The organism is Erythrobacter aurantius (assembly GCF_023823125.1).
GTDB lineage: Bacteria > Pseudomonadota > Alphaproteobacteria > Sphingomonadales > Sphingomonadaceae > Erythrobacter > Erythrobacter aurantius.
Genome location: NZ_CP090949.1, coordinates 787,183 through 901,584, shown reverse-complemented (window position 1 = coordinate 901,584; position 114,402 = coordinate 787,183). Strand labels below are relative to the sequence as shown.

Genomic DNA, 114,402 nt, shown 5'->3' with positions numbered 1-114,402 from the left:
GATCTGGTTTGCAGCGTTGCGGGTGAAGGACCAGGTCACGTCATAACTTGTGCCCGGTGCGTTGATCATGGTCGAGGCCATCCGCCCGATCGGATCATAGGTCCATGACTGATCCGGCGCGCTGGAATAGCGTATGGCGCTCGAGAGCTCGCCATCGGTGTTGTAGTTGTAGTCGACCAGCGTCAGGTTGGATGGGTCACGCAGCTGGTTGAACTGTCCGCCCGAGCTGTAGGTGTAGCTGAACAGCGCATTGTCCCATGTGTGGCGCACCGAGGTGCGATTGCTGCCCGCATCATAGGTGTAGTTCAGCGTGCGTCCGGCGGCGATCCCGGTGTTGTCGGTGGTCGAGGTGACCCGGCCATAGCGATCATAGACCGAGGTCGAGCCGGGCCCGGTGTCGCTCCCGAACCGCGCCCATAGCTGCAGGCCGCGGATGTCGTACTGGTAGAACACATCGCGCGTGTGGATCGACGACAGTCCGCTGCGTTCGGGCACGGTCTTGCGGATCATGCGGTTGAGGTTGTCGTACTGATAGGTCAGCACCGTACCGTCACGCTTGCGCAGCGAGGTGCGGTTGCCATTGGCGTCATAGCCGTAGAGCTCATAGTCATTGGGGTTGATCGCGCCGGTCTGGTTTGGCTGGGGGAAGTACCAGTGCGACTGGCGATCAAACCCGTCATAGAGCATCGAGGCCTTGTAGCCGCGTGCATCCGTCATGCTTGCCATCTGGCCGTTGGGGGTGAAGCTGTAGGTGGCGTAATCCCGCACCAGCGGCGTTCCCACACCCTGCTCGATCCGCACGACCCGGCTTTCGCTGTCATAATGCTGGCGGGTGATGCGGTCGGGCCCGTCGCTGCCCACGGTCCCCGGCGTGCAGGCGTCGCCCGGCAGGCTGGACAGGTTCATGCGAACAGCGGTGCAGGTGTTGCGGTTAAGAGTGTCATAGCTCATCTGCGTGACCGCATAGGTCGTGCTGCCGTTCGACACGGTGGTCCGGGTCGCAAGGCGGCGCGAGTTGTATTGCGTATCGGTATCGCTGATCAGCGTCAGCACAGGCTCGGTCAGCGGATAGGTAGCGGTGGTGTTGCCCGCCACGGTTCCGGTCCGGACCTCGGTGGCCTGATCATCGGCATCGCGATAGGTCGTGCGGGTGGCCGGGCGGCGCCCGTTCTCCCCCTTCGGTCCAATCTCCCAGATCTGCCGGCCAAGCGTATCGTAGCGCGCGTAGGTCGCATCATCGCTGCCCGGCAACGGCCCGTCAGCCGACAGACGGCGACCGGCGTTGTCATAAGTGTAGGTCGTGGTCAGCGGGGCAGTCCCGACACCATCGGTGACGGTTTCAGTAAGGGGCAATTGTGTGCCCTTGAAATAGGTGAAGGTCCTGACGAAAGCGCTCGCTGTGCCACAGGTAAGCTCGTTGCCATTGATGTCGGTCTCACACACCTCCTCCTTGAGCAAACGGGGGGCGCATCGGGGATCCCCGGGCAAACTAAGCTGGAGGAAGGAAGGGCAGGTCTCGCCATTGATCGGGCTTGTGCCTGACCATGTATTGATCACCTTGCGCCGCCGGTTGGTCTCATCCGGCGGATCAAGTTGGGTGACGGGCAGACCCCAGGCATTCCAGGTGAACTCGGTGCGATTACCCTTGCCATCCTCTATCCACTCGGGCTGGTAGCAATCAAACCCGAGGACGCCGCATCCTGCAGAAGCATGGTGAGCAGTCTGGGTAATGGGCTGCAAGGAAGAAGAGGGTTTGGGTGTATCAGTCCGGGAAACGAGGTTCCCGCGTATATCATAGTCGACCGACACCGAGTTGCCTTCTGGGTAAATGGCACCCCGCAAACGCTGACCTGCTGTATACAGATAGGTGGTCGTGTTTCCGAGCTTGTCCGTTACCGATTCAATCCGGCGCCGCGGAGGATCAAACTGCCCGGTGGTTGCCGGGAGGTTCGTTACATCGATGAACGTGCTGTTCCCCAGTGGGTCTGTGATCGTCAGATCAAGGATCGGTCGGAATGCCACGGGTTGGCCATTCATTTGGGACCAGCTGTTGTCGGGTGTCGAGGTGTAGGTGTAGGTTACACCATCAGCTGTCACAGTGCGTGTGTTGCTGCTCTGTTGACGGAATGTCTCGAAGGCATACCCGGCCTCCCCGGGTAGCCGAAGCCTGCTCCCCTTGTCCTCAGGTCGGGTGGGGTAAATGCTCGGCATGCAAACGCAGTGCCACACGCGCCCGGCAATATCGGTAACCGTGTTTGCAGCAAATGTGTGCGAAGCGAGAACGATCCCGGGGTTGATCGCTTCGATTATCTCCGCCTTCTGCAAAAACCCCCAATTGCTGTCGGTTCCATTCGAATGATAGGTAAACCTCAGCTGATACCCCGAGGTGCTCGTGACAAGCACAGGGCGGTGCCGCTCAATTCCGCCGATGAACTTCTTTTCGTACTGGATCTCAAGGTCGCTGCCCCCGGGGTTTGTGATCTCTTTCGCGAGGAACTGCTTGACAGGCTGAGGCAAGGTCCCACTTGCTTGCCCGGTTTCCTCGATGAAGTACATCGTCCTGCCACTGTCACCCTGACGGTAGAACACTCCGCCAAGTCCAAGGACGTCGCCAGGTTGGGGCAGATTGGGTTCGGTCTCGGGAGGAGGGCAGGCCGGATTCTCGCCGCACTGAGGCGGAGGCGAGTTGGGCGAATTGAACCCTCCTTCAGCGTTGAAGAGCATGCCGCCCGTGCCATTTGATGCATAGCATTCCTCGCCGATGCATTGGGCAAAGACATCCGACGCTATCCCGCCAGCATTCACAGTGTAAATATTGGGATCGTACTCGGTCGCAGCATCCCCGGTTACAATCTGGAGGAGTGGAATAAAATCTCCAAGATTGCGGAAATTCAGTTCCGGCGCAGCAGGAATTGACAGCACAGGCATCTGGGGAGTGCTGACATTGTTGCTTACCAGATCTATGCCATTGGGATCCTGATAGACATCGATCGGATCTATCTCCTGCGCGGATAGCGCCGACACTGGCATCATGGCGAGCACCGCAAGCACCCCGGCCCTGACCTTAGAAACCATCATTCGCGTCCCTCGAAAAGCTTCATTCATTTCAATCAGGTTCCTGAGCGGAATTGCCATTGCGCAATCACCACCTCGGCCATGCCGCATAGGACACCAGGCCGCTCGCCATAGAGCTTTTCGAAAGTGACGAGCTGTTCCTCTCGATAGGTCGAGGCCATGTGGCAAACGCCGTCACGATAGGCATCGCGCTGAGCGGCTGTTTCAAAACTCTGCCGGCAAGGCTGCCGCTCATAGCCCTTGGCGCGCATTGCCGGGGCAGAGCGAAGAGGCACGATAATATCGAGAGAGGAGCCGTCGCTACCGGCGCGCACCATACAGACTGCACCTGCGAGCAAGTCATCGGGCGTTTCCTGAGCGGCAACCGGGTCCGACGGAATGATTGCAAGCAAGGTTGCGGCAAATGCGACCAGTTTGGTCCCGAGACTGGCGTTTGTCTGCATCAGTAATCTCCTGGCCTCGATCAGAACGGAAGCCCGCCACCACCACACGAGGTGGTCGACACACTCAATTGTCCTGTCGCGGAGGCCCCCTGCGAGTCCTGGACGGTGTAGGTGAACAACGAAAAGTCGCCGGCAGAGAACGCGAAAATCACCTCCACAAGACTCCCCGTCATGATGGTCGCGCTCGCTCCGCCCTGGTTCTTGACGATGTTTGTGAGTGTCAGAGGGTAGTGCCCTTCGGGATCGGTATCGTTGGCCGTCAGGTTGGCGAACACAACTCCGGAGCAAGACCCCGATACGAAGTCGGAGGTTGGGTTTGGCGGATTGTTGGCCGGCGGCGGCGGAGGCGGCGGCGGAGGGGGAGGCGGAGGTGGTGGAGGTGGCGGCGGCGGAGGTGCAGAGCCGCTGCACTCAACGCTCCCGCTGCTGTTGTTGGCAAGGTACTGCGTCCTGTTGTCAGCCTTGTCGTAACAGATCGACTGCGTCTCACCGTTGTTCTGACCGCCGGTTGTGACGACCTTGATAAGGCGCCCGAGCGCATCATAGGTGTAGGTCTCCGTGCTCGATTGCGCATGCGCCACCGAGGCACAGGAAAGAGCAGCTAGGGAGGTACTCGCGAGAAACAGGATACGGTGCATGAACAGCAGGTGCCTTTTGCAGCAAGTTCCCGTCAGGACTGCAAAATATCCAAGCAATATCAATGACAATATTCAGCCGTCCCGTGGGCTGTGATTTGTTGTTTCCCGGTTTTCTGCGGCATCGGGCAACTTGCCCTACAGAAAAAATGAAGGTGCGCCTGAACGCAGATTTGAGCGGATCTGCACCCCCGGACGCACCAACATCTTGGGCAAATCGGACAAATATCCCGAATCGCCACAATCTCCCGGCTGCGATTCGCCCGCGCTACCCGCTCCGCAATCGCGGCAGCACAAGCTCGCCGCTGGTATCCTCGCAGACGCGCAAACCTCGACTCAGGCTCAATCGAACCCGGGCGAGCGTGTCCAAGGGATGCAAAACTCGATTGCAAATCTGCGTCCACTGTTGGACCGATAGCGGAATTTCCGGTTCGCTTACACACTAACGCTTGATACGCTTCAGTCTGTGCATGGCGGCGATCATGCGCATATGCCAATAATTCGCATGCCCGACACTTTCCCAAGCGATTGCGATGAGGCATTATGGATGGGTGCAGGTATTCATCCCCCGCAAACTTCAGTTCTTAGTCGGTACCGAGATCCGCGAAGCCGGTCACGAAGTCTTGCGCGAAATGGCTGGCAACGTCGTTTTGCTGGGCGAAGCCGGTGGGGGCAAAACGCGTCTAACTGAAGAGCTGGGCCGCCTTGATGGCTTTACTCGATGCACAGCTCGCCAGCTTCTCAACGGAGTGCCGCGAAAGCTACTTGCTAACGCGTCTGTCTTGGTAATTGACGCTGTTGATGAAGTTGCGATTAAGGCTGAAGGGGATGCTGTTGATCACGTTCTTCGTTCCCTTAGCGAAATCGACTTTCCGCGCTTTATTTTGTCATGCAGATCAGCGGAATGGCGCGCTGCAACTATGCGTGAAGCAATTCGCGAACAGTACGGAGAAGCGCCGACTGAAGTCACCTTGGCACCTCTCACCGATGAGGATGCGCGCAAGTTCCTCGCCAGTTATCTTGATGACGAAAGTCGGGCCGCACAGATTGTGCTGCACTTTAGGCAGCGCGGTTTGTCTGAATGGCTGGGGAACCCGCAGACTTTGGCGATGTTGGGCGATGTCGCTGATGGTGATTTGCCCAAAACCGCTACGGCTCTGTTCTCACAGTTTGTCGATCGCGCTTGGTTTGAGCACAGCAAGGCACGTCCGGACGCTCCGCTACGAAAGCTCGGAGAGGAGGCAGTGCTCGATTCTCTCGGCGCTGCCTTTGCTGCTCTGATTTTGACGGGCTCGGAAGCGCTCTCCGACGAGCCACGCCATGAAGTTCTAGCGGGTGATATCGCCCTTACAGAACTCGCGCAATTACCGGGCGCACAGAAGCTTGAGGCCGCTCTGGAGAGCCGCCTATGCAAGGGCCCGGCCGAGCGTCGAACATTTCAGCATAAGCGTATCGGCGAGTATCTCGGGGCTCGGTGGCTTGCGAAGTGGGCGGACACGCCAACGAAACGATCGCGGTTGATCCGCATGCTCCAGGTCGACGGAATCGTACCAGCAAACCTACGGGGAATTCACGCTTGGCTCGCGATGAACCCACATCTTGCACCCTATGTGATTCAATCGGATCCGACAGGGCTGATTGAATATGGGGATGCTGACAGCCTGACCGAGCTTCAAGGGCGAATGTTGCTTGAGGCATTGGGTGAGCTGGCGCAGCGAAATCCGCTGTTCAGCACAGGGCGCAGGCCTCACGCGCGAGCTCTCGTCAAAGGCACATTGCGGGAAGAAGCTTGGCGCATTCTGACCGAGCGGGACGACGGCGAAGGGTGGCGGTTCCCCTTCGCGCTACGTATCGTAATCGCACACCAGCTGAGCGATCCGGAAGTGGTGGGGGAGCTCCGGAATGAGCTTCGAGCAGTGCTCATGGACCAGAGGCAGGGGTACGCGATCCGTGCCAACGCAGGCGAGGCGCTGGCACTTTATGGCGATCTGTCTGACTGGCCATTGATCCTTGAGGATTTGCGAACGCAGGCATCTGAGGATTCTTGCCGGCTCGCGATACGGCTGCTTGAAGACGTCGGCTTGGAGACTTTCTCGGATCGGCAGATCGTCGAGCTGGTTCTAGCATATGCTGGCATCACAATCTGTGCCTTACCTAAGCAGTCCGCTGAGCGGCGCACGGTCGGCGTTATGTTTTTTCTGAGATATCAATTGCCTGATGCCCGAATTGACGAAGTCCTTGACGAATTTGCCAATTATCTTGAGCCCTACATCGAAAACTATTCCATCAACGTTGACGATTTTGAAGTCAGGTCGCTGGTCGGCGAGTTGGTGGTTCGCAGACTTTCCAAAACTGACTCACAGCCACTTCGCAGCCCGGTCGATTTGTGGCGCTGGCTGAGGCCTTTCCGAGGAACTCGTGGTCTCTTGTCCTCGAGAAAAGACGAAATTGCTGAGTGGCTTCGCGAACATGTCGAAGAGCGGAGAGCCATACAGCGTTACGTTTTGATTGATCTGGAATGCGACAAGGACGTCCGGCGTCGCCAGTGGCAACTATTAGAGCCCCTGCCGGGCGCAGCGCTCGACTCTGGTGATGTCGCGGCCCTTCTTGACGAACTTGAATTGGGCGATCCGCGGTGGCGTGACTTGCTCACGATGACTTACCACGATGAGAATCGGGGAGCTGAGGCGCGGGCAGCAGCCAAGCGCTTCGTGGCCAACCGACCCGATATGCTGCAGTGGATCGACAGCCTGACCACTCCCAAAGCACCCACATGGCAGGCTCGCGAGAAAGAGCGAGAGCGCAAGCGTATGGCAAGAGATGCTATTCGCAATGCCGAACATCGGGCTGCTTACCTTGCAGATCGCGACAAACTCTTGACCGGCGATCTCGGTGCCCAGCCCGCGCAAGCATATCTTGGGCACTTTAGCGACTTGCCGAAAGACGTGCCGCCACACGATCGGATTGCCCAATGGTTAGGCGAAGACCTTCAATCTGACGCGCTTCAAGGATTTGAGGCATATCTAAGGCGCGACCCACCTGCGCTCACAGCTGAACAAATCGCCCAGAGTTGGGCGGAAAGCCGTTATTGGCCAATGGCATGGGTTTTGGTGGCCGCACTGATGGAACGGGTGCGCGACGGGAGAGATTTCGAAGGATTGCCCGATGAGCGCTTGATAGCGGCCATGTTGCAGATCGAGCATGGGTTAGCCAGATCAGAAGAAGCTAAAGAACTTGGCGATGCTCTTGAAGCCGAACTGCTGAGACGTGGAGCCTTTGAGGCTTACGCTAGGTTGCTGATCGAGCCTCATTTGAGATCAGGTCGTGCGCACATCACCGGACTATACGGTTTGATGCGCGGCGATGATCACCTTGCTTTAGCCTCCAAGTTGGCCACCGAATGGCTTCAACAATACCCTATCATGGCGTCCGACGTCGAAGAGGAACTGATTGATTGCCTGATCCGCGCCAATGAGACGCAGGTCCTGTGCGATCTCGCAATTGCCCGGATCGAAGATGCGAGCCGAGACGAGCGCAGTCGTCGCAATTGGCAGGCGGTTGCTCTCTGGACGGATTTCGACGGAGTCAAAGACTCGTTTGAAAAGGTGGTTCATGCAGATCCCGCACTCCTCTGGGCGGTCCGTGATCGGCTAAGCGGGGGGCGCCGCGGAGACGGCACAGCCGTTCATATCCCCGCGCGCTTGTCTTCTTGGCTCGTCGAACACTTCAGGGCGGTGTGGAAATTTAGGGAGTATCCTGGCGGCGTCCGCAGCGGTGAACGAAATGCCTGGGACGCAACGCAATATCTTTCGAGTCTGATCGGAAAGCTCGGCGACGATCCGAGCGACGAAGCCGTCGCACTGGTGGCCCAACTGCGAGACGTTCCTCCTGATGGCTACACAGCTTACCTTCGTCGAGTAGCCACTGAGCAAGAAGCAAAGCGGGCCGAACTCGCGTATCAACCTCCTACCATTGCGGATTTGGCCACCGCTCTAGCAGGATCGGCCCCTGCCACGATTAGCGCGTTAAAGGCGGAGGTATTGGCCGCGCTCGACCGGGTCCAAGACCGAGTACGCAGCGATCCGACTGATTGCTGGCGGGGATTTTACAAGGATGATGGCGAGACGCCAAAGGCCGAGGAAGATTGTTCGGATCACCTCGCCAACCTCCTGAATATCGAGGCTCCGGAAATCCGTTTCGAGCCAGAGTTTCACATCGGTAGCGATAGGGAGGTCGACATAGCATGCTCGGTTACGGGCATGCGGATTCCAATCGAGGCCAAGGGGCAGTGGAACGCTGATCTTTGGACGGCGGCTGACTGGCAGCTAGGAGGCCAGCAGGCGGTAGATCATCTTGCGGGAGGTCAGGGTATCTACCTGGTGTATTGGTTCGGGGCACAGCGTGCCCCAAAGAAGCTTCGTAACCCGCCGTCCGGTAGTGTCCCCAGCTCACCTGAGGAGCTAAGAAGCCGATTGAGTGAAGCCCTTCGAGCGACCAAACGGAGAAATCTGACCGTCGCAGTGCTGGACCTGACGCGCTAAATGCTCAGTGATGCTGACTTGCGCGTGATTGAGGCGCATCACGGCATTCATCGCGCCAATACGCTGACGTTGAGGGACTTGACCCTTGATAACAATTCTATGGCTGCTTCTGCACCGCCAATCGAACTGGAAAGGATGTGGCATAGGGGGCGGTTGGCGCGAAGCCTGTTTGCGCCTGACGGACCTGCGAGCGACCGTTGGCGAGCCGACAATGTGGAAGACCTGCTGCCATTCCGCCCATATTTGCCTACTCACTCGCCGCTCGCCACCGATCCATGGCGCTGGATTGCCAATGAAAATGGCCTGGAGGAATCTGGCCTCTTCAAGAGAAGCCTTCTTCAATGGGAAGTCTTCGAACGCCTTCGCCAAACCGGCGAGCAGCAGGACCTAATTTTTCGGCTACCGGCATGGTCGCCGCCAGGAGAAATCACTTCTCGTCCCAGTTTCTTATACATGACTGACTCCGGATTCCTCCATCATCTCATTGGACTTCCAGAGGTGGTACTGAATTCTTGGGATTCGCGACCTCTCCACTATCGCGACAGCGCATGGGACGGTCACCGGCAACGTAGCTGGGAGGGTTTCGCCATCAGTTGCCTCGCACGTGCTGCTGGTGTCCGCACTCATGCATCTTATTGGACAGCAGCCGATGGCGAAATCGATCTTATCCTCGATTGGTCCAGTTCAAGTGAATGCTGGGCAATTGAGATCACGATAGGCCGTAACAAGAAACTGAAGTCTGTTTTCGAGGTCGGATGCGGCGAGGTTCAGGCCACGCGTGCAATCCTGCTCCATAACTCAGTAGTGGGGATCCCAAAAATCAAATGGGACCGCGGCATGGCTCGAAATGTGGAGATCATGACATTGGAAGAGGCTTTGTTAGCGATTGACGCTGGGCCGTAATGCCAGTTCAGGCCACACAGAACGAATGAATATCGTGGCCGGTTTTGAGCGATTGGTATGCCTACGGCAACGGCGGGAATTAGGGCGCATAGCGGACATAGCTGATCGCCGCGAGTTCCGCTCGACTTCTCCCGCAAACGAAGCATTGGTGCGTTGACTGAATCGCGGCCGTTGGCAGGCCGCAGCCCCGATGCGGTAGCGCGATACGGGGCGCTGGGTGGTGGGAGCAGCGAGTAGCGCTGCTCCAATCAAGGAGAACCACCCATGACCAATACAACCCCCATTAGCTTTGACTCTGCCCAGGCCCCCGCCGGGGAACCACTGCATTCGGCAGGAGCAGATGCAGAAGCACTGCCTCCCCAAACGCAGTCTGCGCCCAAACCTGCAAAGAAGCCCTCCAAGCCCGACCGCAAAGAAAAACGCCTGACCAAGGCCTTGAAGGTCGAGGCGCTGCTGGCGCGCAAGTCCGGCGTCACACTTGACCAGATGGGCGAGGCAACCGGCTGGCAAGCGCACACCTGCCGTGCGTTCATGAGCGGCCTGAGGAAGAAGGGTCGGGAAGTGGTCCGCGAGACCGGCAAGGCAGGCAAAAGCATCTACCGGTTTGCTGCCGCCAGCACCGGAGCGAAGGCAGGCTGATGGGACGCCGTGAACGCCTGTCACTCGATCGACTGGAGGAGCTGTCGATCACCGAACTTAAGGACGAGTGGGCGCGCTGTCATGGCGCGCCTGCTCCCAACCTCTCGGCGGACCTGCTGAGGCTCGGGATTGCACACCGGCTGCAGGAGAAGCGCCATGGCGGGATCAGCCGTGAGACGCGGCGGATTATCATGCAGACCGCTCGCTCAGCTATTATGGGCAACGAGCCGCCTGCCTCGCCGCCGCAACGCAAACTCACACCGGGCACAAGGCTGGTGCGCGACTGGCACGGGGCTGGCCACACGGTCACGGTGCTTGAGCAGGGGTTCGAGTACGACGGGCAAGTATGGCGCTCGCTGACCGCGGTCGCCAAGGCCATCACCGGCACCCATCGGAATGGTCCTCGCTTCTTCGGGCTGACCCAATGAGCGCCGCCAAGACCCTGCGCTGCGCGGTCTATACCCGCAAGTCGACCGAGGACGGGCTCGAACAGGAGTTCAACAGCCTCCATGCCCAGCGCGAGGCCTGCGAGGCCTATATCCTGAGCCAGCGGCATGAGGGCTGGACGCTGGTCGAGACCCCTTATGACGATGGCGGGTTCTCTGGCGGCAATATGGAGCGACCGGGCCTCAGAGCCCTCTTAGGGGACGTTGAGAGCGGTCTCGTTGATGTGATCGTGGTCTACAAGGTCGATCGCCTGACCCGCAGCCTTGCCGACTTCGCCAAGATCGTGGAGCAGCTCGATGCAAGGCAAGCCAGCTTCGTCTCGGTGACGCAAGCGTTCAACACCACGACCAGCATGGGCAGGCTGACTCTCAATGTGCTGCTGTCGTTCGCCCAGTTCGAGCGTGAGGTGACCGGTGAGCGGATCAGGGACAAGATCGCCGCCTCGAAAAAGAAGGGACTATGGATGGGTGGGCCGGTGCCGCTCGGCTACGAGGTGATCGACCGCAAACTTATCCCCGTGCCGGAGGAAGCCGAGCGGGTCCGAACGATCATGCGCCGCTACATTGGCTCGCGCTCCGCCAACGAGCTGATTGCACAGCTGGAGGCCGAAGGCATCCGTACAAAGGTTCAGAAGCGCACCAGCGGACCGCACAGGGGCGGGATCCCGTTCCGGCGCGGAAGTCTGTTCCATCTGCTCAGGAACCCGATCTATCGCGGCAAGATCGTCCATAAGGGAGAGGTGTACGAAGGCGAGCACGAGCCGATCGTCGACGAGCAACTCTGGAACGCGGTGCAGAAACGGTTGCAGGAGAAGGCACCGCCGCGCAGGCGAGCGAAGAACGATCCGCAGCAGGCCATACTGCGCGGCCTGCTGTCCGATCCCGAGGGACGCCCGATGGTCCCTACCTATGCCACCAAGGGAACGCGGCGCTATCCCTATTACGAGACCCGCAAGGATCTTGCCCGGGTCGATGACGTTCCAGCAACCCGCATCAGCCAGGGACAGCTCGAACGGCACCTGATCGTCCAACTCACAACGCTGCTGGAAGACGAGCATATGCTGCGCAGGATCTCAGGTGAACAGGAGGGAGGCGTACTTCGTGACATGTTCGCCAAAGCCAAACTTGCCGCCGCCAACCTCGCCTTTGAGCCTCAATGCCAGACGATCGTCCCGCAGGTGATCACGGCGATCCAGATATGCCATGACCGCATCGATGTCCGCCTGAATGCGGACGCACTTGGTTGCAGCAACCGCCAGCGCTGGGAATGGTGCATCCCGCTGGCACCCCGCAAGCCGTTCCGCGAGGCGAAGCTGCGGATCGATCAGGATGCCAACGCCAAGGCAGTCGACACCGGCATGATCGCGCTTCTCGGCGAAGCCCTCGAGGCGCGCAAGCTGGTCCTTGCCAGCCCCGAGCTCAGCATCAACCAGATCGCAAGACGCGAAGGCCGCTGCCGCAAGCAACTCACGAGGCTGGTCCGCCTGAGCTGGCTCAGCCCGAGCATCATCGAAGCGATCACCGATGGCAGGGCACCTCCCCGGCTCACGCGCAAGCGACTGCTCGATACGGAACTACCGCTCTCGTGGCCAGCGCAGGAAGAACTGCTCGGGCTCGCAGGCTGAGCGCCCTCTTGCCCGGCAACATCCTCACGCAAGGTGAGGCGAGGAAAATCCACACAGAGACATTGGCCGAAAAGAGCGGTGAGACGGGACCGATGAGAGGGTCTCTGGCCCACGCCCCGTCAAGGACGGCCCCCAAATCCCGCAGAACCGCGCGGTTCCGGGCGCCATGCGCGCCTGGTCGGCGTTTTTGAGTTCCCTCAGAGACTGTTTGGTGCGCGACGCAGTCCGGAGCGAACGCTGCTCTTGCCTGATTTCCCTGTTTTGCAGGGAATAACAGGGAAATTCGTTCATTTGAGGCCTGAAACAGGCGGAATTTGCCCGATTCAGTCCTTGGATTGGAGATTTTTGCGCGCAATTGCAGTACTTTATTTGCCGGCACATCCCGTTTCCCTGTTATTCGACGGAACAGGGAATTTGTTCGGCCATAACAGGGAATTCAATCGACCGGTCAGGGCCTGTTATCCCGCAGAACAGGAGTGCAGGACAGATCGCTGAACGCTCGCCGCATCGCAAGTCCGGAACCTGCCGAGCGGTCCAATCCGCAGCCCGTAGCACCGACGGTATCCCACCAGGATTTGGCGTTGCCCCGGAACGCGTTCCGGGGCGCAAGAAAGCGAAGAACCGTTCACCCCTTCCAATGCGACTGTCGCGAGACGGTCCTGAGGAGATCGGTAATGTCCAACATGCCTGAAAATACTTCTGCGCCGTGTGATCGCAGCGCGCTCAGTTCGGCAGCATGCCGAACGCTACAATCGGAAGCTGTATGTGCGCGCACTTGTCGAGGTGCTGATCGCGGAGCTTTCTCCATCCCCGCAATATGTACGCGCGGATTGCTGTTGCTGGAGGATGCGGGTGCTGGAGGAAACGGGTTCGTCACATGCCGAGGAACGCAAAGTGAGCAATATCCACAAGTCTCCACAGCTATCGGCGCGCAAGAACGGACCGGGGCTCACGCGGTTTGCCTTGCTGAGGCATAATGGGCGCTCACCAAAAGGAGGACTGAACCAGTGACTGAGACTGACTTGAACAGACAAGTTGCAAATTATGGAGAAGTCCCATGGAAAGTACCGGATGCCGGTTTGCGCAAGCGATTGCCCAACAACCGATAGCAAAGCTAACCCCGTCCCCGCGCAATGCGCGCACCCATTCCCGCAAGCAGATAAGGCAGATTGCTGACAGCATCGAACGGTTCGGGTTCACGAACCCGGTGCTGGTCGATGACGACAACCTGATTATTGCCGGCCATGGCCGGGTCGAGGCAGCACGGCTGCTGGGCCTTACCAGCGTACCCACCATCACACTCTCGCACATGAGCCCGGCAGAGCAACGGGCCTATATGCTCGCGGACAACAAGCTTGCCCTCAATGCGGGCTGGGATCCCGAGATCCTTGCGATCGAGATGCAGGAGCTGATCGATCTTGATTTCGATATCGGGCTTACCGGGTTCAGCCTTGCCGAGATCGACCTGACACTTGAAGCTGCGCGCGAGGCAAGGCTGGACGCGCGCGATGCAGCCGAGGACCGGATCCCCGAGCCTGCAGCAATACCGGTATCGCAGCGCGGCGACATCTGGCTGCTGGGAGAGCATCGGCTGATCTGCGGCGATGCGCGTGATCCGGCCGATATCGGGGCGCTGATGGACGGTGCAAGCGCTGATCTGGTGTTCACCGACCCGCCCTATAACGTGAAGATCGACGGTCATGTCTGTGGCAAGGGAGGGATCAGGCACCGCGAGTTTGCCTTTGCCAGCGGCGAGATGAGCGAGGACGAGTTCACGCGCTTCCTCGAAGTGACGCTTGGCAATGCCGCCAGCGTCATGCGTGACGGTGCGATTGCCTTTGTCTGCATGGACTGGCGCCACATGCGCGAGCTGCTTGCAGCAGGAGACAAGGTGTTCACCGATCTCAGGAACCTTGTAGTCTGGAACAAGACCAATGGCGGCATGGGCACCTTCTATCGCTCGAAGCACGAGCTGATCTTCGTGTTCAAGCATGGCACCGCAGAGCACACCAACACCTTCGGGCTCGGCGATACGGGGCGTTACCGCACCAATGTCTGGGACCACGCAGGGATCTCCTCGATCGGCCGCAACCGGGCAGAGGAGCTGACGATGCACCCTACGGTCAAGCCGGTTGCGCTGGTGGCCGATGCGATCCTCGACTGCTCGCGCCGCGGCGAGATCGTGCTCGATTGTTTCGGTGGCTCGGGTTCGACAGTGATCGCAGCGCAGAAAACCGGGCGCAGGGCGCGCCTTGTCGAATACGATCCACTCTACTGCGACACCATCGTCCGCCGCTGGGAGGCATACACCGGACGCAGTGCCACCAACATGACCAGCGGCAAGGCTCTTGCTGTTCTCGAAGAGGAGCAGGCTCATGGCTGATCTGGGGAAGGGCAACAACGATAAGGGCGTTGGTTTTGGCAACACTCCGTGGTGGACGAGATGGCCCAAAGGCAAGTCGGGCAATCCCAAAGGGCGGCCGAAAGGATCAGGGAAGAAGACAGTCATCCGCGAACCGCAAGCTGGCATGACCGAGTTCCAGACGCTGCTCAGTAAACTTCTCCGCGAGAAAGTGACGCTTACCCTTGGCGGCAAGCCCACCTCGGTGAGCAAGATGGAAGCTGTATTGATGAATCTGTTCAAGCAGGCGATGAGTGGCAATCAGGCTGCGATACGCGAGATGAACAGACTGATTGAGAAGGCGCAGTCGAGCCAGGAGGCGTCCGAGCGCGCCAATGCCGAGGCAGCCGAGAAGGCTGCCCAGGAAAGAGCAAGGATCGACGCAGCTTGGTTTCAGCAGCTCGTCGATCTCAAGAAGAAGCAGGAGAAGGCCTGGTCGAAGGCCGCCGCTGAGGGCAATGAGGAGCCAGGCCTGCCCTGGCCTCATCCGGACGACATCCTGATAGACCACGCCCAACGCATCGCCCGGGTTAGAGGACCATTATCCGTCAAGGATGTTCGCCACTTTGAGTATATCGAAGCCCAGAGGGATCTGATGTTCCTTCGCGATATGCTTCGTGTGAAGACCTCAAAGCCTGGTACGATCGCCAGACTATCATTCTGGGAACTCATGTGGCGGTTCAATGATGCGCAGCTTCCGCTTCGCTGGCAGATTGCGCCCAGAGCCGACAGTCATGAGCTGGCCAACCTCAACATGCCGCTGCGCACCTTGCGGCGTCGTGCAGAAGAAGCAGCCCGCAAGGTCAATGCGCTGGAACCGCCCGAGTACAAGATCCGCGACCGGGAGACGTACCGGATCGTCAACACGATCATGAAACCAGCTCTGGTAAAGCTGGGATACAGATCGCTGGCGCATTTCGAGAAAGTTGCGGGGCAGCAACTTGCAAGGAAGTCGTCGTGGGTCTGAGCGTGGCTTTCCGATATCCATGACTACTTCGGTGCAGATGGCGCTTGCCATCAGCACCGACGCTCCTGCGCTGGTGTGGAAGCTTTGGCTCGGCCTGATGGCACTCATCGACCGCGATCTGCCGGCGCGCTGGCAAGTGTCGCATGACCTGAACGCGGCGAGCGGCCCACTGATGATGATGCGGCTGCCGCGCCTCGAGGCCATCGTGTCTGGCGAACGCGATTGGTTTGAGCGGACATTTGAAGCCCCGACAATGCGCTCCAAACAGCAGTATCGCAGCGCGAACATGTTGTTCGGGCCTGCGCTCCGTCTGCTTGGCTACCGTTCGCTCAAGCACTTCGAGCGCGTCTGCGAGGATACCGGCGGCGAGCCTGTGCTGCCGCGATTGCGGAGCGGGTAGCGCGGGCGAATCGCAGCCGAGAGATTTTGGTGATTCGGGATATTTGTCCGATTTGCCCAAGATGTTGGTGCGTCCGGTGGTGCAGATCCGCTCAAATCTGCGTTCAGGCGCACCTTCATTTTTTCTGTAGGGCAACTTGCCCGATACCGCAGAAAACCGGGACCCGTTGGTTCGAAATAGATAGACCTCCAATTCACTCGCTTGACAATCGATCTCAGAAAAATCCCTATTAGTTGAGAACGATTAGGTCAAAAAGCCTTGTCACTTTTTGTCGAAACAGTGCTGAAGGGAACAGGTCTTGTATCGCAACCGGCTTTTTCATTCGATCAGTCTGGGCACGCTTGCTCTGTCTCTGCATTCTGCTGTTCAGGCACAATCAGAAACCGAGGTATTTGATTATGATGCCCTTGGAAGACTGATCACTACCGAGGTCAGTGGCGGTGCCAATAATGGGGACACCCGGACTGTCTGCTATGATGCTATGGGTAACCGAACCGGGATGATGACCCGGAACGATGGGTCAGTCCCAGCCTGTTCAAGTGGATCGCCTCCGCCTCCTCCCCCGCCTCCACCTCCGCCTCCGCCGCCGCCTCCTCCTCCGCCGCCGCCTTCAAATAATCCTCCGAATGCAGTGAACGATTCTGTCAGCGGGACCTGCTACGCATCGCAATTCGTGAACGTTACTGCGAACGACAGCGACCCGGATGGCGACACCCCCCTGACCGTTGTTTCGGTGGTCAAGAATTCGGGCGGTGGGACAGCTACCGTGTTCAGCGGATCAATAGTCGAAGTCTATTTCGGCCCAGCGTTCGACATCTCCTCGTTCACTTACGTGCTGAGCGATCCTTCAGGAGCAACAGACGCGGCATTACTGACTGTCTCGACAGCGATGTGCGGCGGCGGGGGCGGGCCACCCCCACTCTAGTGAGCAGCGCCGGCGAACATCCCGACAACCTGCGTCCTTCTCGAGGAGCACAAATGAAGACCTTTCATACAACGAAGATCAGTTCCGCATTCATGTGCGCGGTGCTCTTGGCGCCAGCTGCAACGTGGGCACAATCCGGTAGTCAGGACGAAGCTCGAGGGAAGGCCGAAGTACAGCCAGTATGCCTCGCCCGGTCAGCAGATAATGATGGGTTGGCAGCACAAGGCCCACAGGGAACGACCTCCCGGATCGTAGTGATGCCGCGCTCGGTTCGCGGCCTCGAGGCCAAGGGTTTTGAGCAGGTCGATTGCGAGGGCGCCGGGCTGAGCAATCGAGGCCAGATCATGCGGTTCCGCAACAGGATGTGCACCCTTGCGGCGACAGGCAACGAGGCCGTGCAGAACCAGCTTGAACGCGCCCTTGGCGAGCGACCGGCAGCGCTATGCGCAAACGCGGAGCTCCTTGCCGGTGAGTGGCGGCGCGAGACCGACAGGGAACCGTTGAGGGAATAACCCGACGCGGCAGTTCGACAGGTCAGGCAAGAGTTTTTCAGTCAGAGGTCCGCCATGAAGTCCAGGCATCTTTTTCTTTCTACCGCAGCAGCAGTTGCCCCGGCAATGCTTGTGGCAACTCCGGTCGCTGCGCAAAGCATAACAATTGATGATCCGGGCATCCGCTCGCCGGTTGATGAGCACGGTGTCGACATGAGCACCGGCCAAGTGGTGATCCCTGCGTCGAGCGTCTCGATTGGCGGCGCGAACGGTCTGGCTCATGTCAGAACCCGTGTAGCCAACGGGTGGCGTCACAACTACATGATTTCTGCCGAAATCACTTCAGGTGCTCCGACGGCTGCGGTCAACATTGGTGGCAGCCGTATGACCTTCAATCTGGTCGGCGGGACCTATGTCTCCGCACAGGGCACTGGCGAAACAATCGCCACCAATTTTACGACCGGAACGCACATCCTGACCATGCGCGACGGCACCGAAATTGAATTCAGGGAGTCCTACGTAGCCAATGGCGAAAGCTATTACGGGGCCGTTGATGCGCTCGCAGAAACAATCACCCGTCCTGATGGCCACAAGACGACACTCCATTACGTCAATGACTCATACACGCTCTTTTCGAACACCATTCACGTGGTCCGTCTGCAGTCTGTAACCAACAGTCTGGGATATCAGCTTCGGTACCGATACGCACAAGCCACATCGCCGAGTGCATCCACGGTGGACGACTGGTATCGCTTCACCAAGGTGACTGCGATCAACAATGCAGTTGACGACTGCAATCCGGTCCAGATTGCCGAGTGCAGTTTCTCCGAGGATTGGCCATCTCTGGGGTTCGTCCCCGCAATCGATAGTGGAGGACAGCAGACCGAGATCGTCACAGACGTTCTCGCACGCCAGACTGTGTTCCGGTTTGACTCCTCGGATCGCCTTACGGGGATCAAGCGTCCCGAGGATACCGCGGCATCCAACGACTACAGCGTGGTGTACAACTACGGCACTGACGACCGAGTGTCCTCAGTAGTCCATCAGGGCACTTATACCCGTACTTACACATGGGATGTTCTCGCTGGACATCTCACATCGAATTCGAACGATTCTTTGGGCAGATTTCGTGCCACAGCGACCGATATGAACCAGCAGAACGTCACTTACGTTAACAATGCGTATAACGAAGTTACCCTGTTTGAGTATGACACGAGTGGCAGGCTTGAGGCAGTTCAGGCTCCTGAGGGCAACCGGGTAGAGTATACCTATGACTCCCGCGGAAACCTGACGCAGACTACGCTGATCGACAAGTCGAACGTTGCGGCCAACAATATCGTCACGAGCACGGCCTATCCGGCGAATTGCTCCAATCCTGTAACCTGCAACCTGCCCACCAGCACGACCGACCCGAACGGGAATGTCACCAACTACACCTGGGATGCGACATACGGTGTACTTACCCGCGTCGAGGCTCCCGCCCCCAATCCGGGCGACCCCAGACCAAGAACCGACATTACCTACGCGAATTATCGGGCCAAGTTCTACAATCCCTCAGGGGTTCTGGTCGATGGTGACTACATCCGCGTGCCGACCGGGACAACACAATGCCGCATCGCCAACGCCTGCACTGGCAATGCCAACGAATTCAAGACGCTTTTCTACTACACCAACACCGGAGCACACAATCTCCAGGTGCGTCAGGCACGGCGCCAGGCAGGAAACTCCACACATGTCATGACCACCCAGTTCACCTATAATGAACTCGGAAACGTCGCGACTGTTGATGGCCCGCTTGGTGGCACCGGTGACACCACCACCTATCACTATGATGCCGCTGGTCAGATCGTCGGGATGATATCGCCCGATCCGGACGGGGCAGGCGCGCTGCAACGGCTTGCAACACGGCTGACCTACAACAAGGACGGCCAGATAACCCTCACCGAAAACGGCTATACAACAGGACCCACAGAAGCGAATCTGGCGGCGATGACGGTCGATACGGTCGTCGAGAACACCTTCGATGCCTTTGGCCGGCCTGAGACGGCCTCCCAGATTTCAGTCGATGGAAATACCCGCTATTCGCTGGTGCAATATGGGTATGACAATGCGGGTCGTCCAGACTGCACAGCGCTGCGCATGAACGTCACCAGCACCTCGACGATACTGCCTGCCAGCGCGTGCGATGCCATGACCGCGACCTCGGGTTTCGAGGACCGGATCACTCGCCGCATCTATGATGCGGCTGACCGCGTAACGCAGGTCAGATCGGCTGTCGACACCAGCATCGAGCAGGTCAGCGCAGAGATGTCCTACAACCCCAATGGTACGCTTGCCTGGGTCGAGGATGCCGAGGACAACCGCACGACCTATTTCTACGACGGGCATGACCGTCAGTGGAAGACCCATTTCCCGAGCCCGACGACCCCCGGGGTCTCGCTCTCTTCGGATCGAGTGGAGCTCACCTTCGATAAAGCCGGCAATGTCCTGACACAGCGCACCCGGGCCGGCGAGACCTTCCACTTCACCTATGACAAGCTCAACCGTCTGACGCATATGGACGTCCCGACCCGTTCCGGGCTTGCTTCAACCTATACGCGCGACGTCCACTACGATTATGACCTGCTCGGTGGCCTTGTCGAGGCACGGTTCGACAATGGGAACTTCGGGACTTCCGGGGACCGGGTCACGTTCAGTCTAGATGCCCATGGGCGCCCGGCGTCGACATCCCAGATCATGGGAGGTGCCACGCGGACCTTGTCCTATCTCTATGACAGCGCGGGACGGCGAACGAGGGTCACGCATCCTGACGGTGCGTACTGGACCTATCTTTACGACACTCTCGGCAGAAACACCTCGATCAGGGATGACAGCAACGTCACCCTTGTCACCAACGCGTTCAGCAACAGCGGTCGCCTTGCCAGCACCGCTCGCGCGAGCAGCGCTCCTGATGAGACCTATACCTACGATGCGGCGGGTCGGTACCTCAGCACGTTCACCGACCATACCAGCAGCAGCTATGATGTTACCCGCCAGTATACGCTGAATGCAGCCGCACAGGCGACGAGCGAGCAGGTCAGCAACCAGCTCTATGTGTGGGACAACCAGCCTGCGGCCAGCACGGATGTCGATTATACGCCCGACGGCCTCAACCGCTATGCCAGCGTTGACAGCACCGCATTCACCTATGACGCAAACAGCAACCTTACGTCGGACGGGGTGACGACCTATACCTACAATACCCGGAACCAGCTCTCGGTGGTCCAGGGATCAGGAACAACCACCCTGCAATATGACCCGCTCGGCCGGCTCTATCAGATCTATGACTTCAGCAGCGGTACGATCGAGCGGCTGCTGTATGACGGGAACGATCTGATCGCGGAATACAACAGCGCAGGCGCCATGCTTGACCGCTATGTCCACGGGGTGTCAGGCGGCGATGATCCTGCGATTGCCTATCCGGGCTCCAATGCGGATCACACCGTTGCCGAATATCTCTACGCCGACAGGCTTGGTTCGATCGTGGCCAGCTTCAACCGGAGCGGCGGGCTGGAGACGATCAACACCTATGACGAGTTCGGGATGCCCGGCTCAGCGGGCGGGGCGCAGAACAGCGGCAGGTTCCGCTATACCGGGCAGATTTTCATTCCAGAGATCGGCTTGTATCACTACAAGGCGCGTGCATACTCGCCGGGGCTCGGGCGGTTCATGCAGACCGACCCGATCGGATATGGCGATGGGCTCAATATGTATGGGTATGTTGGGAATGATCCTCAAAATCTTATCGATCCACTTGGATTGTCAGGCAAAAAACCAGATGAAGACGGGAATTGTGGCAAAGGTGAAAACAAAGGTTCTGATGGCCTATGCTATAAGCGTACGACCGGCATCACCGTTATCGGTGAAGGTGGAGGGAGTGTTTCTGGAATAGTATTTGGAGGCGACATTTCAGGAGTTGGAGGCTTCAGTGGCGGTGGCCGAGGAGGTGGGGTTTTTGGGGCAGGTGCGATTATTGTAAGCGGTGCGCGGGCTTGGCAACGGCGTCAGGTGGGCGGATCCCCCGCAAGGCCGCAAAATACGCTGCCCTGTTCAGTAACTTCAGTCACTACTTTTGGTTTTGAGTTTGATGCTTATTTAGTGGCAGGCGGCTCTGTAGGTATAGGTATCGCAGTAGATAACTATGGCAAAACGAGGTTGTACGTGGATGGTGGATTAGGATTTGGTCTGGCCGGAGGTATCGATAGTCAAGTACAAAGATTTGGTAGCTGGGAAGATTTCTACGCCGAAGGTACTACGTCTATCGAAGCGGCATTCATTGTTGGAGCAGGAGCAATCCAAAACGATCGAAGCGAAGTAATTGGCAGTTCTTTATCAGTAGGCCCTGACGCCGGCTTTAAAGCAAATCTTATACAGGGAACCTATACGGGAGCCCCAATTCCAAGAGGCCCCAGATGCTAACTATCCAGACTTTTATAAAAGAACACCCTATTTTACTAGAGAATTTCAAGTTATTCTTGACTCTTAATTTGAGCGCGACAGCATTTTTCTCCCTTAATCGACCGCTAAGTGTATGGAATTTTGTTCACATCAGTGCCTCAATTTGTTTGTTTTTGATTTATCTATATTTTCTATTTAGAAGGCGGCCTTGTGGGCATGGTAGCGCCAACAGATGGTATAAAATTCAACTCCCTTTTGTGATCGATCCCTGCCCCGTTTGTGGGGAAAAGTCGTTTGGGCAAGATGCCACTGACGGCAATGCCAAATCCGAAGAAAAGATATGAAAGACTAGGTTTCGTGGACAAAGCGTATGCAGAGTTTGACTGATGCGAGCGCGACAAAGCCGAGGTAGGATTCTTTGGCTTTGACGTAGCGGGTGGCGACGCGCCGCCAGTTCGTGAGTTTGTTGAAGAGGCGTTCGAGCAGATTGAACCAATTGGGCACCTCGAAGAACCCTCGCCTTTGAGGCGATGATCCGGCGATTGCCTATCCGGGCTCCAATGCGGATCACACTGCCGCCGAGTATCTCTACGCCGACAGGCTTGGGTCGATCGTGGCCAGCTTCAACCGGAGCGGCGGGCTGGAGACGATCAATGCCTATGACGAGTTCGGCATGCCCGGCTTTGCGGGCGCGGCGCAGAACATCGGCAGGTTCCGCTACACCGGGCAGATCTTCATTCCCGAAATCGGCTTGTATCACTACAAGGCGCGTGCATACTCCCCGGGGCTCGGGCGGTTCATGCAAACTGATCCGATCGGATATGGCGATGGGCTCAATATGTATGGGTATGTGGGGAATGATGCGGTTAATGGAGTTGATCCGACGGGGCTGAAGAAATGCACGGGTTCTCGAATTGAGCGAGATGAGAGCTATGATTGCAATGCACTATATGCAGGCGAGAGCCCTAATTATGATACATGCCCCGACGACACGTATTGCTACACTCCTGATGCGACTCTCGGCGGAAGTGGCGGTGGAGGTGATGGAGTGTCAGGCGGAGCTATCGTTGTGTCCGCTCCGAAAGCTAGCGGCGTAACGCCCGCCAATATTTCTGATTTTTTGACACTGCCAGGTGACCCATGGCAGCAAAATAATAAGGAAAATGAGATTGTCGTGACGCGCCAACGTCCCCCCGAGTTCATATTAGCGAACGATATACCGGCGCCGCTTAGGTTTCCACGGGACCCTCAATGCGTTGAATACGTTTATATTTGCTTGTCCCAACGCAGTTTTGGACCCGAGGACTCACGAAGAATGATAAGGGAGTGTCGGGATGAGGAAAGAGTCTGCAATCGACGCGTCTTTATCCAACGGCTTAATCCGGCAAATCGGGCTCCTCCTAAAATTGGCTTTACACTCTGCAACAGAAAAGGTGTTTGCTTTCGAATTCTGCCAAGTGGCCAAGTGGAGATCTTTTATCGAGATTAAAAAGGGAATTGAGATGGATTTCAACTGTTATGATGCTATGCCTAGCAACGATGAAATCGCAATTGTTGACCAGGAGGCTGCGCGTGCTGCTGCGACCTCTCTTGCTCCTGATGTGGAAATTCTCGGACTGGTCATGTCTGTGCCGGAAGTTTTTCGCCGAGGTGATATGAAAATTGTCAGGATCAATCTTCTGGACGGCGAATCCAATGATTTAAGAGCCGTGGCAGCACGGATTTACAAAGATGGAGAGGTTCACGAGTTCGTTTGTAAATTGTGACATTTGATCATCACCAATTTGCCAAAATCTGCATTCGGGAGTGTTTTGAGAACATCACCTATCCATCGGTCGCCTTTTTTGCGAAATGTTGCTCGAATAATTCAATCAGCATTTTATTGGTCGAGACCGCAGTTAACGCCTCTCATGGCTCGCGCCGGTTTTATTTGACTTTTGAAAACCTGCGGAGCTTACTACTCGTCAGTTCTAATCGACGCTCGCGAATACGGACTGTGCTCTGAAGGCGGCAACTCCTCTCGAGGCTGCATTTCCTCGCGATCGAACGCAGCTTGAACAGGTTGCCTGGATTCGCCAACGCTGCCCATCAGCGCCGCGGCAATCGAGGAAGCCCCGAACAGCACAAAGCAGCCCAGAATTACCCGAAAACTTCCGGCCATCCGCACGCGTCCAGTCAGCATCATGAACCCGATTGTCGCCACCGCCACAATCGCCATCGCGGTCGCGATTTCGCCAAGCACCAGCGCTTCCACCCAATCGATTGACGTGCCAATCCCGGACTCCGCTTGCGTCTCGAACAGACTAGCTCGCATATTGCCGACGACTCCCCTTTACCCTGCCGCCAGCACCTGGCTCACCCGGCGGGTGCCGCTGCGGCGTTCAAGCTGCACGAACACATCGACGCTCTCGCGCACATAGTGCCGCACATCGTCGCGGCTGAGCTTCGATCCGGCCTGCAGCACGAGGAGCGCGAGCTGCTCGATCGCGCGCTGGGGCGTGTCGGCGTGGATGGTGGTCATCGATCCGGGATGCCCGGTGTTGACAGCACGCAGGAAGGTGAACGCCTCAATCCCGCGCAGCTCACCAAGGATGATGCGATCCGGGCGCATGCGCAGCGCAGCGATCAGCAGGTCCTCGGCAGTGATGCGCGCCTCGCTCAGCTCCCCGCGCGCGGCGAGCAGGCCCACGGCATTGGGATGGGTGAGGTGGAGCTCGGCGGTATCCTCGATCAGGACAAGCCGCTCGTCCTGCGGCACCTCGGCAAGCAGCGCGTTGAGGAAAGTGGTCTTGCCCGTAGACGTCCCACCCGAGATGAGGATGTTGCGCCGTGCGATCACGGCCTCACGCAGCACGGCCGCCGCCTCGCGCCCTGCGAGCGCGCGGAACTGCCGCTCGTTCGCGATCTGCATCTCGCCGTGGGCCGCCTCGTCGAACGCGCCTGCATCCTCCCAGTCCCTCAGCGAGAGGTCTGCCGATACATGCTTGCGCAGGGCAAAGGCATAGCCTTCGCGCGTCGCGGGCGGCGCGGCGATCTGGACCCTCGATCCATCGGGCAGGGTGGCGGCAAGCAGCGGCTGCGCGCGGCTGATCCCTTGCGAGGAATAGGCCGCGATCTGCCGGGCAAGCCGTTCGAGCAGCTTGAGGTCAAGTCCGGGCTCCTCGATTCGCTCGATCCCGCCACCTATGCTCTCGGTCCAGACCTCGCCGGGGCGGTTGATCCAGATGTCGGTGACATCCTTGCGCCCCAGCACGGGGGCGAGCGGTGCAAGGAAGCTGTCGAGGTAGTATCCGGCTTGAGTGGTGGTCACAGCATCACCTCAACGATCCACACTCGAGAAGTCGAGATCGCGTGCCACAAATACCGAGACGCTGGTGCCATGGCGGACCTTGAGGGTGGGCTGGACGGCGTCAGGCTGGCGCACCTGCACATTCTGGGTGCTGCCGGGCAGCGCGACGATCACTCCGTTGCTGGCCTCGTTGACGGCAACGCCCACCCCGATATCGAGCACCGATTGCAGGAGGGCTCCGCCAAAGCGCTGCAGGAACTTGGTATCGACCCGCCCGCGGATCCCGGCGCGGCCCAGCGGATCGGAGGACGGGGAATCGAGCGCGATGGTCACTCCGTCCGGGCGGATCAGCCGGGTCCACTGGACCAGCGCGCGGTTCTGCCCGGCCTGGAGGTTGGCCTCATATTCACCGTAGAGACGGCTTCCGCGCGGGATCAGCACCCGCGTCCCGTCAAAGCTGGATACATCGCGCTGGACCAGCGCGCGCACGCCGCCTGCCCGCGTGGAATCGAGCGCGGTCTCAAGCACGGCCTGGATGACGGTGCCCTGCGGGATGGTGCGCGAGGGATTGGCAAGGCGAGAGGCAAGCACCCGCTCCGGGCTTTCGCCCCGCGCTGCGCCCGATGCAGCCGCAGGCGCTCTTGCACCGGAAGTGGCACTGGCATCGAACACGACCCGCGGCGCGGCGTCCTCTGGCGCTGCCGTCAGTTGCCGCGAAGCCGGATCAGCGAGACGGGGTACCGGAGGGAGCTGCGCAAAGGCCGGGGCTATCGGCTGAAGCAGCGCGGGCGCAAGCCGCTGGGGTGCAGCCGCGGGAGCTGCGGGAGCCTGTGGCTCGGATTCCTCATCGGCGCCTGAGGTATTGCTGAAGCGCTCCGGCATGCGCAGAGCGGGCGGCGAGGCAATGAGCGCGCGGCCATCATCCTGCGGCGCGAACACCGCCGGCACCTCGGCACTCTCTTCCGATGCGCTCAGTGCGCTGTAGAGCATGAACCCACCCAGAAGCAGCACGATGCCAAACACCCAGACGCCCCACTCTCCACGCGCTCCGGTGGCAATGACCGGGCGGATATCACCGGCAAGGCTGTTGCTGGCAGCGTCCGTGCTCATTGTGCGCCCTCCTCGCGCCGGCCGCGCCTTGCAGTAGCCTTCTCGCGGTCGATCCGGAACACCAGTTCCTCATGAACCCGGTCGATGACGAAGGTATCGCCGCGCATGTAGCCATCAACCACCTCCTCATCTCCCGTCGGACCGATCGCGAAGACCGCCGGCAGCGCCTGCCCCGGGGCATAGGTGATCACGGTCTTCTCGCCATTGTCGCGCACCGACAAGGGTCTCACCTCGCGGTCTCCGCGCAGGCGGTAGGACCAGGCGAGCCCGGTGACAGCCTCGGCGTCCTCGCTCTCCTCAGCCTCCACGATCGAGGGGCCGTATTCGAGGCGGACAAGATAGGCTGCCATCAGACCCTGTCCGGTCTCGAGGCTGAACTCATAGGTTCGCCTGCCGGTTTCAACGAGAAGGCTGGCTGGCGCGGCCCCTGCCTCGGGGGTTACCTGAAAGCTATCTGCCTCGGCCGAGACCGCAACATCCCATGCCCGGCTTCCGCTGAGTGTCGCGCGGCGGATGGTCTCACCCGGTTCAAGCATGACGGTGAGCGTGGTCTGCGGCATGGCAGTGAGCACGATCGCCCCGCCTTCCTGCCATTGCACGCTCTGGATCCTTGGGGTCTCGGAACCCGGGGTCGGGAACACCTGCGCCGAGACCGGCAACGAGAATGCAAGTGCAAGGCCCAGGACCGCGCACATTCTCATGGCTGCCCCCCACCCTCGTCCTGCGAGGGAAGCCTGACACCGTTGACGATCCCCTCCTCTGGCAGGGTCTCGGCGTCACGGCGGTAGCCGGTCACCTGGAACCCCAGCGGGTTCACATAACGGTCAGCCTCGCTCATCGCAGCGCCCGAGAAGGTGTAGCTGATGATCGCAACCCAGTACTGCTCAGGCTGCGCGCGCCCGTTCCTGTCGATCTGAACGGTGGTAAAACGCACCATCGAACGCCCCTCAGCGAGGCCTGAGACGCTCCTTACCTCAGTGCGTATGACGCCGCCGCGCGGCATGAAGGCAAGCGGCGAGGAAGGACTGCCTGCATCCATCTCCCGTCGGTAGCGCTCGCCTGTCGGTCCATCGGACCACAACGAGACCCGGCGATAGTCATCCTGCAGCGTATCCATGGTGAAACTCTCACGCGCGATCACATACTGGACCAGCAGCGAACGGGTGAGCGCGGCATCGGGCGCAATAACCTGCGCATCAAGCGGTGCGAGCGTCTCGACATTGCCGGTCTGGCGGTCGACCAGCAGCGTGTAGGGTTCAACGGTTTTGAGCGGCACGAGAAACACCAGCGCCAGCGCTTCCAGCAGCGCGATGATCGCGGCGATGATGGCAACCAGCCATGCGCGCCGGTTCGAGCGTTCGAGGTCCTCTGTCACGCTTGTCGCCCAGCTCGCGGCGACCGGCAGATCGCGAAAATCATCGTCAGAAGCATCAGCCAGATCGATATCGGGCTTGGCATTCATGAGCGGCTCTCCCGCATGCGGGCAGAGCGCGAGGCCCTGAGCCCTGCGCGGCGATAGGAACTGCCAAGGCGCGGACCGGATGAATGTGCCGACTCCCCGGGCTGGCCAGAGCCCCCGCCGGTATCACCGGTGCGGGTGATCCTTCCGCTGGTGATCAGCCGCTCGCGGCGCAGGCTGCTCTCGACGGCGCTGCTGATCCGTTCGGCACGCAGGATCTGCGCCTCGACTGTCGGCTGCCGATAGTCCTCGCGTAGCTGAACGGTATTCCATGGCCGCCACTCTGCAGGCAGCTCGGGCAAGGTCAGCCAACCGCGATAAAAGACGATCCGGGCCATCAGCCACAGCATGGCGAGTTGCACGATTGTGAAGGCCAGCGTGATCGCAAGCAGTTCGGTGGGGGCAGCAGGGGCCGCATAGCCAAGGCCCCTCACCTGCAGTGCATCAGCCAGCAAGGGTTCAAGGATCGCAAGCTCGACCGCCAGCACGATCGTTGCCCCGATCGATCCTGCAAAGGTGAACACAAGGCCCTTCAGCCAGCCAGCAAAGATGCCGCGCGACTGGGTAAAGAACCACAGGCCTGCCACTACGGGCGCAAGCGCGAGCAGCAGACCTGCCCCGATCCTCAATAGGCCAAGCGTGCCGATAATCCCGGACAGCCAGAGCACGCGCGCAGTCCCGAAACCTGTGTCATCCTCGATCGCTGCTGAACGAAAGCTGCTGCCAGCACCCTCACCCTCGATCAGGGCTGCGGCATTGCGTCCCGAACCGATGGCAGTGAGCGAGACGAGCGCATTGTCAGCCTGCTGCAACCGCTCGGCAAAGCCGGCAGAGCTTCCATTGCCGCTGCCTGTCTGGATCGCGTTCGCAATCTCAGCGGGCCCCTTGAGCGTTGTATCATAGACCACCGTGCGAAAACCAGGCCAGGAAAAGGCGAGCGTCAGCACGATCCCGATCTTTATGACATCAAACACCGCATCGCGCGGGCCCGGTCCCGGGCCGAACATCAGCCTTATGCCGAAGAAGGCGATGAACAGGGTCAGCAGGCCTGCAACAAGCAGCGAGGCCGGTGACCCGGGCTCGCCCAGCGCCTGGTAGCCATAGCTGCCGATGATCTGCGCCTGACAGTCGATATGTGCGAGACTGCGCGACAGGAACTGCTCACCGGTCATGATCGCCGGGCACGCCATCACGCCGCCTCCTCGATGAGGCGGTGGAGCCAGTTGGCAGGATCAGGTCCGGTCTGGGTGACCAGCCTGTCAAACAACCGCACCGTGCTCTCGCGGCCCGAGAGAATGGTGAGCAGCTCGCTTTCACCGGACAGGTCCAGTCTCGCAACCACGCTGTCGCGGCCATGCTTGATCAGGAAACAGTGCGAGCTGTCAGGCAGCGTGCGGATGAGATCGAACTCGTGGCGGCTGAGCCCGAAGCCATTGATATAGTCCTCGGCGCGCGCTCTGGGGTTGATCATGAATATCTGGGTGGCGGCCTGCTCGATGATTGCGCTTGCAATCTTGCTCTCGAGTGCATCGGACGCGCTCTGGGTCGCAAAGCCGACCACGCCGTTCCTCTTGCGGATGGTCTTCTCCCAGTCCTTTATGCGGCGCACAAAGACATCGTCATCAAGCGCCTTCCAGCCCTCATCGATGACGATGATCGACGGGGACCCGTCGAGCCGCTCCTCGACCCGCTGGAAGAAATAGAACATGGCAGGGGTGCGGGCCACCGGATCATCGAGGATTGCGGTCATGTCGAACCCGACCGTATCGGCACCAGGATCGGTGAGATCGCGTTCATTGTCGAACAGCCATGCGCGCTCGCCCTCACCCCACTAGGGCCGCAGGCGGGCATAGAGATCGTCCGGCTCGGGCCGCGCCGAGCCGCGAAACAGCTCGACCAGATGGCGCAGGCGACGGCGATGCCGGGGCTGGGCAAAGCTGGTGTCCAGCGCATCGCGAACCTGATCAAGCTCGGCGGTGCTTGCACCTCCTGCCAGGAGCGCAACCCAGTCGATCAGGAACTGGCGGTTTGCAGGCGTATCCTCGAGCTGGAGCGGGTTGAGGCCGGAAGGAGCGCCGGGATCAAGACGGTCATATCGCCCGCCGATCGCGCGAATGAAGAGTTCGGCGCCGCGGTCCTTGTCGAAGAAGATGATGCGTGGGGCAAAGCGGCGAGCCTGCGCCAGCAGGAAATTGAGCACCACGGTCTTGCCCGAACCCGAAGGGCCGATGACGGTGAAGTTGCCAAGATCACTCTGATGGAAATTGAAGAAATAGGGCCCGGCAGCCGTGGTCTCGAACAGGGTAACCGCCTCGCCCCAGTGATTGCCCTGCGCGCGTCCGACCGGGAAGTTGTGCAGGCTCGCAAGCCCTGCAAAATTGGTGGTCGAGACAAGCCCCCGCCGGCCGATATAACGGAAGTTACCCGGAAACTGCGCCCAGAAAGCGGGCTCGAGCGCGATGTCCTCGCGCACCGCATTGATCCCCAGATCGGCCAGCAGCGCGATCACCTCGGCGACCTGCCCCTCAAGCCGTGCCAGATCATCGGCATGGACCGCGATCGTGGTGTGATGCTCGCCGAACCCGGCGCGCCCGGCAGCCACTTCATCCTTCGCCTCGGCGAGTTCTCCGCGCAGCGAGATCGCCTCGTCCTCGACCGCCTGCATCCGCCGCAGCGCAAGGTTCATTCGGCCCAGCGCCGCTGCCCGCTCGACGAAGGCGAAGCTCTGGGTGACATGGAGCTCGAAGGGCAGGCGGTAGAGCTCGTCGAACATCCCGGGAAAGGTAGCCCCCGGATAGTCCTTGACCGATACCAATGCGACGAACCGGCGCGGCAGGTCGCCTGTCGGCCCCAGCTCGACACAGTCCTGACCAAAGCTCACCCGCCGCGCCGGTATGAAATGACCCAGATCACCATGCGGAAGCGCCACGGGACGCATGTCGGCGTTGAACAGGCAGGAGAGGAACTCGAGCGGTTCCGAGCGTCTGCCGCCTGGCGCATCATAGAGGCTGAGGACGCGCGGGTCATAGGCGCCAAGCGATGCGACCAGAGCCTCCCTTGCACGGTCCAGCGCGTGCTTCTCGGCAGCGATCAGACTGGCGTTGCGCCTTGAGGTATTCGCAAACCAGCCACGCAGCCGATCGGCCATGCCGATCCTGCCCTGCAGCGGCCTGCGGATTATGGTCACGAACAGCTCGTTGACGAACAGCTGCCTGCCTTCAAGCTTCGCCTGCCAGCGCTCATCCAGCCTTGCCGAGAAGTCATCAGCGGTAACCGGAGAAAGCGCAGCATCAGCTCGCCTGCGGACGACATGATGGTAGATCGCAAAACGCGAGGAACCCAAGGAGCGCAGCATCGCATCGCGAAGCGTCGAACGGTAATTGAGCTCGCCCGTATCCGCGGTCTCGAACAGCAGGCCGCCAAGCCGGATCGTCTGCATCAACAGCCCGTCGCGGGTCTGCACCGTCACCTCATCGATGTGCCGTGCATAGGGCAGGTGAACGCCAGCAGGCGCTTCATTGGCGATCACCTTGGGATCACGCGTCAGGGGCGGTAGGAATTGCAATTCCAGATCCTGTGGTTCTTCACCCGCGGGCAGTTGCGCACCCGCGTCAGCCAGAGATCGAAGATGCGCGGCTCATGAAGGCAGGCGATCATCCCGATCGCGTGAACTCCCAGTGCAATCAGCAGCACCCACCACGCACCAAAGATCAGGAACAGCTCAAGCGAAAGGATCGCATTGATCACGAAGAACGTAAGAGTGACACCGGCAAACATCTGCGGCCGCGTCAGCGCCACAAATAATGTGTCCCGTTTCAATTCTTCAGACAAATCGAATCTCGCGAAGCCCTAGCCTGCAACTCTGGATTATCATTGGAAAAAAGCAAGAGAGAAGGGTAGGAACACTCAAAGCCGATCCGAAAACGCAGGGAAGCGGTTACGCATGGCAATCTCAATCCAGTCAACGCTGCTTGAACCTGATGGAAGTGCCACCACAGATGCTGTGCGCTGGATTGAAGGGCTGCTGATGGGCGAGGTCGCGCTGGCGCTGTGCGTGATTGCGGTGGCGTTGATCGGGGTGATGATGCTGGGCGGGCGTTTGCCGGTGCGCGATGGGCTGCGGGTGGTGCTGGGATGCGCCGTGCTGCTGGGTGCGCCGGTGATAGCTGCTGGGTTTGTGGCTGGCGGCGGCGGGTCCGGGGCCGCGCCGGTGCAGCCGCCGCGACTGCCTGCGCAAGCAGCATCGCCGCGCGATCCGCTGCCTCCGGCTGATCATGACCCTTATGCAGGGGCCTCGCTTCGGCGGGAGTGACCGCCGAGGACCTGCTGATCGCCGCGCTGCGCATGCGGCCTGATCGTATCATTCTGGGCGAGCTGCGCGGGGTCGAGGCGTTCACCTTCTTGCGTGCGGTCAACAGCGGACATCCTGGTTCGATGACGACGATCCATGCAGATACCCCGCAGCGGGCGATCGAGCAGCTGTCATTGCTGGTGCTGCAGGCTGGGTCGAAGCTCAGCCGCGAGGATATTCGGCACTATGTACGTGAGAGCGTGAATGCATTTGTGCAGTTGGAGCGAAGAAGCGGAAAGCGGCGGGTGAGCCGAGTGTTGGTGGCGGGATAGCACGGAGGGATGCGGAGATGCGCCTGACACCGGGGCAAAGCCTGTTGGATGCACTTGACGGGTCGATGAACGCAAGCGCGGTGCGTTGGATCAAGGATTGCCTATTCGGCGAAGTGGCGCTTATAATGTCCGACATCGCTTTAGCGCTGGTGGAGCCTTGAGGTTAGGCGTTCGCCTGGCGCCTCGCAGGTTACGAGCAATGAGCGGGCTGAATTTCAAGTACCATCGCCGCACGGTTTCATGAGAAACATCAAGTCCGCGCTCGGCGAGCAAATCCTCGACATCGCGGTAGCTCAAGGTGAACCTTGCATAGAGCCATACAGCGTGGCGTATAACTTCTGGCGGAAACCGAAGGCGATCAAATGAGACTGGCTGTATCGACACCATCCTGGCACATCTCTTGGCGGTATGAGTCAATGTGACAATGCCTCATGCTTTGTTTCGAGACCGGACACTGGCCCTCGATTGGACAGATCGAACATTTTCTCAGTTAGCCCGAGTGCTGATCGATGCAGAGATAAGTGACCTGATGAGCTAGAACCAAACTCATTCTCTCGTTAAACTCTTCTGGATAGTCGCGACCTCGAACTAACTCGTTCTCATCAACTTCCGTTGATTGAGCACCAACCAAAAGGGCCGCATCGGGCAAACGCCATCCGTCCGTCACGCACTCCAGAACCGCAATTTGATCTTCTGACAAATTGCTTTCAAGCACTGAGCGTCTTAGAAATCCGACAAAGCCCAGAAGGTCTGATCTCGTCGTGCGCTCCTTGTTTGGAGATTGCTCTATCCGCAAACCATACGAACTAAGGAAATTCCTTTGAGTATCGGCGCTGAGGCCCACCCACAACGATCTTGAGAACTCGATTGGGTCACTAGGAAATACAAAGCCGCCGCTACCATTCATTTTCATTCTAATTGACCAAATGATTTCTCCGTCTTTTGACGTTGCCGTGAAGATTCGCTCAGATGGGCCTTCCCCTGCGGCGATCGAAATGTCTGGCTCTAGAAATGACAGGTCCAATCTCGTTTCTGCTTTGACGGCTGAAACTTGACAGAGCCCCAGCAAAAAGGCGGTCAAAAATGTTAGCTTGTATGACATAGACACCCCGATAGCTGCGAATGCGTTCGCTCAAGCTTCAATACACTAATTGCCTCTGAGCGGAGGAAGGCAAATCTCCCCAGTCCCGGGCGGGCAAGCGTTTGCACCTCTATCGCCTTGTCGAGCTCTCCTTGCCCGCCTAGTTGTCATTTCCCTAAACCTACCCTGCGGGGTACGGAGGAAGTAGTCAAACCGCCTCGCGAACTGGATGTCTTGCCTACTATATCCTTCACCAAGCGCACTGCCATAAGGATGTGAATGAACCCCAGCCGACACTGTGAAGCCCGACATGTTTGTGACAGTGATACCCGCTTCGAAAGAATCCGCAGGAACAATTCCTGCGTTCGATATATGAAATTTCCCAGTCTCTTCATTCTTGAACACGAGACCCAACACTTCTTCATCGTTTTCAGTCGCTTGGATCAAATCTTCGTTCTGCTGCGCAAACGCGTTTGCAGCTTCCTCCTGAGTTTCGAATTCCTGGTCCATATCAATAGTCAAAGTGAGTTCAACCTTCTGTTCTTGGCATATCCTCGAACCGGTTCTGATCTCACAAAGTCCCGTTGGATCCACCCCATTAATCGGATCCTGTCCGACATACCCATAGAGATTGACGTTATCCTCATACCCAATCGGATCGGTTTGGAGGAACCGCCCCAGCGTCGGCGAGTAGATGCGGGCTTTGTAGTAGTACATGCCCAGCTCAGGCAGCCACACTTGGCCGGTGTACTGGAACCGCCCTTCGTTGCCCGCGCCGGGCTGGCCGTACTCGTCATAGGTGTTGATCACCCGGCTCGCGGCGGAGTCGTAGCGATCCGAGCTGTAGACGATCGAGCCGCGCGCATCGTTCTGCAGGAAGCGGGCGTTGTTGATGCTGATGCTGGCTCCGTTGTAGCTCACCAGCGGATCGTCAACGCCGGCAGCAGGGCCATGGGCATGCCGCGCCAGAACCGCACCCGATGCGTTGAACTCCGCCACCAGAGCATCGCCATCATGCAGGAACACCCGCGCGCCCTGGCTGACGCCGTTCACATAGTCCGTAACCTGATACAGCCGGCCCATGGGATCATAGCGCAGCTCGGCCTTGATCTGCCCGGAGTACGACAGCGAGGTACAAACCGAGTTGGTCTGCGCGCGCATCTCCACCAGACGGTTCTCGACATCGTAGAGATAGACATACTGGCCATCGGCGGTGAGATTGCCGTTGGGATCATGGCAATAGGCCTGACCCGACACGGCGGTGTACTGGTTCAGCCCGTTGGTGGTGTAACCGCGGTTGACCGGCTGATACCCGTCCCAGCTGAAGCTGTCGTTGCTCTGGCTCTCGGTCCTGATCTGGTTTGCAGCGTTGCGGGTGAAGGACCAGGTCACCGTCGGGCTGGTGCTGGTTTGCCCGATCGATATGGCGCTCAGTCGTGACAAGCCGTCGTAGCCAAAATACTGGTTCGGCGCGCTGGAATATCGATCAATGCGGTTGACCCGGTTTTGCGTATCGTAGCTGTAGTCGATCAGCGTCAGGTTGGATGGGTCACGCAGCTGGTTGAACTGTCCGCCCGAGCTGTAGGTGTAGCTGAACAGCGCATTATCCCATGTGTGGCGCACCGAGGTGCGATTGCTGCCCGCATCATAGGTGTAGTTCAGCGTGCGTCCGGCGGCGATCCCGGTGTTGTCGGTGGTCGAGGTGACCCGGCCATAGCGATCATAGACCGAGGTCGAGCCGGGCCCGGTGTCGCTCCCGAACCTCGCGTGCAATTGAAGTCCACGAATATCGTATTCGTAGAACACATCACGCGTGTGATCGGCGTGAAGCTCGGGACGATTGTCGGGTATGGTCTTGCGGATCATGCGGTTGAGATTGTCGTACTGATAGGTCAGCACCGTACCGTCACGCTTGCGCAGCGAGGTGCGGTTGCCATTGGCGTCATAGCCATAGAGCTCATAGTCATTGGGGTTGATCGCGCCGGTCTGGCTGGCTTGCGGGAAGTACCAGTGCGACTGGCGATCAAACCCGTCATAGAGCATCGAGGCCTTGTAGCCGCGTGCATCCGTCATGCTCGCCATCTGGCCGTTGGGGGTGAAGCTGTAGGTGGCGTAATCCCGCACCAGCGGCGTTCCCACACCCTGCTCGATCCGCACGACCCTGCTTTCGCTGTCATAATGCTGGCGGGTGATGCGGTCGGGCCCGTCGCTGCTCACGGTCCCCGGCGTGCAGGCGTCGCCCGGCAGGCTGGACAGGTTCATGCGAACAGCGGTGCAAGTGTTGCGATTGAGAGCGTCATAGCTCATCTGCGTGACCGCATAGGTCGTGCTGCCGTTCGACACGGTGGTCCGCGTCGCAAGGCGGCGCGAGTTGAATTGCGTGTCCGTGTCAGAAATGATGCTGGTAAAGCTGAGAACTGCTGGGGACAGTGCCGTGGTTGAACCTGGAACCACTCCGGTAATGACCTCGGATACCTGATCATCGGCATCGCGGTAGGTCATCTTGGATGCGACCCTGGTCCCCGCCTCGTTCTTCGGTCCAATCTCCCAGATCTGCCGGCCAAGCGTATCGTAGCGCGCGTAGGTCGCATCATCGCTGCCCGGCAGCGGCCCGTCAGCCGACAGACGGCGACCCGCGTTGTCATAAGTGTAGGTCGTGGTCAGCGGGGCAGTCCCGATACCATCGGTGACGGTTTCAGTAAGGGGAAGCCTCGTCCCGCCGAAATAAGTGTATGTGGTGACGAAGGAATTCGCCGTGCCGCAGGTCAGCTCCGCGCCAGTAGCGCTGGCTTCGCAGATCTCTGACTTGATGAGACGCCCGGCGCCATCATAGGTGTTCTTGGTCTTGCGGCGAATATTGTTCTCGTCGACCGGATCAAGCTGAGTCAGAAGGCCGCCGTGGTACTGGTCCCATGTGTAATCGGTCTGCTTGCCCTTCGCATCTCGCGTCCAGACCGGCCGGAAGCACGACACCGTGTCGCAGAAGAGACCCGAATTGTAGGAGGCCTCCTGAGTCAGCGCGCTCTGGCCACTTCCCGGCTTGGGAGTAGTGGTCATCGTGATGATGTTGCCGCTGATGTCATAGGTCACATTGACCTTGTTGCCCTCGGGATAGGTGATCTGTGTCACCCTTTGTGACGGGTCGTATTGATATGATGTGGTATTGTTCTGTGAATCTGTGACCGAATCTATCCGCCTACGACCAGAGCTGGTGTTCGTAATTTCAATATGCTGACTAAACCCATTGGGCGCGGTGATGTCGATATAATCATACGCAGGATGGCCTGGGTCAAACGAACCAGCTGGATCATGGGTGCCATCATAGGTGTAGGTAACACCGTCCCTTGTAACCGTGAGGAGGCGATCCTTCGCGCCCGACGGACCAGTGTCTGTCGCGCTCGATTGGACGCTCGGTGACGTCTGACCAGGCAGTTTAAGGGAGACGACGGTCGAAGGCTGCGGACCATTGAGTTCGTTGCCACACGGCTGGCAAACATACTCTCGGCCGCTGATATCTTCGACGGTTGTCGTCGAGTTGGTGGTGAGGCTGTATTCGAGGGAAGCCAAGGGCGTATTCGGTTCTGCAACACGCACAATCTCGACTTTTTGCAAGAACCTCCAAGCCCCAACCGTCGGGTCATTGCTATGGTAGGTAAACTTGAGTCTATAGCCAGAAGTACTTGTGACCGTTGCCGGCCGATAGGAAGTGACGTTGTAGCCCGGGAACGGATTCCCGGAATCGTATGTGAACGTGAGCGCCGGCCCGCCCGGGTTCACTATGGAGGTTGCCACATAATAGAATGGGCCGGTCCCAACCGTCGGGACCGATTGACTACCGTACTGGATGTCGAACGTGATCTTCTTTCCGGTGCCGCCTTGGGTGTAGTAGTAAGGTCCGACGTTCCCACCGCCGTACAGGACCGAGCCGCTACCTTTGCTCCCGACACAGTCACCTGCGCCATCCATGCAATTGAATGATTCTGAAGCTATCCCTCCTGCATTGATTGAAAAATTGATCTCACCTGTAGGTGACTGAGGAACAATATTTCCCTGTAGAACAGGCCAAAAATCTGACAGGTTCTTGAAAGCCAGCTCCGGGGCAGCAGGAATTGAGATCGACGGCAGCTGCGGTGTGACTTCAAGTCTGAGTAGATCGACGCCGTTTGGATCCTGATGCACATCCAGCGGATTGATTTGCTGTGCTTGTGCAGGAGATACCGAGCCAAGCATGAAAGCAGCTGCAGCTGCCGTAGCACCACAAATCCGGCGAAGCGCGCCTAGGATCGATCCGTTCGCTCCGATCATTTGCTCTGGGCCTCCCGTGCGTCCCACTCTCCGACGACGATCTCAGCCATTGCACAGAGTACTGCAGGCCTCTCGCCAAGCACATGTTCGAGTTGCCGCTGCATGGCTTCTGGTTGATCGGCTGCGATCTGGCACATCTCATCGCGGAACTTCGCTTGCTGTGCAGGAGGAAATCCACCCCTTGTGCAATCGAACTCCTCGAAGCCTTTCATCTCCATCGCTCCGATGGCGCGTCTCGGAACGACTATTTGGGTCACCTTTTCTCCAGGTTCGCCGCGATGGCGCTGCATACAGACAAATGTTGACTCGTCATTGACTGATGCAACTTGCGCCCATGGTGCATCTGTTGGGCCGGCAAATGTCGCAGTAAGAAGACATGCTCCCGCACCAATCCCTGCACATGCTGCTCGAAAGTCATTCATCGGCTTGTCATTCCATAAGGTTGGGAGTTCGATTGCGAGAGCGAGAGCTCTAGAGAGGCGGTCCGCCACCGCCGCCGCTGCAACTTCCCGCAGCAACGTTCAGATCTCCGGTTGACGTAGCACCAAGAGAGTCAGCGACCGTGTAGGTGAAAAGCGAGAAATCGAACGCGACACCGCCAAGCACAACCTCGACGGTTGATGCCGAGATCACCGTGGCACTTGCGCTGCCCTGGTTTCGTGTGATCCCGGTCAGGGCCAGTGGCAGGTTACCCTCCGGATCGCTGTCGTTCGCCGTCAGGTTCACGTACAAAGTGCCGTTGCAGCCTGACGCCGAGGCAAAGTCGGTTGTCGTCGTGGGCGGGTTGTTGCCCGGCGGCGGAGGGGGAGGCGGGGGAGGCGGAGGTGGTGGAGGTGGCGGCGGCGGAGGTGCAGAGCCGCTACACTCGACGCTCCCGCTGCTGGTGTTGGCAAGGTACTGCGTCCTGTTGTCAGCCTTGTCGTAACAGATCGACTGCGTCTCGCCGTTGTTCTGACCGCCGGTTGTGACGACCTTGATGAGGCGCCCGAGCGCATCATAGGTGTAGGTCTCCGTGCTCGACTGCGCATGCGCCATCGAGGCACAGGAAAGAGCAGCAAGGGAAGTACTCGCGAGAAACAGGATACGGTGCATGAACAGCAGGTGCCTTTTGCAGCAAGTTCCCATCAGGACTGCAAAATATCAAAGCAATATCAATGACAATATTCACCCGACCTGGAGGCTGTGAATTGTTGTTTCCCGGTTTTCTGCGGCATCGGGCAACTTGCCCTACAGAAAAAATGAAGGTGCGCCTGAACGCAGATTTGAGCGGATTGGCACCACCGGACACGCCAACATCTTGGGTAAGTCGGACAAATATCCCGAATCACCACAATCTCTCGGCCGCGATTCGCCCGCGCTACCCGCTCCGCAATCGCGGCAGCGCAGGCTCACCGCCGGTATCCTCGCAGACGCGCAAACCTCGACTCAGGCTCAATCGAACCTGGGCGAGCGTGTCCAAGGGATGCAAAACTCGATTGCAAATCAGCGTCCACTGTTGGGCCGGTTGCAGACTGTCTTCTGTTGGCGAGCCCGATACGGAATGCTGCCGTTTCGTCCCACACCCTGTTGCCAGCTTTAGCGCTTAGATCGGAGATTCATCTTTCGTCGCTGCGCACTTCGGTTTGTCGTTGGCAGTTACTACGTTTAGTCTCAGGATTTCGGGTTGTTGTGGTGGTTTGATTTCAGTTGCGGCTCGCAATGTGCCATAGCAACGCTCGTGCAGAGATGGGCTGTTTGCAGGAACAGAGCAAAGTGTGGTTGCGGTTGCCCGCTAAGGCTAGGGCAACTCGAGGGTTGGACCATAAGCCTCATTCCCCGTTTTGCGCAGACGACGCTTGATGGCAGCAGGGGTGAGGTAGAAAGTGCCAAGCTCATCTTTTTCGACTTGCCGAAGCAAAACCTTACCCCGATCACCCCAAAACTGAAGGTAAAAGGCGGTTTCTCGTCCGTCGCAGATAGGGAATATCATCTCTGCCTTGCGCTGCCTAACGATGCCGTTCCAATTGCGTACATCGATGGAAGAAGGCGAAAGAGAAAACCCAGGATGGCTGTGCCATTCGCCAATCCAGTCCATCTTTCCACCGGATTTACGCCACCTCCTAAGCGCAGCTATTCTGTGCCCCTTAGGCGAGCGCTGGAAGCGCATCGAACTCTGTCGATCCCATGGCAATGGACGGGTGATCTCAGTCACATGAAGGTAGAGACCCTTGCGCAGCCCAAGTACCAGCCCCCCAGCTTCTAAAGGGCGATACTGCCGCGTACATTTCAACATATTCTCTGCCGCTTCATGATCGACAAGAATGCCCTCGATCACGACCCATCCCTCGCGAGGCATGATGGGCACGTTTTGTGAGCTGCAGGAGACGTTGGTTTACGCTCGATGCCGCGCTCGTGGTCGAGTACGATCGTGCGAAGCCGCGCCCCTGGCTTATCGTTGGCCCAACCTATCGCCATGTCGCAAGCTAATCCGGCAGCGGTGGCAGGCGCAGCAACGGAGTAAGGAATATAGTTCCCATCTCCGCAGGTCGCAGGGGCCATGTTGGCTTCGACCCCCGGTTTGAGAGCTGGGAAACGCGGCCCTGCGCTCATAGACGGCCTCAGACAGCGAAAGCAGCACTCATCGCCGCGGACATTCAGAAAAGCCTGAACAGCTGCGCCGTTACCGCTTATCCAGCAATGCAGAATGGCATCAGCCGATATGCCGTCCTCATAAAAAAGTTCATTCAGCGCATATTGCGTGTTCCAATCACCTGTCGCATCGACGAGTAGATTGGCGTCAGCCAGCACCGTCTTTTGAGCTAGCGCATCGCCAACCGTGGCCCGGATATCGCATTGGGGGTGAAAAGACTTTAGCTCCTCAGCCAGCGCGCTCGCCTTCGTTTCGCCTATCCGCGAATGGCCGAGATAATGACGCCCGATATTGCCAGCAGAAAGCACCTGACTATCAATCAGCGTCAGGGGTGCACCGGCGCCCGCGCCACTCTGGATAAGGAATTTGGCAAGATGGCTTCCAAGCGTGCCGCAACCTACAAGAGCGATGGCCTTCCCATCCAATGTTTTGATCCCGTGCAAATTACGTTGAGCGATCTCAGCCAATCCCGTCCAATAACCACCGGAGCGCTTGATATCGAGTTTAGTTTTCTGCTTGGCTAAAAGCGGCTGCAATTTCGAAGATCGCAGTTTCTTTGCACGGACCGCCACTGCAACGTTAGCCGGCAGTTCAACTTTGACGCCGAGAGTGCAGTTGTTTGCTGCGAGGCATACGAATTTCCCAGACAGAAGCGCTCTCTCACATTCGCTCCAGCGATCAGCAACCACAGCCGTTTGCCCACGAAACCATTGCTCAAGAGACAAGAAGCTGTTCGGTACCAAACGATCAGCGGTCGGTCCCAACTCGGCATCGAAATGGAATACAACGGCTCCAGACAATCGGGTAGCCTCGTGGTCATGTAGACTGATCGTATCAGCGATCGCGAAAAACGGACTTCCCGTTGCAGGCTTGAAGACCGCGTATTGCAAGCCGGCTTGTCGCTCAGCTGTACCATTCCGGCTCACGAGAACTCGGAAATGCGGCTCCTTCGTTATCCAATACTCTTGGTACTCGGCCGCAACTTCGGTGCCGCCTTGCCCGGCAAAACTCTTCTCCAGCGAAAGCTCGGCCTGTCTGAGCACGCGCAAAACGGATCCGCCTGGATCGTGAAAGTCGAGTGGCAGGCCAGTTGCGGGGGCAAAGCAAACCACAGATCCTTCGATGTCGTCACGGCATATATGTCCGAATGCGCCAGTGGGGAGTTGCTTGCGATCGACAAGCCGAACAATGGGTAGCTCCACAAACTTTGAATCTGGAACGACCAGTTCAATATCGACCGCACGGCCATGGACGTTTATCGATCCGCGAAACTCTGGCGATGCGCCTTGCTGTTCGGTGAAGCCTTTATTCGCAAGCGCAGCTGCAATTGCGCGCCACCGATCGGCTTGCGACATCATCCGGAATCGGAACTAGTTATGTGCGGTGTGGCCACGGTCGCCGCAGGAGCGGCACGTACAGCCGCAGCCGTGTCACTCTCAATCGCAATGATATCTGGCCTGTAGGGAATGCGTCGTCCGAATGCATCGCGCAGATGCTCGATAACCCGGTCGGCGTCGCCAGTACGCTCGAGCGCAGCTTCCATTGTCGCAGCAAGGGCTCGCGTTTCCGCCAGAACATCTCCGCGCTCTTCCTCGCTCCAGCTGTTCAAACAGCTCGCCTTAACCACCGGGTTTTTGATCTCGCCTGAAAAAATCGTCGGAAGCAGTCGCGCGAGATCGAGTATAGTCTTATCATCGCGGTTATCTGCGCTCTGACCGAGTTCGAGCAGAGCCGCATCGATCGCACACATCAGGCAGATTGAGGATAGCGGGCTGTTGGCCCAGACATGATCGCGCCAGCCCTTAAAGAAGCGGCTCATTCGACGGAATGACGGGCCGTGGCGATCAACTCGGTTTTCAACCCAGTCATGAAGCTGTTTGGGATCCGATTGAACCCATTCTCCGCTGCGCTGGGCCAGCATCACGCGGTCGCTCGGAATCGCAGGAACGCTGTCAAAAGTTAGTTTGCGTGCGCTGAAGGCGGCTTCCTCAATGGCTGCCTTCATGACTCTGAAGCGCTCCTCTGGAACGGAATAGATCGGGATGTCGATATGCGCGCCTCGCCAGAGCTTGATCCGCACGCACGTGTCTTTGCTGGAGTCGAGCGACCAGCCGTTAGCCCGGCAAACCGGGCGAAGCACTTCTTCAACGAAGGTAAACAGGGCGCCAGCCGCTAGCGCGGGATGATTGTCGCTCAGAAAACGGACCGGAACGTACATGCCATCATCAAGATCGATCTCCTGCAAAGCCGGCTGCGCTGGAGCATTTAGCGTCTTATACGCGAAGCTACCTTGCGTCATGAACTTGACCTTCACATCGTCCTGAATGCGATTGGCAGTCTCGATCAGATAATCACGCCGCCAAAAGCTTTTGTCTGATTCGAGGCGATGCGTTGCATTGCGAAGGGCCGTGCGGATGGTTTGACGGGCATTTAAGAGGCGCTGCCGCTCGTTATCTTCGATCTCGAGGCTTGCAAGATAGCTCGGGTTCTTTTGAAGCCCGACAAACAGGGCATGCGCGTTAGCTAAAGTCATGGCGGCACTCCTAGTTCATTCGGGCCTTTCCTACACAGATGCGGCAGGTTACAGCGAAATCAAGAGGCGAACAAACAATGTACAGAATTTTCCCGGTAAAAGCGCTGATCTACGCTGCGGCACTCTTGGCCGTGGGCGTTTTCCTAGCGATAGAACTCGCTACGTCTGCATTCGATATCGAAGTTCGAAGGCTGGCAATACCAAGCATCGTTTGGGCAATCTGTGTTGCCCTTGCATGGAACCCGATCTGGCGATGGATTTGGTCGGTGAGTAAAAGGGTTGGCTGGTTGCCCGATCTTGGACACCACGTGTTCCCGGATCTCAACGGCAAGTGGGCTATGACGCTTCGCAGCAATTGGTCGCGTCAGATACAGTTGCTTGATGCGGCCGCCGATCGGCGACGTAGTTTCGACCCTCGAATTTGCGAAGCGGACGAGCTTGCCGAGTTGCTGCCTGTCTCACTGGTCGCCGAGATCGAACAATCGTGGTGGTCCATCAAGATCACAGTGACCAATCCGCGCGCTGATACACCGATTAAAAACTCGACAAGCTATATCGTCATGCCGCGCAAGCGTTCGGAAAATGAGCGGCCCTCGCTCTGCTATTTCTATAACCAGCAAAACGACACCGATAACCAAGCGGATGATCTCAGTTTCGATGCAGCAGCCAGCTTGTTCTACGATAATGAGAAGGATCAGCTTGAGGGAACATTCTGGACAGCGCGGCAATGGCGACGCGCAATCAACACTGCTGGAACGCTCACACTCTATCGTCTCCCAAATCAAACGGTTTAGGTGCGCGCGCTTGAAGCGTAGAAGCCATTGGAATTCGCTCGGGCTATAAGCGGATCCACCGCACTCTTCGCTTTTGGATGGTCAATAAAGAATTCGAAACTCTTTAACGAGAAATCACAGTCGTAGCTTAGCAACCCCCTTCTCCGCGCGGCCACCCGCGTCCATCAACCTATGCGAATGTCCGCTCTTGGGAGCTAAAATCTCGGGTGACTACGCCTTGGATTGGAGCGCATAGCGGACATAGCTGATCGCCGCGAGTTCCGCTCGACTTCCTTCGCAAACGAAGCATTGGTGCGTTGACTGAATCGCGGCCGTTGGCAGGCCGCAGCCCCGATGCGGTAGCGCGATACGGGGCGCTGGGTGGTGGGAGCAGCGAGTAGCGCTGCTCCAATCAAGGAGAACCACCCATGACCAATACAACCCCCATTAGCTTTGACTCTGCCCAGGCCCCCGCCGGGGAACCACTGCATTCGGCAGGAGCAGATGCAGAAGCACTGCCTCCCCAAACGCAGTCTGCGCCCAAACCTGCAAAGAAGCCCTCCAAGCCCGACCGCAAAGAAAAACGCCTGACCAAGGCCTTGAAGGTCGAGGCGCTGCTGGCGCGCAAGTCCGGCGTCACACTTGACCAGATGGGCGAGGCAACCGGCTGGCAAGCGCACACCTGCCGTGCGTTCATGAGCGGCCTGAGGAAGAAGGGTCGGGAAGTGGTCCGCGAGACCGGCAAGGCAGGCAAAAGCATCTACCGGTTTGCTGCCGCCAGCACCGGAGCGAAGGCAGGCTGATGGGACGCCGTGAACGCCTGTCACTCGATCGACTGGAGGAGCTGTCGATCACCGAACTTAAGGACGAGTGGGCGCGCTGTCATGGCGCGCCTGCTCCCAACCTCTCGGCGGACCTGCTGAGGCTCGGGATTGCACACCGGCTGCAGGAGAAGCGCCATGGCGGGATCAGCCGTGAGACGCGGCGGATTATCATGCAGACCGCTCGCTCAGCTATTATGGGCAACGAGCCGCCTGCCTCGCCGCCGCAACGCAAACTCACACCGGGCACAAGGCTGGTGCGCGACTGGCACGGGGCTGGCCACACGGTCACGGTGCTTGAGCAGGGGTTCGAGTACGACGGGCAAGTATGGCGCTCGCTGACCGCGGTCGCCAAGGCCATCACCGGCACCCATCGGAATGGTCCTCGCTTCTTCGGGCTGACCCAATGAGCGCCGCCAAGACCCTGCGCTGCGCGGTCTATACCCGCAAGTCGACCGAGGACGGGCTCGAACAGGAGTTCAACAGCCTCCATGCCCAGCGCGAGGCCTGCGAGGCCTATATCCTGAGCCAGCGGCATGAGGGCTGGACGCTGGTCGAGACCCCTTATGACGATGGCGGGTTCTCTGGCGGCAATATGGAGCGACCGGGCCTCAGAGCCCTCTTAGGGGACGTTGAGAGCGGTCTCGTTGATGTGATCGTGGTCTACAAGGTCGATCGCCTGACCCGCAGCCTTGCCGACTTCGCCAAGATCGTGGAGCAGCTCGATGCAAGGCAAGCCAGCTTCGTCTCGGTGACGCAAGCGTTCAACACCACGACCAGCATGGGCAGGCTGACTCTCAATGTGCTGCTGTCGTTCGCCCAGTTCGAGCGTGAGGTGACCGGTGAGCGGATCAGGGACAAGATCGCCGCCTCGAAAAAGAAGGGACTATGGATGGGTGGGCCGGTGCCGCTCGGCTACGAGGTGATCGACCGCAAACTTATCCCCGTGCCGGAGGAAGCCGAGCGGGTCCGAACGATCATGCGCCGCTACATTGGCTCGCGCTCCGCCAACGAGCTGATTGCACAGCTGGAGGCCGAAGGCATCCGTACAAAGGTTCAGAAGCGCACCAGCGGACCGCACAGGGGCGGGATCCCGTTCCGGCGCGGAAGTCTGTTCCATCTGCTCAGGAACCCGATCTATCGCGGCAAGATCGTCCATAAGGGAGAGGTGTACGAAGGCGAGCACGAGCCGATCGTCGACGAGCAACTCTGGAACGCGGTGCAGAAACGGTTGCAGGAGAAGGCACCGCCGCGCAGGCGAGCGAAGAACGATCCGCAGCAGGCCATACTGCGCGGCCTGCTGTCCGATCCCGAGGGACGCCCGATGGTCCCTACCTATGCCACCAAGGGAACGCGGCGCTATCCCTATTACGAGACCCGCAAGGATCTTGCCCGGGTCGATGACGTTCCAGCAACCCGCATCAGCCAGGGACAGCTCGAACGGCACCTGATCGTCCAACTCACAACGCTGCTGGAAGACGAGCATATGCTGCGCAGGATCTCAGGTGAACAGGAGGGAGGCGTACTTCGTGACATGTTCGCCAAAGCCAAACTTGCCGCCGCCAACCTCGCCTTTGAGCCTCAATGCCAGACGATCGTCCCGCAGGTGATCACGGCGATCCAGATATGCCATGACCGCATCGATGTCCGCCTGAATGCGGACGCACTTGGTTGCAGCAACCGCCAGCGCTGGGAATGGTGCATCCCGCTGGCACCCCGCAAGCCGTTCCGCGAGGCGAAGCTGCGGATCGATCAGGATGCCAACGCCAAGGCAGTCGACACCGGCATGATCGCGCTTCTCGGCGAAGCCCTCGAGGCGCGCAAGCTGGTCCTTGCCAGCCCCGAGCTCAGCATCAACCAGATCGCAAGACGCGAAGGCCGCTGCCGCAAGCAACTCACGAGGCTGGTCCGCCTGAGCTGGCTCAGCCCGAGCATCATCGAAGCGATCACCGATGGCAGGGCACCTCCCCGGCTCACGCGCAAGCGACTGCTCGATACGGAACTACCGCTCTCGTGGTCTGCACAGGAAGAAGCGCTCGGGTTCGCAGGCTGACTTGCAACTTGCCCAGCAACACTCTCACGCTAGGTGAGGCGAGGGAAATCCAGACAGAGACATTGGCTGAAATGGGCGCTGAGAAGGGGCCGATGAGAGGGTCTCTGGCCCACGCCCCGTCAAGGACGGTCCCCAAATCCCGCAGAACCGCGCGCATCCCGGCGCAGTGTACGCCGGGTCGGCGTTTTCCGGTTCCCTCTAAGACTGTTTGGTGCTCTCGAGAAGACTCGAAAATTATCCAAAATCGGCAACAATTGTCATTCAATGCTCGTGAAGAGTCATGGAATGACAACTTTGCCAGCTGAGCGAGAAATTAGTCGAAATTGGGTCATTTCGCCCCTTTAGGGAGAGATTCTGCCAATCGAATTTTTTGAAATATATCCGTTCAAAAACAGATACTTAGACACTGTTTGGTGCGGTCGAGAAGACTCGAACTTCCACGGCCTTTCGGCCACAACGACCTCAACGTTGCGCGTCTACCAGTTCCGCCACGACCGCACTCGGGTTTCCGGGGGCGCTATGCGCTCCCCCTCGGTAGGAGCGCGCCACTAGCAAGGGGGCATGATGCGCGCAAGAGCTTTGATGGCCTGCCTGAAAATACCGCCTTCACCCCGGCCCGGTTGAGGATTGCCAGCCCGACTGTCCCGCTGTGGGACCGGGTTACCGATGTGCTTGTAAGAATGGTAAATCCGGCGGAAACCATTTGGCATGAGCATTGCCGCCGCCCTTTTGATTTTCGCACAAGCCAGCGCCCCTGTCGTGGCGCAGGCGCCTGCACCGCAGCCGACTGCGATCGCCACCGTGCAGGCAAGCGTAAGGGTGCTGCGCCCGGCGCGGATCAGCATGGCTCAAGCTGTCGAAGATGCGCCCGAAGGCCAGCAGCTCGATCATTCGGTGCAACGCGGACGCGATGCCGCTGGCACAGTCTGGATCGAATTCAGCTAAAGGCTGTTGCCGAGAGGCGCGTCAGTTCGGCGACCAGCCGATTTCCGCAGCCTTCGTCGAAACCGGAATATCCGTCACCGCCTCGGTAACATTGAGCGTTTCACCCGGGGCAAGCTCCCGCTTCGACGGGACGACCACCCAGCTGTAGACATTCTTGTTCCGCTCGTCCCGGAACACGATCAGCAGGCTCGGCACGCTGACGCTTTCTGCGCCGGTATTGCGGATGTTGCCGCGCACTTCGAAGATTTCCTCACCCGATTCGAGCGTCACCTTGCGTTGCTGCGCGGCGGGGAAGTCGAGTTCGAGGCTGGCGGGCTGAATTCCGAAAGTCGGGCGGGTGACAGGGAACCAGTCGGGCAGGCCATAATAATTGACCGCAACCACCGTTCCAGACGCCAGCAGCGCGAACGCGGCTGCCGCGATCGTCCACATTTTCAGCGAGTTGCGGCGCCGCGTAAACGGCGGGCTGTAGTCGAACTGCGACGCCCCATCGTCATATTCATCGTCGTCGGAATAGACCGGATCGTCAGCAATATCGGCGCCATGCCCGGCAAGCGGATCGGCATCGGAGCCAAACGCTTCGTCAACCGGAGGATCTTCCTGCAGATCAGGTTCCGGGCGACCTGGAGACGGCGAGTTTGCCTCTCCCAAGCCCTGCTTGAAGGCCTTTGCGGCGATCCCGTCAGTCGCAGCAGCTTCCCCCGATGTTTCGGGCCGGTCCTGCGTGCGCCAATGGCTGACCGAAGGGGTCGCACCTGATGTCGCCGCAGGTTCTGCTGCAGAAGGTGGCGGGGGCGGAGGCGGCGGAGGAGTTGCAGCTTCCACCTTCGGCTTCGCATCTGCTCGCTCCTTCAGCTCGAGCGGCGGTGCTTCCTGAAACCAGCTGTGCTTGCACTTGGCGCAACGCACGGTTCGCCCGTCAGCGCCAATCGCGGTTTCAGGCACGACATAGCGTGTTCCGCAGGCAGGGCAGGAAATAATCATCGCTCTTATGGCAATAATCAGCGGTTGCCGCCGCACAAGTCCGGCAACGACACAGTGAGGCGAATCGGGCAATTTTTCCCCAGTGGAGCGCATCAACACCGGTCAGAAAGGCGGATTCATGGCGATAGCGCACGTCTTGGGCTTTCCCGATGGCAGGCGCGCTGATAAGTGCGCGCCATGACCGACAGGCCGGCAGAAATCGTGAAATTCGACAATGTCGGCTTGCGTTACGGCACCGATCCTGAGGTGCTCAGCGATCTCAGCTTCACGCTTTTCCCCGGCAGCTTCTACTTTCTGACCGGTGCCAGCGGCGCGGGCAAGACGAGCCTTTTGAAGCTGCTGTATCTCGCGCAGCGACCTTCGCGGGGGGCAATCAGGATGTTCGGCAAGGACATGATCACCCTGCCGCGCACCAAGCTGCCCGATTTCCGCCGGCGCCTCGGTGTGGTGTTCCAGAACTTTCGGCTGGTGCAGCATCTGTCCGCTTTCGACAATGTCGCGCTGCCGCTGCGGCTTGCCGGGACGGATGAGACACGCGTCGTGAAGGCCGTATCGGATATGCTCGACTGGGTCGGACTGTCGCACCGGGCACATGCGATACCGGCAACGATGTCCGGCGGCGAACAACAGCGCGTCGCCATTGCCCGCGCCGTCATTGCAAGGCCGCAAATGCTGATCGCGGACGAGCCGACAGGTAACGTCGATCCGGACATGGCGCTGAAACTGTTGCGCCTGTTCGAGGCGCTCAACAACAGGGTCGGCACCACAGTCATCGTCGCCACACACGATGTGCATCTGCTCAAGAAAGTGCCCGACTCGCTGATCATGCGGTTGCAGAACGGGCGGCTGTCCGATCCGACCGGCGCGCTGCGCTATCCTCCGCGGCCGACGCCCAAGCCTTCACCCCGTCCGGCGCCAAAGGGGCCGGCATGAACACGCCCCCGCTTCCGGAAGAACAAACTGCCGATGCAGCGGGCCCTGCGCGGACGAGGAGCGCCAGCCTGCTGCCTCAGGGACGGTTCGCGGGGCCTATTCCCTGGGTAATCGCCATCCTGATCGCACTGGTGGTGATCGCCGCGGCGGGCGGATTGTCACTGCGCAATCTTGCCGAGAATGCCCGCGCCGACCTGGCTGGAGCAGTGACCGTGCAGATTGTCGAAGCCGATCCGGCAGTAAGGCAGACGCGGGCTCAGGCTGCCGCTGACGCCCTTGGCGATCATCCGCTGGTCACCTCGGTACGGATCGTGCCTGAACAGGAACTTGTCGCCTTGCTGGAGCCATGGCTCGGCTCAAGCGCCGCGAGCGAAGACGTGCCGATCCCGGCACTGATCGACGTCGAACTGTCGCGCAGAGCCAGCGCGGGCGAAATTGCGCAATTGCAGGCAGCACTCGCCGAAGCCGCGCCGGGAGTGAAGATCGACGCGCAATCGGATTGGCTGCGCCCGGTCTATGACGCACTGGCAGCATTGCAGTATCTGGCGCTTGCGCTGATCGTGCTGGTCAGCTTCGCAACAGCCGCTGCCGTGTGGCTTGCGGCCCGCAGCGCCTTTGCCAATCACCGCGACACGGTGGAGATCATCCATCTGCTCGGTGGCACGGACGAACAGGTCACGCGCATCTTTCAACGTTCGGTACTGCGCGATGCGGCCTTCGGATCGGTTGTCGGCTTGCTGCTCGGGCTTGCTGCGGTATGGGTGCTGGGCCAGCAATTCGCGGCGCTCGACAGCGGCATGGTCGGCGGCGGTAACCTGGGCATTGGCGACTGGATGCTGATCGGAGCGATCCCGCTTGCCGGAGTCATGCTCGCGCTCGTCACCGGCCGGATCACTATCGGCTTTGCGCTGAAATCGATGTTGTAGAGTAATGGCGTTCTTCAGATACAGTTTTGCGGCTGCAGTTCTGGCTTGGGCACTGGGCTTCCTGTGGTTCACGGTAACCCTGCCACAACCCGCCGATGACATCGCGACGGATGCCGTGATCGTCCCAACCGGCGGACCGGGCCGGATCGCGCAAGGGCTGTCGGTGCTCGACGCCGGGCTGGCGTCCAAGATGCTGGTCACCGGGGTCGATCCCGAAGTCACCCCGGCCGAATTCGCGGTCCAGTTCGAAGTCGATCAGGCACTGATGGATTGCTGTGTAACGCTGGGCTTCGTCGCGGTGGACACGCGCAGCAATGCCACGGAAACCGCCGATTGGGTGGCTGCCAATTCGGTGCGGTCGCTCCGGCTCGTCACCACCGATTGGCACATGCGCCGGGCCGCGGGCGAGCTTGATCGCACCCTGCCCGCCAATGTCGAAGTGCTGCGCGATGCGGTGCCTTCGCAACCCAACCTCGCCAGCCTGTTTCTTGAATATCACAAATTGCTCGCCAGTTGGGGTGCAGGCCTTTTCGGTTATTGAGGGCGTCAGTGGCGTTTTTGCGCAGCCTTGTCTTTTACCCGCTCTTCTACGGGTTCAGCGCGGTTCTGGTGGTGGCATCGGTGCTGGCGATCCCGCTCGGGCGCGACCAGCTCAAGAAGATCGTCGCGCTTTGGGGCAGGTGGCACCATTGGTGCGTCGAGCGCATTCTCGGCATCCAGATCCTCCAGCACGGCAGCATACCCGACGAACCTGTGCTGATCGCGGTCAAGCACGAAAGCTTCTTCGAAGCGATCGACATGCCGCGTCTGTTCAGTTTTCCGACCGTTTTTGCAAAACGTGAGCTGTTCCTCATTCCCGGATGGGGGTTCTCTGCCCGGGTCTATGGCCTTGTCCCGGTGGCACGCGACAAGGGCGCGCGAGCACTAAGAGAGATGATCGCCACAGCGAGATTGCGGATCAGCGAAGGGCGCCCGCTCGTCATCTTTCCCGAAGGGACGCGGGTGGCGCATGGCCAACAGCCGCCGCTGCAATCGGGCTTTGCCGGTATTTACAAACTGCTGGGGCTTCCCGTCGTGCCGATCGCTGTCAACAGCGGGCCGACCTATCACCGGCTGATCAAGCATCCCGGCACCATCACCTATCAGGTCGGCGAAACCATTCCCGCAGGCCTCCCGCGAGAGGAGATGGAACGCCGGGTGCATCAGGCCATCAACGTGCTGAACGAACAAAGCAGCATGCCGGAAAACGGATTGCCCGCCGGGGCTTGACGCCTAACCGTGATCGGCGCGCCCGAAATCTGGCCGGTCGTCGTCCTGCCCTTCCTCGATCACCTGCCGCCGGATCGCCCGGGTGCGGCTGAACAGATCGTGGAGCGTCTCCCCATCACCCGAACGGATCGCGCGTTGCAGCGCCGTCAGGTCTTCGGTGAACCGGCCCAGCATTTCCAGCACCGCGCTCTTGTTGTTGAGGAAGACATCGCGCCACATCACCGGATCGGATGCGGCAATGCGGGTGAAATCGCGGAAGCCACCGGCGGAATATTTGATGACTTCGCTGCGGGTCACTTCCTCAAGATCGCTGGCGGTGCCGACGATGGTGAAGGCGATGAGGTGCGGGATGTGGCTGGTCACCGCCAGCACCAGATCGTGATGCTGCGGATCCATGATCTCGACTTTCGCGCCCAGCCCGCTCCAGAACGCGCTCAAGGCCTCGACCGCTTGCGGATCAGCGCCATCGGGCGGCGTCAGGATGCACCAGCGGTTGACAAAAAGACTGGCAAAGCCCGCTTCGGGGCCGCTCTGCTCGGTCCCCGCCACCGGGTGCGCTGGGATGACGTTGCGGCCCGGCAGGATGGCGGCCAGTGTTTCTGCCACGCTCTGCTTTGACGATCCGACGTCGCTGATGATCGCCTGCGCGGGAAGCGTTTCGGCAATCGCGGCTGCGGCATCGCCCATCGCACCGACAGGCACGCACAGGATCACCAGATCGACATCGCTTACCGCTTCGGCCGGGCTTTCGCAGACGGTCTGGACAAGCCCGCGCTCGCTCGCGACGGCGCGCACATTCGGATTGGCATCAAAGCCCCGCGTTTCGATCTCAGGCGCACGTTCGCGCAGGGCCAGCCCGATCGACCCACCCAGCAGGCCAAGCCCGATGATGGCTACCCGTGCGATCCTCATGCGCTTTCCCCGCACAGGCTGCGCAGGCAGGCGATCACATTGTCCATGTCGGCGCTCTTCCCGATGGTAATGCGCAGCGCATTGGGCAGCCCCTGTCCCGGAAGGTGGCGCACCGCGTATCCGGCCTCGGCAATAGCGCCCAGCGCGGTTTCAGCCGCGAGTTCGCCATTGAATTCGACCAGAACGAAATTCGCCTCGCTCGGCACGGCAACCAGTCCGTGATTGCCCAAAGCTTCGATCGCGGCAACGAAGCGGGCACGCTCGACGGTATTGTGCGTGCGGCTTGCCACGACGAAATCCTGATCGCCCAACGCGGCCAGCGCCGCCTTCTGGCCGCTGGTGGTGACATTGAACGGCCCGCGGATCCGGTTCAGCACGTCGATCAGCCCCGGTGCGCCGGTGGCCCAGCCGATGCGTTCGGCGGCAAGGCCGTAAATCTTGGAAAAAGTGCGCGTCACCAGCACGTTGTCGTGCCGCGCCGCGAGCTCGAAACCCAAGCGCTGATGCGCAGGATCGACATATTCGCCATAGGCCTCGTCGATCACCAGCAGCACGTCCGTGGGCAATCCGGCGTGCAGGCGCATGACCTCTTCCGGCGCGATCCACGTGCCGGTCGGATTGTTCGGATTGGCGAGGAAGACGACCTTGGTCCGCTCGCTCACCGCGGCAAGCAGGGCATCGACATCGGCTGTGTGATCGCAATCAGGCGCCTCAACCGGATCGGCGCCACAGCGTCTTGCCGCGATATCGTAGACGGCGAAGGAATGGGCGCTGAACAGCACCTCGTCCCCCGCTCCTGCAAACCCCTGTGCCGCAAGGTTGAGCAATTCGTCCGAACCTGTGCCGCACACGATCCGCGCCGGGTCGAGCCCGTGTAATTGCGCAATCGCGGCCCGCAGCGCCTTTGAATCGGGATCGGGATAGCTGGCAGCCTCCCCCCGTGAGCTTTCCAGCGCGGCGAGTGCCGCAGAGCTAGTCCCCAGCGGGTTCTCATTGGCGGACAGCTTCACCAGCGCACGACCATCGCTCGCGGTCGATTTACCGGGAACATAGGCGTGGATGCCGAGGATATAGGGCTTGGGGGCTGGCTTTGTCGTCATGGAGAGCGGCGGAATAACGACAAAGGCGCGGCAAATACAGCCGGAAAAGCGCGGCAATGCGCAGCGCGATTGACACGGGCGCGGCCTTTCCCCACTTCGCCGGGCAAATGAACGCGCCATTCGCCTCGAACCTCTACGCCATTCCGCAGGCTCTCCCGCTCGATAGCGGGCAGGCGCTCGAAGGCGCGCAGCTCGCTTACGAGACCTATGGCAATCTGGCCGCCGACAAATCGAACGCGATACTGATCTGCCACGCTTTGACCGGCGATCAATATGTCGCGAGCGAGCATCCGATCACCGGCAAGCCGGGCTGGTGGGAACGGATGGTCGGTCCGGGCAAGCCGATCGACACGGACAGGTATTTCGTCATCTGTGCCAATGTCATCGGCAGCTGCATGGGATCGACCGGCCCGGCCAGCATTTCTTCTGACGGACAGCCTTACGCGATGCGGTTTCCCGTCATCACCATCCGCGACATGGTGCGCGGACTGGTGGCGCTGCTCGACGGGCTCGGGGTTGATCGGCTGCACGCGGTCGTGGGCGGCAGCATGGGCGGAATGCAGGCGCTGAGTCTCGCCGCCAATTGGCCCGAACGCGCCGCACGGGTGCTGGTGATCGCTTCGACAGCGCGCCATTCGGCGCAGAACATCGCCTTCCACGAAGTCGGACGACAGGCGATCATGGCCGACCCGGCGTGGGCGGATGGAGATTACTACGCCTCCGACGCGCGACCCGACAACGGCCTCGCCGTGGCGCGCATGGCGGCGCATATCACCTATCTTTCCGAAGAAGGGCTGACCGAGAAGTTCGGACGGCGGCTGCAGGACAGGGACGCCAAGAGCTTCGGTTTCGACGCCGATTTCCAGGTCGAAAGTTATCTCAGATACCAGGGCAGCGGGTTTACCCAGCGGTTTGACGCCAATTCGTACCTCTACATCACGCGGGCGATGGATTATTTCGACCTGGCGGAGGAGCATGGCGGCAAGCTGGCGGACGCGTTTGCCGATAGCCGGGCGCGCTTCTGCCTCGTCAGCTTCGACACCGACTGGCTCTATCCGACCGCCGAAAGCCGCCACATCGTCCATGCCCTGAACGCGACGGGCGCCAAGGTCAGTTTCGTCGAGCTTTCCGCGCCGCACGGTCACGACAGCTTCCTGCTTGAGCACGAACAGCTCGACCGTGTGGTGAAGGGGTTTGTCGAATGACGTCCCGGCCTTCCACCCTTCGCCCCGATCTCGCGGCCATCGCCGCGCATGTCGCGCCCGGCAGCCGGGTGCTTGATATCGGTTGTGGTGACGGCGCGTTGATGGCCGAACTGGAAAGCGAGAGCCGTTGCGATGCGCGGGGCATGGAACTGGATGGCGCACTGGTCGAACGCTGCGTCGCGCGCGGGCTTTCGGTGGTGCAGGGCGATGCCAATGTCGATCTGGCCGATTACCCCGACAAGGCGTTCGATTTCGCGGTGCTCAGCCAGACCTTGCAGACGGCGACGCGGCCCGATGCGATGCTCGACGAGTTGCTACGGGTCGCGGACAAGGCGTTTGTCTCTTTCCCCAACTTCGCCCACTGGCGCACCCGTGCGGCCTTGATGTTCGGCGGGCGGATGCCTGTGACGCGTGCGCTGCCCGTGAGCTGGTACGAAACCCAGAACATCCACCACGTCACCGTCGAGGATTTCCGCGATCTTGCCCGCGCCAAGGGCGCCAAGATCGAGCGTTCGTGGTTCTTCGCGAATGAGCGCGCCATTTCACCCGTGGGGGCAAACTGGCGCGCTGAATTCGCTGTGTTCGAGCTAAGCCGTTAGGCCGCCCGATCAGCCTTCGCGGTGGATGCCGCAGATCTTGTGGCCGTCCGGATCGAGGAAATAGCACAGGTTCATCACGCCCATGCTGCCGGCGCGCGGGCCCGGCGGGTCTTCGATGCTGGTGCCGCCATTCGCCACCGCCACATCGTGAAGTTGCTTGACCTGTTCAAGGCTGTTGCACTTGAAGCCGATGGTCGAGCCATTGGCGGCAGTGGCGGGCTCTCCGTTGATCGGTTCGCTGATCGAGAACGTGCTGCCATCATGGATGTAGAACAGCCGCGTATGGCCGCTGGCCGCGACATTGACGAAAGGTTCGCCCGCACCCAGCACGCCAAGCACGGCGTTGTAGAAGGCCTTTGACCGCTCGATATCGTTCGAGCCGATCATCACGTGATTGAGCATTGCAGTTCTCTCCTCTTGAGGGTTGGTGTGAGGGAAGTAGGGGCAGGCGCGGCTCTCCACAAGCGGACTTCTGAGAGTTTCGTAGCCACGGGTTCATCTGCCGCGCTATAGGGCGAGGCATGATCATTTCGCTTTCCGCCGCGCTCGCCCTTGCGCTGCAATCCGCACCCGTCGCCGCGCCGCCTGCCAGCGGCGCCGAAACCCAGTCCGCGCCGATTGCCTCGCTCGACGAATTGCCGATCGAACAGGCCACCGGGCCGCGCTGCGCCATCGCCTTCGCGGTTGTCAGCCGCTGGCAGAAATCGGACGATCCGCGCGGTGCGGACTACGCCGATCTCGAAGCCGACGGGGGCCGCGAATTCTTCGTGCAGGCCATGGCCGTGCTGATGGATGCAACCGGGATGACGCGCGAGCAGGTGTCCGCGCTGACGTTTTACGAGGTCGGCCAGCTCGACAATCCCGATGGCGAACAGCGGCTTGCCGCGATGATGCCAGCCTGCTTGCTGCTGAAGCAGTCTGCCGGGCTTTAGCAACGCTGGATTCGCCCCGCGAATTCGGGCAATGGAACCGTCACGATGTGGCAGCTTTACCAATTCCCCCTGTGTCCGTTTTCGCGCAAGATCAGGCTCCTCATGGGCGAGAAGAACGTCGCCTATGAACTGGTGCGCGAAGACCCCTGGGCCGCGTCCGATCACTTCCACAATCTCAACGCCGCCGGGACAACGCCGGTGCTGGTCAATCAGGAAAAGGGCATTGTCCTGGCAGACAGCCGGGCGATTGCCGAATATCTCGAAGAGACGGTCGACAAGTCGCCGATGATCAACGGCACGGCGACGGGCCGGGCCGAGATTCGCCGTCTGGTCGCGCTGTTCGACGAGAATTTCTACGCCGATGTCACCGCGCCGCTGCTGCTGGAGCGGATGAAGAAGCGGATCGTCTACAAACAGCCGCCCGACAGCCGCGCGCTGCGAAACGCGATGCGCATGGCGCACGGCCATCTCGATTACATGGACTGGCTGATCGACAACCGCCCGTGGCTCGCCGGATCGACCATGAGCATGGCCGATCTTGCCGCCGCCGCGCAGATCAGCGTCGCCGATTACCTCGGCGGGATCGACTGGACCGGGCACGAACAGACGCGCGGCTGGTACGCCGTTTTCAAGAGCCGCCCAAGCTTCCGCCCGTTGCTGTCGGAACGCATGGACGCGATCAAGCCGCCGGATCATTATGCCCAGGTCGATGCCTGAGGTGTTACAGTGAACCGGGTATTTTAGAAATATTCGCGACCCCTCCAAGAGCTTGAAAAACAAAGAGAAACCCCGCACAGCAGGCATCCCCGGTGTGACCTTTCGATCGGCACGCCATTTTCCGCCAAAAAGAAGGGGTGAACGGAACATTCTCCCGGTCTAGGGCATTGCCCAGAAGTAGGAAAATGATCCGCCGCGACCGGAGAGAGCAGATGACCGACGATCCCCGGAGCCTGACCGAAGAAGAATGGCGCCAGCGCCTGAGCGCCGAGCAATTCCATATCCTGCGCAAAGCGGGGACGGAGCGCGCCTTCACCGGCAAATACGACAAGTTCTATGAAGACGGTGAATACATGTGCGCCGCCTGCGGCACCCGCCTGTTCATCAGCGCGGCCAAATACAACAGCGGCTGCGGCTGGCCCGCCTTCACCCGCCCGGCCGATGACGACACGATCGAGGAACGGCGCGACACGTCATACGGCATGATCCGCACCGAAGTGCTTTGCGGCAAATGCGGCAGCCATCTAGGCCATGTGTTCCCTGACGGCCCCCCGGCAGAGGGCGGCCTGCGCTATTGCATCAATTCGGCCGCGCTCGAATTTGCCCCCGAAACCGGATCGGACGGTTCCTAACGGCGCCGGACGGACCGCTGAGCAGGCTTGATGGGGACATTGTGCAAGCGCTTGTTCACCCGGGGTTAGAACTCGCCTATGCATGGGCAGTCCTCTTGCAGGATGCGCAATTCAGGTACCACAGCAATCAATGTCTAAACGAGGCGACAGCCTTCAGAACAAGGGCAAACGTGGCTCGCGCCGCGCCGCAGCCGAACGCGCCGCCAGCGCGAACGGAGCAGGCAAGATGAAGCTGGCCCGTGATGCAAGCAGCGCCCGAGGCCCCTCCGGCCCGCCATCGCCCTTGTGGAAATGGACGAAGCGGCTGGCGATCTGGGGCACGGCGGCAGCGGTGCTGGGCGCGATCTTCCTCGCCTTTGCGGTGGGCTTTGCCGCGCAATCGATCCCCAGCTTCTACCAGTTGAAGGCGACCCAGACCGGGCAGACCATTCTGGTGCGCGCCCGCGACGGGACGGAAATCGTCGAAATCGGGCCAAGCTTTGGCGAATGGCTGGAGCATGACGAAATCCCGCTGAACATGCGCAACGCGATGATCGCGGTGGAGGACAAGCGGTTCCATTCGCATTTCGGGGTCGATCCGATCCGCACCACCGGGGCCATCGTCGAAGGCTTCATGGGCACGCGTTCGCGCGTTGGCGGCACCTCCACCATCACGCAGCAGTTGGCCCGCAACCTGTTCCTGTCATCCAACCGCACGGTTGACCGCAAGGCGCGCGAGGCGGTGCTGGCGATGGCGCTCGAGTGGAAATTCTCGAAGGAGCAGATTCTCGAGCTGTATCTCAACAAGGTCTATTTCGGCGGCGGCGCCTATGGCGTAGACAGCGCAAGCCGCAAGTTCTTCAGCCATCCGGGAACGGAGCTTTCGGTCGCCGAAGCCTCGATCATCGCAGGCCTGGTCAAGGCACCCAGCCGTTATTCCCCCACCGCCGATGTGCAGGCCGCCGTTGACCGCGCGCAGGTGGTGCTGCGGCTGATGCAGGAACAGGGCTACATCACGCAGGAACAGGCATCGGTCGATGTCGATACGGTCGAACTGAAGCAGCAATCGGGCCAGAATTCGGTGCGCTATTTCACCGATTGGGCGCTGCCGCAGCTCGACATCCTCCTGCCCGAAACCAATGCCCCGCTGGAAGTGTGGACCACGCTCGACATCGGGATGCAGCGCGCCGCGACCGCGTCGATTGACGCCAATACGCCTAACGGTGCGCAGGGTGCGCTGGTCAGTATAGACCGCGACGGTGCAATCCTCGCGCTGGTGGGCGGTACCGATTATGTCGAAACCAATTTCAACCGCGCCACCAATGCGATGCGCCAGCCGGGGTCTTCGTGGAAACTGTTCGTGTTCCTCGCCGCGCTGGAAGCGGGCTACACCCCCGATGACAGGGTGGTGGATACCCCGGTGACGATTGACGGGTGGAGCCCGCGCAATTCCAACGGACGCAATGTCGGCGAAACCGATCTGCGCACCGCCTTTGCCTATTCGATCAACACGGTCGCCGCGCAGCTGGGCAATGAAGTCGGATTTGGCACGGTCGCGTCGATGGCGCGGCGGTTCGGCATCAGCACGCCGGTATCGACTTTCCCGTCGATGGTACTGGGTTCGTCCGAAGTGCGGCTGCTCGAAATGACCCGCGCCTTTGCCGCGATCTCCGCCGGGGGCAATGGGGTGGAGCCCTATGGTATCACCAAGGTGGTGACTGCCGATGGCGAAACGATCTACGAACGCGAGGCTCCGCGCGAATCCCAGTTGGTGCCCGAATATGTCGTGGCAGGTATCACCGATCTGTTGCAGGCAGCGGTGCAGACCGGAACGGGCCGTGCGGCGCAGATCGGGCGGCCGGTAGCGGGCAAGACGGGGACGACCTCTTCGAACAAGGACGGCTGGTTCGTCGGCTTTTCGAGCGGGATCACCACGGGCGTGTGGATGGGCCGGGACGATGCCAAGGCCGTGCCCGGATTGCAGGGCGGGCGCGCTCCGGCGCAGGCCTTTGCCGCCTATATGCGCTATGCGGTGAAGGATCGTGCGGTGGTGGAATTCAACACCGAACTGAACCTGCCCGAATGGCAATTGGAACCCGATGAAGAGGCATTGTTCGGCGATCCGGACGATTATTACTTCATCGACGAACAGGGCAATCTGATCGAGCCGGGCCGACGCGAGGTGCCTCGCGGAGGCGGTAATGCGCCTTTCGACGTCCAGGGCGAACGCGGCGGTGGCGGGCTTGTCCCAGTGGAGGAGCCGCCCAAGGCGGTGAGCGACGATTTCCTCGAACAGGCGATTGGTGCGCCGGTCGGTGGTGATCCGCCCCCACGCCAGCCGCCCCGCCCAAGGCCCTCGTCCAGCCCGCCATAGGTTTGACGGAATGGCCTAAGAAAAAGGCTCCGGAGCAAATCGCTCCGGAGCCTTTTCTCTTGCGCCTTGTGGCTGTCGCTATCAGCGCAGACGCACCGGGACGAAGCGCGGCGGCGCTCCACGACGCTGGATGCGCAGGAGCACGGCATCGCGTCCATCTTCCTGCGCCGCGTTGATCTGTTCGCGCAGGGCAGCGATTGTCGTGACTTCCTGATAGTTGGCCGACAGCAGGATGTCGCCGCGCCGCAGACCCTTGGCGGCGGAGTCCGAATTGGGATCGACCGCGCCGATCACCAGCCCCTTGGTATCGGCAGGCACGCCTAGGCTGCGCGCGATCTGCGGGTTCATCTCGATCACCTGCAGGCCCAGCTTTTCGGCGATCACATCGTCCATCTGCTCCGGGTTCATCGGCTCTTCGGCGTCCGGATCAAAGGTTTGCGCCTGCTGCGCCAGCTCGGCCTCGCTCGGGCGCTTGCCCAGCGTGGTGTTGATCGTCAGGCGACGGCCTTCGCGCAGCACTTCGACAGGCACGCTTTCACCTGGCGCGAGATTGGCGACGAGGAAGGATACCGTCTGGTCGGACGAAACCTCACGGCCATTGACCGACACGATGATGTCGCCCGCCTTGAGCCCTGCGCGCTGCGCCGGGCTGTCTTCGGTCACGACCTGAACGATTTCACCACGATTGTGCTGGAGACCCAGCGAATCCGCGAGATCATCGTTCATCGGCTGCAGGTTCACGCCCAGATAGCCGCGCTCGATCTCCTGCCCCTTGCGCAGTTGCTCGACGATCGGAGCCGCGATTTCAGCGGGGATGGCAAAGCCGATGCCCACGCTGCCGCCCGAAGGCGAGAAGATCGCGTTGTTGATGCCGATCACATTGCCGCGCATGTCGAACAGCGGACCGCCAGAGTTGCCGCGGTTGATGCTGGCGTCGGTCTGGATGTAGCGGTCATAGGCGCCGCCCTGGCCGGTGTTGCGATAGACCGCCGAAACGATCCCCGACGTCACCGTGCCGCCAAGGCCGAAGGGGTTACCGATAGCGACCACCCATTCGCCCACGCGGGTCTGGCTCGAATCGCCGAATTCGACAAACGGGAAAGTGTTGTTCGAACGGATTTTCAGCACCGCGAGGTCCGACGCGGCATCGGCGCCGACCAGATCGGCTTCGTATTCGGTGCCGTCGGGCATGGTGATGGTGATTTCTTCGAGCCGCGCGCGATTGTCGGGCGACACGACGTGATTGTTCGTCACCACATAGCCGTCAGCCGAAATGATGAAGCCCGAGCCCAGCGACTGCGCCTCGCGCCGTTGCGGCTGGTTGCCGCCGCCACGCCGGTTGAACAGTTCGGCAAAGGGGGTGCCTGCAAACGGATTGCGGTTGACCTCTACCGATTGGCGGGTCGCGATGTTGACCACCGCGGGCTGCAATTGCTCGGTAAGATCGGCAAAGCTCGCAGGCGCGCCTTCGACGGGAACGACCCGGTTCATGACCGCATCGTCGTTCTGGGCGACCTGCGCTCCGGCGGGATAGCCGGTCATCAGCGAAACCGCTGCGCCTCCGACCAGAAGCGCGCTCGTCAGTCCATAAACATAGCGCACGTTGTTCACGTCCTCTCGTTCCTTCCATGTCTGAACGCCCGCAGCGGGGCATTCGATTGTGTATCAGCTACGCCGCCATAATGGGGCCAGACGCACTGAACGCTGATTGAACACACGTGTAATCGGTGGACCGGTATCAACGGTTCGTCCGATTGGCGTGTGTCACGCGGATCACCGCACCCCGCGGAACTGGCGCAGATACTCATTGTCGGGCGACAGGATGATCGCGCTGTCACCACGGCCTTCTCCGCGCGCAAAGCTTTGTTCGTAGCTCTGCATTGCGCGGTAGAAATCGTAGAAGCCGGGATCCACGCCAAAGCTGTCGGCATAGATCTTGGCCGCCTCTGCATCGGCCTCTGCCCGGATGATCCGGGCATCGCGATCACCGGCGGCACGGATCGTGCGCGCTTCGCGCTGGCGATCGGATTCCATCCGTTCAAACGCGGATTCGAGCGGGCGGCCTTCGGGCAGGTCGGTGCGCTTGATCTGCACGTCGATCACCTCGGCCCCGTATTGCCGCGCCTCGCGGTCGAGATTGCGGCGAACCGTGGCCAGCGCCGTTCCGCGTTCGGCGGTCAGCATGTTGGCAAAGGTGCGGCGGCCCAGCTCCTGTCGCAGGGTTGAGTTGAGGATCGGCTCAAGCGCGACGCGCACGCCGTCGGTCGTGCCGGCGCGTTCGATCATCCGCTTGGGATCGACAATCCGGAACCGCGCATAGGCGTTCACAAGCAGACGCTGCTGGTCGTTCGACAGGACTTCCTCGTCCGTCATTTCCAGATCGAGCACACGCTTTTCGATCCGGCTGATCGATTCGATCAACGGGATGCGGAAATACAGGCCCGCCGGGTAATCGCTACCCGGACGATTGACGATGCGGACCGGCTCACCCGTGCGCACCACCACGACCTGCTCTTCTTCATTCACGACATAGGCGCTCATGAAGAAGCCGAGCACAAGCAGTCCGACGGCGATGATCGGCAGGCGGTAATTGTTCCAGAGGTTTTCCATGTTCACTGCCCTCCCCGCCGTGCCGGTTGCGCTTCAGCCGCCGGAGCCGGTGGCGGAGCCGGATTGGCCGCCCTGCGGCGCAATTCGGGAAGCGGGAGATACGGGGTCACGCCCTGCGCTTCGACAATCGTCTTGTCGGTCTGCGCCAGCACGCGCTCCATTGTTTCGTAATACAGGCGCTGGCGGGTCACACCCGGCGCGAGGCGATATTGCTCATAGACTTTGGTGAAGGCTTCGGCTTCACCTTCTGCCTGCGCCAGCACCTGCTGGGCATAGCCGCGCGCCTGGTTGCGCGCCCGGTCTGCGTTCTGTTCGGCCACCGAGACATCGCGGAATGCATCCACCACCGTTGCCGGCGGGTCAGCCTTGGCGATTTCGACACCGACGACCTGCACACCCGCACCATAACCGTCGAGCGCTTCCTGCATCCGTTCGCGAACGGCCTGCTGGATTTCGGCGCGCCCTTGCCCGGTGAAGGTTTCATCGAGCGTCTTTTCCGCGACCGAAGCACGCATTGCGGCCTCGGCGACTTCGTTCACGGTCTCTTCGGGCTGTTCCAGTCGATATTTGAAATCGCGCAGATCCTTGATCCGCCAGCGCACGATGTAGCTGAGATCGACGAGGTTCTGATCGCCCGTCAGGATCAGCTTTTCGCCCGAACCCGCCGGAATCTGAACGGCGCGCACGCCTTCGACATCTTCGATCGAAACGGTTTCGATCGGATACGGCCCGGTGAAATGCAAACCCTGATCCAGCGTGCGGGTGTATTTGCCCAGCGTCTTGACCGTGGCGTTTTCACCCGGCTCGACCAGATGCACGCCTGTCGCCAGATACCACAGCGCAACGACGCCCGCGATCAGGATCGGGGTCCAGCTGCCGCCGCCGGGGCGTTCGGGAACACGGAAACCGCCGCCACCGCCGCCACCTGCGCGACGCGGCCCTTCTGGTCCGCGGTTCTTGAATATGTCTTCGATGCTGGCGGAACGGCGTCCGCCCGGCTTCTGACTGCCACCGCCGCCCGGCAACCACGGGTTGCGCGGGCCATCGCCGCCGTCAGAGCCCGATCCTTCGCCCGTGGGCGTATCATCGCCACCTGAAGAATCGTCGCCTCCGCCATTCGAAGGCTTGCCCCAAGGATTCTTGCCAGCCATCGCCAGCCCGAAATTCTGTCTGAAACCGTCCAACATTCGCATATCACCCTTATAGGAATGCAAATTGCGGAAAAACAGGGGTTGGCGCGGTGAATTTGCTGCTAGAGGGCACGCGTTATGAACAAGGATGACAATTCCCCTCTGAGCGCGGCCGAGGCCGAGGCGCTGATCCGGTCGAAACTGCCCGTGGAAATCCATGGCCGTTTGCGTTCCGCACGGATCACGGAAAGGCGCGCAGTTGTGGTGGCCGAGGCGGGTGATCTGGGAGCAAAGGCGCGGCAGGAACTCGAAGGGCTGATTGAGCAATCGCTGATCGCGCTGGGCGAAGTCGACGAAGTGCGCGTCGCGCTGATCGCGGATCGCCGCCGGAGGATGATCATTGCGGTGGGATCGGGCAAGGGCGGCGTGGGCAAATCGACGCTGACCACCAATCTCGCGGTGGCGCTGGCGCGGATGGGGCGCAAGGTCGGCGTGATCGACGGCGACATCTACGGCCCGTCGCAGCCGCGCCTGCTGGCAACCGAACGCCTGAAGCCGATGAGCGAAGGCGACAAGCTGGTGCCGGTGGAAAGCCCGCACGGTGTGAAGGTGCTGTCGATGGGCCATGTCGTCCCCCCCGGGAAGGCGCTGGCATGGCGCGGGCCGATGGCGGGCAAGGCGCTGGGCCAGCTGGTCGATGCGGCATGGGACGATACCGAACTGCTGCTGATCGATCTGCCGCCGGGCACGGGCGACGTGCAGATTTCGATGATGGCCGACAGCAAACCCGATGGCGCGGTGCTGGTATCGACGCCGCAAGACCTCGCTTTGCTGGATGCGGCGCGCGCCGGGCAATTGTTCGAAGATGGCGACGTGCCGATCATCGGGCTGGTCGAAAACATGGCCGGATACGCCTGCCCGCATTGCGGCGAGGTGAGCGATCCTTTCGGACAAGGCGGGGTCGAACGCTTTGCCGAGGCGCTGGAAATTCCCTTCCTTGGTCGTGTGCCGCTGACCATGGAAACCCGCATCGCCGGTGACGCTGGCAAGCCTCCCGCAGCGGGCGATGGCGAAGGGGCCGCGCCGTTCCTTGCGATCGCGGAAAAGCTGGATCGCTGGATCAAGACCGGAAAGCTCTGAACCGATGCAGATCACACGCCGGGGATTGGTGACGGGGGCCGCTGTTGGCGGCGGCCTGCTGGTGGCGTGGTGGTTCCTGCCGCGCAGCTATCCCAACCCGCTGGCTCCGGCGCAGGGTGAACACCTGTTCGACGCATGGATCAAGATTGCCGAGGACGGCGTCGTCACCGTGGCGGTGCCGCAGCTGGAAATGGGGCAAGGCATCACCACGCTGTTGCCGCAGATCGTGGCGCAGGAACTGGGCGCGGACTGGCGGCAAGTCGCGGTCGAGCCGGCTCCGGTCGCGGCGGCCTATGCCAATGTTCCGCTGGCGCGGCGCTGGGCCGATCTGTGGGAGCCTGTGGCCGCCGGCCTGTCGGATGATTTAGACGCGATGCAGGCGGAACGCTTTGCCCGCTCCAGCCGGTTTGCCGCCACCGCCGACGGCACTTCGATTGCCGCCTATGAAATGCCGTGCCGCGAAGCCGCGGCGGCAGCGCGTGCGATGCTGGCAGAAGAAGCCGCGTCGCGCTGGGGCGCGAACTGGGAAGAATGCGAGGTCGAAAACGGCATCGTGCGCTGGGACGACAAGAGCGCGACTTTCGGCGAACTGGCCGAAGGTGCGGCCACGCGTTCAGCGCCCGATCCCGCGCCGATCCGGCCCGAACCGCCGCGCGCCGACCTGACGGCCCCGGCTAGCGACGGCGAAACCGGCGCACCTGATTTTCCGCGCATCGACCTGCCGTCAAAGGTCGACGGCAGCTTCACCTTCGCCAGCGACGTCCGCCTGCCGGGCATGGTCTTTGCCGCGATCCGGCACGGCCCCAACAACGGCAGCGAGCTGACCGGATTCAATGCCGAAGCGGCGAAGGGGATACGCGGCATCGTCGGCGCGGTGAAGACCAAGCGCTGGCTCGCGGTTGCGGCGACGACATGGTGGAGTGCGCAGGCCGCGCTTGACGCGATGGAGCCGCAATTCACCACCGCCTTCCCTGTCGACACCAGCGATATCGACGCACGGATGGACACGCTGCTGAAAGGCGGAGATAGCTTCAAGATCGCCGAAACCGGCTTTGGCGAAGAGGCGATGACACGGGTCGACATCGCGCGCCGTTACGAAGTCGAACCTGCACCCGCCGCATCGCTCGAAACCGCCAGCGCGGCGGCGCGCTATGCCGATGGGCGGCTCGAACTGTGGATCGCATCGCAGGCCCCCGAACAGGCGCGGCGCGCAGCGGCCCGCGCTGTCGGGCTGCCGCCGGAAGACGTGGTGCTTTACCCCATGCCCGCAGGCGGCAGCTTCGATGCGCGGCTTGAACACGATCACGCGATCGAGATCGCCCATATCGCCAAGGAGCTGGAACGCCCGGTGCAGCTGACATGGGCGCGGCGTGAGGAGATGATCCACACACGCCCGCGCGCGCCCTATTACATGCTGCTGGGCGCGCAGCTTTCCGAAGGCGGGAACGGCGCGATCGACGCGCTCAAATGGCGGATTGCCACACCGCCTTCGAACAGGGAATTCGGCGAGCGCCTGTTCGGCAATCTGACAGCCTGGGCCGCGATCCGCGAATCCGCCGGAAAGTCCGACGCGCTCGCGTGCGAGGGCGCGGTTCCTGCCTATGAACTGCCCAGCGTCACCGTGCGCCACATCCCGGTCGAAACCGGCCAGCCCACCGGGCGGGTGCGCGGCAATTCGCATGTGCCGACAGCGTTCGCGATGGAAAGCTTCATCGACGAAATCGCCAGCCAGCACAGCCGCGAGCCTTTGTCGTTCCGCATGTCGATGATGGGCAGCGACATCCGCATGGCCGCGTGCCTGCAACGCGCCGCCTCGATGGCACAGTGGGATGGCGGGGCGGATCGCAGCGGTCAGGGCATCGCCTGCCATCGCATCGGCGACGCTGAAACCGGCGGGCGCATCGCCTGTGTCGCCACAGCTAGGCCCGGCGAAGGCGGCGTGCGCGTCACCCGGCTTTCTGCCGCAGTCGATATCGGACGGGTGATCAACCCCGACATCGCCCGCCAGCAGATCGAAGGCGGTCTGCTCTTCGGCCTCGGCATCGCGCTGGGCAATGCGCTAAAGATGCGCGGTGGCCTGCCCGAAGCCTTCGCCTATGCCGATCTGGGATTGCCGACACTGGCCGAATGTCCCGAGATCGAGGTTGCGTTCGTGGAAAGCTCTGCTCCTCCGGCAGACCCCGGTGAACTGGGTGTGGCGGTGTGTCCTCCGGCGATTGCCAATGCGCTGTTTTCCGCGACGGGCTTGCGGCTGCGGCGTCTGCCCCTACTTTCAAGCGGTCTATGATCCCGATGACTCTCCCCTCGCCCGTCCGTGGCCGTAGCTGTCGCCTGCACAAGGCGGGGATACACATGCGCATTCACGCGTTGAGCGCAGCATGACCTGGCAAGCGCAGCGCCTCCCCAATGATCACCCGCCGGTGAACAGCGGCTCCATCGGCGTCCTGCTGGTCAATCTCGGCACGCCCGACGCGCCCGATCCGGGTTCGGTCAAACGCTATCTCAAGCAGTTCCTGTCCGATCCGCGAGTCATCGAAATCCCCGCAATCGCGTGGCAGCCGATCCTTCGCGGCATCATCCTCAACACCCGCCCGCAGAAAAGCGCGGCGGCCTATTCCAAGATCTGGACCGACCGGGGATCCCCGCTGGCCGATATCACCGCCAGTCAGGCCGAAGCCATTGCGGCGGAAATGGGCGGTGAGAGCGGGGTCGATATCGTGGTCGATTACGCGATGCGTTATGGCCAGCCTTCGATTGAAAAGCGTCTGGGCGAACTCACCGAGAAGGGCTGCGACCGGATCCTGATCGCGCCGATGTATCCGCAATATTGCGCCGCCACCACCGCGACCGTGTTTGACGAAGTGGCACGCGTCATGGGGCAGATGCGTTGGCAACCCGCGCTGCGGTTCCTGCCACCCTATCACGACGACAACCTCTATCTCGAAGCGCTGGCCGACGATCTTACACGGCAGGTGCGTGGACTAGATTTCGACCCTGAAGTGATGCTGCTGAGCTTCCACGGAATGCCGATGCGCACGCTCGCAAAGGGCGATCCCTATCACTGCCATTGCCACAAGAGTGCGCGCCTGCTGCGCGAACGGCTGGTGCAGCGCCCTGAATTCGCTGATGTCCGGTTCGAAACCACTTTCCAGTCGCGTTTCGGCCCCGCGCAATGGCTTGAACCGGCGACTGACGACACGCTGATCGCCGAAGGCGAAAAGGGTACGAAGCGCCTTGTCGTCGCCGCTCCCGGCTTTGCCGCCGATTGCGTCGAAACGCTGGAGGAACTCGCGCTCGAAGGGCGCGACGAATTCATCGAGGCGGGCGGCGAAAACTACGCCGTGCTCGATTGTCTCAACGTCTCATCCAGCGGCGTGCAGATGCTGGAAAAGATGATCCGCCGGGAGCTATCCGGCTGGATCTGATCGACGAGCGGAGTTGGCGGCCTATTTACACTGTGGTAAGTTGCAAATAGCAAACGTATCGTTGAGCCGACCGATAGCGCGATAGAGAGGATCCGATGGCAACCTTGGCCCAGCCTGAAAACGCACCCGCCCCCAAACCTGCAAAGGCTGAAAAGCCGATGACGGCCAATCCGTTTCGCCATTGGAGCGACGGCGTGCCGACCGAAGCGGAGCTGGCGCATATTCCGGGCGAAGCCGGCTGGCCGATTGTCGGCAACACCTTCAAGCAGTTGGCCAACCCCCACGCCTTTACCAAGCGGATGATCGAAACCTATGGCAAGGTTTACAAGACCTATGCCTTTGGCGGGTGGAATGTCGCGCTGATCGGCGCCGAAGCCAATGAGATGGTGCTGTTCAACAAGGACAAGATCTTCTCGTCCGAACAGGGTTGGGGCCCGGTGCTGGACCAGCTGTTCCCGCGCGGGCTGATGCTGATGGATTTCGACCATCACCGGATTGATCGCCGCGCGCTTTCGATCGCGTTCAAGCCGGGGCCGATGCAGCATTATTCGGGCGCGCTCAACAGCGGGATCGCGCGCGAGGTTGCCGGTTGGGAAGGCCGGATGGAATTCTACCCCGCGATCAAGAAGCTGACGCTCGATCTCGCCGCCGACAGCTTCCTCGGCATTCCGTGGGGGCCGGAGGCGGACCGGATCAACACCGCTTTTGTCGACATGGTTCAGGCGTCGGTCGCCCCCGTCCGCCAGCCATTGCCCTTCACGAAAATGAAGAAGGGCGTCGATGGCCGCAAATACATGATCGAATACCTGACCCGCGAAACCAACCGTCGCCGGGCCGAAGGCGGCGGGCAGGACATGTTCAGCCAGTTCGCCACCGCCACCCGCGAAGACGGAACGATGCTGCCGGTGGACGAGGTGGTCGATCACATGAGCTTCCTGATGATGGCGGCGCATGACACCATCACTTCCAGCGCGACATCGCTGATCTATTATCTCGCGACCAATCCCGAATGGCAGGAAAAGCTGCGCGAGGAAGTGTTCGCCGTGACGGGCGGCCCCGACGGGGACGGCAAGCCGCGTCCACTTTCTTACGATGATCTCGCCAAGCTCGACCTTACCGAAATGGCGTTCAAGGAAGCGCTGCGGATGATCCCGCCGGTGCCGTCCATGCCGCGCCGTGCGCTGCGCGAATTCGAATACGAAGGCTATCGCATCCCGGCAGGGCAGATGGTCGGCATCAACATCTACTGGACGCATCATTCGGAGGAATATTGGGACGATCCCTTCACCTTCGATCCGATGCGCTTCACGCCGGACAAGGTGAAGGCGCGGCACAAATATGCATGGGTGCCGTTCGGCGGCGGCGCCCATATGTGCCTGGGCCTGCACTTTGCCTATATGCAGGTGAAGATCCTGCTGGCGCAGCTGCTGCAACGTTACCGCATCGAAGCCGAGCCCGGGTACAAGCCCGACTGGCAGGACTGGCCGATCCCGCAGCCCAAGGACGGGCTGAAAGTGGAATTCGTGAAGCTGTGACGTTCACAGGCCGCTAATCAGCCCGCAGCGAAAGTCTGGCAATGGGCCGCCTTTGCCAGAGACTCGCAATGACCGCTTGCCTTGCCGTTCTGGCGGCGTCTGGTGTCGCCGCACAGGCTGTCGGCAGCGATCCCGAGGTGATCGAGGGACGGCGCAGCTATTCCGAAGACCTCGCCCCGCTGCTTGAACAGGGGCATGTCTTTGTCGAATGCGACCGGTTGGAAATCCGCCGGGGCGGGTCGGAGGCAGAAATCGCCTTCACATACCCTTCGCGGCTGAGGTCGGTCGAATTTCGCGGCGGTTTTACCCGCGCCGACCGGTTCGAAATATCCGCCATTCGCCTGCGCTCGCAGAATGAATGGACCGAGGCGGAAGGTCAGTGCGAATTCGGGCCGCTCGGCCGTGAACGGACGAAGGTCACTTGTCTTGTGAAGGATGGCCCGCGCTTCTTCCTCGTGAATTTCATCCACGATTCCTGAGGCTTGTCAGAAATCCCAGGCAATGCCGTCCTTCTCCCAGTCGCCATAGCGGGTGGGCGAAAGATCGCGCGGTTCGTCTTTCAGCGGATCGACTTTCTTCGGCGCGGGCGGCGGATCATTGGTCCAGTGCGTGGGCTTCTTGAAGGTCTTCGCGGCTTCGGATTTTTCTTTCGTCATACAGGGATATCAATGCGCGTGCTGGCGCTTGGTTTCAACTGCCGCTAACCGCAAGTGCGATGGCCCAACCCACAGGAATTCACGCGCGCCGCGCCGCGCTCAAAATGCTCGACGCGGTGCTGCGCCGGGGCGAGACACTGGAGCAAGCCGCGCCGGGCGCGCTGCGCGACGTGCGCGACGCCAATGACAAGGCGCTGGCGCGGGCGATCGCGGGTGAGACGCTGCGCTGGTTGACCGACATCGATGCCCTGATTGACAGCGCGACGAAGCAGCGCCTGCCCGACGATGCCAAGCCGCGCGCCGTCTTGCGGATGATGCTGGCACAGGCCTTGCGGCTGGAAACGCCCGCGCATGCGGTGATTGCCACCGGTCTGCCGCTGCTGGCAGGCGGCCCGCGCAGGCTGGCGCACGGGGTATTCTCGACCTTGATGAAACAGTCGGCGAGCTTGCCAGAGGTGCCAAGCCTGCCCGATGCCGTGTGCACACGTTGGGGCGAAATGGCTGGCCGCATCGCGCCTGGCCTCGCCTTTCCGCCCGAAGTCGATCTGCACGTCAAAGAGCAGGGGCAAACTGCACAATGGCAGGCACAGCTTGGCGGGATCAGCCTTGCCCCCGGCCACGTCCGCGTCCCGCGCGGCACGGAGGTCGAAAGCCTCGAAGGGTTCAAGGACGGCGCCTGGTGGGTGCAGGATCTCGCCGCGCAATTGCCCAGCCACCTCTTGGGCGAGGGCGCGGGCAAAAGCGCGCTCGATCTGTGCGCCGCGCCGGGTGGCAAGACGATGGCGCTGGCAGCAGCGGGGTGGAAGGTGACCGCGCTGGACATTTCGAAGCGGCGGCTGGATGTGCTGAAGGACAATCTCAAGCGCACCGGATTGCAAGCCTCACCCGTGCGCGCCGATGCCCTGACTTGGGAGCCGAAGCACCAGTTCGACGCGATCCTTTTGGACGCGCCCTGCACCGCGACCGGCACCTGCCGCCGCCACCCTGACGTGCTCCACCGCATCGGCCCGCGCCAGATCGCCGAAATGGTCGAAATCCAGCGCGCCCTGATCGAACGGGCGGCAGGCTGGCTGAAACCGGGCGGTACGCTGGTCTATGCAGTGTGCTCGCTGGAGCGCGAGGAAGGCGAGGATCAAGCCGAATGGATCGACGCAAACTGTGGCCTTGCGCCCGCACCCATCACACCGGAAGAACTCCCCGGCGGCATCGCGCCCACACCCGAAGGCTGGCTGCGGACCGATCCGGGGATGCTGGCGGATGAAGGCGGGCTCGACGGGTTCTTCGTTGGGCGGTGGGTAAGAGAATGAAGAAAGCCCCATATGCCTGATCGTATCGACAAAACTGTCTTCATCATTGGCCTTACGCTCTATCTGGCGGGGCAGATCTGGATCGTGACCACCGGTTCGATGACCAAGGATGAAGTGCCGATTGATTACATCCACTGGCTGATGTTCCTTGGCGCAGCATTGCTGATCCCCTTTGCCGCGCGCCTGCCGCGCCGGGGCCTGGCACTGATCGCGGGTCCGGCGATGATAACCGGGTCGATCCTCATCATCGGCATGTGCATGATCGACTTTGTCCTGTGGAGCTTTCCCCAGCCGGAATTGCGCTCTGCCGTGGTCGGGGAGTTGATGAACACCGGTCCTGTATGGAAACCGTTTATCGACTGGGCCGGGCGGGTTTTCACGGTAGCGCTGGCGCTGGTCGGGCTGTGCCACTGGCACCATTCGAAGATTGGCGTAGGACTGGTCATCATTGGCGCGGTTGTAATCAGCGCCTGGGGGATCGGATCAAACCCCTATGGCTATGCCACGATGATCGTGGGTTTCCTTGTCTGCTTCTGGCCGGATGCGCTGAAACGCTTCACCAGCGCAAGGTGATCTGCGCGCAAGTCTTGCCCAATTGCTCAATCTCATAGGCGATGTGGCTTTCCGCATTGTCGAGAATGTTGAGCCGCAGCGGAGTGCCCAGTTCGACATAGCGGTTCAGCGTCATCGTGCCGCTTGTCTCAATATCCGTGCGGCCCTTGACGAGGAACGTGGCCTGTCGTGCGATTTCGTGGAAATGGGTTGAGTTCACATGGTCGCCCGAACCGCCGATCAGGGGGTTGCCGGGCGGAAAGCCGTTCGCCGCAGTAACCAGCGCCTCGACGTGATCCGCGCCTGCCGCGATCGGCGCGACAAGTGCACGCTCATCCTTCGTCAAGCCAAGCGCCTGCGGCGTGGCATAGGTGAAACTGGCTGACGATTCGCCCTGCCCATCTTGATCCTGCCGGGCCTGCGCCTTTGCATCCGCGCGCCATGCTTCAAAATTGCGGTTGCGAAAGATCACGCCGCGCCCCCTGATGGTCACAACTGTTGCCCCTGCCTCGTTATACAGGACCACCTCGTAGGATGGGTTTTCGCTTGTCTCGTCGCGGCGGTAAGTCCCGCGTACGGCATGGCCATCGTCGCCGCTTCCCAGTTGCCAATCGATCCAGGTCAGCGCGCTCCACTGCGTCGCCTCCATCCCCTGCAGCGCGATCGAGGCGCCCACCGCCGTCCAGAAAGCCTGCGTCTGAACGACAACCGGATGATGCGGCGGCAGTGTCAGCCACGCATTAGCGGCCTTGTCCTGCGAGCAGGCAAAGGTAACGGACCCGTCGGCCTGCACCTCGATAGAACTGCAATAGGGGTTGGCTGTGTAATTGGGAGCCATGGCCCAACCTCAAGCCTTCACATACTTCTGGAAGCTCTTCCTGAGTTTCATGATCTTGGGCGGGATCACTGCGAGGCAGTATGGGTTGCGCTGGCCTTCGCCTTCCCAGTATTCCTGATGGTAATCCTCCGCCGGAAACCACGGCTTGGCCTGCTCGTCGCCGATCAGGCCTTCGATCGTGGTCACGGCCATCTTGCCGTTTTCGGCATTCCAGCGCCCGATCGCCTTTTCCGCCTCTTCGCCCTGTTCCGCGTTCAGCGGGAAGATCGCGCTGCGATACTGCGTGCCGATGTCATTGCCCTGACGATTGAGCTGCGTCGGATCATGCGTGCCGAGGAACACGTCGTAGATCTCGGCTAGGCTGATCACCGAAGGATCGAATGTCACCCGTATGCCTTCGGCATGGCCGGTCGTGCCGGTGCACACTTCCTTGTAGGTGGGATTTTCCTTGGTCCCGCCGATATATCCGCTTTCCACTTCGCTTACGCCGATGACGTCGCGGAACACCGCTTCGGTGCACCAGAAACATCCGCCTGCGATGATTGCCTGTTCCATGCCGGGTAATTCTCCTTCGCTTGCACGCGACATAGGAACCGTCGGGCAATTTCGCGAGTCCTGTTCGCATGGCTTGTGTTGCCCGCTCCACAGCCTAGAACCGCGGGTATTCACAGTTTTGAAGAGAGGACCGACCCGATGAAACTCCCCTTGCTTGCACCGATGGCCGCGCTGGCCGCCGGCACCGCCCTTTTCACCGTCGCCGCACCTGCGCTTGCCGATGCGCATATGGAAGCCGCAGCGCCGACGCTCGAAGAAGTGCTCGCACATGAACGCCGCGATGGTGACCGGGCGCGCGACCAATATCGCCACCCGGCGGAAACGCTCGCCTTCTTCGGTGTCGAACCGGGCATGACCGTGGCCGAATTCAGCCCCGGCGGCGGCTGGTACACCCGCGTGCTGGCGCCGCTGCTGATGCCTGCCGGCAAATACATCGCCTTCAACACCGACAGCGACGCCGAAACCTATCCCAGCCGTGAACGCGAAGTGCGCGCCAATGCCTGGACCGAGACGTTCAAGAACACTGTCGCTTCAGGAATGGGCGTCGAAGCCTCTGCCGTGACCGCATTCGAAATCGACGAAATGCCCGAAGATGTCGCCGGCACGGTGGACCGGGTTCTGATCTTCCGCTCGATGCACGGGCTCAACATCGGCAACAATGCCGATACCGTGTTGAAAGCGGCTCGCGTGATGCTGAAAGATGACGGCATGGTCGGCGTGGTTCAGCACCGCGCACCCGAAGGCGCGAGCTATGACGATTACGGCGCTCGCCAGCGCGGCTACATGCGCAAGCAGGACGTGATCGCGATCTTCGAAGCCAATGGTTTCGAACTGGCAGGGGAAAGCGAAGTGAACGCCAACCCCAATGATCCCGCGAATTGGCCCAATGGCGTGTGGACGCTTCCCCCTGTACTGGCCACCGGCGCGAACGATCCGAAACGCAGCGAATACATGGCGATCGGCGAAAGCGACCGCATGACGCTGCTGTTCAAGAAGGCAGACTGAGCTTAAAGGGCGGCGTCATGAGCAAACTCACTGTCGCCGCCCTCCAGCTCGCGCTTGGCCGCGAGGACGAAGCCGAAAACATCGCCGCCGTTGCCGCTCTGGTCGAACAGGCAGCCGCACGCGGGGCGAAGCTGATCCTCCCGCCGGAACTGTTTTCCGGCCCCTATTTCTGCCGCGAAGAGGACGAGGCGCTGTTCGCGCTCGCTCGCCCCACCGCCGAGCACCCCAGCGTGATCGCGATGCAGGCGCTGGCGGCGCGGCTCAATGTCACGATCCCGACCAGCTTTTTCGAACGCGACGGCCACCACTATTACAACACCCTCGCGATGATCGGCCCTGACGGCGCGATCATGGGCACTTACCGCAAGAGCCACATTCCCGACGGGCCGGGGTATGAAGAGAAATATTATTTCCGCCCCGGAAACGACGGGTTCAAGGTGTGGGACATTGCCGGCGACGACGGAAAGCTGGTGCGCATCGGCGTCGGCATTTGCTGGGATCAATGGTATCCCGAATGCGCGCGAGTGATGGCTCTGATGGGCGCGGAAGCGCTGCTGTATCCCACCGCCATCGGCTCCGAACCCTATGACGCCGATCTCGACACCAGCCGGATGTGGCGCCGCGCGATGGTGGGCCATTCGGTGTCGAACTGCATGCCCGTGATCGCCGCAAACCGCATCGGGGCCGAAGGGCCGCAAGGTGAGCAAAGTTTCTACGGCCATTCCTTCATCAGCGACGAATGGGGCGATTTCGTCGAAAGCTTCGGCGCGGATGAGGAAGGCGTTCTGGTCGCGACGCTCGATTTGGCTCGCGCAGCCACGCACCGCGCAGGGATGGGCTTCTTCCGTGATCGCCGCCCGCAGCTTTACGGCCGGATCGCCGAGGATATCTGAACGCCTTGAGCAGCACCTATCTGATCGCGCTCGGCTCCAACCGGCGGCACCACCTTTACGGGCTTCCGGGCGATGTAGTCACCGCCGCGATGGAAGAATGCGCGGCGCTTGGCACCGTCACCGCACGTTCACCCGTGATCGCCACCGCACCGATCGGAGCAGCGCAGCGCCGCTTCGCCAACGCCGCCTGCGTGATCGAAAGTGAATTCGATCCCCCCGCGCTGCTGGCGGGGCTCAAGCGGATCGAGCGCGAGTTCGGACGCAGGAGCGGCAGGCGCTGGGGCGACAGGGTGCTCGATCTCGACATCGTGCTGTGGAGCGGCGGACAATACGCAGGACGCGGGCTTGCCGTGCCGCATCGCGATTTCCGCGAGCGTCCCTTCGTGCTGGGGCCGGCAGCGGCAATCGCCCCGCGCTGGCGCGATCCGGTTTCGGGCCTCAGCATGATGCAGTTGAATGCCCGCTTGACCCGGCCGCGCTCCCTGCCTAGGTGAGCGCTCCGGCACGCCCGGCCACAGCGCCCGGCAAAGCACCCATGGGGGCCCTTAGCTCAGTCGGTAGAGCAACTGACTTTTAATCAGTAGGTCGCTGGTTCGAACCCAGCAGGGCTCACCATCATCATCCTCGTTACTCATCGATTTGGTTCGAACAGCCGACAATCAGCGGTTTTTCCGGCTCGCAACTGTGATAAGGCGCCGCGGCAAGCTTGAACGAGGAAAACCGATGTCCGTCCCCTCCCCCGCCAGTGTGGCCTTGAGCCGCCGCCGTTTTGTCTCCGCCACAGGAAGCGCCTTTGCCGCACTGCTCGCCAGCGGGTGCATGACACGCGGCGCGCCGATTGCGTCTTTGGCACAGGGTTTTTCCGGCTATGGCCCGCTGCGGCCCGATCCTGCCGGTATGCTCGATCTGCCCGAAGGGTTCTCCTACCGCGTCCTCTCCAGCCTCGGCGATGCGATGAGCGACGGCGGCAGCGTGCCGGACAAGGCCGACGGGATGGGCTGCATCGATCTTGGCAATGGCGAGATCGTGCTGGTGCGCAATCACGAAATGGTGCCGGGCGATGATCCGGGCGGCGCGATTGCCAGGGGCTTCGGCACCCACAATGGCCGTTTCACCCCCGGCGGCACGACCAATATCGTGCTCGACGCCAAAACGCTGGAGGTGAAGCGCCAGTTCCGCACATTGGGCGGGACGATCCGCAATTGTTCTGGCGGGGTCACGCCGTGGGGCAGTTGGATCACCTGCGAGGAAGCGCCGACCGGCCCCGGCCAACGCTATGGCGACGGGCTGGCGGTAAACCACGGCTGGGCATTCGAGGTTCCGGGCGATGCCACCGGCCTGATCGATCCTGTCCCGCTGCGCGCGATGGGCCGTTTCAACCATGAAGCCGCCTGCGTCGATCCGGCGACCGGCTATGTCTATCAGACAGAGGATCGCGACGACGGTGTGCTCTATCGCTTCATCCCTAACGCACCGGGCAAGCTGGTCGAAGGCGGCAGACTGCAGGCGATGGTGATCGAAGGGCTGGCCGACACGCGCAACTGGGACGGGTCGGCGATGCCGCTGCGGCAGATGTTCACGGTGCGCTGGGTCGATCTCGACAATGTCGAAGCCCCGCAGGACGATTTGCGCCTGCGTGCGATTGCCAAGGGTGCCGCCCCGATCGCACGCGGCGAAGGGCTGCACATGGGCGATGACGATTTCTATTTCTGCTCCACCAGCGGGGGCGCAATGAAGCTGGGGCAGATCTTCCGCTTCGTTCCCGGTCGCGGGCAGGGGCCGGACCGGGTCGAGCTGTTCTTCGAGAGCGAAAGCCCGGAACAGTTCAATTTCGGCGACAATCTGTGCGTCGCGCCCAACGGCCATCTGCTGGTGTGCGAAGACCAGTATACCGATGTGGTGGACAATCATGTGCGCGGCATCACGCCCGACGGGCGTCCATATGATTTCGCGCGGCTCACCATGCAGACCGAACTGGCCGGGGGATGTTTCTCCCCCGATGGCAAGTGGTTCTTCGTCAACGCCTATGCGCCGACACGCACGCTTGCGATCACGGGGCCATGGGTGGCATAGCCCCCGGCAGAGACTGAAAAAGGGTTCAAATCAATGAAATCGATGAAGCTTCGTACGCTCGGGCTGCTGCTCGGCTGTTCTGCCATGACTGCGCCGGTGGCCGCCAAGGAAGGCATGTTCACACCTGACCAGTTGCAGGAAATCAGCGGGCAATTGCGCGAAGCCGGGCTTGAGATCGATCCCGAACAACTCGCCGATCTCACCGGCTTTCCGATGGGTGCGGTTGTATCGCTGGGCGGGTGTTCGGCCAGCTTCGTCTCACCCCAAGGGCTGGTGGTGACGAACCATCACTGCGCGCGCGGATCGGTCCAGTACAATTCGACTGCCGAAAACAACTATCTGGTCGACGGTTTTCTGGCCGAGGACAAGAGCGCCGAGCTACCCGCGGCTCCCGGTTCGCGCATCTATGTCACCACGGAACTCACCGATGTGACAGCACGGATGCGCGAAGGCACCGAGGAACTGGCGCCACTCGCGCGCTACGAACTGGTGCAGCAGCGCAGCAAGGACATCACCGCCGAATGCGAGGAAGAAGCGGGCTATCGCTGTCAGGTCGCCAGCTTTTACGGCGGTGCTCAGTACAAGCTGATCAAGCGGCTTGAAGTGCGCGACGTGCGGCTGGTCTATGCCCCTGCGGATTCGATCGGCAAGTATGGCGGCGATATCGACAACTGGCAGTGGCCACGTCACACGGGCGACTTCGCCTTTTACCGCGCCTATGTCGCGCCTGACGGTTCGGCCGCCGATTACAGCGAAGACAACGTCCCCTATCAGCCGGAACACCATCTGAAGGTGAGCGCGGCGGGACTGGACGATGGCGATTTCGTAATGGCTGCGGGCTATCCCGGTTCGACCAGCCGTTACACACTGCTGGCCGAGGTGGAGAACACCTTTGACTGGAATTACCCGACGTTCCAGACGCTGTTGACCGAATGGATCGCCACCATCGAAGGCGCGGCTCCCGAAGGATCCGACGCGCGGGTGAAATATGAAAGCCGCCTTGCCGGCCTCAACAATTTCGAAAAAAACCTGCGCGGCCAGATCGACGGCGCACGCCGGGTCGGGCTGGTGGATCGCCGCCGCGAACGCGAAGCCGAACTGACCGCATGGATCGCTGCCGATCCTGCGCGTGCCGGATTCGGCGAGGCAATCGCCGCGCTGGCAGAGCTTTCGGAAGAAAGCGCGCAGGCTGCGCGCACAGGCTTCTGGTACGGCAATTCCACCCGCGCCCAGCTGCTTGCTGCGGCACAGCGGCTCTATCGCCTGTCGAAGGAACGCGAGCTTCCCAATGCCGAGCGTGAACCCGGCTATCAGGACCGCGACATGACCTTCTTCCGTCAAGGCCTGCAGGCGCTCGACCGGCGCTATGATCCGGTTGTCGACAAGGCCGAATGGGTGATGTTCCTGTCGGGCTATATCGCGCAGCCTATGGAAGAGCGCGTCCCCGTGTTCGACGCCGCGCTGGGCCTGACCGCGGAAACGACCGAAGCCGACCTGCCCGGCCTGCTCGACCGGTTCTATGCCGGCACCGTTCTGGGGGATGCGGCGACGCGGCTGGCGCTGATGGAAGCAACGCCGGCTGAGCTCGAAGCGCATGAAGACCCCTTCATGCAGCTTGCGATCGCACTCTATGACTATGAGCGCGATCTGGAGGAGCAGGCGGAAATCCGCGCCGGTCGCTCGCTGGCGCTGCGCCCTGCCTATATGGAAGCGATTACCCAGTGGCAGCGCGAATCCGGCCTGCTGACCTATCCCGACGCGAACAGCACCCTGCGCGTGACTTTCGGCAATGTGCTGGGCGGGTCGCCGCGTGACGGTATGGCATACCTGCCGTTCACCACGCTTGAAGGGATCACGGACAAGGACACCGGCATTGATCCGTTCAATTCGCCAGCCAAGCTGCTCGAAGCGATCGAGGCGAAGGATTACGGCTCTTACGCGCTCGACAGCATCGGCTCGGTTCCGGTGAACTTCCTGTCCGATCTCGACAGCACCGGCGGCAACAGCGGATCGGCGACGCTCAACGCGCGCGCCGAATTGGTGGGGCTGCTGTTCGACGGGACCTTCGAAAGCGTCAATTCCGACTGGGATTTCGACCCGCGCACCACCCGTACGATTCATGTCGACACGCGGTACATGCTGTGGGTGATGGAGAAGGTGGACGGCGCCGATGCCCTGATCGAAGAGATGGACATCGTCCGCTGATCTTAGGATGACCGGACAGGCGGGCGGATCAATGCGATCCGTCCGCCCAACCCTTTGAAACCACGCGCTGATGTGGAAAGCGTCGCTGGCGTCCTATCGCCACGCGGGCTAATCCCGCATCAAACGTGGACACGCAGTTCAGGGGGGGGGCATGACATGCGGGAATTCATCGCAAGGTTGGCAGGCGTCGCAGCAATCGCCGCGATGCTGGGCGGATGCGCACAGACGCGGCCGCCGATGGTGGCCGAATGCGTGCTGCCGGCTTATGAAATGGTCGCCAGCGCAGATCTGCTGCCGCGCAAGTCGGACGCGAAGCTTGGTGTTTCGGATACAGGCGAAGAACCATTCCGTAAATTGCTGACGGACACGATCGGCTCCGACGCGGCGGATGCGGTCATTGTCGGCGATCCGGGTGAGCCCTCCGCCTCACCCGCGCCGCGCACGACGAAATACATCGCCGTATTGAGCGGCGGCAGCCAGAACGGATCATTCGGAGCCGGGCTGTTCAAGGGGCTGGACGAGCATGGCGACGTGCCCGATTACCGCATCGTCACCGCGATCAGCACCGGAGCGCTGCAATCGACCTTCGTCTTCCTCGCCAATCGTCCGGTCCCGACCGACCGCGTATACACCGATTACATGAAGGCGGCGCAGGGTGTGGGCGAGGTCGGCCAGAGCAATCTGGGCGATCTGCGACTGGCCTACGCCCTCTCATCCGAAGCCGATGTCATGGATGTCGCAGGATGGAGAAACGCCTCAATTGTTAGGAATGGTTCGGTTGCACGGTTCGACCCGCTGCGCTCCACCTTGCGCGGGCTGATTTCTCCGCAGACGCTCGCAGCCGTCGCAGCCGAAGGGCAAGCCGAACGCAGCGACGGGAAGCCCACTCGCAAACTGCTGGTCGGGGTGGCCAATCTCGACGACGGCAAGGCTTACGCGGTCGACATGACGCGGCTCGCCGCCGACCCTCGCCTGAGCCCCGAAGCGAAGCGCGATTGCTACGTCGAAACGCTGCTTGCCTCCTCCACCGTGCCCCCGGGTGTCCCTCCGGTGACGCTCAAGCTGGAGGTGATCGACAAGCTTGGGGAAGGGCGCAATCTGATCCGCGAACCGGAAATGTTTATCGATGGCGGCGCGCGCTACGGGGTTTTCATCGACAGTGTTATCGACGTGGCCAAGCTGGACGAGGAATTGCAGGTCGACGTCGTCGTCAACAGCGCGATTTTCGAAAAGCCCTGGACCAATGACAAGGGTGAGCCGTTCGAGAAGTGGAGCATCTACAATGTCGGCCTGCGGTCGGTCGATATCCTGCAAAATCAGGTGTACCAGCTCTCGGTCGACCGGGTGCTGCGATGGGCGCGGGACAACGGAAATCTGCGGATGGCCTTCATCTCGAAAAACCGTTTGCAGATATTCCAAGACGACCCTCTAACGGGCTTTGTCTATGACGGCGGGACGACTTGCGCGGCGGCGCTGGAGGCCGACAAGCGCGAGTTTTCTCCTTACGAATTTCACCCGCGTTACATGCGCTGCATGGCTGAATACGGCGGGGAGAGAGCCGCTCGTGACGCGTGGAACCTTGCCGCCGGACAATAGTGCATTCGCGCCTTTGGAGTGTCTGGCGGCTGTGCTAGGCGGCGTGCGAAATCCCTTTCAATCCGGAGCCGTTCCATGAAAACCCGCGCCGCCGTTGCCTTTGAAGCGAAGAAGCCGCTCGAGATCGTCGAGCTTGATCTCGAAGGCCCGAAGCCCGGTGAAGTGCTGGTGGAAATCATGGCGACCGGCATATGCCACACCGATGCCTATACGCTCGACGGGCTGGACAGCGAAGGGATCTTTCCCAGCGTGCTGGGCCACGAAGGCGCCGGGATCGTGCGCGAAGTGGGCGCAGGCGTCACCAGCGTTGCACCGGACGATCACGTCATCCCGCTCTACACTCCCGAATGCCGCCAGTGCAAAATGTGCCTTTCGGGCAAGACCAACCTGTGCAGCGCAATCCGCGCGACACAGGGCAAGGGACTGATGCCCGACGGCACATCGCGGATGAGCTACAAGGGCCAGACGATCTATCACTACATGGGCTGTTCGACCTTTTCGAACTTCATCGTCCTTCCAGAAATCGCCGTGGCGAAAATCCGCACCGATGCTCCGTTCCAGAGCGCCTGCTATGTCGGCTGCGGCGTCACCACCGGTGTGGGTGCAGTGGTCAACACCGCCAAGGTTCAGCCGGGCGACAATGTCGTGGTGTTCGGTCTGGGCGGCATCGGACTGAACGTGATCCAGGGCGCAAAGATGGCGGGCGCGGACCGTATCGTGGGCGTCGACATCAACCCGGCCAAGCGCGAGTGGGGCGAGAAATTCGGCATGACCGATTTCGTCAATCCCAAGGAAACCGCTGACATAGTCGGGCATCTGGTCGAGATGCTCGATGGCGGCGCGGATTATTCCTTCGACTGCACCGGCAACACCGAGGTGATGCGCGATGCACTGGAATGCTGCCACAAGGGCTGGGGCACCTCGATCATCATCGGCGTGGCGGAGGCCGGACGCGAAATTTCAACCCGGCCGTTCCAGCTGGTGACGGGACGCAACTGGCGCGGCACCGCATTCGGCGGGGCAAAGGGTCGCACCGACGTGCCCAAGATTGTCGACTGGTACATGAACGGAAAGATCGCGATCGATCCGATGATCACTCACACGCTGACGCTGGAGGAGATCAACAAGGGCTTCGACCTGATGCACGCCGGGGAATCGATCCGCAGCGTCGTGATCTTTTGATCATCAATGCTCGGTCACGATCCGGCGTAGCTGACGGCGAAGTTCGTCCGGATACGCATCCGTAATCTCCGCAAGACCGTCTTCACCGTAGAAACGGCGCAGTGCCGTCTGTGAGCCGGTGAAATATTCGACTGCGGACACTGCGGTGAATATCCGCGCGAATTTCTGCGCAAATGATAGTCGCTCCATCCCGGGAATTTCGTTGAGGGTGTCGACGATCCGGTTCAGCGTCGCCCGGATATGCCATTCCTTTTCGGGGGCGTCGCGGCGCTGATCGTCCAGCAATTCACGCATCAGGATGCGGGCATCAAGCGGGTTGGCCTGCGCCGTCTCGTAGAAGCCGATAAGCATATCCTCGAACCGCTGTTCGGGCGAATAGGATGCGCTGGCGCGCTCCGCCATGGCCGCTTGCAATCGCTGGGCGATGCGCCGGATTACCTCGCTGTAAAGCTCGTCCTTGCGCTTGAAGTGATACAGCAGCGCCTGTTTGGTCAGGCCCACTTCACCCGCGATCTGGGCAATGCTGGCGCCATAGAAGCCGCGTTCGGCAAACTGCCGGGTGGCCGCGGCGATCAGGCGTTCACGGGTATCGTCGGAATCGACGGGAAGGGTTTCGGGGGTCATTTCAAATCAATAGAACAGAATTGACCATTGAAGAAGCCCAGTGGCGCAGGAACCGCATCGAAGCGATGAGCGGGGGCAAGGCCTGTGACTTCGCCAAGGATCATCACGTGATCGCCCGCCGGGTATTGTGACCAGCGCGAGCATTCGATGTGCCCGAGCGCAGAGCGGATTACCGGGAGCCCATCCGCGCTCCATTCGAAATCATCGTGTCGCAACTGGCTGTCACCGCGAGCGGCATAGCGCCGCGCGAGATCACCCTGACCCTCGGAAAGGATGCTGACGGCAAACCGATCCGCACCGGCATAAATGTCGAACTGGCTCGATCCGTTCTGGAGGCTCCAGCAGACCAGCATCGGATCAAGCGAGACAGAGACAAAGGAATTGACCGTCATAGCCGCGATGGCGCCACCCGGCCTCGCAACGGACACGACGCAAACCCCTGTCGTGAACAGCCCCATCAGCCGACGAAACTCAGCACGTTCGGCTGTGTTGCCGGGCGTGTTTGCGTGCTGAACCTGACTCAATGACTGCTCCGAAAGTGTTGCCTGACTGGCGACCAAGGTGGGCCTTGCGCGCCCGTATTCAATTGCAAGCGTTCAACCAGCCCCCGGTAATTGTCAATCGGGCGAGGAAGGGGGAGAACTCTGACGGCAAAAATTGCAACAGACTCCGGCACCTATGCCCAGCTTGCGCGTTGAAACCGAAACCGATGCGCAAATCTGGCTGGGATCTGGAACCATGATTGATCGTGTAAGCGAAGCTTTGAAGGATTTCCTCAAACAGGAAAGCGCCGGGGGCATCGTGCTGATCGCCTCTGCCGCGCTGGCGCTGCTGATTGCCAACAGCCCGCTTGCACCAGCCTATTTCGGAACCCTTGAGACCAAGCTCAACGTGTCGTTTGGCGACTTCGCCATCGACAAGGCACTGCTGCTGTGGATCAACGATGGGCTGATGGCGATCTTCTTCTTCCTGATCGGCCTCGAAGTGAAGCGCGAGATCATCGACGGACAATTGTCGAGTTGGGACAAGGCATCGCTGCCGCTGGCTGCGGCTATCGGCGGGATGGCGCTGCCGGCTCTTATCTTCGTCGCCTTCAACATCAATTCGCCCGAAAGCATCGGCGGATGGGCGATCCCGGCGGCAACCGACATCGCCTTCGCGCTGGGCATCCTGTCGTTGCTCGGCCCGCGTGTGCCGGTGGCGATGAAGGCGCTGTTGCTGGCCATCGCGGTGATCGACGATATCGGCGCAATCACCGTGATCGCGCTATTCTACACCGGCGAAATCAAGACCGACATGCTGATCGGCGGCGGCGTTGTTCTGGCGCTGCTGTTTGCACTCGGGCGGGCGCGGATTGCCTCCACCATTCCCTATGTCCTGCTGACGGTGGTGATGTGGGTTTTCGTGCTCAAGTCAGGGGTTCACGCGACGCTGGCCGGGGTGACCGCCGCAATGATGGTGCCGATGGTGGCGCGCGACGGAACCCACCTACTCGAACACATGGAGCACGCACTTCACAAATGGGTGGCATTCGTGATCATTCCGATTTTCGGCTTTGCCAATGCGGGCGTGACGCTGATCGGCCTGTCACCCGCAGACCTGCTCGCTCCGCTGCCGCTCGGCATCGCGCTGGGCCTGTTGATCGGCAAGCAATTGGGCATCGTCGGATTTGCATGGATCGCGGTGAAGGCCGGGTTTGCGAAGCTTCCCGACGGCGTGGGCTGGCGCAAGATCCACGGGCTTTCGATGCTCGCGGCTATTGGTTTCACCATGAGCCTGTTCATCGGCAACCTTGCCTTTGTCAATCCGACGCAGGTAGATGCGGTCAAGCTGGGCGTGCTGTCAGGTTCGCTAGTGGCGGCCTTTGCCGGATACTTCATGATCAAGTCCGCGCTGCCTGATGAGGTGGCCGAGGACCAGAGAGAGGCCACTCCGGCCGAATAACGAACGCCAAGGGCCCGATCATGAACCATCCAGCCAAGCCAGTGGCAGGCCCCGTCACGCGCAGCATCAACGTGAACGGCATTGCCCTGTCTTATCACGAATGGGCCGCAGCCCCCGGCAACGACGCGCCGACCATGGTATTTGCGCATGCTACCGGCTTTCATGGCCGCACCTTTGATGCGATCGCCGAACACTTCGCGGGCCGCCGGATCCTGTCGCTTGACCTTCGCGGCCACGGCGGCAGCGAAGGCGAGCCGATCGACAACTGGCGCATGGTATCGGACGATGTGATCGCGCTTCTCGATCAGCTCGAAATCCGCGGCGCAATCGGCATAGGCCATTCGATGGGAGCGCATACGCTGGTGCAATGCGCGGCGGAGCGGCCCGGTGCCTTCAGCCGCCTCGTGCTGTTCGATCCGGTGATACTCGCGCCGGAATATTACGAGCTTGCCGAGCCGATGTTCACCGCCGACCGGCCGCATCCCGCAATCCGGCGCAAGCGCGATTTTGCCTCACCCGAAGCCATGATCGAACGATTTGCCCCGCGCGATCCCTATTGCCTGTTCGATCCGCGCGTGTTCGAGGATTACTGCCGCCACGGCCTGACCCGGCTCGATGATGGCAGCTACACCCTGTCCTGTTCGCCCGAAATGGAAGCCAGCGTCTATGGCTCCAGCCGCAGCAATGCGGGAATCCACGATGCCGCCGTAAAGGTGGAGGTTCCCACGCTGGTCGTCCGCGCCAAGCAGACCGATCTCACCGATTTCAAGAGCTCTCCGACATGGCCCGAACTGGCCGGGATCATACCCAAGGGGGTTGACCAGTACCGGCCCGACCGCACCCATTTCCATCCGTTCGAAGACCCGGAAGACGCGGCGCGGATCATCGCCGAATTCGAGGTCGGCTAGGACGCCCCGCCCGCCTTCGCGGCTGCCAGAATGTCGGCAAAATCGTCGCGCACTCGTGCGATTTCGCTAGCGGAGGCGCTGCGCATGTTGCTGGCGATTGTCGCCGCCAATCCGCCGTAAAACTGCACCATCGCATCGCCGAGCGGACTCGCCGGATCGACCGTGCGCGCCAGATAGAGCGCGATCCCGTGGGCGCGAAACAGCGGCTCGACCGGGGGCATGATGCGATCGCGCTCAAGCGCCCGCAGAGCAAGGCCGAGATCGGCAATCGCTTCCTCAAGGCAGATGACAGTCAGGCCAATGCCCGATGACGCCTCGATCCGGGCGTCCAGCTCGATCTTGCGATAAGCCTTGGCGGGATTCGCGAAGAGTGCGTTCATCGATCCGATCCGTTCCAGGCGTCAATCTGCTGCTGCAGGAAAGTGATGGTCGATTGCGACGCCGAAATCCGGCGCTCCGCCGCCACCAGATCGCGTGTCAGCCGGGTGCGCAGGCTTTCCTGCTGCTCGGCAATTTTCGCGAGCCGTTCATCATTGCGCTCGATCTGGTCTTCGTACCGCTCAAGCGAGTCGCCCAGCGATCCGGGCAGGCTGCGCAGCGTGTTTTCCCGCGCCAGCTTGTCCATCGTGGCGAACACGCCAAAGGCGCCGGTGGTGAACATCGCAGCCGCCGCGTCGGGCGCGTCGGCCAGCGTCGCATTCAGCCGGGCACTGTCGAGCTGGAAAGTGCCGTCGCGAGTGATCGAAAGGCCCAGATCAGCGAGGGTCGAAGGCTCGCCTTCGGCTGCGCCCGGCATCACCACCCGGCTTGTCAGCGCACCCAGATCGCGGCGCAATTCGCGCGCTCCCGGATCATTCGCCAGAGTCCCGCCAAACGCCGCTGCTTCCTCGTTCAACAAGGTGACCAGATCATTCAGCGCGGCGACAAAGTCAGTCATCACGCTGGTGATGGCTCCGTTGTCATTGTCGAACGAAATCGTCGTCGGCGCGCCCGGATTGGTGCCGGTGAGGTTGAGCGTCATGCCTTCGGGCAGGCCGGTGACGGTGTTGCTCGCGCTGCTCAACTGCACCGTATCGAGGGCGAACAGTGCATCCTGCGCGGTTGCGCGCAATTGACCCGTATCGGTGGCCGGTTGCCAGGAAAGGTAGGACAGATCGCCTGGAACCGAGCTGGGCGATGCCGCGGCGCTGATCCCTTCGAGCACAAAGCCGCTGTTTGCGCCTTCCTGACCCTTGATCACCAGCTGCGCCCCGCCCGTGCCATTGGCGACATAGGCGCTGAGCGCGCCGCCGCTTTGCGAGGTGATCTTGCTGGCGAGGGTCTGCAATGTGTCGCTTGCATCCACGGTGATTTCGAGCGCAGCCTGCGCGGCATCCTCGGTGAATGTCGCGCCCGCGACCGTGCCGAAACTGATGCGAAGCGTGCCTTCGCCGACGGGATCGCCGGCTCCGGCATAGCTGTTGGTTACCAAGGTCTGGCTGTCTGCCAGCTGCGACACTTCAAGCGAGTAGCTGCCGCGCGGGCTCATCCCGGGTGTCGTTGAAACTCGCGCGACCGATGCGTTTCCGATCGTGGCCCGGGGGGCAAGATCACCATTGCGGATCCGGTCGCCCAGCGCGCTGGCAAGGCTCGACATGGTGTTGCGCAGCAGCGATGCCGAGGAAATGCGCGCCTCCAGCGCTTCATTGCGCGATTGCAGCGTGCTGCGCTGGAACGAAAATGTCGCTTCGGACAGATCGTCGGCCAGCTGGATGAAATTGACGCCGCTACCGGCGCCAAGCGCGGAGATGATGGATGAGCCTGGGTTTTCCATGCCTCCCAGAACGGTCGCCAAGGCAATTGCTTAAGCCGGTTTTTCCAGCTTTCCATCGGCATCGAAGCGCAATTCGCGCGGGACTTCGATCTGCGGCAGGCGCGGCTTCTCTCCGCGCTTCAGCGACAGCACGAAAGCAACCAGAGCGGCGATGGCGACATACAATTCCTCGCGCACCATCTGGTTGGGGCGGGTGGTGAAGTAGATCGCACGGGCAAGCTGCGGATATTGCAGCACCGGAAGTTCTCCCTCGCTCGCCAGTTCGCGCATCGCCAGCGCGGTTTCTCCGCGACCCTTGGCGAGTACCACCGGGGCCGGAGCCAGCGCGGGATCGTATTTCAAGGCGACGGCGAAATGCATCGGGTTTACAACCACGAATTGCGCCTCTTTCATCGCCTTGCCGACGCTGCCCCGCGCGAGATCGCGCTGGCGCTGGCGGCGGGCCATCTTCACCTCGGGGGAGCCTTCGGTCTGCTTGTTCTCGTCGCGCAGGTCTTGCAGGCTCATCTTTAACCGTTTGTTGCGCTGGAACAGTTGCAACGGGTAATCGATCATGGCGATTGCCAGCAACCCGCCCACCAGCATCGCCATCAAGGTACCTGCGGAATCGAGAGCAAATCCAAGCTGCGCCTCCAGCGACCCACGCCCGAGGCCGAGCAAGGGCGTGAGGTTGGACGAAACCCACCATGCGGCAATGCTTCCAAGCAGCGCGAGCTTGAGGATCGACTTGCCCAGTTCGATCACACCCTGAATGCCGAAAATGCGCTTGAGGCCCGACAGCGGATTGATCCGCGAGCCCTTGAACGCGAGGTTTTGCGGGACGAAACGCCCTTCGCCGAGCAAGAGTTGTGAAGCGAGCGCCATCACCATCACCCCGATTCCGATCACGAAGATCGGCGGTAGCAGTGCGCCTGCCGTTTCAAGAAACAGCGCGCCGGGAGTGAAATTGCCAAGATCGCCCTTGTCGAAGCGGAAACTGGAACGCGCGACGGACGCGATCTCATCGAACAGCCACGGCCCCACCATCGCGATCATGGCCGCGCCGGCTGCCATGGCTGATGCGGTCGCCACCTCCTTGGAACGCAGCGTATCCCCTTTTAACGCCGCGTCGCGTTTGCGCTTGGGTGTCGGGTCAAACCGCTTTTCGCCGCTTGTCTCCTCGCTCATGCGGCACCCGCCGGTTCGATCAGTGCAGCGGACTGCTCGATTGTCGTTTCAAGCAGCGACACGAATTGCTCGACCACGATCGGCATGACGATAATCAGCGCGGCGATGCCTGCCAGCACCCCGGCAGGCAGGCCCAGCGCGAACAGGTTGAGCGCGGGGGCGGAACGCGAAATCGTGCCGGTGACGATCTGCACCAGCAACAGCACCAGCACCACCGGCAGCGCAATCGCCGCCGCCGTGGCGATGCCGTATCCCGCAAAGGTGACGATATCCATCACGCGCAATTCGCCTGCGGCAAAGGCTCCGGCGGGGAGGATGCGATAGCTTTCAAGCAGCAGTTCAAACCACAGCAGGTGCCCGCCGATGGCATAGAACAGCAGCGTCAGGATCAGGCCGAAATATGTGCCGAGCGCGCCCGATTGCGCGCCGCTGGCCGGGTCAATCGATGTGGCAATGGCAAGACCCATGGTGCCTGCGATCTGCTCGGCTGCGATCAGCGGCACCGCAAAGGCGATCTGGAGCATGAAGCCCAGCGCCATGCCGATCACCACTTCCTGCCCCACCGCGAGGATGGCTGCAAAGCTCATCATTTCGGGCACTTCGGGCAGTGGCATCCACGTCCCGACGAACACCGCGAACACGAAAGCCAGCAGCGCGCGCAATTGCGGCGGGATCGCCATGCCACCCACCATAGGTGCAGCCAGCAACGCAGCCCCGCAACGGATCGACAGGAACAGCACCTGCCACAATTGCTGCTCCAGCGTGCCAAAGCCGGGATCGAGGAAGTTCATGCCGCTAGACCGCGATGCCCGCGATCTGGGCGAATATCTCGCGCATGAAATCGCCAAGCAGCGCCATCATCGTGCCGCCCAGCACCACGAATACCAGCGCTGTGATCGCCAGCTTGGGCACGAAGGTCAGCGTCTGTTCGTTGACCGACGTCGCCGCCTGGATAATCCCGACGATCAGGCCCACCACCAGCGCCGCGATCAGCACGGGGCCGACGATCAATGCCGTCACCCAAAGGGTCTGATCAGCCAACGCGAGGAGTTGCGCATCTTCCTGCATGGTCCCCGCTCCCCTAGCCAAAGCTCATCGCGAGGCTGCCCATCAAGAGCGCCCAGCCATCGACCAGCACGAACAGCAGCAGCTTGAACGGCAGCGATATGATGGTCGGCGACAGCATCATCATGCCAAGGCTCATCAGCACGCTCGCCACCACCAGATCGATCACCAGAAACGGCAGGAACAACATGAAGCCGATCTGGAACGCGGTTTCGAGTTCGCTCGTCACAAAGGCGGGCAGCAGGATCGAGAACGGGATGTCGGCCGGATCATCGAACCCGCCGACTTCGGCGATATCGGCAAACATGATCAGGTTCGCTTCGCGCGTCTGGCCGATCATGAAGGTGTGGAACGCCTGCCCGGCCGCCGCAATCGCACCATCGGCGCTGAGCGTTCCTGCAGAATAGGGTTCTATCGCCACCGCATTCACCGCGTCGAGCGTCGGCGCCATGACGAACAGCGACAGGAACAGCGAAAGGCCGACCAGAACCTGTGTCGGCGGCGAACCCTGCAATCCCAGCGCTTGGCGCAGGATCGACAGCACCACCAGGATGCGCAGGAAACTGGTCATCATAAGGACGATCGCGGGCAGGATCGTCAGCAGGCTCATCACCAGCAGCAGCTGGATCGAGAAGCTCAGCGGTGCACCTTCGCCTGCGCCATCATCGCCCAGCGCGCGTTCGATCGCAGACCCGATCCCCGGCGCATCGGGTGCAGCGGCATAGGCCGGCTCCGCCAGTGCAAACATGGTTAACGCGGCCAGCGAGATTGCGGCGCAAAGGGTGAAGAACCGTTTCATCAGGCCGGCTCGATTTCTGCGGGACGGGTGCGGCTATCGGTCTCACCCAGCCGCACGAAACCGTTGCGCGAACAGCCCAACAGGATCTCGCGATCGTGAAACCGCACGACTGCCAGTTTCAGGCCCGGCGCGAGCAGGCTGGTTTCGACCAGTTCGAGCGCGCCCGAACGCACTTGCGCACCGACAATCCGGGTCTGGAGATAGCGCGTCAGCTTCAAGCTGCCCCAGATCAGCAGGGCCAGCAGCGGCAACAGCAGTGCCAGCCGCAGGAAATATTCAACCATCATGGCTGCGGCTCCGATGGCGAACCGGCCATCATCCCATCGTCTTCTTCGGCCCCAATCAGACTGACGATGCGCAAGGCAAACCGTCCGTTCTGCGCCACGACTTCACCCCGCGCGACAACACGGCCATTGGCGGTCACATCAAGCAATTCGTCCGTCAGCCGATTGAGCGGCACGACGCTACCTTCGCCAAGGGCAAGAACGTCCTTGAGCGGCATGTCCGTGCGTCCCAGTTCGACCGAAAGCCGCACTGTGACATCACCCAAGCGATGAAAGGCAGGGCTCATAATGTTCATCTGGATTTCTCTTTCGTCGTTTGGCGACCAGCTTCAGCATGCGAACGCCCTTCGATCCGTGTCAGTTGCAGCGCCATGCGGTTGCCCGCAGTGCCGATGCGGCCATAGGCAAGCACATCGTCACCGACACGCAGGGCAAGTTCAGGAGGGATCGAGAGCGGAATTTCGTCTCCGGGGCTCAGCCGTCCAAGGCGGCTCAGCGAAAGGTCGATTTCACTCAGCACCGCTTCGACCGGCAGCGGCAAATCGACAAATGCGCCGTTGATCTCTCCCTTGGCCCCGGAGGCCGGGCGCACGACCGGACGGACAGTGGTACTGCCGGGCAGCAGGCCGGGCAGATCGTCCAATGCGAACGCCAGCGAAAGCTCCCACGGGTTCCCGGCGTTCATGACAATCGAAATCGTGAAAATCGCGACCTGAGTCTCGGCGGCGAAAGGTTTGAGCCGGGAGGCGGTATCGCTGCGCACCAGCACGTCGCCCGGTGACTGCTCCGCCGATCCATTGGTAAGCGCAATGGCCTGCGCGATCATGCCGCCAAGCTGGCGCACCATGATTTCGGCAGAGGCAGGAAGTTGAGCCGGAATATCGTCGCCCAGTTGTCCGTCCCCGCCAAAGGAACAGTCGGTCAAAGCCAGCGCCGTCGCAAAATCGATCGACAGCAGAACCTTCTCGCCTGCCAGACCGCATCGCAGCAGGCTGTTGGCGGCGATGGGCCCGATCCGATCGAAACATGCAGCGCCAGAGACAAGTTCCGGACCCGCAACGCTGACACGCAGCTTTCCGCCCGAAAACATCTGGGAAAGTTCCTGCGTCAGTTCCAGTCCGAGATCGCGGCACCAGGGCGCAACCTCGTCCATGCGGTCCTTCGCATCCGGCTGGGCGGTGCAGATCAGTTCGGCACAATGCTGGGCCACCGGCCGCGCACCGGCAAAGCTTTGGGGAAAGGCGCCGGCCATGTTCATTGGACGAGGAAACCCTTGAAGTGGACCGCGTCGATCCCGCCGAACCCTTCGTTTTCTTCGAGGACTTCGTTGATCGCCTTGGTCAGTCGGCCGGACAGCTCTTCCTTGCCTTCGACGTCATAGACATCGGCTTCGGGCGTAGCGGCAAGCTCCACCAGAATCGCGGATCGGATTGCCAGTTCGTGGTTCTTGACCCAAGCCAGCACCCGCCCGTCGCGGCGGGTGGAAACCGCCAAGTCGACCTGGATCAGCGCCGGAGAATCCGCGAGGTTGGAAGTGAATGTGTCTTCGAAGCTGTAGTAAGCGGTGCGATATTCGCTGCCGCCGTCGCCATAGACGACTTCGCCTTCGCCATCCTTGCCCTTGGATGGTGGGGCAAAAGGATCGGCCTCACCCTTGCGCACCAGTTCGGGTTCGTCAGGGCCGCTTTCCTCATGTCCGCCGATCAGGCCGGCCGCAAAGGCGCCATAGGCCCCGCCTGCACCTGCCCCCAGCAGCAGCACAGCGCCGAGCACCAGCTTCAGCATGCCACCCTTGGGCTTTTCCGCTGGTTCAGTGGTGTCAGCCTTCTTGGCCATGATCGTTCAAACTCCTGTTCGGCCGTCTCGCGTTCAGGCGAAAAGCCCGCCCTGCGCACTTCCGCTTTCCGGATCGTCGCCTGCGCGCAACCCGGCCGGATCAGACTGTTCCTCTTTGCTGGCCCCGTTTTGGTCCCGGTATGGTAAATTCGATGCGTTGCCCGACCCTGAGGAAAACGCGTATCGAAGGTCGGCCATTCCGCCGGAGTTGGTGTTGCCCTGTTGCGATTGGCCCTGATTGCCCTGATGGCCAGGCGACTGATCGCTCCCGCGTTGCGATTGCGTGGAGGCCGCTTCGCCGCTGGCACTGATGCCCCGTTCGGCCAGTGCGGCCTGGATCGCGGGGACGAAACCGGGGTCGCGGCTCGCCAGTGTGGCGCGCAGATCATTGCCGCTGGCGTCGATCCTGAGCGAGATGGCGCCGAACTCCTGATGGCTGAGCGTTACTTGCGAACGTGCGGCGCGGCCGGCTTCCCGTGCCTCCGCCAGATGTTCGATGGCGGTTTCGAGCGCGGCCATCGCGCGCGGCTCGGCCACAACGCCCTGAACAGGGGGCGCAGCCGAGGGAGCGGCGGGAGAATGGTTGAGGGCAAGCGCTGCTGCAGGCTCGGCAACCGCAGCGGATACGGCGTGCGTCGAAGGGTTGGCCGATGGAGAAGACGACGCGACTAGCGCGCTACTCGCGCTGGAAGAAAGGCCCGCTTCCCCCGCTTCATTCGAGCCGGGGGAAACCGTCTGCAAGACTGGTCCAAGCGAGGTGATCGGGTATTCGGAGTTCGCTTGAACCGGGTTAACGCGCTGAGGCTCGCGCTCCTGCGCGACTGGCACCAGCATCGCCTCACGGACCGGCACGGGGCCAGCCATTCTCACGCCGTCTGGCAATTTGAGCGGAGCAACTCTTGCAGCCATGGCGGGGGCCGCACGAGCAGGATCGAAGGCCTTGGCCGCGATCGGGACCTGTTCGCCGACAGCCAGATGGGCTGCTCGCGCCTCAACATCTTCCCGCCCCTGCTCCAGCGGATTTTCGTCCTCGTCCGATGCGTGGGTATCAGTATCGGCAGGCTGATCGGCATGATTAGCGGAGACGACCGCCTGCGTCATGGGCGGAGGCCCCGCCAACGGCAAAACATTGCCATCGTCCGGCACCGCAGCGTCGGTGGGCGGCAAGACACTGCCGCTTACTTGCAAATCCAGAGGCCGCGAGAAATGAAACGGCCCGTTCGCGGGCGAGGAGATGTCGCAGGTCCCTTGGAGTGACACCGCTGGCTGCCCGTATTCCAAAGCAGGCAAGTCCGACCCATCAAATCCTTGTAAAATATTGGAAAATCCGCCTGCAGCAGAAGGGTTCGCACGTTCCGTATCGGGCGTGACTGGGGTGGAACGAAGCGAAATTTCAGGCAGGATCGGCAGCAATTCTCTCTTCCTCGGATTTCGGGCCGGTCACGAACCGGCGGGCTTGCGCGATTTGCTCTGCAGCTTGCGTGCCAAGAGCGCGGCGTGTTGCTCGCGGGACTGGCGCAGCGCCTCCGCATCCTTGCGCGCCAGATCGAGCCGCTCCTCGGTACGGTTGAGACGCGTCTCGGCTGCGGCCAGCGCATCGAGCTGCCATTGCGCCTGTTGGCTGGCATCAGTGCGCGCGGCCTCTGCCTGTTGCGCGATGTCATGGAGCGATCGCGCAAAGCTGGCATCGAGCCGCAGAGCGTCGCCCGTCATTGCCTGATTGCGGCGGGCATAGGCGTCGAGCAGCTCCCCGCTCTTGCGGGCGAGTGCGGCGCTGCGGTTCTCCTCGCTCAACGCATCCGCCAGCGAAGCGAGCGCTTCACGGCGGCGCACCCTGGCAAGGGTCACCTGACGACGGGCAAGCGCTACGCGGCGTTGCACCTTTGTCATGAGGACGCTCCTAGACCGGCGCCAAGCTCGCGCAATTGGGCATAGCTTTCCACCAACGACACTGGTTCTCCGCGTGGCTGTTGCAGGAAGCCGTCGATCTGCCCGGAGTGCGCCAACGCTGTGTCGAGCACCTTGTCAGTGCCGGCGCGATAGGCACCCATCATCACAAGGTCGCGATTGTCTTCGCGCGCGGCAATCAGCGCCCGCAAGCGGCGGGCCGCCTCGCCAATTTCCGGGCCGGTGACATCGGTCATCACCCGGCTTAGCGAGGCGGGTATGTCAATCGCGGGATAGTGCCCCCGCTGCGCGAGATCGCGCGAGAGGACGATATGCCCGTCGAGGATTGCGCGCGCGGTGTCGACAACGGGATCGGAGGTGTCGTCGCCATCGGCCAGCACAGTGTAGAGACCTGTCACCGCCCCGCCCGAACGCGTGGAATTGCCGGCCCGCTCCACCAGCCGGGTGACAGCGGCAAGCGCGGACGGCGGATATCCTCGCGCCGCGCCCGGTTCGCCCAGCAGCAATGCCAGCTCGCGCGCGGCATGGGCAACGCGGGTCAGGCTGTCGAGAATCAGCAGCACCCGCTTGCCCTGGCTGCGGAAATGTTCGGAAATAGCGCAGGCATATTGCGCGGCGCGCAGCCGCAGATTGGGGGCATGATCGGCTGGCACCGCGACCACCACCATCCGCCCGCGCCTCGCGCCGACCATATGGCGAGCGACAAAATCGGAAACCTCGCGGGCGCGCTCGCCGATCAGTGCAACCACCGTCACATCAGCGACCGCATGGCCTGCTATCGTGTCGATCAACACCGATTTGCCGACGCCCGATCCGGCGATTACGCCCAGCCTTTGTCCGATACCCATCGTCGCCAGCGCATTGATCGCGCGTACACCGCAATCGAACGGCTCGCGCACTGGCGCGCGTTCCAGCGCCCCTTCGCGCGAACCGCCCAGCGGCCAGCGTTGGGCAAGGTCGAGCGGCGGGCCGCCGTCGATCGGATTGCCCAGACCATCGACTGCTCGCCCCAGCAGCGCTGCGCCCACCCGGACGGAACCAGGAGAGCCGACTGCGCGCACCTTGGCACGCGGGCGCAGCAATTGCGTGTCGCCCAACAGCATCATCAGTGAATGGCCGCTGCGAAAGCCGATGACTTCGGCCAGCGCCTCATGCCCTGTCTCATCCTCGATCGCGCCAAGCGACCCGATCGGCAAGGCAAGGCCCGATACCTCGATCAACCCGCCTTCGCAGGCGACCACGCGCCCGCTTGGGACGGGACCAGTGGCCACCACCGCACTGCGCATCCGCGCCAGCTCAATCTGGAGCTCCGCCAGCATTGCCGCCACTCAGCCCCGGATCGCCGCGGCAATGGCACGGCGCCAATCTGCCGGACCGTCGCTGATCGCGCCCTCGTCGCCTTCGAACCGCAGGCCACCGCGTTCAACGCCAGGGTCAGGCACGATGCGCCAGTGTTCCCGCGTTTCAGGGGCAAGCAATTCGATGTCTTGGGGATGCAAATGGAGCGCGCATTCCGCAGCCGCGCTGCCGATGCGCCGCGCCGCTTCATGGCACCGCTGCGAAAGGCTCTGAGGATCGGGAGTGAACCCGGCAATGGCCGCTTCGCACAGCGCGATCACGGTGTTCGATAACTCGGAGGCAAGACTGTCCATCGCAGCCTGATCAAGCGCCCTGAAATTCAGCCTCAGGCCGCGCTGCTTCTCCTGCTCCGCGCGATACTCGGCTGCCGCCGCAGCGTGTCCGCTCGCCTCGCCTCGGGCGAAGGCTTCCGCCACAGGATCGGGTGCATCGGGTGCTGGTGCAGGCACTTGGGCATCGGGCCGTCTCGGCTCTTTCGGCTTGTCCCTGGCCGGAAATCCGGCAACGAAGCTGTGTCCTGCTCCCAACGCTTCGATCCAGTTCGGCGCAGCCGGCCCGGCGACGGGTTCCATTTCGGCAAGCGCCGACACCCAATCAGACGAACTCGCCATCGTCCGCCCCCATTATGATCTCGCCCTGATCGGCCAATGCACGCGCGACCTCGACGATCTTGCGCTGTGCCGCGAGCACTTCGCTGCGGGCAAGGCGGCCGCGCAGGTCGATCTCGTCGCGAATGCCATCGGCCGCACGGCTCGACATGGCGGCGAAGAACGGCGCGCGTTCGGGCTCCTTGAGCCCCTTGAGCGCATCGACCAGATTTTCCGTTTCAACATCGCGCAGCAGCCGCTCCATCGCCTGACGATCGAGATCGAACAGCATTTCGAAAGTGAACATTTCTTCTTCGATACGTTCGGCCAGTGCGCCGTCGCGCTGGGCAATCGCGGGCAGAACGGTCCCGCGCATGTCCCCTGAGGCCAGGTTGATAAGGTTCGCCGCCTCGCGCGGGCCGCCGATTGTGAGCGTGCTGATGCCGAAGCTCGCGCCGATCTTCTGCGACAACAGGCTTTCGATCATGTCGATTGCCTGCTGGGAAACCGGCCCGATCCGGGCGATGCGTTCGACCACCAGCGGCTGAACACTGGTCGGCAAGCCAGACAGCACTTCGGCTGCGGGTTCGGGCTCCAGCATCAGCAGCAGCGCGGCGATCACCTGCGGGTGTTCTTCCTCCACCAGCTTGAGCAGCACCGGCGGAGCCAGCCAGCGGGCAATTTCAATCCCGCGCACCTTGGGCTCCGGCTCGATCCGCAGCATCATGCTTTGTGTCTTGGCCGGGCCGATAGAGCGTTCAAGCAAGGCGCGCACCTGAGCACCGCGATCCTGCCGGGCCAGCACCTCGCGCGTGCTTTCGGCGACGAAATCCTCCAGCGCCTCGGTCATGGCCGCGCGGTCGATTTCGCCGAGCTCACACATCGCCGCGCCGATCATCTCGACTTCGACCGGGTCCATCCGCGAAAGCAGGGCTGCGGCTTCATCGTCGCTCAGCAACATCAGGAACACCGCCGCGCGGTCGATCCGGCTCAGCAACGGCCTGGGCGCTGCCGAGCCGGCCTCTTCGCCATCGCCAACTTCGATCTGATCCATGCTCGTCATTGCGATTTCGCCTCCTGCGGAGTTTCAAGCATGCGCTGGAGCGCCTCCACCGCGCGATCGGGCTGGGTTGCGGCAAGTTGCCGGGCGAGTTCGATCTTCTTGGGGAAGTCCGCTGCCTGTGCATCCTCGGCAATATCGGCCGCGATGCCGATCCGAATCTGGCCTGACGCAAGTGAATTTGCCTCCGAAGCATCCTCGTCAGGCTTGGCCGCGGGATCGCGCATCCGCTTTATCAACGGGCGGACCGCCAGAAGCAGTACCAGCAGGACAGCCAGCAAGGCCGTGGCATAGCGCAGAGCGGTGGCGAACCAGCCTTGCTCGTAGAACGCCAACTCAGGCAGTTCACGGCTTTCGAATGCGCTGACAACAACCTGCACCTGATCGCCGCGCGCAGGATCCGCGCCAACTGCGGCGCTGACAAGGTTTTCCAGTTCCTCGGCGGTCAGCGGCTTCGCCGCTTCGAGCGCGGCATCGCTTACGGCGACCGCGACCGAGAGCTTGACGAGGCCGCCCGCCCTTGTGCTGGTCACGGCGACTTCGCGGCCCAGTTCGTAATTGCGCTGCACCGCGCTTTCGCTGTCGGTCGGCTGACCGCCCTCTGCGCCGGCCGCTTGGCCCTGCGGATCGGGAGCACCATCGACAAGCTGCGCATCGGCAGGCGGCGTATTGGCCGTCACGCCGGGTATGCCGCCCGTCCCGCCAGCGGCCAGCCTTGTGGCGGAACGCTCGCTTTCGCTGCGGACGACGCCTTCCTGATCATAGCTTTCGCGCGCGGATGTCACTTCGGCCTGATCAAGCACGACTTGCACCTCACTGGAGAAATTGCCTTCCCCCAGCAGCGGCATGAGCAGTGTTGTGAGTTGTTCGCGCAGCTTGGCCTCGAATTCCCGCTGCAGCGTCAGCGCGTCGAGCGTGTTGTCCGCTTCCGCCGACAGTAGCCGCCCGTTCTGGTCGACCACGCGGACCGAATCCGGTGTCATTCCGGGAACCGATCCCGACACCAGGTTCACGATCGCCTCGACCTGTTGCTGGCTAAGACTGCGCCCGCTGACGAGGCGCACCATCACGCTGGCGCTGGGCGCGCTGTTCTGGCGCACGAAGACCGAACGTTCGGGCGTCGCCAGATGCACGCGCACGCTTTCGATCCCGTCGATCTCGCGGATCGTTAGCATCAGTTCGCGCTCACGCGCCAGCCGCAACCGCTCGCCTTCGAGCGTGCGGCTGGAACCCAGCGGGATCGCGTCGAGCATCTCGCTCGCGCCTTGGGGAGCGGCAAGTCCGGCATCGCTGGCGACCAGCATCCGCGCGCGATAGACATCGTCTTCCGCCACGGTCACCGCGCCGGTGCCATTGTCGATCGTGTAAGAGATATTGCCGCGTTCCAGCGCCTCTACCACCTTCGCGCGCTCGCTGTCGTTCAGGCTCGCATAAAGGGTGCGCTGCGGACCCTGCGCGATCGAGAGGTAGAGCGCGGCGACCAGCGCGACCGTCCCGACACCGACAAGCGCGGGAAGCGCGCGGCGAAAGGCCGGCTGTGCTGTGAAGTCCGCCACCCGCGCGCGCCAATCACCCTGCGCCGGGAACGATCCGATCGGAACCGCAGTGCCCGTGGGCACCGGCATGTTTGCATCTGCTTCGGCCACCTATCAGCTCCCCATCCGCATGATGTCCTGGTAAGCGGACAGCAATTTGTTGCGCACTTGCAGCGTGGCCTCGAACGCCACCCCGGCTTCCTGCCGGGCCAGCATCACCTGCGCGATGTCGGTCACCTCGCCGCGTTCATAGGCGGCCTGCATGTCGGAAGACCTTTGCTGGACCGCGCTGACATTCTGCAGCGCGCCGGTAAGCGCATCGGCAAAGCCAGCCGCCGGACGAGCGCCCTTGATTTCAGGCGCATCCCCGGTGGCGCGCACTTCCTGCAGCGCCCTGCTCTTGGAGAGCACTTCGTGGCGCAGCGCCATCACTTCGTGAATGCCGCGCATCGGACTGATCGTGTTCATGCCTCACCCCCGGCGGCCATCAGACCGCATTCGCGCATCGAGGCGAGGCGATATCGCAGCGTACGTTCGGAAATGCCGAGGCTGCGCGCGGTCCGCCCGCGGTGCCCGTCATTCGCATCGAGCGCCGACAGGATTGCTTGCGCCTCGGACTGGAACGCCACGTCGGAAAGCGATCCCGATGCGGCACCTGCGGGGGTCGGAGTGGTGGTGTAACGCGGCTCTGTATCGAGCGAGCGCACCGGTTGATCGAACACGATGTGTTCGGAGCCGATGCAATGCTCCTTGCCCGCAAGCAGGATCGCACGGCGAATGACATTTTCGAGTTCGCGGACATTGCCCGGCCAGGCGTGCGTTTCGAGCAGAGCGATCGCCTGCCCCGAAATCCAGCACGGCATTCCCGGCTTGGCCGCGTGTCGCAGCAGCATTCCGAAAGCGAGCGGGGCGATATCCCCGCGCCGTTCGCGCAGGGCGGAAAGCGCCATGGGAAAGACGTTGAGGCGGTACATCAGGTCCTCGCGGAACCTCCCCGCTTCGACTTCGCGCGCAAGCGTCCGGTTGGTCGCGGCGATGATCCGCACGTCGACCTTCACCGGGCTGGTAGCCCCAAGTGGCAACACCTCGCCCTCTTGCAGGGTGCGCAGCAGCTTGGCTTGCAGGGAAAGCGGCAGTTCGCCGATCTCGTCGAGCAGCAAAGTCCCCCGATGCGCAGCGCGGAACAGGCCTTCGCTCGCTTCGCCCGCGCCAGTGAAGGCGCCCTTGCGATGGCCGAATAGCAATGCCTCCAGCATGGCTTCCGGCATGGCCGCGCAATTGACCGCGACAAACGGCCCGTTGCGGCGCGCGCTCATGGAATGGACGAAGCGGGCGATAACTTCCTTGCCGGTGCCGGTCGGCCCTTCGAGCAGGACAGGAATGTTGCTCGCGGCAATCCGCTCCGCCAGTGTTAACAAAGCAAGGCTCTGGCGATCAGCCGCAATCGGCGCACCTTCTTTTGCTGCACAAGCAATCAGAGCAGCCCGCGCCTGATTGAGCGACGGCATCGAATAGGCCAGTGTCAAACGCGCAGCACCAGTCTGGGTGATGGCTGGATTTTCGGCGTGAACGAGGTTCAGCGCGACGCTGTCTGCTGCCAGATCCCCCTCGCGCGGCGCGAAATTGCCGTGATCGCCCAGCTCCAGCCGGTTCTGTTGCCAGCTTTGCGCCAGCAGCGGCAATGTCGGATCAAGCAGCGCGGAATGCGATTTTCGCGCGCCAGTCAGACCTCGCTGGTTCGGTTTGCCGTCGTCCTGCGAGAAATTTTTTGCGGTCCCTGCTGCCCTCATGATCCACCTGTTGTTTCCTGGTGGAAAGAAATTGCCGCCCGTGCGGACAAGATATGGCAAATTTAAGTACCCGCACTTTCACTTAGGGTTTGTGCGTATGTGACGCGATGGCGGCGGATGCGGTCCTGCCTTGGGCCTTAAACATCCCGGCGGATGGTCGCTCTTAGGGTCAGCAGGTGCGGCTCTGGTCGCTTCTGTTGACCACTTGCTCAAGACCTACGGGAGTTAGACCTATGTCCGTGATTAACACCAATATCTCCGCTCTGCGCGCTGCCAATGCAAGCTCGCGTGCCAATGAAATGCTCGGCGCCGCTATGGAACGCCTTTCCACCGGCAGCCGCATCAACAGCGCCGCCGACGATGCCGCCGGCCTTTCGATCGCCACCGGCTTCACCAGCGACATACGTGCGCTGAATCAGGGTGTGCGTAACGCCAATGACGGCATCGCGCTGGCCCAGACCGCTGAAGGCGCGCTGCAGGAAGTCACCAACATGCTTCAGCGTGTCCGCGAACTGGCCGTGCAGTCGCAGAACGGCACGCTCGATGCGGAAGACCGCGGTTTCCTCGATACCGAAGTTACCGAGCTTGCCGCTCAGATCGACGACATCCTCAGCAACACCACCTTCAACGGTGTGACGCTGTTCAGCACCACTGCCGGCACCGATGTGACGGTTGACATCCAGATCGACGCGGGCCGCAGTGTTACCCTGACCAGCACCGCGATCGACGGCACCAATATTGATGCAGCCGCTCTCGATGTTTCCTCGGTTGCCAACGCCGCAACCGCGATCACCAACGTCGATGCCGCGCTTTCGGATGTGAACACGGCGCGTTCGTCGCTGGGTGCGGGCCAGAACCGCCTCGAAGCCGCGATCAACAACCTGACCACGACTTCGACCAACCTCGCCGACGCTCGCTCGCGGATCGAAGATGCCGACTATTCGGCCGAGACGACCGCGCTCGCCAAGGCTCAGATCCTTGGCCAGGCATCGACCGCGATGCTCGCCCAGGCCAACCAGTCGCAGCAGAACGTCCTGTCGCTGCTGCGCTAAACCTCGCCTCCCGGCCCGGCCTCCGCCGGGTTCAGCAGAAGCCCGGAGCCTCGCGCTCCGGGCTTTTTGTTTGTTTTCTTCGTGCATCCGATAGCCGCTTCAGAACGGCATCATGGCCCCGCGCCACCCAGGCTTGCAGCCCAAATGCCTTTGAAATTTGCCGATGGCATGGATTGCGTTTTCCCATTCGCTTCCAGTTTGGGAATGATCGGACTTACCGGACTAACGGCAAATACTAGGGCGGATTTCCCCTATGAGCGGCCCGGATCCGGGCACCTGGCTAGATTCCGCAATGTCTCGGAACGCTTTCATTTTGGAAGCTGACGCGCTTTGGTAGGGGGAAATACTGGGTTATCCAACATGCATGGACACGAAAAGCAAAATCCTTCTCATCGATCCCGACGCCTCTTCGCGCACGGAGATGTATCGGTTCCTGGCTTCACTTGGATATTACTCCGAGCCAATTGAGTCGTTGGACGACTTTTTCTCCTACTGTTACTCTCCAAGTATTGTCTTGATACATGACAAGGGAGATATTGTTCCGGAATTCGCGCGTCGGCTCGAAGACATTGGTGAATGGTTCCCGTTCGCGGTGTATTCCGAGGAGTTTCTGACGCTTCAGGTCGTTAATGCGGTGCGCAATGGTGCACTCGATTGCTTTGCGTTCCCGGGAGAGAAAGATTCGGTGGCGGGGCGTCTTGCCCAACTGGAAAGCATCATCGCGCAGTCCGGGCACGAATTGAGCCGGTCGGCGCGAGCCAAGCGTCTGGTGCGCGAACTCAGTTTCCGGCAGGTGCAGGTTCTCAAATGCGTGTCGCATGGAATGTCGAACAAGCAGATCGCGCAGGAATACGGCATCAGCCCCCGCACCGTCGAACTGCACCGCAAGATCATGATTTCGAAACTGGGTGTTTCGAGCTCGCCGGAAGCGGTCAGACTCGCGGTTGCCGCGGGGATTGCGGCCTAGCGTCTATCGAGGCCCCAATACTCTGCTGAGGGTTTCGGTTACGAGTTCCAGTCTGAGCGGTTTTTGCAGGAATGGCCAGTCAGGCATTGCCTCTTCTGGCCCCATTCCGCTCATCACTATTACTTTGATATCCGGGGACATCGCCCGGGCTGCGTGGGCCAGTATGATGCCATTGCCTTTGGGCATGATCACGTCGGTCAGCAATGCGTCGAACGGGCAATCGGCTTCATTGTATTCTTGAACGAGACCTATGCCTTCGCGCGGGCTGGATGCGCCGGCGACATGGTAGCCTTCCTGCTCAAGCAGTTCGACCAGGGCTTCAAGCGCGTATTGCTCGTCGTCAACGACAAGGATTCGAGGTTGCTCTGAAGGCCCGATAGGCAATCCTGCCTCGGCAAGCGGCGACATATCTGCGTCGCTTTCGAGATCTTGGATGATCGGGAACTTCAGGCGCGCCAGCGCTCCCGATACCGGGTTTGGTAACAGCTCGACCGTCCCGCCATGGTTGGTCATGAAGTCCTGAACAGAAGCAAGTCCCAGGCCGGTTCCTTTCTCCTTGGTCGAGAAATAGGGTTCGAATGCCTGCGCCATCGCGGCTTCACCCAATCCCATCCCATTGTCTGACACTTCGACCACCAGCCAGTTCACCGATTGATAGGTCGAAATTTCGATCCGACCTTCACCCAGGATCGCGTCACATGAATTGAGGATGAGATTGGTCAGGCAGTTGAGAAAACCGGCCTGGCCAAGCTTCACCTTCACTCCCGACGCATCGAGGTCAAGGATCAGCTCAATCCCGTCGCTCGTCAAAGACTTGAGGTAAGGCAACGAGGCCTGCAGAATTTCGTCCGCCACGAATTCGCGCCGCTTGTCGTTCTGCGAGGAGGAAAGGGTGACCAGCGAGGATGCGATTGCCGAACTTCTGGTGGTGGTCTCCATCAGAATTTCCGCAATTGTGGCAATTTGGCGGTTGTTGCTGGCTTCCTGTGCAAGCCTTTGTGCGTTGAGCTTGATGATGGACAGATGGTTGTTGAAGTCATGAGCCAGGCACCCCGATATCCTGCTGACTTGCTGCAGCAACGCATCGCTTTTCTGCCGCTCGGCGGTCAATTTGGCGGCCATTTCCTTCGCTTCGGCGATCATGGCATCCTGCATCTTGATCAGCAGGATGTTGTCGAGCGAAGGATCGGTCGGAGATAGATCCGACATGCGCAGGCCGGTCAGTTCTGTCGGGTCCGGAATGGGGCTGGGATTCAGCGCCAGCAGATATGTTCCATCGGATTCGATGATGACTCCGGTCATCGTGAGGGGGCGTGATCTGGATCGCAATTGAATGCTTGGCATATTGGCCGATATGACCGGTAGGGCATTCAAGAGTTCAGGGTTGGAAACGATGAAGTGATCTTCAAGATGATCACCCTTGGTCAGATCCGGCAGCCTCTTCCAGATCGACGCTCCAAAGTCTATTATATTCAGGTGCTTGTCGACAAGGATATGACTTGGAAACAACCGTCCTAGATCTTCGGAATCCAACGCGAACCGCATGATTTACGGTCCGTCCCGGTGCCAGATCTTGTATTCAAGCCCAACCGGGCCATCCTTGATCAGCTTCACGTCCCCAACCTGATTGAAGTGATCCAGCAGACCTTTCATCAATCCGGTCACAAATGCGCCCAAGCCGTTGCGTTCCGAGAGGTAGAGAACCGTGAAATAGCCTTCGCCTTTTTCCAGCACCTGAAACGACGGCATTTGCGCTTTCGTGAGGGTGCGAACCACCGATCTGTGCATCTGATCGAGGTTCGACATGAAAGTCACGATGTCATCGCCGGTGAATTCCATCATCAACTTGAACGACCCCTTCCCGGCGAAAACGATCCAGTATCGGCCGAACTCCTCCAGACAATCCTGCATGTCGAGGCCGAGGCGAGCGGCCGCTTCCTCCAGTATCCGCATCGTCAGAGCATCATCGTAAACGTTGAAGCTGATTTGATCGGCAGCGGTAATCTTCGCCGCGCGTTCAAGCGCCGCCCATTCGGTAGCGCCGAGCTGCTCGACAAACATTTCGCGCACAGCGCAATGGATCATCCCGTACATCGCCACGGATCCCTAAACATAAATCAGCGCAAAATCATCGGTCGTTTGCGTCGCCGCCTGCAATTTCGTCCAGCAATGCGGCCAGCATTTCCACCTGGGTTTCGATCAGGTCCAGCTTCGACGCGTAGTATTCCCGGCTTGGCAAATCTGCCTCGCGCTGGATACGGATGCTCATGTTCCCGGCTGCCAGTCTGATGACATTCAATGGCTGTCTCAAATCGTGCAACCGCCGATTGTTTTCAATCATCAAACAATGCCTCAAACAACGCCTCAAACAACGCCAAGCTCCAAAGCCGAAAGCCCGCAAAAAGTTCCTGAAAGATCAGGGTAATGAGATATCAACCACGAACTTGCCAATGCAAAATCGAATCATTCTCATTTTGAAGGTATATTCCCTGTCGATGCCCAAGCGCATCGATATGGCTCGGATAGGGGCGCTTTTCGGCGATAAATGTCGTAGGAACACAAATCGGGATGGATGACTTTCAGCAACGGGGGGCTGAATCGATGGATCTGGCCATCATGACAAGCACGGTTCTTGTCATCGATGACGATCCAGCTTGCCTTCAAGAATATTGCGAAATGATCGATCACCTCGGTTATTCGTTTCATGCAGCCGGAAACGCTCCCGACGCACTGAAAATTATCGGGGAAGATCAGTCGATCGGGATCATCATCACCGATTTCCAGATGCCGGAAATGGATGGCCTGGGCCTGCTATCCGAATTGGCCGCCCGTTATTCCTCTTCCCGGCCGATCGTTGCCCTGATGATCACCGGCTTCGGTTCTTTGGATACCGCGGTTGAGGCGATGCGTCACAACGCCGTTGATTTTCTGGCAAAACCCGTCGGAAGAGGCGATCTGGCATCGGCTCTGCGCCGCGCCTCGATGCGGCGGGCACAGATGCTGGGCTCGTGGCAGCTCGCCACACTGCGAGAAGCCGCTAACAAGAAGAAAAATCCGGCAGTCTCGCCTTCGACCCGCGGCCAGACCATGACGGATTTTGTGCGCAATATCATCAAGCTGCGGCGCCGCAGAATGGATTTCCTTGACGCCGAGCTCTTTTCGGACCCGATGTGGGACATAATGCTCGAACTGACCCTAGCGAAACTGCAAGGCACACCGATTCCGGTATCCAGCGCCTGCGCGGCCACTCAGGTGCCATTTTCAACGGCATTCCGTCACGTCGGCAATCTCGTCGCTTCGGGTCTGGTGCGCAGATGGAAAGACCCCGAAGACAATCGGCGCGTGATGCTTGAACTCGAGGAAGAGTCCTTCAACGCGATGGTCGGATATCTATCAGCCATCCAGGAATGAAATTGGCGCGAATTCCGGCGGGTTCGACCGGCTTCGATTGAGAACAATAAATCTCAATATGAAATTTCTTTCACTCGCCTCGAATCCCCTTTGAAAGTACCCCTGAATACGGTCTGAGGAAGAGGATAACAATGGTTCTCACCTGCGGGTTGCGCGATGTTGCCGGGGTGAGAGTCTCCCTCGGCAACATTTGCGTGCCCCCGCAGGTTTTTGCTTGGTTCGCACCACCCCGAATCTGATCTGGCTATCGTCACCGAGGCTCATTCTTCGCGTACCCAGGGTGTCATCGTCGCTCGGCACGCGCGGCGCTTCTCACCGGCCTGGTTTGCTGGTTCAGCAGCAGCAGCGATATCCGCCGGTTCCGGGGATCTGTCCTATCGCTTGCGATCAGGGGCTCGGTGTCAGCCACGCCCTCGATCCTGGCAAAACGAGCGGCGGGCAGACCGCTCAGGATCAGTTGCTGGCGGGTTGCCTCGGCTCGTCCTGCGGAAAGCGACCAGTTGTTGACCTGCACGCCCGAACGCCATGGCAGGGAATCGGTATGGCCACGCAGGATCAGCGGGTTGCGCTCTTGGGCGAGAGTATCGCCGATCACTTCAAGCAATGCGCGCGCATCCTCGGTCAAGACCGTGGTGCCAAGCGCGAACATCGAAAAATCGGCATCGTCGACAAGATCAATCCGCACACCGTCAGGCGCGCGCATCACCCGCACCTGACGCACCAGCCGCGAAATCTCGCGCTTTTCGGACAACTGCTCCTCGATCGATTTGCGAAGGCGATTGGTAGCATCGCCCTCTCCGCCACCTTCGACCGGGCCGCCCTGCGCGCCGCGCGGGATGGTGATGGACTGAGTGCCCGTCTGCCCCATGGCATGCGGATAGTTGTCAACGTCGGTCAGCGACGATCCGCCCAGCAGGCCATCAGAGCCCGAGCTTTCCTGCCGGGTCTTTACCAGAGTGGGCGAGAAATAGTCGGCGATCCCCTTGCGCTGGGTTTCCTCTGTCGCGCCCAGCAGCCACAGCAGCAGGAAGAACGCCATCATCGCGGTCACGAAATCGGCATAGGCCACTTTCCACGCACCGCCGTGGTGGCCGTCGCCGCCCGTGACGACGACTTTCTTGACGATGATCGGCGCGGGGATGGCGCCGACACCACCTTCACCCGACTGCGTCGGATCGGCGACTGATGCCCGCGAAGCCATGTCACTTGCCCCGCATCAGGTCGAGCAGTTCGGTCAGCTTGGGCCGGTGTGCCGGCGGCAGGCCCGAACGCGCCGCTTCGAGCACCAACGGCTGCGGATAGCCGTGCAGGCTGGCGATGATCACCTGCTTGATCGAGTGATAAATCTGGCTGTCATGCGCGTTGACCTGTTTCAGGCGGCTCGCCATCGGCCCGGCAAAACCATAGGCCAGCAGCACCCCCAGGAATGTTCCCACCAATGCGCCGCCGATCATCTTGCCGAGGATTTCGGGCGGTTCGCTGATCGCGCCCATGGTCTTGATCACGCCCAGCACTGCGGCAACGATGCCAAGCGCGGGGAAGGCATCCGCCAGAGACTGGATCGCGTGCTCGGGCTCCTGCATTTCATGCAGCTGGGTCTTGATCGCATTGTCGATCACATCCTCCACCGCGTGGGTATCGAGCGTACCCGAAGACACCACCATCAGCGTCAAGGGATCGCAGATCATGTTGACGACCACAGGGTCTTTCTGAAGGCGCGGGTATTCGCTGAACAGCGCGGAGTTTTCCGGCTCGGTCACATGGCTTTCCAGCGCCACTGCGCCTTCGGATCGCAGCACCTTCATCAGCTTGCTCGAAAGGGCGATCGCGTCGAGGTGATCCTGATCGGTGTATTTCGGCCCCTTGAACACCTTGGCCACGCCGCCGCCCAGCAGCTTCAGTTCGTGCATCGAATTGCCGATCAGCGTCGCACCCAGCGCCGCTCCACCGATCATCATGAATTCGAGCGGCAGAGCGGCAAGGACAGGACCCAAAGAACCACCGGCAATGGTGAAGCCGCCAAAGACCATGACAATAAGGACGATGATACCAATGGCGGCAAACACAGCGGCAGACCTTCCGGGGTTAAAGGGCGTTGAAGAGTGAAAGCGAAGAAATGCGGGTGAAGCTGGCCTGGCTCGCTTCGAGCGCGGTCAGCACCTGCTGCAGGCGCACGATCGCATCGGTGACATCAGTGTCGCCGATCTGCGATCGCTGCGCCGCCACGTCGAGCGCGCGGGTTTCCTGATCCTGCTGGATCGCGTTGACCCAGTCGAGCCGGGTGCCGATGATCGTCTGGCTGCGGGTCGCGCTGTCGAGCGCGGCGTCGATCCCGGCGAGTGCATCCTGCGCCGCCTGTGCCGGATCGGCCGCCCCTCCCCGCGGGGCCAGCGCAAGGCCGGACAGCACGTTGAAGGCGCTGTCGGGCGTGCCGTTGACGTCGAATTCGAACAGCTGATCACCCGTCACCCCGCGTTCGATCTGAGTTCCCGCCGCAACCGGAACAGTGCCATTCTGGCTGTTGCCGTTGTAGGTGACATTGCCGGCAGCATCGCGCACGAATGCGGGCGCTCCGGCAGTGCCCGCGAACAATGGCGCGCCAGTGATGGAACGGGCGTTTGAACGGGCAAAGAGCTCCTCGCCCAATTGTTCGATTTCCAGCGCGATAGCCTCGCGCCCGCTGGCCCCCGCAGTGTCGCTGCCTGCAGCCACAGCGAGTTCACGCACCCGCTGGAGGATCGCGACCACGCCTTCGATTTCGTTCGAAGCCTGCGTCAGGTCCTGGCCCAGCCGGGCTGCGTTCTCGGCCTCGGTCTCTCCGCGCCGTTCGAGCCGGGTGAGCGCACGCAGGCGCGCGGCGGCAACCGGATCGTCTGATCCGCGCTCGATCCGCACGCCGGTGGCAATCTGGGTCTGAAACCGTTCTAGCGAGGCCCTTAGGTCATTCATCTGACCCAGAGAGCGATCGAAGAAGGCGCTGGTGGAATTGCTGATGCCGGTCATCATCCCAGCCCCAGAATGGTGTCGAACAGTTCGGTGGCGACCTGGATCACGCGGCTGTTGGCATCGAATGCCTGTTGCAGCCGCACCAGATTGGCAGCTTCTGTGTCGAGATCGACCCCGCTTTCGGCCAGCATGGTGGCGACCGCGCTATCGCGGATCATCGCCAGCCCGTCGCGGGTCGTATCAAGTCCGGCAATCCGGCTGGACAGCGAAAGCAGCGTGCGGTCGATCCCGGCAATCGGCCCGTCATCGGCACCGAATGCGGCGATCAGATTGGCGAGATTGCCGGTGTCGCGGCTGCCCGCAGGCGATCCGGCAGGAGCAACAGCCAGAGCCGCACCACCGCTCAGGACCATGGTGATGTCGCTGGCCAGCGTGCCTGAGAAAAGCGGTTGTCCCGGCGATCCGTCCAGCGCGGCCCCGGCGGCCTGCGCGGTATTGGCGCGTGCAATCGTGGCTGCGGCTGCGGCATCAAGTTCGCTCTGGCGCTGGGTGTAATCGGCCAGCGCCGCGACGCGTCCGGCAACATTCCCGCCGGCAGGCGATACCGCTGCTCCGTCGATCCGGATTTCCACGGGCCCGCCCGGAGTGATGTCGGCGCTCATGGTGCTGGCGCTGGCAGCGCTGACGAGCACCGGACTGCCCGGAGCGGCCAGTCGCACTTCGGCGGCTCCGAACTGGTCGAAGCTGACTTCGATACCGATTTCCTGCGACAGATCACGCAGAGCCGCATCGCGCGCATCAAGCAGCGCGGCGCGGCCAGCCGTGCCTTCGCGCGCTCCGACAAGATCAAGGTTGATCCGCGCGAGCGCGCTGGCGGTTCCGTTGATCTTATCGATCCCGGCTCCCAGTTCGGCTTCGGCAAGGTCGCGGGCATTGCCAAGAGCAAAGTCGGCGAACTGGAATGTCTCTGCCATCTGCCGCGCGCTTTCGACCGCCGCCGTGCGCAAGGCGGAATCGGTCGGATCGCTTTCAAGCAGCGTCAGCGCAGCTTCGAAATCGACAAGGCTTTCATAAAGGCCCTATTGCTCCAGCGCGCTTTCAGCGCCGCGCAATCCCGCGATCTCCGCCTCTATGCGGGCAAGATCGGAAGTGCTCGCACGCACCTGCCGCTGAGTGAACTCATTTCCCAGCCGATCAACATTGCCGATCGTCACTCCGTTCAGTGTGCTGCGCTGGAGTCGTTCTATCCGGCCTGTCGTCACCAGCTCGCTCTGGTCGATCCGCCGCCGCGTGTAATCGGCGTTGGAGGCATTGGCGATATTCTGCGCCGTCAGCTCCAAAGCTGCGCGCGATGCCGCCAATCCGGTGCGGCCGATGGTGATGAGACTGGTAGCCATGGCCCCTAACCCTTGCCATCAACAAATTGAGCAAGCTGTTCCTCGATACTCCGTGCAAACCCGAAGGCCCCGCTTTGCGAAGCCACTTCGGCGAAGTGTTCGTCGCGCATTTTCTGGAACTGTTTGAGGCCGCCTCCGGTAAGCGGCGCGTCCTCGGCAAAGCTCGATGCGCGCGCACTTTCCAGCATCCGCCGGATCATGATCGCCTCGAATCCTTCCGCCGCCGCGCGCAGTTCCTGCCGCTCGGGCGAGAGCGCAGGGGTTGCAGGATCGACAGCGGAAAGACGCGGCGCAATCATCACAGCACCACCATTTCCGCCTGCAAGGCGCCTGCCTGCTTAAGGCTTTCGAGGATCACGACCAGATCAGCCGCGCCCACGCCCAACAGATTGAGCGCGTCGACGATCTCGGAAAGATTGGCAGCCCCCGGCATCAAGGCGATGCGATCACTTCGTTCGGAAACGGTGATTTCGGAGGATTCCTCAACCGCAGTCACACCCCGGCTGAAGGGATCGGGTTGGATCACGGCGGGCGATTCCTCGATCCGGATCACCAGCTTGCCGTGACTGATCGCGGCTGGCGCAAGACGCACCGCCTGATTGATCACCACTGTGCCGGTACGGCTGTTGACGATCACTCGCGCCGCAACCGGGGCGGGCATCACGTCGAGCATTTCGATGTCGGCGAGCATGGCGGCACGCTGATTGCTGCCGAACGGCAAAACCAGCTCGATGCTCACCCCATCGGCGATCTGCGCCGTGCCGGGATAGCGTGTGTTGATCGCGTCACGCACCCGTGCGGCGGTAAGAAAATCGGCCTGATGCAGGTTGAAGCGCAGCGAGCTTTGCTGATCGAACCCGGTTGCGACTGCGCGCTCCACCGTCGCTCCATCGGCGATCCGGCCCACGGTCGCCACATTGACGGTCAATTGCGATCCGTCGCGGCCCGATACGCCCAGCCCGCCGACCGCGACATTGCCCTGCGCCATCGCATAGATCTGCCCGTCCGCACCATACAGCGGGGCGAGCACCAGCGCCCCCCCCCGCGCAAGGATCGGGCCTGGCCCAGCGTCGACACGGTGATGTCGATCCGCTGTCCCGGCTTGGCAAAGGGCGGCAATTCGGCGGTGATAATGACGGCGGCGGCGTTGCGCAGATTGGGGCTGACACCGGGCGGCAATTGCAGCCCGAGCCGGCCCGATACGCCCCGCATCGCCTCTGTCACATATTCGAGATTGTCGTCACCGGTCCCTTGCAGGCCGACAACAACGCCATATCCCGTCAATTGGTTGGCACGCAGCCCCTCGAACTGGCCGAGATCACGGATGCGCTCCGCCGACGCCATCGAAGGCACCAGCGCGATGAACAGCGCAATCAGCGCGATGAATGTGTGAAAACGCGGCATCAGAACGGACTCACTGCATTGAAGAAGCGCGACAGCCAGCCCGGACGGCTTGCCTGCTGGACTTGCCCCTTGCCGCTGTAGATCACCCGCGCATTGGCCACGCGAGAGGACGGCAGGGTGTTGTCGGCATCAATATCGACCAGCCGGATGCGTCCTGCGAACTGGACCCATTCGTCCCCTTGGCTCAGCGACATCTGCTTTTCTCCGACCACTTCGGCGGTTCCGTTGGGGTAGATCGCCGCGATCGTCACCGCGACGGTACCGCTCAATTGGCTTTGCTGCGCAGCGGTCCCCCCTCCATTGAACGACCCTTCGCCGCTGGCATTAAGGGCATTGGGGTTCAGGAAATCGAGCGGCCCGGCGGTGGGAGGCGTAATTCCGAAGCTGCCGGAACGTTGTGTCTGGCTGCTGGTGCTCTTGGATGTGGTGGTGTTTTCCACCAGCCGGATCGTCACCATGTCGCCCAGTGCGCGGGCGCGGGTTCCGGTGACGAGGCCGGAATAGCCCTGGCTCACCTGAAAAATAGCGCCCTGACTGGCCCCGTTGCCGCCCGCGACGACTGCCGGGGCGGGAGGCGGCGGAGGCGCTGCAAAACCAAGCTCGCGCTGCGCGCCCGAACCCATGCAGGCCGAAAGCGAGAGCGCGGCGGCGATTGGCAAAATCGTCTTTTTCATCATGCCCCTCACAATGTCTGGTTGGCGTTGCGCAGCATTTCGTCGACCGCGCTCACCATCTTGGAATTGATTTCGTAGGCGCGCTGGGCCTCGATCATTTCGACCAGCTCCTCGACCACGTTCACGTTGGAAGCCTCGAGCATCCCCTGACGGATCTGTCCGCGCCCGAATTGCCCCGCGACGCCGAGTTCGACCGGGCCGCTGGCGGCGGTTTCGACAAGGGAATTGTCCCCGATCTGGCGAAGACCGGCGGGATTGACGAAGCTGGCGACCTGTAATTGCCCGAGCTGCACCGGCGCTGCCTGTCCCGGCTGCACCGCGCTGACCGTGCCATCCGGGGCAACCGCGATGCTCTGCGCGCCCTGCGGCACCTGGATCGGCGGGGTCACGGCATAGCCTTGCGAAGTGACAAGATTGCCCTGCGCCGAAAGGGTGAAATTGCCCGCGCGGGTGAAGGCGATCTGGCCACCGGGAAGTTCAACCTGAAAATAGCCATTGCCATCCAGCGCCATGTCGAGCGAATTGCCCGTCTGGTTGAGCGTGCCCTGCGACTGGATGCTGGTCGTACCCAACACCTGCACCCCCGTGCCTAGGTTGAGCCCCACGGCATAGGCGGTTTCGTTGGTCGATTGCTGCCCCGCCACCCGCTGTTCCTGATAGGCAAGCGTCGCGAAATCGGCACGGTCGCGCTTGAAACCAGTGGTGCCGATATTGGCGAGGTTGTTGGCGATGACGCGCATCCGCGCATCCTGTGCCTCAAGCCCGGTGCGGGCGACGTGAAGGGCGGAAGTGGGCATTGTGTGTGTTCCTTTTCTCTGACTCTCGCGCGCGGCACGGCGGGCGGGCTATCAGCCCATGCCCATCAGTCGGGCCGATGCCTCGTCGAGCTGTCCGGCGGTTTCGATGATCTTGGCGCGCTGTTCGAAGGCGCGCTGCGCCTCGATCATCTGCACCAGCGTTTCGGCGGTCTGGACGTTGGATTCCTCCAGCGCGCCGGGAGTGACCTGTGCGGTCGGGTCTTCGGGCAGGACGCCGCCGCCCGGCACCGTCAGGAAACTG

At 61.2% G+C, this 114,402-nt stretch carries 109 protein-coding genes, 2 tRNA genes and 4 pseudogenes (2 of these 115 cut by a window edge); 51 read left to right on the top strand and 64 right to left on the bottom strand.

The window, feature by feature from the left end; translation table 11 throughout:
* The 3 genes in view from L1K66_RS04515 to L1K66_RS04505 are tightly spaced (at most 32 nt apart) and all read right to left on the bottom strand, a layout consistent with a single transcriptional unit that may run on beyond the window.
* Positions 1–3,078, bottom strand: partial view of an RHS repeat domain-containing protein gene (locus L1K66_RS04515; protein WP_252259805.1) — the 5' portion only. The gene continues 1,278 nt to the left of window position 1, outside the view; only the first 3,078 of its 4,356 coding nucleotides appear in the window; the start codon lies at positions 3,076–3,078; its stop codon lies beyond the left edge, outside the window.
* 32 nt (positions 3,079–3,110) lie between these two features.
* Positions 3,111–3,518 carry a hypothetical protein gene (locus tag L1K66_RS04510; RefSeq protein WP_252259804.1) on the bottom strand — a complete coding sequence of 136 codons (408 nt, stop codon included), beginning with the start codon at positions 3,516–3,518 and terminating at the stop codon, positions 3,111–3,113.
* Positions 3,519–3,538: 20 nt separating this feature from the next.
* Positions 3,539–4,156: an Ig-like domain-containing protein gene (locus L1K66_RS04505; RefSeq protein ID WP_252259803.1), complete on the bottom strand. Its 618-nt coding sequence runs from the start codon at positions 4,154–4,156 to the stop codon at positions 3,539–3,541.
* A gap of 548 nt (positions 4,157–4,704) precedes the next feature.
* Here L1K66_RS04505 and L1K66_RS04500 point away from each other — a divergent pair.
* From L1K66_RS04500 to L1K66_RS04440, 13 genes are all read left to right on the top strand, one after another.
* Positions 4,705–8,694, top strand: a complete 3,990-nt coding sequence (locus L1K66_RS04500; RefSeq protein ID WP_252259802.1) for a hypothetical protein — start codon at positions 4,705–4,707, stop codon at positions 8,692–8,694.
* Positions 8,695–9,597 (top strand): DUF4143 domain-containing protein, encoded by a 903-nt coding sequence (locus L1K66_RS04495; RefSeq protein WP_252259801.1) that lies wholly within the window; start codon positions 8,695–8,697, stop codon positions 9,595–9,597.
* A 264-nt stretch (positions 9,598–9,861) separates the two neighbouring features.
* Positions 9,862–10,236: a DUF3489 domain-containing protein gene (locus tag L1K66_RS04490; protein WP_252259775.1), complete on the top strand. Its 375-nt coding sequence runs from the start codon at positions 9,862–9,864 to the stop codon at positions 10,234–10,236.
* A complete protein-coding gene (locus L1K66_RS04485) occupies positions 10,236–10,664 on the top strand; it encodes a DUF2924 domain-containing protein (RefSeq protein ID WP_252259774.1) in 429 nt (142 codons plus the stop codon). The genes L1K66_RS04490 and L1K66_RS04485 overlap by 1 nt, the downstream gene beginning before the upstream one ends.
* Entirely contained in the window at positions 10,661–12,307 is a 1,647-nt protein-coding gene (locus tag L1K66_RS04480) for a recombinase family protein (protein WP_252259800.1), read from the top strand. The genes L1K66_RS04485 and L1K66_RS04480 overlap by 4 nt, the downstream gene beginning before the upstream one ends.
* 1,057 nt (positions 12,308–13,364) lie before the next feature.
* Entirely contained in the window at positions 13,365–14,690 is a 1,326-nt protein-coding gene (locus L1K66_RS04475) for a site-specific DNA-methyltransferase (protein WP_252259799.1), read from the top strand.
* Positions 14,683–15,675, top strand: a complete 993-nt coding sequence (locus L1K66_RS04470; protein WP_252259798.1) for a DUF5681 domain-containing protein — start codon at positions 14,683–14,685, stop codon at positions 15,673–15,675. The genes L1K66_RS04475 and L1K66_RS04470 overlap by 8 nt, the downstream gene beginning before the upstream one ends.
* Before the next feature lie 19 nt (positions 15,676–15,694).
* Positions 15,695–16,075 (top strand): hypothetical protein, encoded by a 381-nt coding sequence (locus L1K66_RS04465; RefSeq protein ID WP_252259797.1) that lies wholly within the window; start codon positions 15,695–15,697, stop codon positions 16,073–16,075.
* Between the two features lie 481 nt (positions 16,076–16,556).
* Positions 16,557–17,000, top strand: a complete 444-nt coding sequence (locus L1K66_RS04460) for an Ig-like domain-containing protein (protein ID WP_330221254.1) — start codon at positions 16,557–16,559, stop codon at positions 16,998–17,000.
* 53 nt (positions 17,001–17,053) lie between these two features.
* A complete protein-coding gene (locus L1K66_RS04455; RefSeq protein ID WP_252259795.1) occupies positions 17,054–17,512 on the top strand; it encodes a hypothetical protein in 459 nt (152 codons plus the stop codon).
* A gap of 54 nt (positions 17,513–17,566) precedes the next feature.
* Positions 17,567–21,949, top strand: a complete 4,383-nt coding sequence (locus L1K66_RS04450; RefSeq protein WP_252259794.1) for an RHS repeat domain-containing protein — start codon at positions 17,567–17,569, stop codon at positions 21,947–21,949.
* Positions 21,950–22,541: 592 nt separating this feature from the next.
* Entirely contained in the window at positions 22,542–23,417 is an 876-nt protein-coding gene (locus L1K66_RS04445; protein ID WP_252259793.1) for an RHS repeat-associated core domain-containing protein, read from the top strand.
* Positions 23,418–23,430: 13 nt separating this feature from the next.
* Positions 23,431–23,694 (top strand): hypothetical protein, encoded by a 264-nt coding sequence (locus tag L1K66_RS04440; protein WP_252259792.1) that lies wholly within the window; start codon positions 23,431–23,433, stop codon positions 23,692–23,694.
* 191 nt (positions 23,695–23,885) lie between these two features.
* Here L1K66_RS04440 and L1K66_RS04435 read toward each other — a convergent pair whose 3' ends face one another.
* The 8 genes and pseudogenes from L1K66_RS04435 to L1K66_RS04400 all read right to left on the bottom strand — a co-directional run bounded on the left by L1K66_RS04435 (position 23,886) and on the right by L1K66_RS04400 (position 31,563).
* Positions 23,886–24,242 carry a TrbC/VirB2 family protein gene (locus L1K66_RS04435; protein WP_256471486.1) on the bottom strand — a complete coding sequence of 119 codons (357 nt, stop codon included), beginning with the start codon at positions 24,240–24,242 and terminating at the stop codon, positions 23,886–23,888.
* A gap of 18 nt (positions 24,243–24,260) precedes the next feature.
* Positions 24,261–25,238, bottom strand: coding sequence for a P-type DNA transfer ATPase VirB11 (virB11, locus tag L1K66_RS04430; protein ID WP_252259790.1), 978 nt, complete (start codon positions 25,236–25,238; stop codon positions 24,261–24,263).
* A 9-nt stretch (positions 25,239–25,247) separates the two neighbouring features.
* The gene (locus L1K66_RS04425; RefSeq protein WP_252259789.1) at positions 25,248–26,327 is read right to left on the bottom strand and encodes a TrbI/VirB10 family protein; all 1,080 of its coding nucleotides are present in this window, start codon (positions 26,325–26,327) and stop codon (positions 25,248–25,250) included.
* Positions 26,324–27,022: a TrbG/VirB9 family P-type conjugative transfer protein gene (locus L1K66_RS04420; RefSeq protein ID WP_256471512.1), complete on the bottom strand. Its 699-nt coding sequence runs from the start codon at positions 27,020–27,022 to the stop codon at positions 26,324–26,326. Before L1K66_RS04420 ends, L1K66_RS04425 begins: the two co-directional genes overlap by 4 nt.
* Before the next feature lie 2 nt (positions 27,023–27,024).
* Positions 27,025–27,789, bottom strand: a complete 765-nt coding sequence (locus L1K66_RS04415; RefSeq protein ID WP_252259787.1) for a virB8 family protein — start codon at positions 27,787–27,789, stop codon at positions 27,025–27,027.
* Positions 27,786–28,976 (bottom strand): type IV secretion system protein, encoded by a 1,191-nt coding sequence (locus L1K66_RS04410; protein ID WP_252259786.1) that lies wholly within the window; start codon positions 28,974–28,976, stop codon positions 27,786–27,788. Before L1K66_RS04410 ends, L1K66_RS04415 begins: the two co-directional genes overlap by 4 nt.
* Positions 28,976–31,351, bottom strand: a pseudogene (locus L1K66_RS04405) (VirB4 family type IV secretion/conjugal transfer ATPase). Before L1K66_RS04405 ends, L1K66_RS04410 begins: the two are co-directional and overlap by 1 nt.
* Positions 31,330–31,563: a type IV secretion system protein VirB3 gene (locus tag L1K66_RS04400; RefSeq protein WP_252260590.1), complete on the bottom strand. Its 234-nt coding sequence runs from the start codon at positions 31,561–31,563 to the stop codon at positions 31,330–31,332. Before L1K66_RS04400 ends, L1K66_RS04405 begins: the two are co-directional and overlap by 22 nt.
* Positions 31,564–31,729: 166 nt before the next feature.
* Here L1K66_RS04400 and L1K66_RS04395 point away from each other — a divergent pair, with 166 nt between their 5' ends.
* Genes L1K66_RS04395 through L1K66_RS04385 form a run of 3 tightly spaced genes read left to right on the top strand, consistent with a single transcriptional unit; the run spans position 31,730 to position 32,570 of the window.
* Positions 31,730–32,098, top strand: a complete 369-nt coding sequence (locus tag L1K66_RS04395; RefSeq protein ID WP_252259785.1) for a TrbC/VirB2 family protein — start codon at positions 31,730–31,732, stop codon at positions 32,096–32,098.
* Entirely contained in the window at positions 32,095–32,409 is a 315-nt protein-coding gene (locus tag L1K66_RS04390; protein ID WP_252259784.1) for an ATPase, T2SS/T4P/T4SS family, read from the top strand. The genes L1K66_RS04395 and L1K66_RS04390 overlap by 4 nt, the downstream gene beginning before the upstream one ends.
* A gap of 17 nt (positions 32,410–32,426) precedes the next feature.
* Positions 32,427–32,570, top strand: coding sequence for a hypothetical protein (locus L1K66_RS04385; protein WP_252260599.1), 144 nt, complete (start codon positions 32,427–32,429; stop codon positions 32,568–32,570).
* Between the two features lie 4 nt (positions 32,571–32,574).
* Here the strand turns inward: L1K66_RS04385 and L1K66_RS04380 are convergent.
* The 8 genes and pseudogenes from L1K66_RS04380 to L1K66_RS04345 all read right to left on the bottom strand — a co-directional run.
* Positions 32,575–32,787: pseudogene (locus L1K66_RS04380) on the bottom strand (IS6 family transposase); the annotation flags it as partial.
* Between the two features lie 112 nt (positions 32,788–32,899).
* Entirely contained in the window at positions 32,900–33,511 is a 612-nt protein-coding gene (locus tag L1K66_RS04375; RefSeq protein ID WP_252259783.1) for a hypothetical protein, read from the bottom strand.
* A gap of 45 nt (positions 33,512–33,556) precedes the next feature.
* On the bottom strand, positions 33,557–36,619 hold the full coding sequence (locus tag L1K66_RS04370) for an RHS repeat-associated core domain-containing protein (RefSeq protein WP_252259782.1): 3,063 nt from the start codon (positions 36,617–36,619) through the stop codon (positions 33,557–33,559).
* A gap of 1,172 nt (positions 36,620–37,791) precedes the next feature.
* Positions 37,792–38,217, bottom strand: coding sequence for a hypothetical protein (locus L1K66_RS04365; protein ID WP_252259781.1), 426 nt, complete (start codon positions 38,215–38,217; stop codon positions 37,792–37,794).
* 49 nt (positions 38,218–38,266) lie between these two features.
* Positions 38,267–38,887: an Ig-like domain-containing protein gene (locus L1K66_RS04360; protein ID WP_252259780.1), complete on the bottom strand. Its 621-nt coding sequence runs from the start codon at positions 38,885–38,887 to the stop codon at positions 38,267–38,269.
* Between the two features lie 685 nt (positions 38,888–39,572).
* A complete protein-coding gene (locus tag L1K66_RS04355) occupies positions 39,573–40,109 on the bottom strand; it encodes a Mov34/MPN/PAD-1 family protein (RefSeq protein WP_252259779.1) in 537 nt (178 codons plus the stop codon).
* Positions 40,106–41,782, bottom strand: a complete 1,677-nt coding sequence (locus L1K66_RS04350; RefSeq protein WP_252259778.1) for an E2/UBC family protein — start codon at positions 41,780–41,782, stop codon at positions 40,106–40,108. The genes L1K66_RS04355 and L1K66_RS04350 overlap by 4 nt, the downstream gene beginning before the upstream one ends.
* The gene (locus L1K66_RS04345) at positions 41,779–42,957 is read right to left on the bottom strand and encodes a CBASS cGAMP synthase (protein WP_252259777.1); all 1,179 of its coding nucleotides are present in this window, start codon (positions 42,955–42,957) and stop codon (positions 41,779–41,781) included. The genes L1K66_RS04350 and L1K66_RS04345 overlap by 4 nt, the downstream gene beginning before the upstream one ends.
* Before the next feature lie 77 nt (positions 42,958–43,034).
* Here L1K66_RS04345 and L1K66_RS04340 point away from each other — a divergent pair, with 77 nt between their 5' ends.
* From L1K66_RS04340 to L1K66_RS04325, 4 genes are all read left to right on the top strand, one after another.
* Positions 43,035–43,751 (top strand): hypothetical protein, encoded by a 717-nt coding sequence (locus tag L1K66_RS04340; RefSeq protein WP_252259776.1) that lies wholly within the window; start codon positions 43,035–43,037, stop codon positions 43,749–43,751.
* 407 nt (positions 43,752–44,158) lie between these two features.
* The gene (locus L1K66_RS04335) at positions 44,159–44,533 is read left to right on the top strand and encodes a DUF3489 domain-containing protein (RefSeq protein ID WP_252259775.1); all 375 of its coding nucleotides are present in this window, start codon (positions 44,159–44,161) and stop codon (positions 44,531–44,533) included.
* Positions 44,533–44,961 carry a DUF2924 domain-containing protein gene (locus tag L1K66_RS04330; protein WP_252259774.1) on the top strand — a complete coding sequence of 143 codons (429 nt, stop codon included), beginning with the start codon at positions 44,533–44,535 and terminating at the stop codon, positions 44,959–44,961. Before L1K66_RS04335 ends, L1K66_RS04330 begins: the two co-directional genes overlap by 1 nt.
* Positions 44,958–46,604 (top strand): recombinase family protein, encoded by a 1,647-nt coding sequence (locus tag L1K66_RS04325; protein ID WP_252259773.1) that lies wholly within the window; start codon positions 44,958–44,960, stop codon positions 46,602–46,604. Before L1K66_RS04330 ends, L1K66_RS04325 begins: the two co-directional genes overlap by 4 nt.
* 411 nt (positions 46,605–47,015) lie before the next feature.
* On the opposite strand, the gene L1K66_RS04320 is transcribed toward L1K66_RS04325, so the two are convergent.
* A tRNA-Leu gene (locus tag L1K66_RS04320) sits at positions 47,016–47,102 on the bottom strand.
* A 210-nt stretch (positions 47,103–47,312) separates the two neighbouring features.
* On the opposite strand from L1K66_RS04320, the gene L1K66_RS04315 reads away from it, so the two are divergent.
* Positions 47,313–47,549, top strand: a complete 237-nt coding sequence (locus L1K66_RS04315) for a hypothetical protein (RefSeq protein WP_252259772.1) — start codon at positions 47,313–47,315, stop codon at positions 47,547–47,549.
* A gap of 21 nt (positions 47,550–47,570) precedes the next feature.
* On the opposite strand, the gene L1K66_RS04310 is transcribed toward L1K66_RS04315, so the two are convergent.
* Complete coding sequence (locus L1K66_RS04310; protein WP_252259771.1) at positions 47,571–48,533, bottom strand: zinc-ribbon domain-containing protein; 963 nt, start codon at positions 48,531–48,533, stop codon at positions 47,571–47,573.
* Between the two features lie 177 nt (positions 48,534–48,710).
* Here L1K66_RS04310 and ftsE point away from each other — a divergent pair, with 177 nt between their 5' ends.
* Genes ftsE through L1K66_RS04290 form a run of 4 tightly spaced genes read left to right on the top strand, consistent with a single transcriptional unit; the run spans position 48,711 to position 51,661 of the window.
* Positions 48,711–49,466, top strand: a complete 756-nt coding sequence (gene ftsE, locus L1K66_RS04305) for a cell division ATP-binding protein FtsE (protein ID WP_252259770.1) — start codon at positions 48,711–48,713, stop codon at positions 49,464–49,466.
* The gene (locus L1K66_RS04300; protein ID WP_252259769.1) at positions 49,463–50,392 is read left to right on the top strand and encodes a cell division protein FtsX; all 930 of its coding nucleotides are present in this window, start codon (positions 49,463–49,465) and stop codon (positions 50,390–50,392) included. The genes ftsE and L1K66_RS04300 overlap by 4 nt, the downstream gene beginning before the upstream one ends.
* Positions 50,393–50,396: 4 nt before the next feature.
* Positions 50,397–50,933, top strand: a complete 537-nt coding sequence (locus L1K66_RS04295; RefSeq protein ID WP_252259768.1) for a YdcF family protein — start codon at positions 50,397–50,399, stop codon at positions 50,931–50,933.
* Between the two features lie 8 nt (positions 50,934–50,941).
* Positions 50,942–51,661, top strand: coding sequence for a lysophospholipid acyltransferase family protein (locus L1K66_RS04290; protein WP_252259767.1), 720 nt, complete (start codon positions 50,942–50,944; stop codon positions 51,659–51,661).
* A gap of 3 nt (positions 51,662–51,664) precedes the next feature.
* On the opposite strand, the gene L1K66_RS04285 is transcribed toward L1K66_RS04290, so the two are convergent.
* Together L1K66_RS04285 and hisC are read right to left on the bottom strand one after the other, a co-directional pair.
* Positions 51,665–52,573: a prephenate/arogenate dehydrogenase family protein gene (locus L1K66_RS04285; RefSeq protein ID WP_252259766.1), complete on the bottom strand. Its 909-nt coding sequence runs from the start codon at positions 52,571–52,573 to the stop codon at positions 51,665–51,667.
* Positions 52,570–53,673 carry a histidinol-phosphate transaminase gene (gene hisC / locus L1K66_RS04280; protein WP_252259765.1) on the bottom strand — a complete coding sequence of 368 codons (1,104 nt, stop codon included), beginning with the start codon at positions 53,671–53,673 and terminating at the stop codon, positions 52,570–52,572. Before hisC ends, L1K66_RS04285 begins: the two co-directional genes overlap by 4 nt.
* Positions 53,674–53,780: 107 nt before the next feature.
* Here hisC and metX point away from each other — a divergent pair, with 107 nt between their 5' ends.
* A complete protein-coding gene (gene metX, locus L1K66_RS04275) occupies positions 53,781–54,878 on the top strand; it encodes a homoserine O-acetyltransferase MetX (RefSeq protein ID WP_252260589.1) in 1,098 nt (365 codons plus the stop codon).
* Positions 54,875–55,477: a methionine biosynthesis protein MetW gene (gene metW, locus L1K66_RS04270; protein ID WP_252259764.1), complete on the top strand. Its 603-nt coding sequence runs from the start codon at positions 54,875–54,877 to the stop codon at positions 55,475–55,477. The genes metX and metW overlap by 4 nt, the downstream gene beginning before the upstream one ends.
* 9 nt (positions 55,478–55,486) lie before the next feature.
* Here the strand turns inward: metW and L1K66_RS04265 are convergent, their stop codons facing one another.
* Positions 55,487–55,879 (bottom strand): VOC family protein, encoded by a 393-nt coding sequence (locus tag L1K66_RS04265; protein WP_252259763.1) that lies wholly within the window; start codon positions 55,877–55,879, stop codon positions 55,487–55,489.
* A 119-nt stretch (positions 55,880–55,998) separates the two neighbouring features.
* On the opposite strand from L1K66_RS04265, the gene L1K66_RS04260 reads away from it, so the two are divergent.
* The 4 genes from L1K66_RS04260 to L1K66_RS04245 all read left to right on the top strand — a co-directional run bounded on the left by L1K66_RS04260 (position 55,999) and on the right by L1K66_RS04245 (position 60,111).
* A complete protein-coding gene (locus L1K66_RS04260) occupies positions 55,999–56,409 on the top strand; it encodes a hypothetical protein (RefSeq protein WP_252259762.1) in 411 nt (136 codons plus the stop codon).
* Between the two features lie 45 nt (positions 56,410–56,454).
* Entirely contained in the window at positions 56,455–57,126 is a 672-nt protein-coding gene (locus L1K66_RS04255) for a glutathione S-transferase family protein (protein WP_252259761.1), read from the top strand.
* A gap of 212 nt (positions 57,127–57,338) precedes the next feature.
* Positions 57,339–57,758 carry a peptide-methionine (R)-S-oxide reductase MsrB gene (gene msrB, locus L1K66_RS04250; RefSeq protein ID WP_252259760.1) on the top strand — a complete coding sequence of 140 codons (420 nt, stop codon included), beginning with the start codon at positions 57,339–57,341 and terminating at the stop codon, positions 57,756–57,758.
* Positions 57,759–57,888: 130 nt separating this feature from the next.
* The gene (locus tag L1K66_RS04245; protein WP_252259759.1) at positions 57,889–60,111 is read left to right on the top strand and encodes a transglycosylase domain-containing protein; all 2,223 of its coding nucleotides are present in this window, start codon (positions 57,889–57,891) and stop codon (positions 60,109–60,111) included.
* 81 nt (positions 60,112–60,192) lie between these two features.
* On the opposite strand, the gene L1K66_RS04240 is transcribed toward L1K66_RS04245, so the two are convergent.
* From L1K66_RS04240 to hflK, 3 genes are all read right to left on the bottom strand, one after another.
* Entirely contained in the window at positions 60,193–61,722 is a 1,530-nt protein-coding gene (locus L1K66_RS04240) for a Do family serine endopeptidase (RefSeq protein WP_252259758.1), read from the bottom strand.
* Between the two features lie 162 nt (positions 61,723–61,884).
* Positions 61,885–62,721 carry a protease modulator HflC gene (hflC, locus tag L1K66_RS04235; RefSeq protein ID WP_252259757.1) on the bottom strand — a complete coding sequence of 279 codons (837 nt, stop codon included), beginning with the start codon at positions 62,719–62,721 and terminating at the stop codon, positions 61,885–61,887.
* Positions 62,722–62,723: 2 nt separating this feature from the next.
* On the bottom strand, positions 62,724–63,914 hold the full coding sequence (gene hflK / locus L1K66_RS04230; protein WP_252259756.1) for a protease modulator HflK: 1,191 nt from the start codon (positions 63,912–63,914) through the stop codon (positions 62,724–62,726).
* Positions 63,915–63,989: 75 nt separating this feature from the next.
* Between hflK and L1K66_RS04225 the strand changes: the two genes are divergently transcribed.
* From L1K66_RS04225 to L1K66_RS04205, 5 genes are all read left to right on the top strand, one after another.
* Positions 63,990–64,991 (top strand): Mrp/NBP35 family ATP-binding protein, encoded by a 1,002-nt coding sequence (locus L1K66_RS04225; protein WP_252259755.1) that lies wholly within the window; start codon positions 63,990–63,992, stop codon positions 64,989–64,991.
* A 4-nt stretch (positions 64,992–64,995) separates the two neighbouring features.
* Positions 64,996–67,278 (top strand): xanthine dehydrogenase family protein molybdopterin-binding subunit, encoded by a 2,283-nt coding sequence (locus L1K66_RS04220; RefSeq protein ID WP_252259754.1) that lies wholly within the window; start codon positions 64,996–64,998, stop codon positions 67,276–67,278.
* A gap of 91 nt (positions 67,279–67,369) precedes the next feature.
* Complete coding sequence (hemH, locus tag L1K66_RS04215) at positions 67,370–68,416, top strand: ferrochelatase (protein WP_252259753.1); 1,047 nt, start codon at positions 67,370–67,372, stop codon at positions 68,414–68,416.
* A 95-nt stretch (positions 68,417–68,511) separates the two neighbouring features.
* Positions 68,512–69,951 carry a cytochrome P450 gene (locus tag L1K66_RS04210; RefSeq protein ID WP_407931974.1) on the top strand — a complete coding sequence of 480 codons (1,440 nt, stop codon included), beginning with the start codon at positions 68,512–68,514 and terminating at the stop codon, positions 69,949–69,951.
* 68 nt (positions 69,952–70,019) lie between these two features.
* Entirely contained in the window at positions 70,020–70,430 is a 411-nt protein-coding gene (locus tag L1K66_RS04205; protein ID WP_252259752.1) for a hypothetical protein, read from the top strand.
* Between the two features lie 6 nt (positions 70,431–70,436).
* On the opposite strand, the gene L1K66_RS04200 is transcribed toward L1K66_RS04205, so the two are convergent.
* Positions 70,437–70,607 (bottom strand): DUF1674 domain-containing protein, encoded by a 171-nt coding sequence (locus L1K66_RS04200; protein WP_252259751.1) that lies wholly within the window; start codon positions 70,605–70,607, stop codon positions 70,437–70,439.
* Positions 70,608–70,666: 59 nt separating this feature from the next.
* On the opposite strand from L1K66_RS04200, the gene L1K66_RS04195 reads away from it, so the two are divergent.
* Both L1K66_RS04195 and L1K66_RS04190 read left to right on the top strand, forming a co-directional pair.
* Positions 70,667–71,914, top strand: a complete 1,248-nt coding sequence (locus L1K66_RS04195) for an RsmB/NOP family class I SAM-dependent RNA methyltransferase (protein ID WP_252259750.1) — start codon at positions 70,667–70,669, stop codon at positions 71,912–71,914.
* A 12-nt stretch (positions 71,915–71,926) separates the two neighbouring features.
* A complete protein-coding gene (locus tag L1K66_RS04190) occupies positions 71,927–72,487 on the top strand; it encodes a hypothetical protein (protein ID WP_051700253.1) in 561 nt (186 codons plus the stop codon).
* Here L1K66_RS04190 and L1K66_RS04185 read toward each other — a convergent pair.
* Positions 72,471–73,304: a hypothetical protein gene (locus L1K66_RS04185; protein WP_252259749.1), complete on the bottom strand. Its 834-nt coding sequence runs from the start codon at positions 73,302–73,304 to the stop codon at positions 72,471–72,473. The two genes, L1K66_RS04190 and L1K66_RS04185, sit on opposite strands and share 17 nt — an antisense overlap.
* Before the next feature lie 9 nt (positions 73,305–73,313).
* Complete coding sequence (gene msrA / locus L1K66_RS04180; RefSeq protein WP_034956807.1) at positions 73,314–73,859, bottom strand: peptide-methionine (S)-S-oxide reductase MsrA; 546 nt, start codon at positions 73,857–73,859, stop codon at positions 73,314–73,316.
* 138 nt (positions 73,860–73,997) lie between these two features.
* Between msrA and L1K66_RS04175 the strand changes: the two genes are divergently transcribed.
* The 8 genes from L1K66_RS04175 (at position 73,998) to L1K66_RS04140 (ending at position 82,813) form a co-directional block, all read left to right on the top strand.
* Positions 73,998–74,864, top strand: a complete 867-nt coding sequence (locus L1K66_RS04175) for a class I SAM-dependent methyltransferase (protein ID WP_252259748.1) — start codon at positions 73,998–74,000, stop codon at positions 74,862–74,864.
* 17 nt (positions 74,865–74,881) lie between these two features.
* A complete protein-coding gene (gene aguB / locus L1K66_RS04170; protein ID WP_252259747.1) occupies positions 74,882–75,757 on the top strand; it encodes an N-carbamoylputrescine amidase in 876 nt (291 codons plus the stop codon).
* 5 nt (positions 75,758–75,762) lie between these two features.
* Complete coding sequence (folK, locus tag L1K66_RS04165; RefSeq protein ID WP_252259746.1) at positions 75,763–76,251, top strand: 2-amino-4-hydroxy-6-hydroxymethyldihydropteridine diphosphokinase; 489 nt, start codon at positions 75,763–75,765, stop codon at positions 76,249–76,251.
* 45 nt (positions 76,252–76,296) lie between these two features.
* Positions 76,297–76,372 (top strand) — tRNA-Lys (locus L1K66_RS04160).
* Between the two features lie 108 nt (positions 76,373–76,480).
* Positions 76,481–77,830, top strand: a complete 1,350-nt coding sequence (locus L1K66_RS04155) for an alkaline phosphatase PhoX (RefSeq protein ID WP_252259745.1) — start codon at positions 76,481–76,483, stop codon at positions 77,828–77,830.
* 42 nt (positions 77,831–77,872) lie between these two features.
* Positions 77,873–80,035, top strand: coding sequence for a S46 family peptidase (locus tag L1K66_RS04150; RefSeq protein WP_407932000.1), 2,163 nt, complete (start codon positions 77,873–77,875; stop codon positions 80,033–80,035).
* A gap of 156 nt (positions 80,036–80,191) precedes the next feature.
* Complete coding sequence (locus L1K66_RS04145) at positions 80,192–81,631, top strand: patatin-like phospholipase family protein (protein WP_252259743.1); 1,440 nt, start codon at positions 80,192–80,194, stop codon at positions 81,629–81,631.
* Positions 81,632–81,706: 75 nt separating this feature from the next.
* The gene (locus L1K66_RS04140) at positions 81,707–82,813 is read left to right on the top strand and encodes an S-(hydroxymethyl)glutathione dehydrogenase/class III alcohol dehydrogenase (protein WP_252259742.1); all 1,107 of its coding nucleotides are present in this window, start codon (positions 81,707–81,709) and stop codon (positions 82,811–82,813) included.
* Between the two features lie 3 nt (positions 82,814–82,816).
* On the opposite strand, the gene L1K66_RS04135 is transcribed toward L1K66_RS04140, so the two are convergent.
* Both L1K66_RS04135 and L1K66_RS04130 read right to left on the bottom strand, forming a co-directional pair.
* Positions 82,817–83,437, bottom strand: coding sequence for a TetR/AcrR family transcriptional regulator (locus tag L1K66_RS04135; protein WP_252259741.1), 621 nt, complete (start codon positions 83,435–83,437; stop codon positions 82,817–82,819).
* Positions 83,434–83,895, bottom strand: coding sequence for a flavin reductase family protein (locus L1K66_RS04130; RefSeq protein WP_256471510.1), 462 nt, complete (start codon positions 83,893–83,895; stop codon positions 83,434–83,436). The genes L1K66_RS04135 and L1K66_RS04130 overlap by 4 nt, the downstream gene beginning before the upstream one ends.
* A 280-nt stretch (positions 83,896–84,175) precedes the next feature.
* On the opposite strand from L1K66_RS04130, the gene nhaA reads away from it, so the two are divergent.
* Positions 84,176–85,381 (top strand): Na+/H+ antiporter NhaA, encoded by a 1,206-nt coding sequence (gene nhaA / locus L1K66_RS04125; protein ID WP_252259739.1) that lies wholly within the window; start codon positions 84,176–84,178, stop codon positions 85,379–85,381.
* A gap of 20 nt (positions 85,382–85,401) precedes the next feature.
* A complete protein-coding gene (locus tag L1K66_RS04120; RefSeq protein ID WP_252259738.1) occupies positions 85,402–86,289 on the top strand; it encodes an alpha/beta fold hydrolase in 888 nt (295 codons plus the stop codon).
* Here the strand turns inward: L1K66_RS04120 and L1K66_RS04115 are convergent.
* From L1K66_RS04115 to L1K66_RS04030, 18 genes are all read right to left on the bottom strand, one after another.
* The gene (locus L1K66_RS04115) at positions 86,286–86,669 is read right to left on the bottom strand and encodes a hypothetical protein (protein WP_252259737.1); all 384 of its coding nucleotides are present in this window, start codon (positions 86,667–86,669) and stop codon (positions 86,286–86,288) included. The two genes, L1K66_RS04120 and L1K66_RS04115, sit on opposite strands and share 4 nt — an antisense overlap.
* Positions 86,666–88,123 (bottom strand): flagellar filament capping protein FliD, encoded by a 1,458-nt coding sequence (fliD, locus tag L1K66_RS04110; protein ID WP_252259736.1) that lies wholly within the window; start codon positions 88,121–88,123, stop codon positions 86,666–86,668. Before fliD ends, L1K66_RS04115 begins: the two co-directional genes overlap by 4 nt.
* A 9-nt stretch (positions 88,124–88,132) precedes the next feature.
* Positions 88,133–89,269 (bottom strand): EscU/YscU/HrcU family type III secretion system export apparatus switch protein, encoded by a 1,137-nt coding sequence (locus L1K66_RS04105; RefSeq protein ID WP_252259735.1) that lies wholly within the window; start codon positions 89,267–89,269, stop codon positions 88,133–88,135.
* Positions 89,266–90,060: a flagellar biosynthetic protein FliR gene (locus tag L1K66_RS04100; RefSeq protein WP_252259734.1), complete on the bottom strand. Its 795-nt coding sequence runs from the start codon at positions 90,058–90,060 to the stop codon at positions 89,266–89,268. Before L1K66_RS04100 ends, L1K66_RS04105 begins: the two co-directional genes overlap by 4 nt.
* A 4-nt stretch (positions 90,061–90,064) precedes the next feature.
* On the bottom strand, positions 90,065–90,337 hold the full coding sequence (gene fliQ, locus L1K66_RS04095; protein ID WP_034956086.1) for a flagellar biosynthesis protein FliQ: 273 nt from the start codon (positions 90,335–90,337) through the stop codon (positions 90,065–90,067).
* A gap of 13 nt (positions 90,338–90,350) precedes the next feature.
* Positions 90,351–91,133 carry a flagellar type III secretion system pore protein FliP gene (gene fliP, locus L1K66_RS04090; protein ID WP_034956087.1) on the bottom strand — a complete coding sequence of 261 codons (783 nt, stop codon included), beginning with the start codon at positions 91,131–91,133 and terminating at the stop codon, positions 90,351–90,353.
* Positions 91,133–91,420, bottom strand: coding sequence for a flagellar biogenesis protein (locus L1K66_RS04085; RefSeq protein WP_252259733.1), 288 nt, complete (start codon positions 91,418–91,420; stop codon positions 91,133–91,135). The genes fliP and L1K66_RS04085 overlap by 1 nt, the downstream gene beginning before the upstream one ends.
* Complete coding sequence (gene fliN / locus L1K66_RS04080; protein ID WP_051700265.1) at positions 91,417–91,713, bottom strand: flagellar motor switch protein FliN; 297 nt, start codon at positions 91,711–91,713, stop codon at positions 91,417–91,419. The genes L1K66_RS04085 and fliN overlap by 4 nt, the downstream gene beginning before the upstream one ends.
* Positions 91,710–92,675 (bottom strand): FliM/FliN family flagellar motor switch protein, encoded by a 966-nt coding sequence (locus L1K66_RS04075; protein WP_252259732.1) that lies wholly within the window; start codon positions 92,673–92,675, stop codon positions 91,710–91,712. Before L1K66_RS04075 ends, fliN begins: the two co-directional genes overlap by 4 nt.
* On the bottom strand, positions 92,672–93,253 hold the full coding sequence (locus tag L1K66_RS04070) for a flagellar basal body-associated FliL family protein (RefSeq protein WP_252259731.1): 582 nt from the start codon (positions 93,251–93,253) through the stop codon (positions 92,672–92,674). The genes L1K66_RS04075 and L1K66_RS04070 overlap by 4 nt, the downstream gene beginning before the upstream one ends.
* Positions 93,254–93,286: 33 nt before the next feature.
* The gene (locus L1K66_RS04065; RefSeq protein ID WP_252259730.1) at positions 93,287–94,420 is read right to left on the bottom strand and encodes a hypothetical protein; all 1,134 of its coding nucleotides are present in this window, start codon (positions 94,418–94,420) and stop codon (positions 93,287–93,289) included.
* 273 nt (positions 94,421–94,693) lie between these two features.
* Entirely contained in the window at positions 94,694–95,143 is a 450-nt protein-coding gene (locus tag L1K66_RS04060; RefSeq protein ID WP_252259729.1) for a hypothetical protein, read from the bottom strand.
* Positions 95,140–96,480: a FliI/YscN family ATPase gene (locus L1K66_RS04055; protein ID WP_407931999.1), complete on the bottom strand. Its 1,341-nt coding sequence runs from the start codon at positions 96,478–96,480 to the stop codon at positions 95,140–95,142. The genes L1K66_RS04060 and L1K66_RS04055 overlap by 4 nt, the downstream gene beginning before the upstream one ends.
* 9 nt (positions 96,481–96,489) lie before the next feature.
* A complete protein-coding gene (locus L1K66_RS04050) occupies positions 96,490–97,131 on the bottom strand; it encodes a FliH/SctL family protein (RefSeq protein ID WP_252259728.1) in 642 nt (213 codons plus the stop codon).
* Entirely contained in the window at positions 97,115–98,170 is a 1,056-nt protein-coding gene (locus tag L1K66_RS04045) for a flagellar motor switch protein FliG (protein WP_252259727.1), read from the bottom strand. The genes L1K66_RS04050 and L1K66_RS04045 overlap by 17 nt, the downstream gene beginning before the upstream one ends.
* Entirely contained in the window at positions 98,167–99,813 is a 1,647-nt protein-coding gene (gene fliF / locus L1K66_RS04040) for a flagellar basal-body MS-ring/collar protein FliF (RefSeq protein ID WP_252259726.1), read from the bottom strand. Before fliF ends, L1K66_RS04045 begins: the two co-directional genes overlap by 4 nt.
* Positions 99,814–99,816: 3 nt before the next feature.
* The gene (gene fliE, locus L1K66_RS04035) at positions 99,817–100,170 is read right to left on the bottom strand and encodes a flagellar hook-basal body complex protein FliE (protein ID WP_252259725.1); all 354 of its coding nucleotides are present in this window, start codon (positions 100,168–100,170) and stop codon (positions 99,817–99,819) included.
* Complete coding sequence (locus L1K66_RS04030; RefSeq protein ID WP_084155884.1) at positions 100,167–101,492, bottom strand: sigma-54 interaction domain-containing protein; 1,326 nt, start codon at positions 101,490–101,492, stop codon at positions 100,167–100,169. The genes fliE and L1K66_RS04030 overlap by 4 nt, the downstream gene beginning before the upstream one ends.
* 233 nt (positions 101,493–101,725) lie before the next feature.
* On the opposite strand from L1K66_RS04030, the gene L1K66_RS04025 reads away from it, so the two are divergent.
* Both L1K66_RS04025 and L1K66_RS04020 read left to right on the top strand, forming a co-directional pair.
* Complete coding sequence (locus tag L1K66_RS04025) at positions 101,726–102,544, top strand: flagellin N-terminal helical domain-containing protein (RefSeq protein WP_034956099.1); 819 nt, start codon at positions 101,726–101,728, stop codon at positions 102,542–102,544.
* 364 nt (positions 102,545–102,908) lie between these two features.
* Positions 102,909–103,511: a response regulator transcription factor gene (locus L1K66_RS04020; RefSeq protein ID WP_252259724.1), complete on the top strand. Its 603-nt coding sequence runs from the start codon at positions 102,909–102,911 to the stop codon at positions 103,509–103,511.
* A gap of 3 nt (positions 103,512–103,514) precedes the next feature.
* On the opposite strand, the gene L1K66_RS04015 is transcribed toward L1K66_RS04020, so the two are convergent.
* The 3 genes from L1K66_RS04015 to L1K66_RS04005 are packed head-to-tail and all read right to left on the bottom strand — an operon-like array spanning position 103,515 to position 105,852.
* Entirely contained in the window at positions 103,515–105,056 is a 1,542-nt protein-coding gene (locus tag L1K66_RS04015) for an ATP-binding protein (RefSeq protein WP_252259723.1), read from the bottom strand.
* Positions 105,057–105,059: 3 nt separating this feature from the next.
* Positions 105,060–105,605, bottom strand: a complete 546-nt coding sequence (locus tag L1K66_RS04010; protein WP_252259722.1) for a heme NO-binding domain-containing protein — start codon at positions 105,603–105,605, stop codon at positions 105,060–105,062.
* A 34-nt stretch (positions 105,606–105,639) separates the two neighbouring features.
* Positions 105,640–105,852 (bottom strand): hypothetical protein, encoded by a 213-nt coding sequence (locus L1K66_RS04005; RefSeq protein ID WP_252259721.1) that lies wholly within the window; start codon positions 105,850–105,852, stop codon positions 105,640–105,642.
* 227 nt (positions 105,853–106,079) lie between these two features.
* Here L1K66_RS04005 and L1K66_RS04000 point away from each other — a divergent pair, with 227 nt between their 5' ends.
* Positions 106,080–106,922 (top strand): response regulator, encoded by an 843-nt coding sequence (locus L1K66_RS04000; protein WP_252259720.1) that lies wholly within the window; start codon positions 106,080–106,082, stop codon positions 106,920–106,922.
* 283 nt (positions 106,923–107,205) lie between these two features.
* On the opposite strand, the gene L1K66_RS03995 is transcribed toward L1K66_RS04000, so the two are convergent.
* The 11 genes and pseudogenes from L1K66_RS03995 to L1K66_RS03950 all read right to left on the bottom strand — a co-directional run.
* Entirely contained in the window at positions 107,206–108,123 is a 918-nt protein-coding gene (locus L1K66_RS03995) for a flagellar motor protein MotB (RefSeq protein WP_252259719.1), read from the bottom strand.
* A 1-nt stretch (position 108,124) separates the two neighbouring features.
* A complete protein-coding gene (gene motA, locus L1K66_RS03990; RefSeq protein WP_034956104.1) occupies positions 108,125–108,988 on the bottom strand; it encodes a flagellar motor stator protein MotA in 864 nt (287 codons plus the stop codon).
* 19 nt (positions 108,989–109,007) lie between these two features.
* Complete coding sequence (locus L1K66_RS03985; RefSeq protein WP_252259718.1) at positions 109,008–109,928, bottom strand: flagellin N-terminal helical domain-containing protein; 921 nt, start codon at positions 109,926–109,928, stop codon at positions 109,008–109,010.
* On the bottom strand, positions 109,925–110,059 hold the full coding sequence (locus L1K66_RS16530) for a flagellar basal body rod C-terminal domain-containing protein (RefSeq protein WP_407931998.1): 135 nt from the start codon (positions 110,057–110,059) through the stop codon (positions 109,925–109,927). Before L1K66_RS16530 ends, L1K66_RS03985 begins: the two co-directional genes overlap by 4 nt.
* A gap of 261 nt (positions 110,060–110,320) precedes the next feature.
* Positions 110,321–110,935 (bottom strand): annotated as a pseudogene (locus tag L1K66_RS16525) (FlgK family flagellar hook-associated protein); the annotation flags it as partial.
* A gap of 12 nt (positions 110,936–110,947) precedes the next feature.
* Positions 110,948–111,265, bottom strand: a complete 318-nt coding sequence (locus tag L1K66_RS03975; RefSeq protein WP_252259716.1) for a hypothetical protein — start codon at positions 111,263–111,265, stop codon at positions 110,948–110,950.
* 5 nt (positions 111,266–111,270) lie between these two features.
* Positions 111,271–111,564, bottom strand: coding sequence for a rod-binding protein (locus L1K66_RS03970; protein ID WP_051700273.1), 294 nt, complete (start codon positions 111,562–111,564; stop codon positions 111,271–111,273).
* A pseudogene (locus L1K66_RS03965) lies at positions 111,564–112,669 on the bottom strand (flagellar basal body P-ring protein FlgI). Before L1K66_RS03965 ends, L1K66_RS03970 begins: the two are co-directional and overlap by 1 nt.
* A complete protein-coding gene (locus L1K66_RS03960; protein ID WP_252259715.1) occupies positions 112,669–113,346 on the bottom strand; it encodes a flagellar basal body L-ring protein FlgH in 678 nt (225 codons plus the stop codon). Before L1K66_RS03960 ends, L1K66_RS03965 begins: the two are co-directional and overlap by 1 nt.
* Positions 113,347–113,351: 5 nt before the next feature.
* Positions 113,352–114,140 carry a flagellar basal-body rod protein FlgG gene (gene flgG, locus L1K66_RS03955; protein ID WP_252259714.1) on the bottom strand — a complete coding sequence of 263 codons (789 nt, stop codon included), beginning with the start codon at positions 114,138–114,140 and terminating at the stop codon, positions 113,352–113,354.
* Between the two features lie 51 nt (positions 114,141–114,191).
* A protein-coding gene (locus tag L1K66_RS03950) for a flagellar basal body rod protein FlgF (RefSeq protein WP_252259712.1) crosses the window boundary here: on the bottom strand, positions 114,192–114,402 show its end. Its footprint extends 533 nt past the window's final position; the window shows 211 of its 744 coding nt (coding positions 534–744); its start codon lies off the right edge, out of view — the gene reads right to left on this strand; the stop codon is at positions 114,192–114,194.

Coding starts and splice junctions, on each gene's coding strand:
- L1K66_RS04510 (WP_252259804.1), bottom strand. CDS start 3,518: ATGCAGACAAACGCCAGTCTCGGGACCAAACTGGTCGCATTTGCCGCA.
- L1K66_RS04505 (WP_252259803.1), bottom strand. CDS start 4,156: ATGCACCGTATCCTGTTTCTCGCGAGTACCTCCCTAGCTGCTCTTTCC.
- L1K66_RS04495 (WP_252259801.1), top strand. CDS start 8,695: ATGCTCAGTGATGCTGACTTGCGCGTGATTGAGGCGCATCACGGCATT.
- L1K66_RS04490 (WP_252259775.1), top strand. CDS start 9,862: ATGACCAATACAACCCCCATTAGCTTTGACTCTGCCCAGGCCCCCGCC.
- L1K66_RS04485 (WP_252259774.1), top strand. CDS start 10,236: ATGGGACGCCGTGAACGCCTGTCACTCGATCGACTGGAGGAGCTGTCG.
- L1K66_RS04480 (WP_252259800.1), top strand. CDS start 10,661: ATGAGCGCCGCCAAGACCCTGCGCTGCGCGGTCTATACCCGCAAGTCG.
- L1K66_RS04475 (WP_252259799.1), top strand. CDS start 13,365: ATGGAAAGTACCGGATGCCGGTTTGCGCAAGCGATTGCCCAACAACCG.
- L1K66_RS04470 (WP_252259798.1), top strand. CDS start 14,683: ATGGCTGATCTGGGGAAGGGCAACAACGATAAGGGCGTTGGTTTTGGC.
- L1K66_RS04465 (WP_252259797.1), top strand. CDS start 15,695: ATGACTACTTCGGTGCAGATGGCGCTTGCCATCAGCACCGACGCTCCT.
- L1K66_RS04460 (WP_330221254.1), top strand. CDS start 16,557: ATGGGTAACCGAACCGGGATGATGACCCGGAACGATGGGTCAGTCCCA.
- L1K66_RS04455 (WP_252259795.1), top strand. CDS start 17,054: ATGAAGACCTTTCATACAACGAAGATCAGTTCCGCATTCATGTGCGCG.
- L1K66_RS04450 (WP_252259794.1), top strand. CDS start 17,567: ATGAAGTCCAGGCATCTTTTTCTTTCTACCGCAGCAGCAGTTGCCCCG.
- L1K66_RS04440 (WP_252259792.1), top strand. CDS start 23,431: ATGGATTTCAACTGTTATGATGCTATGCCTAGCAACGATGAAATCGCA.
- L1K66_RS04435 (WP_256471486.1), bottom strand. CDS start 24,242: ATGCGAGCTAGTCTGTTCGAGACGCAAGCGGAGTCCGGGATTGGCACG.
- L1K66_RS04425 (WP_252259789.1), bottom strand. CDS start 26,327: ATGAGCACGGACGCTGCCAGCAACAGCCTTGCCGGTGATATCCGCCCG.
- L1K66_RS04420 (WP_256471512.1), bottom strand. CDS start 27,022: ATGTGCGCGGTCCTGGGCCTTGCACTTGCATTCTCGTTGCCGGTCTCG.
- L1K66_RS04415 (WP_252259787.1), bottom strand. CDS start 27,789: ATGAATGCCAAGCCCGATATCGATCTGGCTGATGCTTCTGACGATGAT.
- L1K66_RS04410 (WP_252259786.1), bottom strand. CDS start 28,976: ATGGCGTGCCCGGCGATCATGACCGGTGAGCAGTTCCTGTCGCGCAGT.
- L1K66_RS04400 (WP_252260590.1), bottom strand. CDS start 31,563: ATGTTTGCCGGTGTCACTCTTACGTTCTTCGTGATCAATGCGATCCTT.
- L1K66_RS04395 (WP_252259785.1), top strand. CDS start 31,730: ATGGCAATCTCAATCCAGTCAACGCTGCTTGAACCTGATGGAAGTGCC.
- L1K66_RS04385 (WP_252260599.1), top strand. CDS start 32,427: ATGCGCCTGACACCGGGGCAAAGCCTGTTGGATGCACTTGACGGGTCG.
- L1K66_RS04375 (WP_252259783.1), bottom strand. CDS start 33,511: ATGTCATACAAGCTAACATTTTTGACCGCCTTTTTGCTGGGGCTCTGT.
- L1K66_RS04365 (WP_252259781.1), bottom strand. CDS start 38,217: ATGAATGACTTTCGAGCAGCATGTGCAGGGATTGGTGCGGGAGCATGT.
- L1K66_RS04360 (WP_252259780.1), bottom strand. CDS start 38,887: ATGCACCGTATCCTGTTTCTCGCGAGTACTTCCCTTGCTGCTCTTTCC.
- L1K66_RS04350 (WP_252259778.1), bottom strand. CDS start 41,782: ATGATGTCGCAAGCCGATCGGTGGCGCGCAATTGCAGCTGCGCTTGCG.
- L1K66_RS04345 (WP_252259777.1), bottom strand. CDS start 42,957: ATGACTTTAGCTAACGCGCATGCCCTGTTTGTCGGGCTTCAAAAGAAC.
- L1K66_RS04340 (WP_252259776.1), top strand. CDS start 43,035: ATGTACAGAATTTTCCCGGTAAAAGCGCTGATCTACGCTGCGGCACTC.
- L1K66_RS04335 (WP_252259775.1), top strand. CDS start 44,159: ATGACCAATACAACCCCCATTAGCTTTGACTCTGCCCAGGCCCCCGCC.
- L1K66_RS04330 (WP_252259774.1), top strand. CDS start 44,533: ATGGGACGCCGTGAACGCCTGTCACTCGATCGACTGGAGGAGCTGTCG.
- L1K66_RS04325 (WP_252259773.1), top strand. CDS start 44,958: ATGAGCGCCGCCAAGACCCTGCGCTGCGCGGTCTATACCCGCAAGTCG.
- L1K66_RS04315 (WP_252259772.1), top strand. CDS start 47,313: ATGAGCATTGCCGCCGCCCTTTTGATTTTCGCACAAGCCAGCGCCCCT.
- L1K66_RS04310 (WP_252259771.1), bottom strand. CDS start 48,533: ATGATTATTTCCTGCCCTGCCTGCGGAACACGCTATGTCGTGCCTGAA.
- ftsE (WP_252259770.1), top strand. CDS start 48,711: ATGACCGACAGGCCGGCAGAAATCGTGAAATTCGACAATGTCGGCTTG.
- L1K66_RS04300 (WP_252259769.1), top strand. CDS start 49,463: ATGAACACGCCCCCGCTTCCGGAAGAACAAACTGCCGATGCAGCGGGC.
- L1K66_RS04295 (WP_252259768.1), top strand. CDS start 50,397: ATGGCGTTCTTCAGATACAGTTTTGCGGCTGCAGTTCTGGCTTGGGCA.
- L1K66_RS04285 (WP_252259766.1), bottom strand. CDS start 52,573: ATGAGGATCGCACGGGTAGCCATCATCGGGCTTGGCCTGCTGGGTGGG.
- hisC (WP_252259765.1), bottom strand. CDS start 53,673: ATGACGACAAAGCCAGCCCCCAAGCCCTATATCCTCGGCATCCACGCC.
- metX (WP_252260589.1), top strand. CDS start 53,781: ATGAACGCGCCATTCGCCTCGAACCTCTACGCCATTCCGCAGGCTCTC.
- metW (WP_252259764.1), top strand. CDS start 54,875: ATGACGTCCCGGCCTTCCACCCTTCGCCCCGATCTCGCGGCCATCGCC.
- L1K66_RS04265 (WP_252259763.1), bottom strand. CDS start 55,879: ATGCTCAATCACGTGATGATCGGCTCGAACGATATCGAGCGGTCAAAG.
- L1K66_RS04260 (WP_252259762.1), top strand. CDS start 55,999: ATGATCATTTCGCTTTCCGCCGCGCTCGCCCTTGCGCTGCAATCCGCA.
- L1K66_RS04255 (WP_252259761.1), top strand. CDS start 56,455: ATGTGGCAGCTTTACCAATTCCCCCTGTGTCCGTTTTCGCGCAAGATC.
- msrB (WP_252259760.1), top strand. CDS start 57,339: ATGACCGACGATCCCCGGAGCCTGACCGAAGAAGAATGGCGCCAGCGC.
- L1K66_RS04245 (WP_252259759.1), top strand. CDS start 57,889: ATGTCTAAACGAGGCGACAGCCTTCAGAACAAGGGCAAACGTGGCTCG.
- hflC (WP_252259757.1), bottom strand. CDS start 62,721: ATGGAAAACCTCTGGAACAATTACCGCCTGCCGATCATCGCCGTCGGA.
- hflK (WP_252259756.1), bottom strand. CDS start 63,914: ATGCGAATGTTGGACGGTTTCAGACAGAATTTCGGGCTGGCGATGGCT.
- L1K66_RS04225 (WP_252259755.1), top strand. CDS start 63,990: ATGAACAAGGATGACAATTCCCCTCTGAGCGCGGCCGAGGCCGAGGCG.
- L1K66_RS04220 (WP_252259754.1), top strand. CDS start 64,996: ATGCAGATCACACGCCGGGGATTGGTGACGGGGGCCGCTGTTGGCGGC.
- hemH (WP_252259753.1), top strand. CDS start 67,370: ATGACCTGGCAAGCGCAGCGCCTCCCCAATGATCACCCGCCGGTGAAC.
- L1K66_RS04210 (WP_407931974.1), top strand. CDS start 68,512: ATGGCAACCTTGGCCCAGCCTGAAAACGCACCCGCCCCCAAACCTGCA.
- L1K66_RS04205 (WP_252259752.1), top strand. CDS start 70,020: ATGACCGCTTGCCTTGCCGTTCTGGCGGCGTCTGGTGTCGCCGCACAG.
- L1K66_RS04200 (WP_252259751.1), bottom strand. CDS start 70,607: ATGACGAAAGAAAAATCCGAAGCCGCGAAGACCTTCAAGAAGCCCACG.
- L1K66_RS04195 (WP_252259750.1), top strand. CDS start 70,667: ATGGCCCAACCCACAGGAATTCACGCGCGCCGCGCCGCGCTCAAAATG.
- L1K66_RS04190 (WP_051700253.1), top strand. CDS start 71,927: ATGCCTGATCGTATCGACAAAACTGTCTTCATCATTGGCCTTACGCTC.
- L1K66_RS04185 (WP_252259749.1), bottom strand. CDS start 73,304: ATGGCTCCCAATTACACAGCCAACCCCTATTGCAGTTCTATCGAGGTG.
- msrA (WP_034956807.1), bottom strand. CDS start 73,859: ATGGAACAGGCAATCATCGCAGGCGGATGTTTCTGGTGCACCGAAGCG.
- L1K66_RS04175 (WP_252259748.1), top strand. CDS start 73,998: ATGAAACTCCCCTTGCTTGCACCGATGGCCGCGCTGGCCGCCGGCACC.
- aguB (WP_252259747.1), top strand. CDS start 74,882: ATGAGCAAACTCACTGTCGCCGCCCTCCAGCTCGCGCTTGGCCGCGAG.
- L1K66_RS04155 (WP_252259745.1), top strand. CDS start 76,481: ATGTCCGTCCCCTCCCCCGCCAGTGTGGCCTTGAGCCGCCGCCGTTTT.
- L1K66_RS04150 (WP_407932000.1), top strand. CDS start 77,873: ATGAAGCTTCGTACGCTCGGGCTGCTGCTCGGCTGTTCTGCCATGACT.
- L1K66_RS04145 (WP_252259743.1), top strand. CDS start 80,192: ATGCGGGAATTCATCGCAAGGTTGGCAGGCGTCGCAGCAATCGCCGCG.
- L1K66_RS04140 (WP_252259742.1), top strand. CDS start 81,707: ATGAAAACCCGCGCCGCCGTTGCCTTTGAAGCGAAGAAGCCGCTCGAG.
- L1K66_RS04135 (WP_252259741.1), bottom strand. CDS start 83,437: ATGACCCCCGAAACCCTTCCCGTCGATTCCGACGATACCCGTGAACGC.
- L1K66_RS04130 (WP_256471510.1), bottom strand. CDS start 83,895: ATGGGGCTGTTCACGACAGGGGTTTGCGTCGTGTCCGTTGCGAGGCCG.
- nhaA (WP_252259739.1), top strand. CDS start 84,176: ATGATTGATCGTGTAAGCGAAGCTTTGAAGGATTTCCTCAAACAGGAA.
- L1K66_RS04120 (WP_252259738.1), top strand. CDS start 85,402: ATGAACCATCCAGCCAAGCCAGTGGCAGGCCCCGTCACGCGCAGCATC.
- L1K66_RS04115 (WP_252259737.1), bottom strand. CDS start 86,669: ATGAACGCACTCTTCGCGAATCCCGCCAAGGCTTATCGCAAGATCGAG.
- L1K66_RS04105 (WP_252259735.1), bottom strand. CDS start 89,269: ATGAGCGAGGAGACAAGCGGCGAAAAGCGGTTTGACCCGACACCCAAG.
- L1K66_RS04100 (WP_252259734.1), bottom strand. CDS start 90,060: ATGAACTTCCTCGATCCCGGCTTTGGCACGCTGGAGCAGCAATTGTGG.
- fliQ (WP_034956086.1), bottom strand. CDS start 90,337: ATGCAGGAAGATGCGCAACTCCTCGCGTTGGCTGATCAGACCCTTTGG.
- fliP (WP_034956087.1), bottom strand. CDS start 91,133: ATGAAACGGTTCTTCACCCTTTGCGCCGCAATCTCGCTGGCCGCGTTA.
- L1K66_RS04085 (WP_252259733.1), bottom strand. CDS start 91,420: ATGATGGTTGAATATTTCCTGCGGCTGGCACTGCTGTTGCCGCTGCTG.
- fliN (WP_051700265.1), bottom strand. CDS start 91,713: ATGAACATTATGAGCCCTGCCTTTCATCGCTTGGGTGATGTCACAGTG.
- L1K66_RS04075 (WP_252259732.1), bottom strand. CDS start 92,675: ATGAACATGGCCGGCGCCTTTCCCCAAAGCTTTGCCGGTGCGCGGCCG.
- L1K66_RS04070 (WP_252259731.1), bottom strand. CDS start 93,253: ATGGCCAAGAAGGCTGACACCACTGAACCAGCGGAAAAGCCCAAGGGT.
- L1K66_RS04060 (WP_252259729.1), bottom strand. CDS start 95,143: ATGACAAAGGTGCAACGCCGCGTAGCGCTTGCCCGTCGTCAGGTGACC.
- L1K66_RS04055 (WP_407931999.1), bottom strand. CDS start 96,480: ATGCTGGCGGAGCTCCAGATTGAGCTGGCGCGGATGCGCAGTGCGGTG.
- L1K66_RS04050 (WP_252259728.1), bottom strand. CDS start 97,131: ATGGCGAGTTCGTCTGATTGGGTGTCGGCGCTTGCCGAAATGGAACCC.
- L1K66_RS04045 (WP_252259727.1), bottom strand. CDS start 98,170: ATGACGAGCATGGATCAGATCGAAGTTGGCGATGGCGAAGAGGCCGGC.
- fliE (WP_252259725.1), bottom strand. CDS start 100,170: ATGAACACGATCAGTCCGATGCGCGGCATTCACGAAGTGATGGCGCTG.
- L1K66_RS04030 (WP_084155884.1), bottom strand. CDS start 101,492: ATGAGGGCAGCAGGGACCGCAAAAAATTTCTCGCAGGACGACGGCAAA.
- L1K66_RS04025 (WP_034956099.1), top strand. CDS start 101,726: ATGTCCGTGATTAACACCAATATCTCCGCTCTGCGCGCTGCCAATGCA.
- L1K66_RS04020 (WP_252259724.1), top strand. CDS start 102,909: ATGGACACGAAAAGCAAAATCCTTCTCATCGATCCCGACGCCTCTTCG.
- L1K66_RS04015 (WP_252259723.1), bottom strand. CDS start 105,056: ATGCGGTTCGCGTTGGATTCCGAAGATCTAGGACGGTTGTTTCCAAGT.
- L1K66_RS04010 (WP_252259722.1), bottom strand. CDS start 105,605: ATGTACGGGATGATCCATTGCGCTGTGCGCGAAATGTTTGTCGAGCAG.
- L1K66_RS04005 (WP_252259721.1), bottom strand. CDS start 105,852: ATGATTGAAAACAATCGGCGGTTGCACGATTTGAGACAGCCATTGAAT.
- L1K66_RS04000 (WP_252259720.1), top strand. CDS start 106,080: ATGGATGACTTTCAGCAACGGGGGGCTGAATCGATGGATCTGGCCATC.
- L1K66_RS03995 (WP_252259719.1), bottom strand. CDS start 108,123: ATGGCTTCGCGGGCATCAGTCGCCGATCCGACGCAGTCGGGTGAAGGT.
- L1K66_RS03985 (WP_252259718.1), bottom strand. CDS start 109,928: ATGATGACCGGCATCAGCAATTCCACCAGCGCCTTCTTCGATCGCTCT.
- L1K66_RS16530 (WP_407931998.1), bottom strand. CDS start 110,059: ATGCTGGCCGAAAGCGGGGTCGATCTCGACACAGAAGCTGCCAATCTG.
- L1K66_RS03975 (WP_252259716.1), bottom strand. CDS start 111,265: ATGGCTACCAGTCTCATCACCATCGGCCGCACCGGATTGGCGGCATCG.
- L1K66_RS03970 (WP_051700273.1), bottom strand. CDS start 111,564: ATGATTGCGCCGCGTCTTTCCGCTGTCGATCCTGCAACCCCTGCGCTC.
- L1K66_RS03960 (WP_252259715.1), bottom strand. CDS start 113,346: ATGATGAAAAAGACGATTTTGCCAATCGCCGCCGCGCTCTCGCTTTCG.
- flgG (WP_252259714.1), bottom strand. CDS start 114,140: ATGCCCACTTCCGCCCTTCACGTCGCCCGCACCGGGCTTGAGGCACAG.